The sequence below is a fragment of the Bradyrhizobium sp. Arg237L genome, from assembly GCF_029990105.1.
Classification (GTDB): domain Bacteria; phylum Pseudomonadota; class Alphaproteobacteria; order Rhizobiales; family Xanthobacteraceae; genus Bradyrhizobium.
Genome location: NZ_JAQMIL010000014.1, coordinates 56,544 through 145,575, shown reverse-complemented (window position 1 = coordinate 145,575; position 89,032 = coordinate 56,544). Strand labels below are relative to the sequence as shown.

At 62.5% G+C, this 89,032-nt stretch carries 68 protein-coding genes (1 of these 68 running past the window's edge); 34 read left to right on the top strand and 34 right to left on the bottom strand.

Annotation, left to right across the window (positions count from 1 at the left end; translation table 11 throughout):
• The first annotated feature begins 527 nt into the window (after positions 1–527).
• The 5 genes from OZ411_RS11460 (at position 528) to OZ411_RS11440 (ending at position 3,598) form a co-directional block, all read left to right on the top strand.
• A complete protein-coding gene (locus OZ411_RS11460; protein WP_282528013.1) occupies positions 528–1,226 on the top strand; it encodes a hypothetical protein in 699 nt (232 codons plus the stop codon).
• 130 nt (positions 1,227–1,356) lie between these two features.
• On the top strand, positions 1,357–1,938 hold the full coding sequence (locus OZ411_RS11455; RefSeq protein ID WP_282528012.1) for a hypothetical protein: 582 nt from the start codon (positions 1,357–1,359) through the stop codon (positions 1,936–1,938).
• A gap of 189 nt (positions 1,939–2,127) precedes the next feature.
• Positions 2,128–2,487, top strand: coding sequence for a hypothetical protein (locus tag OZ411_RS11450; protein WP_282528011.1), 360 nt, complete (start codon positions 2,128–2,130; stop codon positions 2,485–2,487).
• A complete protein-coding gene (locus tag OZ411_RS11445) occupies positions 2,484–2,855 on the top strand; it encodes a hypothetical protein (protein WP_282528010.1) in 372 nt (123 codons plus the stop codon). Before OZ411_RS11450 ends, OZ411_RS11445 begins: the two co-directional genes overlap by 4 nt.
• A 509-nt stretch (positions 2,856–3,364) precedes the next feature.
• Positions 3,365–3,598: a hypothetical protein gene (locus OZ411_RS11440; RefSeq protein WP_282528009.1), complete on the top strand. Its 234-nt coding sequence runs from the start codon at positions 3,365–3,367 to the stop codon at positions 3,596–3,598.
• A 108-nt stretch (positions 3,599–3,706) separates the two neighbouring features.
• On the opposite strand, the gene OZ411_RS11435 is transcribed toward OZ411_RS11440, so the two are convergent.
• A complete protein-coding gene (locus OZ411_RS11435) occupies positions 3,707–3,949 on the bottom strand; it encodes a hypothetical protein (RefSeq protein WP_282528008.1) in 243 nt (80 codons plus the stop codon).
• Between the two features lie 555 nt (positions 3,950–4,504).
• Entirely contained in the window at positions 4,505–5,365 is an 861-nt protein-coding gene (locus tag OZ411_RS11430; RefSeq protein WP_282528007.1) for a DUF2306 domain-containing protein, read from the bottom strand.
• Positions 5,366–5,533: 168 nt separating this feature from the next.
• Here OZ411_RS11430 and OZ411_RS11425 point away from each other — a divergent pair, with 168 nt between their 5' ends.
• The 3 genes from OZ411_RS11425 (at position 5,534) to OZ411_RS11415 (ending at position 7,753) form a co-directional block, all read left to right on the top strand.
• A complete protein-coding gene (locus tag OZ411_RS11425) occupies positions 5,534–5,740 on the top strand; it encodes a hypothetical protein (protein ID WP_282528006.1) in 207 nt (68 codons plus the stop codon).
• A gap of 176 nt (positions 5,741–5,916) precedes the next feature.
• A complete protein-coding gene (serA, locus tag OZ411_RS11420) occupies positions 5,917–7,173 on the top strand; it encodes a phosphoglycerate dehydrogenase (RefSeq protein WP_282528005.1) in 1,257 nt (418 codons plus the stop codon).
• 304 nt (positions 7,174–7,477) lie between these two features.
• Positions 7,478–7,753 (top strand): hypothetical protein, encoded by a 276-nt coding sequence (locus OZ411_RS11415; protein ID WP_282528004.1) that lies wholly within the window; start codon positions 7,478–7,480, stop codon positions 7,751–7,753.
• Between the two features lie 276 nt (positions 7,754–8,029).
• On the opposite strand, the gene OZ411_RS11410 is transcribed toward OZ411_RS11415, so the two are convergent.
• Entirely contained in the window at positions 8,030–8,260 is a 231-nt protein-coding gene (locus OZ411_RS11410; RefSeq protein WP_282528003.1) for a hypothetical protein, read from the bottom strand.
• A 261-nt stretch (positions 8,261–8,521) separates the two neighbouring features.
• Here OZ411_RS11410 and OZ411_RS11405 point away from each other — a divergent pair, with 261 nt between their 5' ends.
• The gene (locus OZ411_RS11405) at positions 8,522–8,791 is read left to right on the top strand and encodes a DUF2312 domain-containing protein (protein ID WP_130584065.1); all 270 of its coding nucleotides are present in this window, start codon (positions 8,522–8,524) and stop codon (positions 8,789–8,791) included.
• A 108-nt stretch (positions 8,792–8,899) separates the two neighbouring features.
• Here OZ411_RS11405 and OZ411_RS11400 read toward each other — a convergent pair whose 3' ends face one another.
• Both OZ411_RS11400 and OZ411_RS11395 read right to left on the bottom strand, forming a co-directional pair.
• The gene (locus OZ411_RS11400; protein WP_282528002.1) at positions 8,900–9,835 is read right to left on the bottom strand and encodes a hypothetical protein; all 936 of its coding nucleotides are present in this window, start codon (positions 9,833–9,835) and stop codon (positions 8,900–8,902) included.
• 143 nt (positions 9,836–9,978) lie between these two features.
• A complete protein-coding gene (locus OZ411_RS11395; protein WP_282528020.1) occupies positions 9,979–10,407 on the bottom strand; it encodes a hypothetical protein in 429 nt (142 codons plus the stop codon).
• 503 nt (positions 10,408–10,910) lie between these two features.
• Between OZ411_RS11395 and OZ411_RS11390 the strand changes: the two genes are divergently transcribed.
• Entirely contained in the window at positions 10,911–11,156 is a 246-nt protein-coding gene (locus OZ411_RS11390) for a DUF3551 domain-containing protein (RefSeq protein WP_282528001.1), read from the top strand.
• Between the two features lie 1,287 nt (positions 11,157–12,443).
• Complete coding sequence (locus tag OZ411_RS11385; protein ID WP_282528000.1) at positions 12,444–13,364, top strand: DMT family transporter; 921 nt, start codon at positions 12,444–12,446, stop codon at positions 13,362–13,364.
• Between the two features lie 558 nt (positions 13,365–13,922).
• Here the strand turns inward: OZ411_RS11385 and OZ411_RS11380 are convergent.
• A complete protein-coding gene (locus OZ411_RS11380; RefSeq protein WP_282527999.1) occupies positions 13,923–14,456 on the bottom strand; it encodes a hypothetical protein in 534 nt (177 codons plus the stop codon).
• 485 nt (positions 14,457–14,941) lie between these two features.
• Between OZ411_RS11380 and OZ411_RS11375 the strand changes: the two genes are divergently transcribed.
• Together OZ411_RS11375 and OZ411_RS11370 are read left to right on the top strand one after the other, a co-directional pair.
• Positions 14,942–16,024 carry a hypothetical protein gene (locus OZ411_RS11375; RefSeq protein ID WP_282527998.1) on the top strand — a complete coding sequence of 361 codons (1,083 nt, stop codon included), beginning with the start codon at positions 14,942–14,944 and terminating at the stop codon, positions 16,022–16,024.
• Complete coding sequence (locus tag OZ411_RS11370) at positions 15,978–16,697, top strand: class I SAM-dependent methyltransferase (protein WP_282527997.1); 720 nt, start codon at positions 15,978–15,980, stop codon at positions 16,695–16,697. Before OZ411_RS11375 ends, OZ411_RS11370 begins: the two co-directional genes overlap by 47 nt.
• A gap of 177 nt (positions 16,698–16,874) precedes the next feature.
• Here OZ411_RS11370 and OZ411_RS11365 read toward each other — a convergent pair whose 3' ends face one another.
• Positions 16,875–17,921: a DUF4062 domain-containing protein gene (locus OZ411_RS11365; protein WP_282527996.1), complete on the bottom strand. Its 1,047-nt coding sequence runs from the start codon at positions 17,919–17,921 to the stop codon at positions 16,875–16,877.
• An 89-nt stretch (positions 17,922–18,010) separates the two neighbouring features.
• Positions 18,011–21,775, bottom strand: coding sequence for a vitamin B12-dependent ribonucleotide reductase (locus OZ411_RS11360; protein WP_282527995.1), 3,765 nt, complete (start codon positions 21,773–21,775; stop codon positions 18,011–18,013).
• Between the two features lie 796 nt (positions 21,776–22,571).
• Between OZ411_RS11360 and OZ411_RS11355 the strand changes: the two genes are divergently transcribed.
• The gene (locus OZ411_RS11355) at positions 22,572–23,468 is read left to right on the top strand and encodes a DMT family transporter (RefSeq protein ID WP_282527994.1); all 897 of its coding nucleotides are present in this window, start codon (positions 22,572–22,574) and stop codon (positions 23,466–23,468) included.
• A gap of 122 nt (positions 23,469–23,590) precedes the next feature.
• Here the strand turns inward: OZ411_RS11355 and OZ411_RS11350 are convergent, their stop codons facing one another.
• Both OZ411_RS11350 and OZ411_RS11345 read right to left on the bottom strand, forming a co-directional pair.
• Positions 23,591–23,995 carry a response regulator gene (locus OZ411_RS11350; protein WP_282527993.1) on the bottom strand — a complete coding sequence of 135 codons (405 nt, stop codon included), beginning with the start codon at positions 23,993–23,995 and terminating at the stop codon, positions 23,591–23,593.
• 209 nt (positions 23,996–24,204) lie between these two features.
• Complete coding sequence (locus OZ411_RS11345; protein ID WP_349016997.1) at positions 24,205–24,888, bottom strand: BA14K family protein; 684 nt, start codon at positions 24,886–24,888, stop codon at positions 24,205–24,207.
• Positions 24,889–25,149: 261 nt separating this feature from the next.
• On the opposite strand from OZ411_RS11345, the gene OZ411_RS11340 reads away from it, so the two are divergent.
• On the top strand, positions 25,150–25,560 hold the full coding sequence (locus tag OZ411_RS11340; RefSeq protein ID WP_282527992.1) for an NADH:ubiquinone oxidoreductase subunit NDUFA12: 411 nt from the start codon (positions 25,150–25,152) through the stop codon (positions 25,558–25,560).
• Positions 25,561–25,896: 336 nt separating this feature from the next.
• On the opposite strand, the gene OZ411_RS11335 is transcribed toward OZ411_RS11340, so the two are convergent.
• On the bottom strand, positions 25,897–26,583 hold the full coding sequence (locus OZ411_RS11335; RefSeq protein WP_282527991.1) for a DJ-1/PfpI family protein: 687 nt from the start codon (positions 26,581–26,583) through the stop codon (positions 25,897–25,899).
• A 120-nt stretch (positions 26,584–26,703) separates the two neighbouring features.
• On the opposite strand from OZ411_RS11335, the gene OZ411_RS11330 reads away from it, so the two are divergent.
• Complete coding sequence (locus OZ411_RS11330; RefSeq protein ID WP_282527990.1) at positions 26,704–27,642, top strand: GlxA family transcriptional regulator; 939 nt, start codon at positions 26,704–26,706, stop codon at positions 27,640–27,642.
• Between the two features lie 53 nt (positions 27,643–27,695).
• Here the strand turns inward: OZ411_RS11330 and OZ411_RS11325 are convergent, their stop codons facing one another.
• On the bottom strand, positions 27,696–30,341 hold the full coding sequence (locus tag OZ411_RS11325; protein WP_282528018.1) for a putative Ig domain-containing protein: 2,646 nt from the start codon (positions 30,339–30,341) through the stop codon (positions 27,696–27,698).
• Between the two features lie 646 nt (positions 30,342–30,987).
• Entirely contained in the window at positions 30,988–32,820 is a 1,833-nt protein-coding gene (locus tag OZ411_RS11320; RefSeq protein ID WP_282527989.1) for a sensor histidine kinase, read from the bottom strand.
• 238 nt (positions 32,821–33,058) lie between these two features.
• Here OZ411_RS11320 and OZ411_RS11315 point away from each other — a divergent pair, with 238 nt between their 5' ends.
• A complete protein-coding gene (locus tag OZ411_RS11315; RefSeq protein ID WP_282527988.1) occupies positions 33,059–33,802 on the top strand; it encodes a response regulator transcription factor in 744 nt (247 codons plus the stop codon).
• Between the two features lie 56 nt (positions 33,803–33,858).
• Here OZ411_RS11315 and OZ411_RS11310 read toward each other — a convergent pair whose 3' ends face one another.
• Positions 33,859–34,809 (bottom strand): alpha/beta hydrolase, encoded by a 951-nt coding sequence (locus OZ411_RS11310; RefSeq protein WP_282527987.1) that lies wholly within the window; start codon positions 34,807–34,809, stop codon positions 33,859–33,861.
• Between the two features lie 239 nt (positions 34,810–35,048).
• On the opposite strand from OZ411_RS11310, the gene OZ411_RS11305 reads away from it, so the two are divergent.
• Positions 35,049–36,053 carry a DUF2155 domain-containing protein gene (locus OZ411_RS11305; protein ID WP_282527986.1) on the top strand — a complete coding sequence of 335 codons (1,005 nt, stop codon included), beginning with the start codon at positions 35,049–35,051 and terminating at the stop codon, positions 36,051–36,053.
• Positions 36,054–37,178: 1,125 nt separating this feature from the next.
• Here the strand turns inward: OZ411_RS11305 and aat are convergent.
• From aat to OZ411_RS11255, 10 genes are all read right to left on the bottom strand, one after another.
• A complete protein-coding gene (gene aat / locus OZ411_RS11300) occupies positions 37,179–37,859 on the bottom strand; it encodes a leucyl/phenylalanyl-tRNA--protein transferase (RefSeq protein WP_130582765.1) in 681 nt (226 codons plus the stop codon).
• 155 nt (positions 37,860–38,014) lie between these two features.
• Complete coding sequence (locus OZ411_RS11295; protein ID WP_282527985.1) at positions 38,015–39,106, bottom strand: response regulator; 1,092 nt, start codon at positions 39,104–39,106, stop codon at positions 38,015–38,017.
• Positions 39,103–39,543, bottom strand: coding sequence for a response regulator (locus OZ411_RS11290; protein WP_282527984.1), 441 nt, complete (start codon positions 39,541–39,543; stop codon positions 39,103–39,105). The genes OZ411_RS11295 and OZ411_RS11290 overlap by 4 nt, the downstream gene beginning before the upstream one ends.
• Positions 39,540–41,069 (bottom strand): CHASE3 domain-containing protein, encoded by a 1,530-nt coding sequence (locus OZ411_RS11285; RefSeq protein ID WP_282527983.1) that lies wholly within the window; start codon positions 41,067–41,069, stop codon positions 39,540–39,542. Before OZ411_RS11285 ends, OZ411_RS11290 begins: the two co-directional genes overlap by 4 nt.
• 137 nt (positions 41,070–41,206) lie before the next feature.
• A complete protein-coding gene (gene accC, locus OZ411_RS11280) occupies positions 41,207–42,559 on the bottom strand; it encodes an acetyl-CoA carboxylase biotin carboxylase subunit (RefSeq protein WP_130582760.1) in 1,353 nt (450 codons plus the stop codon).
• Between the two features lie 80 nt (positions 42,560–42,639).
• Positions 42,640–43,131, bottom strand: a complete 492-nt coding sequence (gene accB, locus OZ411_RS11275; protein ID WP_282527982.1) for an acetyl-CoA carboxylase biotin carboxyl carrier protein — start codon at positions 43,129–43,131, stop codon at positions 42,640–42,642.
• A gap of 41 nt (positions 43,132–43,172) precedes the next feature.
• The gene (gene aroQ, locus OZ411_RS11270) at positions 43,173–43,640 is read right to left on the bottom strand and encodes a type II 3-dehydroquinate dehydratase (protein WP_282527981.1); all 468 of its coding nucleotides are present in this window, start codon (positions 43,638–43,640) and stop codon (positions 43,173–43,175) included.
• A 316-nt stretch (positions 43,641–43,956) separates the two neighbouring features.
• Positions 43,957–44,775, bottom strand: coding sequence for a DUF1236 domain-containing protein (locus OZ411_RS11265; RefSeq protein ID WP_282527980.1), 819 nt, complete (start codon positions 44,773–44,775; stop codon positions 43,957–43,959).
• Between the two features lie 194 nt (positions 44,776–44,969).
• The gene (locus tag OZ411_RS11260) at positions 44,970–45,737 is read right to left on the bottom strand and encodes a DsbA family protein (protein ID WP_130582764.1); all 768 of its coding nucleotides are present in this window, start codon (positions 45,735–45,737) and stop codon (positions 44,970–44,972) included.
• Positions 45,738–45,789: 52 nt separating this feature from the next.
• On the bottom strand, positions 45,790–47,193 hold the full coding sequence (locus OZ411_RS11255) for a M48 family metalloprotease (protein WP_282527979.1): 1,404 nt from the start codon (positions 47,191–47,193) through the stop codon (positions 45,790–45,792).
• 135 nt (positions 47,194–47,328) lie between these two features.
• On the opposite strand from OZ411_RS11255, the gene OZ411_RS11250 reads away from it, so the two are divergent.
• The 7 genes from OZ411_RS11250 (at position 47,329) to OZ411_RS11220 (ending at position 55,405) form a co-directional block, all read left to right on the top strand.
• Entirely contained in the window at positions 47,329–48,516 is a 1,188-nt protein-coding gene (locus tag OZ411_RS11250; RefSeq protein WP_130583028.1) for an aminotransferase class I/II-fold pyridoxal phosphate-dependent enzyme, read from the top strand.
• An 89-nt stretch (positions 48,517–48,605) separates the two neighbouring features.
• On the top strand, positions 48,606–49,166 hold the full coding sequence (locus OZ411_RS11245) for a biotin transporter BioY (RefSeq protein WP_282528017.1): 561 nt from the start codon (positions 48,606–48,608) through the stop codon (positions 49,164–49,166).
• Between the two features lie 102 nt (positions 49,167–49,268).
• Positions 49,269–50,609 carry a dicarboxylate/amino acid:cation symporter gene (locus OZ411_RS11240; protein WP_130583029.1) on the top strand — a complete coding sequence of 447 codons (1,341 nt, stop codon included), beginning with the start codon at positions 49,269–49,271 and terminating at the stop codon, positions 50,607–50,609.
• 374 nt (positions 50,610–50,983) lie between these two features.
• Positions 50,984–52,021, top strand: coding sequence for a 2-keto-3-deoxygluconate permease (locus OZ411_RS11235; RefSeq protein WP_282527978.1), 1,038 nt, complete (start codon positions 50,984–50,986; stop codon positions 52,019–52,021).
• A 2-nt stretch (positions 52,022–52,023) separates the two neighbouring features.
• On the top strand, positions 52,024–53,331 hold the full coding sequence (locus OZ411_RS11230) for a four-carbon acid sugar kinase family protein (RefSeq protein ID WP_282527977.1): 1,308 nt from the start codon (positions 52,024–52,026) through the stop codon (positions 53,329–53,331).
• On the top strand, positions 53,328–54,326 hold the full coding sequence (pdxA, locus tag OZ411_RS11225) for a 4-hydroxythreonine-4-phosphate dehydrogenase PdxA (RefSeq protein WP_282527976.1): 999 nt from the start codon (positions 53,328–53,330) through the stop codon (positions 54,324–54,326). Before OZ411_RS11230 ends, pdxA begins: the two co-directional genes overlap by 4 nt.
• Positions 54,327–54,637: 311 nt before the next feature.
• Positions 54,638–55,405, top strand: coding sequence for a DeoR/GlpR family DNA-binding transcription regulator (locus OZ411_RS11220; RefSeq protein ID WP_282527975.1), 768 nt, complete (start codon positions 54,638–54,640; stop codon positions 55,403–55,405).
• Between the two features lie 192 nt (positions 55,406–55,597).
• Here the strand turns inward: OZ411_RS11220 and OZ411_RS11215 are convergent, their stop codons facing one another.
• Positions 55,598–58,765: a ribonuclease E/G gene (locus tag OZ411_RS11215; RefSeq protein WP_282527974.1), complete on the bottom strand. Its 3,168-nt coding sequence runs from the start codon at positions 58,763–58,765 to the stop codon at positions 55,598–55,600.
• A 752-nt stretch (positions 58,766–59,517) separates the two neighbouring features.
• Between OZ411_RS11215 and OZ411_RS11210 the strand changes: the two genes are divergently transcribed.
• The 3 genes from OZ411_RS11210 to prfB all read left to right on the top strand — a co-directional run bounded on the left by OZ411_RS11210 (position 59,518) and on the right by prfB (position 64,774).
• A complete protein-coding gene (locus OZ411_RS11210; protein ID WP_282527973.1) occupies positions 59,518–60,822 on the top strand; it encodes an N-acetylmuramoyl-L-alanine amidase in 1,305 nt (434 codons plus the stop codon).
• 225 nt (positions 60,823–61,047) lie between these two features.
• The gene (locus OZ411_RS11205) at positions 61,048–63,534 is read left to right on the top strand and encodes a penicillin-binding protein 1A (protein ID WP_282527972.1); all 2,487 of its coding nucleotides are present in this window, start codon (positions 61,048–61,050) and stop codon (positions 63,532–63,534) included.
• A gap of 108 nt (positions 63,535–63,642) precedes the next feature.
• A protein-coding gene (gene prfB / locus OZ411_RS11200) for a peptide chain release factor 2 (RefSeq protein WP_282527971.1) occupies positions 63,643–64,774 on the top strand; the annotation gives its coding sequence in 2 pieces (ribosomal slippage) (positions 63,643–63,711 and positions 63,713–64,774; 1,131 coding nt in all).
• A 27-nt stretch (positions 64,775–64,801) separates the two neighbouring features.
• Here the strand turns inward: prfB and OZ411_RS11195 are convergent.
• The 3 genes from OZ411_RS11195 to OZ411_RS11185 all read right to left on the bottom strand — a co-directional run bounded on the left by OZ411_RS11195 (position 64,802) and on the right by OZ411_RS11185 (position 69,931).
• The gene (locus OZ411_RS11195) at positions 64,802–66,958 is read right to left on the bottom strand and encodes a carbamoyltransferase C-terminal domain-containing protein (protein WP_282527970.1); all 2,157 of its coding nucleotides are present in this window, start codon (positions 66,956–66,958) and stop codon (positions 64,802–64,804) included.
• Positions 66,959–67,765: 807 nt separating this feature from the next.
• Positions 67,766–69,127 carry a peptidoglycan DD-metalloendopeptidase family protein gene (locus tag OZ411_RS11190; protein WP_282527969.1) on the bottom strand — a complete coding sequence of 454 codons (1,362 nt, stop codon included), beginning with the start codon at positions 69,125–69,127 and terminating at the stop codon, positions 67,766–67,768.
• Positions 69,128–69,226: 99 nt separating this feature from the next.
• The gene (locus OZ411_RS11185; protein ID WP_282527968.1) at positions 69,227–69,931 is read right to left on the bottom strand and encodes a peroxiredoxin; all 705 of its coding nucleotides are present in this window, start codon (positions 69,929–69,931) and stop codon (positions 69,227–69,229) included.
• A 239-nt stretch (positions 69,932–70,170) separates the two neighbouring features.
• On the opposite strand from OZ411_RS11185, the gene OZ411_RS11180 reads away from it, so the two are divergent.
• The 4 genes from OZ411_RS11180 to OZ411_RS11165 all read left to right on the top strand — a co-directional run bounded on the left by OZ411_RS11180 (position 70,171) and on the right by OZ411_RS11165 (position 79,825).
• Positions 70,171–73,908, top strand: coding sequence for a hypothetical protein (locus OZ411_RS11180; RefSeq protein WP_130578813.1), 3,738 nt, complete (start codon positions 70,171–70,173; stop codon positions 73,906–73,908).
• Positions 73,909–74,159: 251 nt separating this feature from the next.
• Complete coding sequence (locus tag OZ411_RS11175) at positions 74,160–76,589, top strand: phosphoketolase family protein (protein WP_282527967.1); 2,430 nt, start codon at positions 74,160–74,162, stop codon at positions 76,587–76,589.
• Between the two features lie 63 nt (positions 76,590–76,652).
• Positions 76,653–77,408: a beta-phosphoglucomutase family hydrolase gene (locus tag OZ411_RS11170; RefSeq protein ID WP_130578812.1), complete on the top strand. Its 756-nt coding sequence runs from the start codon at positions 76,653–76,655 to the stop codon at positions 77,406–77,408.
• Positions 77,409–77,443: 35 nt separating this feature from the next.
• The gene (locus tag OZ411_RS11165) at positions 77,444–79,825 is read left to right on the top strand and encodes a glycosyl hydrolase family 65 protein (protein WP_282527966.1); all 2,382 of its coding nucleotides are present in this window, start codon (positions 77,444–77,446) and stop codon (positions 79,823–79,825) included.
• A gap of 68 nt (positions 79,826–79,893) precedes the next feature.
• Here the strand turns inward: OZ411_RS11165 and OZ411_RS11160 are convergent, their stop codons facing one another.
• The gene (locus tag OZ411_RS11160; protein ID WP_282528016.1) at positions 79,894–81,666 is read right to left on the bottom strand and encodes a CYTH and CHAD domain-containing protein; all 1,773 of its coding nucleotides are present in this window, start codon (positions 81,664–81,666) and stop codon (positions 79,894–79,896) included.
• A gap of 418 nt (positions 81,667–82,084) precedes the next feature.
• Here OZ411_RS11160 and OZ411_RS11155 point away from each other — a divergent pair, with 418 nt between their 5' ends.
• Positions 82,085–82,222 carry a hypothetical protein gene (locus OZ411_RS11155; protein ID WP_282527965.1) on the top strand — a complete coding sequence of 46 codons (138 nt, stop codon included), beginning with the start codon at positions 82,085–82,087 and terminating at the stop codon, positions 82,220–82,222.
• A 237-nt stretch (positions 82,223–82,459) separates the two neighbouring features.
• Here the strand turns inward: OZ411_RS11155 and OZ411_RS11150 are convergent, their stop codons facing one another.
• On the bottom strand, positions 82,460–82,714 hold the full coding sequence (locus tag OZ411_RS11150; protein ID WP_282528021.1) for a hypothetical protein: 255 nt from the start codon (positions 82,712–82,714) through the stop codon (positions 82,460–82,462).
• Between OZ411_RS11150 and hflX the strand changes: the two genes are divergently transcribed.
• A complete protein-coding gene (gene hflX / locus OZ411_RS11145) occupies positions 82,619–84,001 on the top strand; it encodes a GTPase HflX (protein WP_282527964.1) in 1,383 nt (460 codons plus the stop codon). The genes OZ411_RS11150 and hflX overlap by 96 nt on opposite strands.
• A gap of 3 nt (positions 84,002–84,004) precedes the next feature.
• Here hflX and OZ411_RS11140 read toward each other — a convergent pair whose 3' ends face one another.
• The 4 genes from OZ411_RS11140 to OZ411_RS11125 form a co-directional block, all read right to left on the bottom strand.
• Positions 84,005–84,964 (bottom strand): class I SAM-dependent methyltransferase, encoded by a 960-nt coding sequence (locus tag OZ411_RS11140; protein WP_282527963.1) that lies wholly within the window; start codon positions 84,962–84,964, stop codon positions 84,005–84,007.
• 276 nt (positions 84,965–85,240) lie between these two features.
• A complete protein-coding gene (locus OZ411_RS11135) occupies positions 85,241–86,926 on the bottom strand; it encodes an NAD(P)/FAD-dependent oxidoreductase (RefSeq protein ID WP_282527962.1) in 1,686 nt (561 codons plus the stop codon).
• A 252-nt stretch (positions 86,927–87,178) separates the two neighbouring features.
• Positions 87,179–88,378 carry a serine hydrolase domain-containing protein gene (locus OZ411_RS11130; protein ID WP_130578807.1) on the bottom strand — a complete coding sequence of 400 codons (1,200 nt, stop codon included), beginning with the start codon at positions 88,376–88,378 and terminating at the stop codon, positions 87,179–87,181.
• A gap of 359 nt (positions 88,379–88,737) precedes the next feature.
• Positions 88,738–89,032 carry the 3' portion of a methyl-accepting chemotaxis protein gene (locus OZ411_RS11125; protein WP_282527961.1) on the bottom strand. Its footprint extends 1,403 nt past the window's final position, so only the last 295 of its 1,698 coding nucleotides appear in the window; the start codon falls outside the window, past its right edge; the stop codon is at positions 88,738–88,740.

Genomic DNA, 89,032 nt, shown 5'->3' with positions numbered 1-89,032 from the left:
AGGACCACAGGTTCAACCGAAGCATTCCGGCTTTCCCTGCGCAGTGGTTTACGGCTTACTTCGTGCTCTCCCCGGTGACCGGGCTTTCTTGCCACCGTCATTTCGCAAGAGAACATCCTGCAAAACTTAGCGCCAGCGTCGGGGCGCCAGGACCACACGACTTCGCCGTCCGTGAGTGCCGCGCTCGTCAGTCGCGACACTCCCGTCCACCGCATCTCACCGCAACGTTCGTGACGATCGCGAGCCGCCCCTCATCTCGGGTGAGACGCGCGGAGTTAAATCACTGATTTGCCCGACGGCGAAAGCGGAATGTTTTTCGCTGCAGGGGTAGACAGACTTTTGCCGATTTGCCCGTCGGGTTGTTTTGTCGCACCCATGCCTCCACATCGTCATTGCGAGCCACCGGGTCGGCACGTTCGCGCGCGCCCGGAAAAACGTATTATAGTAAAGGGGGGCAGCAGTCGAAGATGATCCTAGTCGTTCTCTTATTGGTATTTCTCTTCAACGTGTCGCCAGCGACGGCCGAGGTGCCGACCGCGCGCGATATTGTCGATCTCGGCAAATTCGGAACGAAGATATCGAGCATCAGTTGGTGCTCCGATGAAACCTTGACCTTCGTCGAGAAGCAGGCGCCTCAAGGGCCGGGTGCTGAGACGTTCTCAAGCGATATCGTGTACATGCTGTCTCTGGTCGGCGACGATCCTCATCCGCTGGTCGTCTATCCGGCCGCCTATGCGCGCGCGGATTGCGTTCGTGGGGGGCAGTTCGTGTATGTGTCGGGTGTGGCGCGTCTCGCCTACAGGCCCGGTGAAGTGTCGACAAGCGAAACGGTCATTCGACAGTCCTTCCATCATCTGGTTCGAGCCTTGCGCGACGAGAGCGGCAGAAGGTGGCCCTCGACAATCCATATTCGAAAGAGTGGCGGAGGTCCCGAAGGGCCCATGCAGACCGATGGCGCCGGCAACCTGTATAGCCGAAGCAACGGCGGCGCAGTCGAACTCAGGGACATCAATCCAGGCGGCCTGAAGCCGCGCCAGACCGAGCCGCTGAGTTATTCAATCGAGAAGGACGGCTTTGAGTTCATGGTGTTCGCCTCGGACCAAGATAGATACGGACCGCGTGATCCGAAGGATCGGCATCTACGGGGTGTCGACGCCGCAGATCGGCTCTCGGAGTCTCGGCAGCTACCAATGTCCGACCCGGGCTCCCAGGCCCGGCTGCGCTAAAGACAGCAAGTCGAAAAATGTCGTCTATTACACGCTTGCTGCACATGCCACTTCGCAGTTGCCGGGTCCTGACGGGGCTCTGCCCGGCTACCAGGCCCTCTATACGGTCGTACCCGGAAAACGTCCGCTCATGCAGTACTGGCAGATTGTTGGTGCCGGTCCGTTCAAGCTTCCATATGAACTTACGGTGGCCGATATTGCGCTCGATGGAGAGCGGTGTCTTGTCCTGCTGGAGCCCAGTCGGGGTGAGGCTTCAAGCCGCGTGGCCGGTCGGTTGCGTCAAGATCTCCTGATCGCGGATTGCGAACTGAAGAATGACAGGCTCGAATACTTCGAGCCCCATGGCATCGGGCAAAAACAAGGCTCGTTCATTTTTCCGAGGCTGAGTCTGTATGGAGAGACTGTCGTCGTGACGGATTTCTACGACAACAGTTCACAGGAAGAGGACCAACTCGAGCTGGAGCGGGTCGAAAGCGATCGAGCGAGAATCTGCGTACAGCTATTTCACGGCGTCAGTGCTGCATCGTTGCAGCGGACCAACTCCCTCTGCGCCTCGGCAGACCGAATTGGCGGAGGCTGGGACGTCGAGCACCTGATCGTAAGCCCCAATGCAAAGTTCATCGCATTCGCCGGCAGGGACGATGCGCTGATTGTTGGGCGCGACTATCGGAAGGACGGACGTGGGCCGGAGTGGCTCACCAACGGAGAGTGATCGGTGGCCGGCATCGTCCTCGCCCGCCGGGCAGATCTCTGACGGTCATTCCGGGCTCGCGACTTCATCGCAGCCCGGAATGACGGCGGAGAAACCGGGCGGAACTTCACGGCGCGTTGAATGAAAGGTCGGAACGGCGCCCGTGTTCCACAGTTGGGCCTCCGACGGGGCACCATTGGAGGAGGATCGATGAAGAAGCTCGCAGTATTGGGCGCCGCCGCGGTGTTGACGACGACGTTCGCCACCCCGCTGATGGCGCAGGGAGTCACGCAGGAACCCGGCTCGATCGGATTCAACTATCCTAATTCGCGCTACCTGACCGGCAGCTATGGGGTCGGCACGCCCTATAACACCGGCCGCTATCCCCGCATGGGTTACCATTATCGGCAGGTCTACTACGGACCGGTCTATCACCGACCCTATTACGGGCCCGGTCCCGGCGAAGTCGCAGCCGGCGTCGTCGGTGGCGCGATCGGTACCGCAGCCGCGATCGCCGCTGCGCCATTCGAGCCGTATGATTCCTACGCCTATTACTACGATCCTTATTGAGGAACGGAGTAGCGACAGGAGAGCGGCCCACGGGCCGCTTTTTTGTTGCCGCTTCCGCTGTGCGCCCGTCGCAACAGCAAAGCAGCGTCGGCGCCGTTCCACTAAATCGTCACGTTCCCGGCGAATTGCGGCCAAAGCCTGTTGGCTACTGGCGAAAACCGGGCAAGCACAAACATGGGAAAAAGAAATTGTCCTACAAAATGATCGCAGAACGCGACAACGAGAAGGTCAAGGTCGAACGCCAGAGCTCATTGATCATCGTTGCCAAGGCGCGCATCTTCGCCAGCGCCGGCTGGCAGGTCGTGATCACGGATAAAGAGGGGACGTCGTACGCTCCGGCGGAGTTTGATCGATTGTTAGCGGCGTGATCTTGTGGGTCAAAGCAGGGCGGATTGGCGCGAGCGTGATCCGCTACTCACCTCCCAACTGATCGGCTGATTATCGAATTCGCGCCATCTGCGCGGCTATGGGCGATCGAAGCGTGATCGCCCCAGCGGCTGCTCCAGCAACTCAGCAAAACGTGAACGACCAATCGCGGGTCGCGAGCAGCGATGCGCGGACGGCGCGGCGTACATCAGCGCTTGGTGCTTGGGAAGATCATTCCATTTCAGCGCTCGATTGAGAGCGTCCGTTTCGTCGGCTGGCCGCCGCGGCGAAGCTTCTTCCGAAGACGCATAAAGCAGGGATGCCCCCCGGCCCCTTCAAACGCACGCGTCCGCTGGGGCCGATCACGATGATGTTTTTTGGATGATGAATATCATTCTATTGAACGTGAACGTCTCATCGCTATCTGCAGCCGCGAACGCCACGATGACTTCGAGACGTTGGCGAGAGTTCAAACACGATTTGTTTGGTCAAGTCGAAAGGGGAATAGGCAATGACTAGGTTCAAGCTTTTCGGCGCGGTTGCATTGGTATCGGCGGTGATCGCAACTCCGGTGGCTGCGCAGCAGGCGGTCCAGGAGCCTGGAGCGCAGGCGTTCTATCAGAGCCTCGGCGTCGGCACCCATAATTATCCGCAGAATGCGCTGGCGTCGATCGGCCGTGTCGATCTGTCGGTCGCGCCTCCGGCTCGCCACGCGCGCGCGAGGCATCACGTTTCCAGGCAGTGACGTGGTCACAACGCCGGCCAGCATGATGTAAGCCGCCGGCTTCTTCAGACGAAGGCGGATCGCGTTCGCGCGCCGTCCGCCTTCAAGCGGTTTGAAGCGAGCCCTTGCTCAGTTCCGCCTTGCGGAGCGCCACGCCGGCACAGGATCGAGCGGCGTGCGATACAGCTCGATATTGTCGGCATCGGTGACGCGAACCGCGCAGCCTTTTGCTTTCAACTCGGGTTTGACTTGCGAGGGCTCGTTGGCGAGCTGGTCGGCTCTGTCGGAGGCGACGTGCAAGTCCTCGAGAATGATCGAGCCCTGATTCCTGAACTCTTCCCCAACGACGAGATCGAAGCTGTAGCAAGGCATCCGAACCACTCCTGTTTCGGTATGCACTGCATGGTAGCACTGAGTCGGTGGTTCCCTAAGACAAGCAACGCGCAATGGTTAAGCTCCGCGCACAAACAGTGCGCAGCGATGCGCGAATGCATCACGCGACTCGTCGTGCGATGCAAAGCTCCGTAGTTTTCCGGTGGTGAGTCGCGAGCGAACGCCGGTTGGCTGGCGCCGTTGCGCGTCAACTAAAGCGCGATGAGATGAGGATGAATCATCATCGCGCTTTAGGTTATTGTTTGAGCATGATCTTTTCGGAAAACCGCTTCACACTTTTCCGGATCATGCTCTAGCTGCCCGCAAAGTGTGATCCAGGCCACTTTTGCCTTGTTAAGATTTTATTAAACTTGCGGGTGTCCCCTAAGGGCACAGCAATTTGTGGCGGAACCGGACCCGGGAGCCGGCAGCTACAAGAGAAGGCCGGCGGCGTAATGCCCGCCGGTCTTTTCTCTGGACTGGGGCGAGGGAGCCGAGCTGCGAAGTAAGACAGCAGTCCTGCTGCTTCCGACGATGATCGGCCGCCGCCCACTATCACAAGGTCAAAAGCAGCCTCTGCACAATCCTCGGTCCCCAGTGCAAGGCGGTGAAATAATACGTGCTGACTGCGATGAACGCTGCGGCGACGCCCATGGAAATCGCCGCTCCGACCTTGACGTAAGCAGCAGAGCGCAGTTGGCGTGCGCGAATGAACGCCTCGGCAACAATCAGATTGGGAATGTAGAAAAAGAACGCCATCACGACGTCAAAACCCCCGTCGAACGTCGGCGTGTGACCCATGTTATGGCCGAGCAATGCCCAGAATCCGTAATCCATCCGGTAGAGCCATGACCCGATCACCAGCGCAAACAGCCGGATCGCCCAGGCACGATGCTGCTCGAAGCGTTTGCCTCGCGCATGCCAGAACGTTGCGACGGCGGCGATGGCCGTGAGCGCGCCATAGAGGCTGAAACCGATATTCATCGGTGTCCCGCCGATCGTGCCCTGCACGGCGATAAAAGCGAGCCCGCCCAAGCCGGCCATAAGTGCCGACAATGCATAGAGCCGGCCGACCCACCGGTGAAACGCCGGCGCTCTCGCCCGCACGGCGCTGATCAGTTGCAATGGACCGAGCAGAAGAAGCACCGTGCCGGCCGCGAAATGCAGCCCGATACCCATTGTTGCCATCAGCGAGTGCGCATCGTGAAGGCGCGGCAGATCCCGGTTCCACTGATCAAGATTTCCATCCACCAGCGCGCCGAGGTAGATCGCAACAATATACAAACCGAAGATCGCCGCGCTGATCCAGACGGCAGCCACAAGGGCGGTCATCGTCCATCGTAACGCGGCCGTGCCGACGGCACTTGTGCCGATCGAGCCGCTCTGCTGCCGATCAAGTTCGAATTGCAAGGACACCGCGATAGCTCAGCATAAGTTTGACGCGCGATGATCAGGATTTGGAGCTGATTGAGGCATTGGGATGACTGCAAGGCCCGGAGCCCAGTCGATGACGTTACCGATGTAATTCGAACGCATGTAATCGATCGAGCGCAACCTTCGTGGTCTCCAGCGCGTTATCGGAGCATGACAGCTCAGCAAAGCCTGCATCCCATGATGAACTTCGACCCGTCCGAGCCCGCGATCCTGCACGACCGCGCCACAGACGAGATTGTCACCTGGATCGGCGACGAAGCCGATGACTTCCGCCGCACCAGCAACGCGCGCGCCGACGGGGCGGTCGCGTGGCGGGAGTTCGTGTTCGACGGATGGGGGAATGTGCTGGGCGGGTGAGGGCCCGACGGAGCCGGTGGCGGGGCCGCAGCGCCGATCGGCGGTAGGCGGAACATGAGCGCCGGCCATTTGCGCCTCAGCGGTTGCCTCGGGCGGCAAGGGCGGATATCCGTCCGCTCCTCCGGGCCAGCCCAAATTCCGACGATCGGCCCGGCCAGACCACGATCGGACGACCGATGCCCCTGTCTCTGCCCAAGCAAAAGATCCGCGTCCTGCTGCTGGAGGGCGTGAACGATTCCGCCGTTCGCCTGTTCGACGCCAACGGTTACACCGAAGTCGAGCGTCTGCCGAAGGCGCTCGGCGCCAAGGAGCTTAAGCAGGCGCTGTCGGGCGTGCATATGCTGGGGATTCGTTCCAGGACCCAGCTCACCGCCGACGTGATTGAGGCCGCCGATCGGCTGATCGCGGTCGGATGTTTTTCCGTTGGCACCAACCAGGTCGATCTCGATGCGGCGCGGCGACTCGGCGTCCCCGTGTTCAATGCGCCTTATTCCAACACCCGCAGCGTGGCGGAACTCACCATCGCCGAGGTGGTGATGCTGCTCCGAAAGGTGTTCCCGCGCTCGGTCGCGGCGCATGCCGGCGGCTGGGACAAGTCCGCGGAGGGCAGCCGCGAGGTGCGCGGCAAGACGCTTGGCATCGTCGGCTATGGCAATATCGGCTCGCAATTGTCGAATCTGGCGGAAGCCATGGGCATGCGCGTGATCTTCTTCGACCAGACCGACAAGCTCCGCCACGGCAACACAGAGCCGGTCGAGACGCTGGACGAACTGCTCGCGGCAAGCGACGTCGTTTCCCTGCACGTGCCGGAGACGCCGGCCACCGCCAACATGATCGGCGAGCGTGAATTGCGGCAGATGAAGCAGGGCGCCTATCTCATCAACAACTCGCGCGGCACCGTCGTCGACCTCGATGCCCTGGCCCGCGTGCTCGGCGAGGGCTGGCTCGCCGGCGCGGCCGTCGACGTCTTCCCCGTGGAGCCGGCCTCCAATGCGGACCGCTTCGTCTCGCCGCTGCAGGGCCTCCCCAACGTGATCCTGACGCCGCATGTCGGCGGCTCCACCGAGGAGGCCCAGGACCGCATCGGCGGCGAAGTCGCGCGCAAGCTGATCGACTATTCGGATGTCGGCTCAACGCTCGGCGCCGTCAATTTCCCGCAGGTGCAATTGCCGGCGCGGCCGACCGGCACCCGCTTCATCCACGTGCACCGCAACGTCCCCGGCGTGTTGCGCCAGGTGAACGACGCCGTCTCCCGCCATGGCATCAATATCCTGGCGCAATACCTGCAAACCGATCCGGAGGTCGGCTACGTCGTGCTTGAGACCGACGTCGTCGGCGGCGAGGGCGAGGGATTGCTGGCGGACTTACGGGCTGTGAACGGCACCATCCGCGTCCGCGTGCTGTACGATCAGGACCGGCCGATGGCGCGGTGAGGGGCATGGCTATCGCGAGCTGACCGCGCGTCGAGATCGTCGTCCGCTATCTCAGAAAAATGTGATCGGCTGGTCGATCTCAATCGACGTGTCATTTGGATGACAGTCGGCTGGTAATCGGAAGATCATTCTGTTTCCCTTCGAATTTCAGCAACGCGATCCCTGTACCTGGCGCCCGTAGCGAAACAAATCGCTAGGCAAGCGACGGATCGCAATCCTGCATTGTTGCAATGCAACAAGGCGCATACCGCAACGCAGCAAAAGAGCTATCTTCTGGCTTACGAATCTATCCAGGAGAATTGCAGTGAAGAAGACTTCTTTAACCATCGCAGCCATGGTCGCGATCACGATCGCAGGCGGCACCACCAGCTTCGCTGCGGAATTGCCGACCTATGAAGTGAAGGGGCTGCCGATCTCGCCGGTGCAAGTCGGGCTGTTGGGAGCCGCGAATGTCCAGGAACAGACGCGGGTTGCCTCCTCGGCGGCTTCTCCGCATCAGCTCAGCGTCCTGACGCCGCGACCGAAGCTGAGGGCCGCAACGGTCGGTACGACCGGGACCGGAACCGGCGCTTCGCGCTAACCGACACGCGCTTTAAGGTGCGTAGCTAGCGAAAGGCCCGCGACATGTTCGCGGGCCTTTTGTGTTGATGGGGTCGTGCTCACGTCGCTCCGCTGATCCGCCCTAGGAGACTCGGTGCTTGGCATGCCACTTCGGGCCGGGCCCGCGCATGTAGTGAAGCTCGGGCCGATAGGGGTTGCGGACGGTTCCGATCAGCTTGTGGCAGCTTGCGACGATCGCGTGCAGGCGCCGGCGCAGCGGCCTCCAGGAGGCTTTGGCGAGCGGCATGGCGTCGCCTCAGTGCAACTTGCCGAGCACGGACGCGAACGGCACGACGAGGACTTCGTCGCCGAGCTCATCGGTGACGTGCAGGATCCAGCCGCGCCAATCTTCTTCGCTGGGCGTCATGATGAGCGCGCGCACCAGGCCTTCCGCATGCTCGCGTGCCTCGGCCAAGTCCATCGCGTGACCGCATTCATCGATCAAGACGTGTTGGGCGTCGGAGCAATGGAAATACAGTTCAGCCATGTTCCGCCTCCTGCGGCAAGCGACCTCGCAGCCTACCGATAGCAGCTCGGATGACGGCGGAGAATCCGGGTGATCCCCCATCGGGAAATTACGGGGAATGCTGAGGTTTCGACTCAAGTCGACTGGGATTGATTTGCTCGGCTGAGGCTCAAATCCGCCAAGCGGTTGGCCCGGCGGGGGCCGCTTCCGCGAGCCCCGAGGTTAACGCATTGTTTATTTCTTTAAGCCCATTTTCACGACCTCATTCAGCAAAGAGGCACCATGTCTGACATCACCATTCCCGGCGGGCGTATTCGTTCCTTCGTCGAGCGGATCGAGAACCTGGACACCGAATTGCAGGAGTTGAACGAGCAGAAGAAGGAGGTCTTCTCGGAAGCCAAGGGCGAAGGCTTCGACGTGAAGATCCTCAAGGAGATCATCAAGCTGCGGAAGGAAGATAAGGAAGAGCGCGACGAGCGCGAATCCCTGCTCGATCTCTATATGCGCGCGATGGAAACCTCACCGCCGGAAAAGACCGCCAAGGCGGCGTGACGCAAGCGACGTGAAGTGCGTAGGGCGGGTTGCCGCAGCGTAACCCGCCGACGCGCTGGAGTGAGCGGCGGATTACGCCTTCGGCCAACCCGCCCTACGGGCTGCGGCTCACCAATAGGGATCGTCATAGGGGTCGACCGTATACGGCGGGGGCATCCAAGGCGCTGGCGGCCGTCTGGGCCGCCGAGGTTCGATTGCGGCGGGCCCGTGCGGGCGCGCGGCCACATTGTTCTCTTTCTTCACGGTCGGCGCGGAGGGTTTCGCGGACAGGGTGGCGAGCTGCCCTTGCAGCGCCTGTATCTGCTCGGCGATGCGCGCGCTGTCTCGGGCATTCTGCTCCTGAGCCGTCTTGAGCTGTTGAATAGAGTCGGCATGCTCGCGAAGCGTTTGTTCGTGACTGCTCTTTAATTGCTCGAGCTTATTGTTAATGCTCACAAGGCCCTGCGCGATGGTCTTGAGCGATTGCGCCACATCGACGGATGCCGGGGCGGCGGATGTGGTGGCGCCGGCTGGCGGAGCGTCTTTCGTTTCCTTGGGGTTCGAAGGCGCCGGCGCTTCCTTGGGGGGTGCGGGCGCGGAAGGCTGTTCAGCCGCATCTGCTACCTGGACAACCAGCGATTTCGCCGGATCGCGACGCTCTGCCGCCTCTGGAGGCGGTGCCGAGACGTGCGGCGTCCATCGCGCCATGATCGCCTTGGTCTCGTTGCCATATCGCGCGGCGAGCGCCGCACCAGCGATGCCCAGCGCCAACAGAAGGCCGCCGAGGGCTCGCAGCAGGGGCCGGCTCCGTCTCGCGCCTGGCTGGCGAGCCTGGTTCTCCGGCGTTGGCGTCTCGTTCACGGTAGCGTCGCTCCGCTCCGTGCCGGCTTCTTCCTGCCGGGTCTTTGGGCTGTCGCCGCCGCGCTCCAATCCGGAGACCAATCGGTCGAGCCGCGTAAGGTCTTCGCCGGCACTCTTGATCCGTTCATAGGCCCGGGCCAGCTCGCCATCGGCGCGCGGCATGCCCTGCGGTTCGTCCGGCTTCGGGTCGTCCGTATCAGCCACCGATGCGCTCTCCATTCAGTCTTGCAGCAACGGAATGAGTGCGGCAGTCCGAGATTATCGGGAGGATAGTTCTCGCCGCCGTGTCGATCAAGACAAGGCGGGCATGAGGGAGAATTTAAGGCGACCTCGGCCGGCCGCTTCCGCTAGTTAAGTCGAGCGACAGTGATGTAAGGAATGCTGGCCACGACGACGACAAGCTGGATCGCATTGCTCAACATGCCGCCCCAGTGGAGCTGTCGCAGCCGGCGCACGGCGTCGGCATCGCCGGCGTTTCTGTCACTAATCCGGGCATCCATCTGCCGCAAGAACCAGCGGCGCGACGAGGCCGCGAAAGCCGCAATCAAGCCAATGCCAATGGCTAAAACCAGATGACCGGTCACGGCAACGGCTATCGCCCCGATGACACCGGCCCCGGCCAACGTCACGAAATAGCCATTGAACATGGCGCGCATCAGCCGGGCAACAGGCAGGATGTCCAGCCTCACCAGCAGAAAGGCGGGGGCCGCCAGCAGCAAATACAGCATCGGAAGCAGCAGGATGATACTCGCGAACACGACGGCGGTATCTGGCATCATCCGAATATCCTTTCTTCTTTCCCCTCCGGGGCAGGCTTTCCGGCGACAGCGATAGCAATATCCGTCTCGACCTAGCGCCGTTACAATTGGGCTTTGGTCGGATGCGATATTGAAACCAGAGGTCGTGGCGCTCGCCGGGGGCCATGACAGGAATGACGGCCATCAGCGCCGCGGTATAGGGATGCAGCGGTGCTTCGTAGAGCGTTTTTCCGGGTCCGCGCTTCGCGCAACTGACAGGCTCCGTGTAACCCGCCGATGAACTACGATCTGACGGCTTCGCAAGCGACCGTTGAGCTGCGCAGATGCCGAATCCGCATAGCGCGCCGTTCCCAGTGGGCCCATGCTGGCTGGGCGCCCTGACGGATCGCAACTGCTTTCTTCCCTGGTGCGCACCTTCGGGCCTGTGCTCGATTGGTTCGAAATCGATCGCGCCGCTTCTCGGCAATATCGCAAGAACGACTTCCTCCGTCGAACCAGGCACCAATCTCAGGAGGCATCTCATGCGACGTCTCATATTCGCCCTGTCCATTGCCGTTCCAGCAGCGGCGGGAGCAATCTCGCCAGCCGCCGCGCAGGACTATCCTTACTGCCTGCAGGGAAAGGACTGGGGCCTTCCGGGCCTTTGCCACTTCTGGACCTACGAACAATGCGCGGCGAGCGCGTCCGGCACGTTCTCGTATTGCGGGACCAACCCGCGCTTTGCCTTTTTCTACACGCAGCCAGGCCGCTGGCCGCCGCCGCACTGAGATCGTGTTGACATAAAGAAGCCCCGCGCGGCGGGCTCAACGCGAACGGCTTGTCGGACGAGATCCGGCTGTCCGACGTTGACGCTCGCTTCATCTGCACCGCGTCCGGCAAGCGGACCGGCCACGCAACGACCCGCGCGCCCCAAACGAGAGCTGAGCCATGAAATGCACCAAGCCGTCGTTTGCCGTCGTCTGCGCACTCCTGGCAGTGCCTCTGTCCTTGAGTATTGGCACACTCAATGCGCGCGAGTCCGATCTCGCCACTGCTACATTGGCCGCCGCTCGGACCGCCAAGCAGCAATGCGTGAATAGCTGTCGTGCGCGATATCGCGACTGCCGTCATCTGAAACAGCTACCATCGTTCGAGTGTCGGGGTGTCTACCAGGACTGCACCCGATTTACTTGTAGCGGTTCAGGACCGGGATGATCGACTTGCCTTTTGCGGCCGTCAGCGGCAACGTCGGCACAGGATATGCGCAACCCCAGGATCAGAGCGCTAATCCTGCCCTGCGGGCGACATGTTTCGATTCGATTGTCAAACAGCGCATGCGATACGAGTCCGCGTTCCCGCGGCACAAGATGCCCGAGGTCTGCGTTTTCGTTTACCCTCTTTCGATGTAGAGGGCGCAGGGAAAGCCGGGTGCCGGTTGCACCCGTGGGCCCCGTGCAACAAAAAGCACGGGGGTAGGACCACAGGTCAACCGAAGCAATCCCGGCTTTCCCTGCGCAGTGGTTTACGACTTACTTCGCGCTCTCCCCGGTGACCGGGCTTTCTTGCCACCGTCGCCCTCAGCGATGTTTCCATCCCGAAAGGACTTAGCGCCAGCGTCGGGGCGCCAGGACCACGCGACTTCATCGTCCGCGAACAACCGCGCTCGTCTTTCGCGAGCCGTCGCGTCCACCGCATCTCACCGCGCGTTCGTGACGTTGCGCAACGCCCCTCTCATCGGGTGAGACGCGCGGAGTTAAATCATTGATTTGCCCGACGACGGAAGCGGAATGTTTTTTGTGGCAGGGCTGGACAGACTTTTGGTGATTTGCCCGTCGGGTTGTTTTGCCGCAGTTGTTTGCGCCACATCGTCCTTGCGAGCCGCCGGATCGGCGCGTAGCGCCGCCCGATGACAGGCTCCGCGAAGCGACTGACAGCGGCGCAAGCGGAGGCATGGCTTCCCTGGTCGCTGCGCCCCTCGCAATGACGATGGCAGGGGGCGCCAATCGGCCCATGCGCCAGTCAGCCTTGCATGGCCGTGGGTTGATCCGCTGTGGCGGCTGACGTAAGCGTCGGCGATGACCAAGCCGACCATCGGCGACAATGCTCCAACCCAAAAATCGGATGCGAAACCGGCCTTGCTTGGGGTCGCCTGCGGCCTTGGCGCGGCGTTGTGCTGGGCGCTCGGCTTCGTCTCGACACGACACGGGCTGAAAGTCGGATTCACGCCCGCGGACCTGCTGATGCATCGCTACGTGTGGTCGGGCATCGCGTTCCTGCCGCCCGTGCTTCGCGCCGGAATAGGCAATCTCTGCGGCATCGGATGGGGCCGCGGATTGGTGCTGATGGTGCTCGGCGGACCCGTGATGTCGATCATCAGCTATACCGGCTTCCTGTTCGTGCCGCTGGGGCATGGCAGCGTCATCCAGCCTTCCTGCGCGACGCTCGGCGGCCTGTTTCTCGCCACCATTTTGCTGAAGGAGCGGATTTCGTTTTCGCGGGTGTTCGGGGCGGTCGTCATCGTCGGCGGCCTTGCCGTGATCGGGGCTGAATCGATCGGCCATATCGGGCCCCACGGCGTGCTGGGCGACCTGATCTTCGTCCTGACCGGATTGATGTTCGCGGCCTTCGCCACGCTGCTGCGCCATTGGCGCGTCTCCGCCTTCTCCGCGGCCACCGTCATCAGCGTGCTGTCGCTCTTGCTGCTGCCGGTCTATGCGGCATCCGGCGGGCTCGGCCGCGTGGTGGCGCTGGGTCTCGGCGAAAACGCGCTGCAGGCCCTGGGGCAGGGGATTTTGGCCGGCCCCGCGGCGCTGTATCTGTTCGCATTCTCGATCCAGCTTCTCGGCGTCGCCCGCGCCGCCGTCTTCCCGGCGATGGTGCCGGCGCTGACCCTGCTCGTCGGCTGGCTCCTGCTCGGCGAACCTCCAACCGCGCTGCAGGCGACGGGGCTGGTCCTGGTGCTGTCCGGATTCTATCTGGCACAACGCCAGCGGTAGAGCGCGCAGGCAGATTAGCTATCCGCCCTGCGCGCTAACCGTGACGTAGTTGCCACGCGCCACGGCGACAGGAAAATGATAATCTGCAACATCGCTCCGAAATTGATCGGTTTTCGACCCAGGTGGGAGCTGCGCCGTGAAATGCACCAAGCAGTCGTTTGCCGTCATCTGCGCGCTGCTGGCAGTGCCTCTGTCCTTGAGTATTGGAAGACTCAATGCGCGCGATTCCGATCTCGTCACTGATACATTGGCAGCCGCTCAGACCGCCAAGCAGCAATGCGTGAATAGCTGTCGTGCGCGGTATCGCGACTGCCGTCATCTGAAACAGTTGCCATCGTTCGAGTGTCGGGGTGTTTACCAGGACTGCACCCGATTTACTTGTAGTGGTTCAGGACCGGGGTGATCGACTTGCCTTTTGCGGCCGTCAGCGGCTATGCGAGCGTAAGGCGGGTTAGCGAAGCGTAACCTGCCGACCTACGAAGAGTGGGCGGCGGATTATGCCTTCGGCTAATCCACCCCTGCGGGCTGCTTACAGAAATCCGGTTTATGAGAACGCGCCTAGCATCCGCCGATGCCGCCGAAGAGATCGGCTGTGCCGGCGTTGCCGGCCGTTGACGGTATCGCGCCCAGACAGCGCGAGCTCGATGAGGCACCGCCGCCAGCGCCACCCGCGCCCGACGTGGCGTTGGGCGTGACGGTTTGCGTGTTGGCGCCAATGCCGCCCACTGGTCCCGTTATCGCCGCGGTAGCCCCTGCCTCCGCCGGAATCTGGTAGGTTGGGGCGCCGAGCGGATCGGACGCGCAGCCGAACGCCGTCAGATTGGCGCTCAGCGATACGCCGGCCGGACAAGGCACCGCCACGGGCGCACCGGTACTGAAGCTTCCTCCCGTTGCCCCGGTCACTCCCTGGCCGGACGGCACGATCGCGCCGGTCACCGTGCTCGCCGCGTTGGTCGGGGAGTTGACCTGCGCGCCGGTTTGAGCACTGACCTGAGGGGTCGGCTGCGTGCCCACCGACGAACTCACCTGCGCGTGAGCGGCGGCAGACACGCCAAGCCACAGAGGGACCGCAAGGATGAGCATTCGTTTCATCGCGCTCTCCTGTCTTGCCGAAGCGACGATGAGGTCGTGATACGGCTTCCGCGCGCCCGTCGCTTCAACGCCTCCGACGCAGAGGGGTTCCCTGGGACCGAGCCTCAGTGCGCAGGGCGGGTTAGCTAGCGAAGCGTAACCCGCCGAGATGCTGCGGGTGAGCGGCGGATTACGCTTCGCCAATCTGCCCTACGGTTCTGCGCCCGATACACTTCTACTGGTTCAGGACCGAGATGACCGACTTGCCTTTTGCGGCCGTCAACGGCAACGCCAGCACCCGACGCTCCATCCCTTCACGCTCTGCTGACCGCGTCGACTAGGCGTAAGCCGGCGACGTGCTGAGGGTGGGTGAGCGGCGACATGCAAGCAGGGGTTTGCAAAGCCCAACCCGACGATATGTCGGGTGAGCTACACGCTCGAGGCGAACTTGAGCCACTTGACCCGGTCTGCAGCACGGTCCAAATTCGCCCTTGGGGTGAGGGGCGATGTCTTCGTACGAATCAAATGAGCGCCAGGGCAAGGCGAGCGGCACGTCGTCGAGCTTTTGCACGGCTGGCCACTGTGCTCTTTGCGCAGCATTCTCGCTGCTGACAGCGATATTGCTTCTTTCCATCATTTTCGTTGCGCTAGAAGTTCCTCATGGATTTGAGAGCGTCTCATTGCGGGTCTTGATCAGGGACACCTTCTCTTGGACCGTTGTGCCGCTCATAGTGTTCGTAGGGGAAATTGTTAAGTCTCTCTTTCCTTGGCCGATCGTCATCGCGCTCGCTTTCGGCCTGATAGTGTGGGGACCGGATAGGGTACGAGAACTGCTTTCATCGCTGAAGCTTGAAGTGCCTGGCGTCATTAAGATCGATGGAACGGCGACCGACACCTTTAGGAAAGAGTTAAGCGATGCCCGAAAGACGGCGGGAAGGACCAATAAAGAAATCGAAGAGGCCTACGTTGCTGCAAAAGACTATGTCGTCCAAATAAGAAAACGACACAAAATCGATGCCCTAGTGGGAAATCTGTCTTCCGAGGTTGCGCGAATTGTTGGGGACACGTGTCCCGAGGATTTCAGACTAACCGTGCACATTCCGGATCTCGTGTTTGATGATCGATTGTACCAGCTTGTTGAGTACTATGACAAACGTGGCGAACAGGTAACGAAGGACAAATCCGGGCGTGCATTTTCCATCCGTTATGGCATCATCGGACGAGTATGGAGATCGGGCGTCGCAGAAATCGAAGGAGAGCTAATTTCTGCTGAAGACAGAGCTCTCATTAAAGATATTTCGGATGTTCGGGAGCTCGAGAAATTTATCGCAAGGCGGTGGGGGCTTACGCTAGATGAAGCCGCTCGAATACGACCTTATCAATCCTACGGAGCAATCCGTATCGAGCGAGGTGACAAGCCGCCAGGCTTGGTATTCTTTGATTCGAAGGTGAAGAATGCGTTCGACGGGGCGGCATCACGGAATGAAATAGGTCGAGCAGTTCAAGAATCGGACCTTGCTGTGAGCCTTCTGGAGATTAGTCGTGAAGTCAGTCAGTTCCCTCGGATACAAATCTTCAGAAGCCGCTGATCCGTTGACCTATGATCTTGTGGCCCGTGAATACTACGACGAGAGCCTTCATCCCACATGTGCCGACTTTCGGCTAGCCTCGTGCATCTACTTGAGTAGTCTCTTTGCAAAATTAAGCCCAAAGGGCCGCGTCGCCGATCTTGGTTGTGGAAGGTCGCTGATCGCGAATTTCCAGACCGACCATCTGGTGTTGATCGATGAATCGGTAGCAATGCTTGACCAGAACCCATCGACATTTGAGAGGCGGAAGCTCGACATCAATCGAGAGCCGTTTGGGAGCTCCGAGTTTGATTGGATTTTTGCTGTGTTGGGTGATCCCTATAATTCGCCCGCAGCTTGGCGCAATATAAGAGATGCGCTCAAATCCGAAGGACAATGTGTTTTTGTGGTGCCGTCTAGTGAGTGGGCTCGAAAGTTTCGCGCAGAGTCCGCAGATGAAAGGCCGGATTTGGCTCGTTTTGTTACTTCGAGAGGCGATGTTGTTTTCCTGCGGTCGTTGATATTTGAGCCGGAAGATCAGAGCAGAATGATTTCCAGCGTTGGCCTAACGCTTGCCTCTTTCGAGCAGGTCAAAGTTCGAGAATTGCCGTACGTGAGATCGCCGAAGATTTTTGACGTTTTGTCAGCAGATCAGAGCCTGCTGGATGTGTACCGGGTGATCAACTCGGGGTAGCCCTGATTTACTATCGGCCGGTTCGAAACGATTGAGCCAGTGCGATCCACTTGCCTATAGTAGATATCGTACAAGACGAGGTGTTATTAGCCAGTGTGGGGTGGGTTAGCGAAGCGTAACCCGCTGACGTACGGAGAGCGTGCGGCGGATTAGGCCTAATCCGCCCTACGGGCTGCGCTAATCTTTCTCTACAATGTCAGAGGCTGTGGCTCTCTTGGCTAACGCGTGTGACGAATACTTTCGACCTTTGTCGGTCATGGTCCAATAGATGCTGGTTGTGCCGCTACTAGAGGGGCGACCGATTGCCTCGATCAGACCAAGAGCCTCAAGCTGATATCGCATGCTGCGAACTATATTCTGATCGAACTCGTACACGATGTTCTTCTCGATCGTTATGCCGGACAGCTTTGCGACAGCATGGCCCGCATGTTCGCGCAAAGCCCATTCGCTTCGCTCCATTAGAATCGCCTCTGATAAAGAGATGAACACGTCGCGCAAAGTTGGTGTGACTTGAACGGTTTGCTCGTTCACTACTTTTCGTTGCCCAGCTCCTCCCGTTTCATATGTCTTCATAATAAGATCGCACACAAATAGTTCATCTGGGCCTGCGATATCCGATGGGAATGCAACGTCGGAGGCGGTCGCTCGGGCAAGTTTCTCTCGTAGTTCGGTCGTCTCAAGGCGTAGTCGCTCAAGTTCTTGTAATACCTTGGGGTCTACCGCCTGATCTCCTCGAATCCATCCAATGCCTGGAGACAGGTTAACGGATTGTGCTACGGCGACGACCACTTTTGTACACAGTTCGTGCGGTTCGCTCCAAAAATCAACAATGCGCCCTCGCGACACTCGATCCCGGAAAGCCGCGAGCTTCCTTGCTTGCTTTTCACTTCGGTCGGTCTTTCCGACTTCAATTTTTTCAGGATGTCGGTGCAGAAAAGCTAGAACCGGAATGCTCCTCTCGACTGCATATTCATACTCCTTTTCAGTGAAGCTGATGTTGTCGTCCGCCAGTGATCCGTATCGCCCACCGACGATCACGACATAGTAGTCGCAGCGATCGATAACCCGTTTGATGAACTCCAGTTGTTGTTGATCAGTAGCAGGAAACAACTCCATTCCTGCTGGGATGTAGCCGGCCTTTGCAAGTGTTTCGCTCACATGTCGACGCTCGTCTGCGAGATCCGCGTACGTCGAGCTTACGAATACTTGGTAGACTTTATCCATCGACCATCCTGATAAAGTTAGGGCGGCCCCTCGGCCGCCCTTCGTGGATGCCCGGGTCAAGCCCGGGCATGACGATCATCATTGCGTAATCACGAACACCCCGTCGTACTTCCACACGTATCGCACTTCATACAAGTCCCATTCCGCACCAGCGTGAAGTTGCCGCATTCCGAGCACATCTCGCCCTCGTAGCCCTTGGCCTTCGCTTCCGCGCGGCGTTCGGCCTTCGTCGGCGCTACCGCAACCGCGGTGCCGGCCTTGCTCCAGTGCACGGTGCCAACCTTCTCCGCCGGCGAGAGGTCGTGCTCGGTTTCCTGCTTCAGCGCGACCGCGCCTTCGAGGGTGTCGGAGACGCGGGACGCGCCTTGCGAGGAGAGGGCGGTGACGCGGGAGCCGCCGGCGGGGGCGTTGTCGGCGGTCTGGCTGACGGCGGTCGAGCCGCCGCGCATGACGACGAGGTTGTCGGTTCGCGAGCGGGTGAGGCCGCGTGAGAGGTACTTCGTCGCCTGGTGCTGCGGGCCCTCCGGGTCCTTGCCTTCCTCGACGCCCTTGCCGAGCGCGTCGAAGCCGCTCTCGTTGGGATCGACATGGGCGAGGTCGAAGCGGGCGAGATAGCTCACCGCGAGCTCGCGGAAGACATAGTCGAGGATCGAGGTCGCATACTTGATGGAGTCGTTGCCCTGCACCGGGCCCGCCGGCTCGAAGCGGGTGAAGGTGAACGCGTCGACATATTCATCGAGCGGCACGCCGTATTGCAGGCCGAGCGAGACCGCGATCGCGAAGTTGTTGATGAAGGAGCGGAGCGCGGCGCCTTCCTTGTGCATGTCGATGAAGATCTCGCCGAGGCGGCCGTCGTCATATTCGCCGGTACGGAGATAGACCTTGTGGCCGCCGACCACCGCCTTCTGGGTGTAGCCCTTGCGGCGGTCGGGCATCTTCTCGCGCTCGCGCATCACGACGATGCGCTCGACCAGCTTCTCGACGATCTTCTCGGACACCTGCGCGGCGCGCGCAGCCATCGGCTTCTCGTAGAGCGCCTCCACCGCATCGTCCTCGTCCTCATCATCAGAGATGAGCTGCGAGTTGAGCGGTTGCGACAGTTTCGAGCCGTCGCGGTAGAGCGCGTTGGCCTTCAGCGCCAGCTTCCAGGACAACAGGTAGGCGGACTTGCAGTCCTCGACCGTGGCGTCGTTCGGCATGTTGATGGTCTTGGAGATCGCGCCCGAGATGAACGGCTGCGCTGCCGCCATCATGCGGATGTGGCTCTCGACAGAGAGATAGCGCTTGCCGATCTTGCCGCAGGGGTTGGCACAGTCGAACACCGGATAGTGCTCGGCCTTTAGATGCGGGGCGCCTTCCACCGTCATCGCGCCGCAGATGTGGACGTTCGCCGCCTCGATCTCGCGCTTGGAGAAGCCGATCGCCGACAGCAGGTCGAAGCCGGGGGTGGCGATCGCCTCCGCGCCGATGCCGAGCGTCTCGCGGATGAAGTCCTCGCCAAAGGTCCACTTGTTGAAGGCGAACTTGATGTCGAAGGCAGTCGGCAGCGCCTTCTCGACCTTCGCAATCGCCTCGTCGGTGAAGCCCTTGGCTTTCAGCGTGGAGGCATTGATGCCCGGCGCGTTGGACAGCGAGCCGTGGCCGACGGCGTAAGCCTCGATCTCCGCGATCTCGCTCTCGCGATAGCCGAGCGCGCGCAGCGCGGCGGGCACCGCCTGGTTGATGATCTTGAAGTAGCCGCCGCCGGCGAGCTTCTTGAACTTCACCAGCGCGAAATCGGGCTCGATGCCGGTGGTGTCGCAATCCATGACGAGGCCGATCGTGCCGGTCGGCGCCACCACGGTGGTCTGGGCGTTGCGATAGCCGTTGGTCTCGCCGAGGGCGAGCGCATCGTCCCAGGCCCTGGTCGCATGCGTGACGATGTCGGCTTGCGGGCAGGAGGCGTGGTCGAGCGGCACCGGGTTGACCGCGAGCGCCTCATAGCCGGCCGCGTTGCCGTGGGCGGCGCGGCGGTGGTTGCGGATCACCCGCAGCATGTGGGCCGCGTTCTTCTTGTAGCCGGGGAAGGTGCCGAGCTCGGCCGCCATCTCGGCCGACGTCTTGTAGGCGATGCCGGTCATCACGGCGGTCAGCGCGCCGCAGAGCGCGCGGCCTTCCTTGGAGTCATAGGGCAGGCCCATGGTCATCAGGAGGCCGCCGATATTGGCGAAGCCGAGGCCCAGCGTGCGGAATTCGTAGGAGAGCTCGGCGATCGCCTTCGACGGGAATTGCGCCATCAGCACGGAAATCTCGAGCACGATGGTCCAGAGCCGGCACAGATGCTCGTAGGACTCGATGTCGAAGCGCTTGGTCGTGGTGCTGTAAAAGGTGAGCAGGTTCGCGGACGCCAGGTTGCAGGCGGTGTCGTCCAGGAACATGTATTCCGAGCACGGATTGGACGCGCGGATGTCGCCGGACGCCTTGCAGGTGTGCCAGTCGTTCATCGTGGTGTTGAAGTGCAGGCCCGGATCGGCGCTGGCCCAGGCGGCGTAGCCGATCTTCTCCCAGAGATCGCGCGCCTTCAGCGTCTTCGTCACCTTCCTGTTGGTACGAGCGATCAGGTTCCAGTCGCCGTCGGTCTCGACGGCGCGCAGGAAATCATCCTTCAGCGACACCGAGTTGTTGGAGTTCTGGCCGGAGACGGTGAGATAGGCCTCCGAATCCCAGTCGGTGTCGTAAACGTCGAACTGGATGTCCTTGTAGCCTTGCCTGGCGAACTGGATCACCCGCTTGATGTAGTTATCGGGCACCATGGCGCGGCGCGCGAGCTTGATCTCGCGGCGCAGGGCAGGGTTCTTTTCGGGATCGAAGCAGTCGTCGCCCGAACCTTCGCAGTTGACGCAGGCCTTCAGCACCGCCTTCAGGTGCTTCTGGTTGATCTTGGAGCCGGTGACGAGGGCGGCGACCTTCTGCTCCTCCTTCACCTTCCAATCGATATAGGTCTCGATGTCGGGGTGATCGATGTCGACCACGACCATCTTGGCGGCGCGGCGCGTGGTGCCGCCGGACTTGATCGCGCCGGCGGCGCGGTCGCCGATCTTGAGGAAGCTCATCAGGCCCGACGAGCGGCCGCCGCCGGACAGCCTCTCACCTTCGCCGCGCAGGCGCGAGAAGTTCGAGCCGGTACCGGAGCCGTATTTGAACAGGCGCGCCTCGCGCACCCAGAGGTCCATGATGCCGCCGTCGTTGACGAGGTCGTCCTCGATGCCCTGGATGAAGCAGGCGTGCGGCTGCGGATGCTCGTAAGCGGACTTGGACTTGGTCAGCTTGCCGGTCTTGTAGTCGACGTAATAGTGGCCCTGGCCGGGGCCATCGATGCCATAGGCCCAGTGCAGGCCGGTGTTGAACCATTGCGGCGAGTTCGGCGCCACCATCTGTTTTGCGAGCTGATAGCGGATCTCGTCGAAGAAGGCCTGCGCGTCCTCGTCGGAAGAGAAGTAGCCGCCCTTCCAGCCCCAATAGGTCCAGCAGCCGGCGAGGCGATCGAACACCTGCTTGGCCGAGGTCTCGCCGACATAGCGCTCGCTCTCAGGCAACAGCGCCAGCGCCTCGGTGTCGGGCACCGAGCGCCACAGGAAGGCAGGGACAGTCTCCTCCTCGACCTTCTTCAGGCGCGCAGCGACGCCGGCTTTACGGAAATATTTCTGGGCGAGCACGTCGGAGGCGACCTGCGACCAGAACTCGGGCACCTCGACATTCTCCGCACGGAACACGATGGAGCCATCGGGATTGCGGATCTCAGACGTGGTCAGCCTGAAATTGATCCCGGCGTAGGGAGATTGTCCGGCCGTGGTGTTGCGCCGTTCGATAAGCATGCGTCGTGCCCCGTCTTCTGCCCGGCCCCCATTGCCGCAGGGGTGATCCGGAAATGTTATTCCTAGAGCGAGCCTCTGGTCCCATCCTTCCGTCCAAAGGGTGGGGGGCCAGAGCCCCGCAAGCTCAGCCGGTGGACCGGCCTGTTTCTCTCGATCGCCGGTATCGGCTGGCACCGATCCGGCGACGGCATGTCCCTGACCGGCCCAGGCGGACCGTTCGGGTCATGCGTTCAACGCCTCAAAACTCGTAACGCGACAGGTCACCAATGGGCCTCTTCCGGCCCGTTATTAGCGTCCCAAAATGCCCGGGAAATTCCGGGAGGAATTTCCGAAATCGCGGGCAGCAAAGCCCTTCACCCGCAGCCTGTTCGGCTGACGGAGTGGTCGTTCTGGACCCTTCTGGGAGCGACCGGCGGGGACCCGAAACACACTCGCGCCGAACAAAAAGAAAGCTAGGCCAAGTCCGTGACGCCCGTCAAGGATTAGTACGAGTTCCTGAATCAAATACTAAATATGGTGGAAAAGGGAAGAAAACAGGGGACATGCCGCGCCTGTGATCCGGCCAAGTATCAGTGAGTCCTCAGGGATTCCCAAGAGAAAAAAATCTCATGGGTGCTGTAGAACAACGGCTTCGCCCGCTTTTCACAGGGCAGGTATTTTTGGCGCCTGATGGATTGAATTCCGAAGACTCACGTGAGCTTACGGAGAAACTACGGGCAGGCATGCTGGCGGGCCCGTGGTCCGCCGCCCAAATCGAAGGCATGGTCGCCGCCGATTCCATTCCCTGCCGGGCTCCATGACAGAATCAAAACCGACCGCGCGCGGCCGACTCGCGCCTGCGGGCTTCTTGTTCCTCGCCGTCACTTCGGTGGGCTGGGGCTTCAACTGGCCGGTGACGAAGTACCTGCTGAGCGAGCTGCCACCGCTGACGCTGCGCGGCGCGACCGGCGTGGTCGGGGCCGTGCTGCTGGCCCTGCTTGCGGTCGTTCGCGGGCAGAGCCTGTCGGTCGGGCGCGCGATGTGGCTGCGCTTGATGCTGGCGTCGCTACTGAACGTCACCGGCTGGATGGTGCTGATGGGGCTCGCGCTGCTCTGGCTGCCGGCCAGCGAAGCCGCGCTGATCGCCTACACCATGCCGGTCTGGGCCTCGTTGCTGGCCTGGCCGGTGCTTGGCGAACGGCCGACGCTGCTCCGCACGATCGCGCTGCTGATGGCGTTTGCCGGGCTCGCCGCCATCATGGGCAGCAACGGAATTGCTGCGAGCCGCGAAAAGCTGCCGGGTATCATCATGGCGATTATCGGCGCCTTCGGCTTTGCGCTCGGCGCGGTGCTCGCGAAGAAATTGCCGTTGAAGATGGAGCCGATCCCGGCGGCGGCCTGGCAGATTGGGCTCGGCTGCCTGCCGGTGGCCGTGGTCGGTCTTCTCATCGAGACCTCGCATCTTGATCGCGTGACGACACTCGGCTGGTGGCTGCTCGTCTATTCAATCCTGATCCAGTTCTGCATCGCCTATGTGAGCTGGTTCGCCGCGCTCAGGCGGTTGCCGGCCTCGATCGCGGCGATCGGCACCATGGCGGTCCCCGTGATTGGCGTGGTGGCGTCCGCAATCGCGCTGGGCGAGCCGCTCGGGCCGACGCAGGTCGCAGCGCTCATCTTCACGCTCGCCGCGGTCGTGCTGGCCACACGGTCCTAGAGCGTGATGATTTTTCTTCGAATCATCACCCCGCTCTATCTTTTTGCTTGAGCATGATCTTTTCGGAAAACCGGTGTCCACTTTTCCGGATCATGCTCTAGCTGCTCGACCGCCTTGTGTCGTTACTTCAAGAGGCGGGACGATGCCGCTGATTGAGCGAGGCATTCGTTGACGGTGGTGATCAGCGCCTCCGGTGTGAATGGCTTGCGCAGGCAGCGCGCGGCGCCGAGTTCGAGGGTCATGCGCAGGAAATCCGGCGCTCGCTCGGCGTTGGCGAAGGCGTAGCCGGACATCGCGATGATCGGGATGTCGGGCGCGCGCTCATGAAAGATCCGGATCGATTCGAAGCCGCTCATATGCGGCATGAAGACATCGATCAGCATCACATCGAAGCCTCGATCCTCGAGCGCGACCATCCCGGCCTCGCCGCCGTCGGCGACGGTGACATCAAAACCCTTGCGCTTCAGACAGACCTCGATGGCGGCGCACACCATGGGGTCATCATCGACCACGAGAACGCGCGGCACGACGGATCCTTTTGTTGAGATGATATCTGCAGATGCCGACCCGCACGGCCGACTCGTTGATTAAGGCGGAAGCGCGATAGCACGTCTGCAAGATGCCGTGCATATGAGATTCGCTTGCGAGCTAATTCACGTTCGCGAAACTGAAGGCGACCTCTCAACAAAAAAGGGCGGCTTTCGCCGCCCTTTTTCACGCAAGAGGTATCAGCCGGTCAGGGGCAGGGATGACGCTGACCGTCATAGCCAAGATAGGTGCCCGACGCCGGGTCGTAGGACTTGTAGCGCTGCTGGCAGTAGGCGACGTCACCGCCGCCAGGCGCGACCGCAACCGCAGCGCTGTCATCGTAGTAGCCGTCGTCGTAGCCCGCTCCGTATCCATAGCCGCCATAATAGTCGTCGTAATAGGCGCTCGACGCGAGCGCGCCGCCGATCACGGCGCCAGCAGCAACACCAGGCCAAACTCCGTAGCCGCGGTGACCATAGCCGCCGCGCCAGCCGGGCCGATACCCTCCGCTCCACCCGGGCCGGCCGCCGCTCCAACCAGGATTAGCAACCGCGCCGCCGCGGAAGGCGGGGGCGCCCGCGAACTTGGTGCCGAGGCCGGCTCCGCCGCCGGCAAAGGCGCCGCCTCGGTAGCCACCGCCACCGCCGGCATAGCTGCCGCCTCGGAAGCCACCGCCGCCGCCGGCAAAGCCGCCACCCCGGAAGCCGCCGCCTCCGCCGGCAAAGCCGCCTCCGCGGAATCCACCTCCACCGCCTCCAATGGCCGCTCCGCCGCCGCCGCCCCGCCCGGCCGAGAACTTGGTACCCTGCGCAAAACCTTCGCTCGGCACCACGAGCGGCAGCGCCAGCGCGAACGCCGCGGCGGTGCCTAAAATCTTGAGATTGATCATCATTGGGACTCCATCTGCGGGACATGACCCAACCCTTTCCAGGGGCCGGTGTTCCCGAGCCTCGCGCCACCTTGCTGCGCAGGGCCTCAACCTCTCAGATAGGAACTGTATGGCGAATGAACGGGTTAGACGAAATTCCGCGACAATTGGCCGCCAACACTACACCGTGTTGTTCCGCCCTGGGGCACAACACGTGCGGCAATCTGGACAATTCGATCCGCGGATGGCATCACAGCCCAACGATCCCGAACCGGCCGGCGCTTCATGAAACAATTCCTGCTCAAAATCTTCACGTGGTGGAACGGCCAGACCTTTGGCACGCAGCTCTGGACTTGGCGATTCGGCGAACTCGTCGGTACGGACGAGCAGGGCAATCGCTACTATCGCACCCGTGGCGGCAAGATCGATCCGGTCCTGCATTTCGAGCGCCGCTGGGTGATCTATAACGGCTACGCCGAAGCCTCGCGGGTGCCGCCGTCATGGCACGGCTGGTTGCATCACGTGGTCGACATGCCACCGACCGAAGAGAAGTACACGCCGCGGGAATGGGAAAAGCCGCATGTGCCGAACATGACGGGCACGCCGGCGGCGTATCGTCCGTCCGGCTCGACGCTGGCGAGCGGCCGCCGCCCAAAGGCGACCGGCGACTATCAGCCCTGGACACCCGCGAGCTGAATCAACCTCATTCGTACGTTGTGCGAGCGCGCAATTGCGCGTGCAGCGCACGCGCGCCTGTGAACAACGGTAACAACGGGGACGGGCAGTACGGCCTTCTTGCGCGTCACGCGCGATTGGAGCTCAATACGGTCATCTTACGGAGGTGGATGACCACCGCGTCGGATCGGGCTCCAGAATCGCGACTGCCCCGATGAGCAGCGGCCTCCGAGTGGGATGCGGCCGGGACATAGGCCCCCGGTGCAGACGTCCTGAAATCGCCCGTTAATGTGAGGCCACCGTAAGACAGGAAAGGCCGCCCGGGAAACCTGGCGGCCTTTTTCTTTGCGTTGAAATTTATGCGAGCCGTGCCGCGGCGCGGGCGATCATCTCGCCGCGGCGCGCCTGTGACGATGCCATCTTCTCTTTCATGAAGGCGAGGATTTCGGCCGGCGCAGTGTCCGGCGAGCCGGCGTTGAACGGCGGCTTCGGATTGTATTCGAGCCGAAGCTGGATGGCTTCCGCCGTCCTGCGGTCGACCAGCTCCGACACCAGTGTCAGCGCGAAATCGATGCCGGCGGTGACGCCGCCGCCGGTGATGCGGTTGCGGTCGATGCAGACCCGCGTTCGCGCCGGGATCGCGCCGAACGCGCCAAGGAAATCGATCGCCGACCAGTGCGTCGCGGCGCGATAACCTTTGAGCAGACCGGCGGCGCCGAGCACCAGCGAGCCCGTGCAGACCGAGGTGATGTACTTCGCGCCCTCCGCCTGCTTGCGCAGGAAGGCGAGCATCTCCTCGTCGTTGACCATGTCGTCGGCGCCCATGCCGCCGGGGACGCAGATCACGTCGAGTTGCGGGCAGTCGGCAAAGCTGACCGTCGGCATCAGCGCCAGCGCGGTATCGCTCGGCACCGGCTCGATCCGTTTCCACACCACATGCACTTTGGCCCCGGGCACGGAGGAGAACACCTGCAGCGGACCGGTAAGGTCGAGCTGCGTCACCTTTGGAAACACCAGAAGTCCGATCTGTAGCGGGGTGGACATGGGAGCGCCTCAATATCGGTTGACCGCGACACAATGGCATGGTGGCCTCATGTCCAAAATGGCATAATTCCCTCATTTCAGGACAATCCTCCGTTTTGGAGACCGATAGGAGAAGGTCTGATGATCGGCGTGCTCATCTTCCCTGAGTTTCAATTGCTGGATGCCGCCGGCCCGATCTCGGCCTTCGAGATCGCCGCGCGCTCTGCCGACAATCCGCCCGCGTTGAAGGTGATCGCGGTGACGCCGGGGCCCGTGCGTTCGTCCTCGGGCGCCGAGATGTTCGCGCGAGGGCTGCGACCGTCGGCGGCGATCACGACCCTGATCGTCGCGGGCGGCGAGGGGGTGCGTACGGCGGCGAGGTGCGCAAAGACGCTGGCGTTCGTGCGCATGCTGGCCAAGCGCGGTGTCCGCATCGCGAGCGTCTGCTCGGGCGCCTATATCCTCGCCGAAGCCGGCCTGCTCGACGGCCGCCGCGCCACCACGCATTGGCAGCGGACCAAGCATTTCGTTTCCGCCTATCCGAAAGTGAAGCTCGAGCCGGATCGCATCTTCACCCGCGACGACAACATCTGGACTTCGGCCGGGATCAGCGCCGGGATCGACCTGGCGCTGGCGATGATCACCGAGGACTATGGCGAGGAGATCGCGCAAAAGACCGCGCGGCATCTCGTGCTCTATCACCGCCGCAGCGGCGGCCAGTCGCAATTCTCCTCGCTATTGGAGTTGAAGGCTTCAAACGGCCGCTTCGGCCCGTTGCTCGCCTGGGCGCGCGAGCATCTCGATGCGCCGCTGACGGTCGAGGACTTGGCGGAGAAGGCCGGCATGAGCTCGCGCCACTTCACCCGCGCCTTCGTCGCGGAGACCGGCACGACGCCATCGAAAGCGGTGGAACGCCTGCGCATCGAGGTGGCGCGGCAGCGCGTGCAGTCCTCCGTCGAGGCCATCGAGCGCGTCGCAGAGGCGACCGGCTTTCGCGATCCCGAGCGGATGCGCCGCGCCTTCATCCGCGCCTTCGGCCAGCCGCCGCAATCGCTGCGGCGTGCGGCGAGGGCGGGTTAGTTAGAGCGTTTTCGAGCGAAGTGGGTACCGGGCCGCGTGATCCGGCAGCACGATCAGAACTTCGCCCCAAGCCCCAGCTTCCCACCGACGGATGACTGACCCCGCCCTTCGACATTGTAGAGAAGTCCCGCGTCGAGCGTCCATTGGTCTTGAGTCTTCAGGGAAACACCTGCGGTGAAAGTGCCGAACACACCAGAACCATCGAGGCCGGAATAGCCACCCGTCCCTCCAACCTTCGGCGTGAGGATCGAACCGTTGCCGAGCAAGTAGGATCGCGCGATTTCTGCGCCGACACTGACGCGGAGTTGGCGCGCGTCAAAGCCACTGATCGCTATTTGATCCCTCGCGCTGTTGCTCACCACATAGTCTTCGACTCTTTCCGAGAAGTAGACGGCTCGCAACCTCGGCGTCAGCACGGTCACCTTGTCGAGATTCCATTGCCCCTTGACCGAGGAGTCGATCATCCACCGCTTCGTGTCGAATGTTCCGTTCCAGAATCTCGTGTCGATATTGTTCGCGGAGCCGCCATAACGCAGGCTCGTGTCCCAGAACACGCCCTTGCCGAGTTCGAACGACGCGTATGGGCCTGCGAGCCAGCCATTGCCGGTGAGTTTGGTATCTTCCTTGCTCGGATCGATCATCCGGTCAAAGTGGAACGAAAATCCAACAAGAGCTTTTTCCGTCAACAGGTAATCCGCTCCGAGATTGACCATGGCGAAACTGCCCCACTTGCCGTCATTTTCAGTGCGATTGTGGGCCAGCATCGCGCCATTGATCCAGAGATTGAAAGGCAAGGATGCTGCCGCGGAAGCGCCAGACTTGGTGTCGCGAGCACCTTGCATCTGCGCGAGGCTGGTGGCGAAGTTGAGCGTCAATCCACTTTCCGACGGCAGTACGCGTGCCGTGACGGGATCCTTGTCTCGTCCCATCTGCTGGCGCTCCATCAAGCCCGGAACGCTGATCGTGGAAGAGATCATGTTCTGGCGGGTCTGTACGAAGCCGTGGACCAGGGCATCAATATCCCGGGCCACCTTCTGCGCATCGTGACTCAGCTTGTAGGTGACGGTTCCTGTGTTGGAGACTCCGAGCGCGCTCGTCAGACGAAATCCCACGCGCACTTGGCCAGAATAGGCAGGATCGGGTTTGAACCGGAGGTACCAGCCTGTTGGCGGCGCCGGGCCCGCTTGCGCCAGTTGACCGCGGGTAATCTTGGCGCTTCCAGCATTGGCGGGTTCAACGGAAACGATATCCGCTGACGTAAACGGCCCTCCGGTTGCGCCGCGATTGAGATTGACGTCCCCGGGCGTCGAACCGGCCGGCACATCGATCACCTGGTCGGTGACGGTGACTTTCTGTGCATTGACCTTCAGGCTGTATGCGGCCGTACCGATCGCACCATGGCCATCCTGAACTTGGAGTGTGAATGTGTAATTGGCCGGCCCGGCAGTGGGCGCAAGCGGCCCGGTAAGTTCACCGGTCGAGATGTTCAGGGTCATACCTTTTGGGAGAGCGCCTGAAGCGACGCTGTAGATGAACGGGGCGGCGCCACCCTTGGCGGATATTGGCTGCCTGTATTCCTCGCCCGCCATGGCTTCCGGCAGGCTGCCGGCAGGAGGCGTAAACGCGAACGACGCAGCCGACGCCGAAATGGCGATCGTATAACCTGCCGACCCGGTAATCCTGTTGGCATCCGTAGCTGTGACGGTGAAGCTGGAATTGCTTGTCGCCGTCGGAGTACCGCTGATTTTTCCGGTGGACGGATCGAGCGACAGGCCGCCCGGAAGCGAACCGGACGTGACGGCATAGCCATAGGGCGCTGTTCCGCCGGATGCGGTGACGGTCTGGCTGTAGGCAACGCCAATCGTACCGCCGGCCAGTGCTCCCGCCGAAGGCGAGAGCGAAACGGCGCCGGGCGCGGAGATCGTCAGCGTGTAGGCCGCCGAGCCGGTAGCTCTATTGGCGTCGGTCGCGGTGATGGTGAAGCCAGAACTGCCCACGGTCGTCGGGGTACCGCTGACCTTTCCGGTAGACGGATCGAGCAGCAAACCGCTTGGTAGCGAACCGGAGGTGACCGCATAGGTATAGGGCGCGGTCCCGCCCGAGGCTGTCACGGTCTGGCTATAGGCGATGCCGGTCGTGCCGCCTGTCAGCGCTCCCGCGGCAGGAGAGAGCGTCAGATTAGCAGGCGGGTTCACAACGAGCGTGTAGCGAACCCCACTCAAGAAAGTGAAAATGTAGGTCCCGGCCTGTTGTGGAGTGCCGCCCAGAACGACCCTCACCGCACTCTCTTGCGTTAGAGTCATCCCCGGAGGGATGCTCCCCGAGATCGGAGTGGGTTGTCCGTCAGTAGACATCCGCTGGGGCTCATAGGCCACGCCGACGGTCGCAGCCGGCAGCGTGATATCGGCACCGATCGAGATCTGATAGGTCGCAGATGCAGTACTAGCAGCGCTGTCGGTGACGGTTACCGTAAAAATCAGCCGGCTGATTGTGCGTGTCGGTGTCCCGGTGATGGCGCCGGAAGCTGCGTTGAGCGTCAAGCCATCCGGGAGTGATCCCGAGGTGACCGCGAAGGTGTACGAGCCGGTCCCACCCGAGGCACCAAGGGCTAGACTGTAAGCATCTCCCACAGTTCCCCCAGTTATTTGGCCGGCAGCAGGCGAGAGGGTGAGTGGCGCCGGAGCTGGGCCGCTGCACATGGCACGAACGTCAATTATAGCGGGCCCCACACTGACGCCCGTGTACAAATTGAACGTCTGACTCCCTGAGGAGTTGATAGCCAAACTTCCCGTAGTCGATGGCGTATTTATTGAATCGCTTGTCGTAAGGTTCGCTAGAATTGTGTTGGTGTAGAGAGTTGAGTTGTTGACAAACGATATTGTTTCTCCCGCTTCGAACGTAGCTGGGCCGTATGTAATGCTTTGACTGCTTCCGCTCAGCGCGCCGCCTGCAACAGCGCTACATCCCGCCGACAGTGCATGAGCCTGCCCGCACATGGCGAAAACCGTAAGAATAAGCGCGACGAATAATGCGCGCGCGCCAACCCCAGCGCGCCTTGCCCGCAACGCGTCATCGTCGCGCAATTCCGCCGGATACTTCGCGCCCACTCTTTGCCCCCAAGTCCTGCGCCTGAGCTGCCTCTCGCGCGCAATGCGCAAGCCCGAGCCGCATTGGGGGAAAATAGCGGAAGCCCCAGGAAAACCTTAGAAACCAATCGTAACGTTGGTAGCGAAACGAAACGGAACGCAACGAAAACCGTGGCGAATTCACAACACTCGCGACGGAGTAGATTCACACCGACGCAATGGTCAGGTGGCATCGGGCTCGAGATGCACTGAACTTCGCTCAGGCCCCGCGGGCGGGCAAAGTGATTCGTACGGTGGTGCCTTCGCATTCTCGGCTTTGTACGGTGGCCGAACCGCCATGCGCAGTTGCAATCTTGGCGACGAGGAAGAGGCCAAGCCCTGAACCGTCGGTCCCCTTCGCATTCGAGCCGCGCACGGAATTCTCGAACACATGGGGGAGATCACGCTCCGGAATACCTATGCCATGATCGGTTACGGTTATCGCGATGCCATCCGTCGTCTTATCGAGCGATAACGCGATCGGGGAGGCACCCTTCAGGGCGGCATATTTGACGGCATTCTCCAACACGTTGAGGATTGCGAGTTCGAGCATATCCGTATCAGCAGCGAGTTTGATATCGGCGGCATCGGGCGCAATATGAAGGTCGATCTCCGGACCTGTCAGCAGGTCGCGGCTGCGTTGATGTGCGGCGACGACAATGGACCTGGCAGTTGCCGGCGCGAGGCGAGCTCGAAAGGCAGGCCCCTGCAGGCGGCTGCGTGCGAGATTGGTCTCAAGAACTTCCACCAATTGCGCTACCGAGCGTCGTATGCGCATGATGCGGTCATGGTTCGCCTTATCACTCTTTGCCAGTGAAAGGCCGAGGCTGTCGACGCTGGAGCGGATCGCCGCGAGAGATGCGCGATACTGGTGTGATATGACTTCCAGAAAGCGGACCTGCCGGAATTGCGACTGCATTTCAGCTTGCAGGGCTTCCTCCGCGACGCGCCTCTCGGCCGCTTGCGCGAGTGAGAGGGCTTCGGCCTTTCGTAGCCACACCGCCAGCGAGCCAGTGAGCAGAATCGTCATAATCAGACCCGAAACGCCGTAGGCGTGATAACTCCATTCCGGCATCAGGTCGAAGCCCAATCGGTCTCGAAGGGTGATGAGAAGGCCTAGGGCGATGGCCGTGAATGCGGCAGCTCGAAGTCGACTGACCGCCCCGTCTTCGTTCAGGTACCACAAGCCTAAAAGGAAGTTGACGATTCCGGCCAGCATGCTCACCGACGAGCCGATAGGACCGAAGACGAGGTTGCGTCCCGCGAACGCGAATCCGATGCCCACTATCCCTATGGCGGCGTAGGCGAGGTAAAGCCCGTGAAGCCAGATCGATTTTCTTCGCAGATCAAGCAGGCTCGAACAGGCGAGAGCGCTAAATGCCAACCCCATCCAGGCGTTGAAGCCTAGAAAGAGATCGTTGGCCCACCCGGTGCCACGGAACAATAACACATGACTGAGCCCGAGATTGCCCGCGTAGACCAACATCACACCAAGTGTGCTGAGGGCCACGAGCAGATATTGCCTTTTGCGGTCGAAGCAAAAGAACACGAGGTGAATGACGAACAACACGCTCATGCCACCGAACCAGGCGCCATAGATTCCGCCGACGAGGGCGGCCGACCGCGTATGGCCCTGGACTGTTTCGAGTCTCAGATTCAGCTGGGTGGACGAGTTGGTATTCAGCAGGCGGATATAGACAATGGTCTTTTCGCCCGCGGCGAACTCGAGCCGTACCGCATTGTCCAGCCCGGAAAAGCTATCGTGCGGGAGTGGCCGATGATCGCCCGCCTCATGGAGGGTAAAGTCGTTCTTGGAGGATCCAGTACCTGGCTTGGCGACGTAGATGTCGATCGTGTCAATAAAGTTCGGTGTGAGGGATAGAATGCCTTCGGCATTGACCGGGGCGGGTAAGGTCAGTCGGAGCCATGCGGCATGACCGATGTAGCCAAAGTTGATGTTCTGGCCGGAAACGGGACGGAATTCCGTTTGGCGGGCCGGCGTCAGGACGTCCTGCAGCGTCAGAGTCGATGAAGGATCAGTCAGCACGGCCACGTTCCCCCCGATAGCTGGAAGGTGGGAAGCAGCTTCCGCGCTGACGGAGAGAATGCAAAATGTCAGCACTGACAGCCACAGCGAGAGGCAATGGCGCGTGCCACGCCGAACGGGAGCCGTCCACCGCTCTCGTGCAGCGTTCGTCAAAATTGTTATTGTTTTGGCTGGGGCAAATAGCAATAGCACTGCTGCTAACATCGTAGAATCTTCTTCACCACTCCTGGTCTAGTTCTTTATGATGACTGAGAATTCATTCATACGGGAATCCGAGAGGCCGATCGTCTCCCAGAACGTCAGCATCCTGCTTGTGGAAGACCACAGCGAGTTTCGCCAGAGTATCGCGGATTATCTGCGCCTTCGCGGTATGCGGGTGACCGAGGCGGCTTCCGGCATCGAATTTTACAGAGCGCTGCGTCAAGCGCGCTTTGACGTCGCCGTGCTTGACATCAACTTGCCGGACACAAGTGGATTTGATCTCGCGGCCGAACTTTCGGCGCGTGAGGACATGGGCATCATCATGCTGACCGCGCGCAAGGAACGAGAGGATCGCTTGCGCGGATATGGCGATGGCGCGCATCTCTACTTCACCAAGCCCGTCGATAGTGAGGAATTGGCGCTGGCCATCGAGAATCTCGCACGACGCGGCAGACAGCAGGTTAATCGTGCCGTTGGGAATTCCAGCAGCACGTTACGTCTCGATCGAGCCCGCCAGACGCTCCATGACCCAGCGGGACGATTTGTCAGGCTATCCGGCCGAGAGCTGGTGTTGCTTGACTACTTGGCAACCCGCCCGAATATCACGGTATCGCGCGAAGAGATCGCCGGACTCTTTGGAGATATTGAGCCAGACCCAGAAAGCCGTGCCCTGGACGCCGCTCTCACTCGCCTCCGCGCCAAGCTCAAGGCCAAGGATGTTGAGTTGCCATTGCGGGTCATTAAAGGTGTTGGCTTGCGCCTGATGGCGAACATTAAAGTCGAATGAACATCGACCGGTTTCCCCTGCGTGAACTTAGTTACCTTGAGCGGTCGCCCGTTCGGTTACGCGTTGAGCTGCCTCAGCCACGCGCCGATATCGGTCGCTGCAACATTGGCCTGGTTGAGCAATTTGCCCATGGTGAAGAAGCCATGGAACTGGCCGGGAAAGTGCTTGTAGGTCACGGGCACTCCGGCTGCCTTGAGGCGTTCGGCATATTCGTCGCCTTCATCGCGCAAGGGATCGGCGCCGGCGGTCAGCACATAGGCCGGCGGCAGGCCAATCAGGGTCGTCGCCCGAGCCGGCGAAGCGCGCCAATCATGCGCGTCGGCGGCGCCGCCAAGATAGTGATCGCGAAACCAGCGGATGACGGAGTGCGTGAGCAGGATGCTGGTTTCGGGCTCGCTGTGCGAGGGATGCGTCATCGCGAAATCGACCGCCGGATAGATCAGCACTTGTCCCGCGATCGCAGGAGCATTGCCGTCGCGCGCAGCGATCGACACGACCGCGGCGAGATTGCCGCCGGCGCTGTCACCGCCGACGCAAAGGCGCGCCGCGTCGATGCCGAGCTGCCTCGCGTTTGCCGCCACCCATTTCGTTGCGGCGATGGCATCGTCGACGGCCGCAGGGAATTTGTGCTCGGGCGCGAGACGATAGTCGACGGAGATCACGATCAGCTCGCCTTCATCGGCAAGCTTCCGGCAGACCACATCATGGGTGTCGAGATCGCCGATCACCCAGCCACCGCCGTGGAAGAACACCAGCGCCGGCGACAGCCCGTCCTTCTGGCGCAGCTTCTTGGGCCTGTAGACCCGCGCCGGGATCGTGCCGTGGGGCGCGGGGATCAACAGCGGTTCGACCTGTGCCAGCTCCGGCGGCTCGGGATTGCTGACAAAGCGGGCCTGCGAATAATACGCACGCGCTTCCGGGGCGGTCAGCGTTTCGTAAGCGGGCCGGCCGGCCTCCTGAAAGGCCTTGAAGACGGCGGCGGCATCGGGATCGAGAACGATAGGCATATTGGATGGGCTTCCTCTGGATCATCCGCTTTCCGGATTTTTTGCTGTTTTCCGCGTGGCGGTCCGCAGACCTCGGCGAGAGCCGGAACTATTTCATGGGGCAGGGAGCCTGACCAGTGGCGGAAGCCCGCCCTTTCCCCGCCGTATTCGGCGTGTTAACCGGTGATCCTGCGAGCGGCATGTAGCCAATAATTGATTAGTATGTTCAAAGCCCGATTCGTTCCTTGAAGCCGCGCGAGATGCTCCGAACCGTTGCCCTGACTGGCTTTGCGGCCCTGATCGCCGCCTCAACCCTCCCGCTTGCGCCGCCCGCGCGCGCGCAGATCGGTACTATTTTCTCCGATCCCGCCCCGCGCCCGCCGGGTGCGATTCCGCGTGGTGGCCAGCAGGCGGCTCCCGAGGACGAGGAGGAAGTGCCGGAATTGCCGCGCGGCCGATTGCTGCCGACGCCGAACCGGCCATTGCCGGGGCAGGGTGTGCCGCCACCGGGCAGCTTCCAGTCGCAGCCTCTGGCGCCACCGCCGGGCACCCAGGGACCGCCTCCGAATGCGCCGCCCGCGGTCGCCGTGCAGCCGCCGTCGCCCGGGGCTCCTCCCAATGTCGCCAACGCGCCGCCTGGTGCCAATCCGTTGCCGGGATTGCCGCCCGGGCAGCGCCAGCCCAAGAGCGTGCCGCAGACGCCGGCCACGCTCCAGCCCGGCGACGAGGTGGTGAGCGAGCCGCCGTCGACCAAGATCGCGAACAAGAAGGCGACCTTCTCCGGGCTCGACAAGATCACCGGGCGCATCATCAATTTCGAGGAGGATATCGGCGAGACCGTGCAGTTCGGTGCGCTGCGCGTGAAGACGGACGCCTGCTATACGCGGCCCTCGACGGAAGCCGCCAACACCGATGCCTTTGTCGAGGTCGACGAGATCACGCTACAGGGCGAGGTGAAGCGGATTTTTTCGGGCTGGATGTTTGCAGCGAGTCCGGGCCTGCACGGTGTCGAGCATCCGATCTATGACATCTGGCTGACCGACTGCAAAGGGCCGGAGCAGACCATCGTCAACGCGGCGCCCGATCTGCCGAAACAGCCGGCCCCACCGCCGGCACAGAAGAGGCCGCCGGCGCAGAAGCAGGCCGCCCCGCGTCCGCCGCCGCAGCAGCAGCCGCAATACCAGCAGCCGCCGGCGCAGCCCCAACCGCCGCCACCTCCACCGCAGCAGCGGCCCGGCGGGCTCTTCAGCATATTCGGGAACTGAGAACCTCAAACGTTGGTCAGGCGGCTGTCAGCGCTTGTTAGCGGGGAGGCCAGCTCCCCGCGCAACGCTGATCATAAGATCCACAATGCTGCCGAAAGGACTAAGTCCCGACCGACTTGGCAAGGTTCGTTTGGCAGGGTTTCGAATGGCGGCGCGAACCCTTGTCCCACGCAATCTTGGCTGCACCGTCTGGAGGCCTACTGCTGACGGCACACCTCAGCGGAGATTTGATCTCCGACCTTTATGAGGCCCTGCAGGACAGCTCCTGCTGTTGTGCCGAGTCCGGGAATAAATGCGACGATGCCCGCCACGAATCCCAGAACGGGCTTGGCTTGGGGCCAAATTGAACAAAAATCACCACCAACTGCCTCAGCCGTTGCGCCACCGGCTGCCTGGGCCGCTGGGCCACCGGCTGACTGGGCCGCGGCGGCGCGCACGTGCTCCGTAATTTCCTGCGCTAACTGCGTTGCGTCTAACGGCATCGTCCTCTCCTCCTTTGTTTTGAACATGTTGTCTTGAACGAATAGCTTCCCCTCACGATCCGCTGAGCGGTCGCGTGAAGTGTGAAGCAGTAAATTTCAGACGTGAGATCTTCCGCTCTTCGCGGCAGTTTGGTGCCGCCCGCTAGACAACAGCGGCTCTGAAGCCGCTCATCTATTCGAGCAACTGTGCGTCAACTCAGCTATTGGGTATCATTCCGAACTCAGATGTCGGGAGCACAACGATGTATGTGCTGTTGTCCAAATCCGAACACCTGACTTTACCTGTCGACTTGGCGTTCAGCCGCAATCACCTCTTTCGACGACTAATCGCTTCTGAAACTTCGTGAATCTGCAAAATGTGCTGTGCGAAATAATCAACGTAACGTTGTATTAAGCTACGCCGCAGGATCGATTGAGTCAATGAGATGGTCACTTGATGGGACACTAATTCTCTTGGTCAGCAATCATGGATCGCTGGTGCAAACGATCCCGCAAGCGCATACGAACGAGCGAACGCTGCCGACTTACATTGCTGCTTTGCTTTCAATCAGCCGCCGTTGAGACCAGGCATTGCGCGTCTGCGGAGGCTGCACTGGGTATGATCAGGCAGCCAGATGGAGCGCACGCCTTATCCGGGCTACGCTTACGCGCGCTCTGCGATGATCGCGAGCGCATCGGCGCCCTTGATCGGCTGATCGGTCGGCAACTTCAGGAAATCAGCGGGCGCACCTGAGATCGCCTGGTCGAGCAGCGCGCGATAGCGGCGGCGGGGGATTTCGAGCGCACCGAAACTGCGCAGGTGCTCAGTGACATATTGCGTGTCGAGCAACTCAAAGCCGCCGGCAATCAGCCGCGCCACCAGATGCACCAGGGCGACCTTCGAGGCGTCGCGCGCCGTGTGGAACATGCTCTCGCCGAAGAAGGCGCGCCCCAGGCTGACGCCGTAGAGACCGCCGACCAGTTCGCCGTCCTGCCAGGCCTCGACGCTGTGGCAGTGGCCGAGCCGATGCAGCCCGACATAGAGCTCGCGGATGCGCTTATTGATCCAGGTGTCCTCGCGTCCTTCCGCCGGAGCGGCGCAGCCGGCAATGACGGCCTTGAATGCGGTGTTGACCGTCACGGTGAACGCATCCGAACGCACCGTGCGCGCCAATCGCGAGGTGATGCGAAAGCCTTCGAGCGGGATCACGCCGCGCATTTCCGGCTCGACCCAGAACAGGGTGGGGTCGTCGGCGCTCTCGGCCATCGGAAAGATGCCGCAGGCATAGGCGCGCAGCAGCACGTCGGGTGTGATCTCGGATGCGGCGGAGTCGCGCGATGTCATGGTTGCAGGATAGCAGGCGAGCGCAGGCGGCGCGATAGGGGCTGATACGCCAGCATGATCCGGAAAGGTGGAAACCGGTTTTCCGAAAAGAGCATGCTCAAACAACGAGATGAGATCATGATCCGATTTCGTCCAATCGGATCATGATCTCAAGGCTAGCCCGCGGCGGCGCTGGCGGATTTCGCCGTTGCGGCGCTGGCACGGGGAAAGCGCACCAGGATGCGCGTGCCGCCATGGTCGGGATCGCGCTCGACGCTGGCCTCGAGCTTGGAGGCCATGGCGCTGACGATGCGCTGGCCCAGGCCCGTGGAGCGCGGATCGGCCTTGACGTTGAGGCCGACGCCGTCGTCGGAAATCGCCAGCAGCAGATCGTCGCCCTCGGCCTTGAGCTCGACATGGATCGGGCCGGCGCCTTCTGGATAGGCATATTTCACCGCATTCATCACCAGCTCGTTGACGATGATGCCGATCGCGACCGCGCGATCCGGATCGATCTCGATCGGTTCGGCCTTCAAGGTCAGCCGCGACATCCGGTTGCCTTCGGCCGAGCGGCGGAGATCTTCGAGCAGGGATTCCAGATACTGGTTCAGCAGCACGCTCTTCAGGTCGTGCGAGGTGTAGAGGCGGCGGTGGACCTGGGCGACGGCGGCGACGCGGCCCATTGCGTTGGTGAGCGCCGCCTTGACGTCGTCCTGTGTCGCCGAGCTCGCCTGCAGGTGCAGGAGCGAGGCGATGATCTGCAGCGAGTTGCCGACGCGGTGATTGACCTCGCGGAGCAGCACCTCGCGCTCGGCGGCGAGCGCGGCGAAGCGGTCGCGCGAGGCGTGGATCTCGGCTTCCGCCTCGTCGCGCGCCCGCTGCAATTCCGCCTGACGCAGCGCGCCGTTGACGGCAACCTGGAGCAGCGGAATGAATTCGCCGTGGATGTCCTTGACGAGATAGTCCGCCGCGCCGGCCTTCAGCGCGGTGACGGCGATCGCGGAATCCTGCGACGCCGTGACGAACACGACCGGTGGAGCGTCGGGAATTTTCAGGATCTGCTCGAGCGTCTCGAGCCCGTCGAGGCCGGGCATATACTGGTCGAGCGCGACCACGTCGATGCCGCCCTTCGCGATGCGATCCAGCCCCTCCTGGCCGCTCGCCGCATGCACCACCTTCAGCCCGAGCCGCGTCAGGCCGCGGTCGACGAGCCGCGCCAGCGCCTCATCGTCGTCGATATAGAGCAGGGTGGGGCTCGTGGTGCTCATGCTGCGGCTGGCGGAACCTGGATGACCGAGAAGAACAGTCCGAGCTGGCGGATCGCGTTGGCAAAGCTCTCGTAGTTCACCGGCTTCGTGATGTAGACGTTGCAGCCGAACTCGTAGCATCGCTTGATCTCCTGCGAATCGTCCGTGGTGGTCAGCACCACCACGGGGGTCGACTTCAGGTGCTTGTTCTCCTTGACCCGCTTCAGGATATCGATGCCGGTCATGTCGGGCAGGTTGAGATCAAGCAGGATGAGCAGCGCCTTGCCCTTTTGGTCTGTGCCGCTTCCATCCGGGCCGAAGAGATAGCCGACCGCGTCTGTACCGTTCCTGAACGGCAAGATCTTATTGTTGACACCGGATCGGCGAATATTCCGCTCAATCAGCCGCGCGTGGCCTTCATCGTCCTCGATCATGATGATGGTGACTGGATTGCTCATGCATCTGCCTTCCGTTTGGCGGCCCAGTTGACAGGAAGTGTTATCGTGAATGTGCTGCCCTTGTGAAGTTCTGAGGCGACCGACATGGTTCCCCCGAGACGCCGCACCAGCGTGCGCACATGCGCGAGCCCGATGCCTTGGCCGGGCTTGTCCTGGGTTCCCGCCCGGCGGAACAGCTCGAAAATGCGCTGGTGATCCTTGGGATCGATACCGCGGCCATTGTCGCTGATTTCGAAGATCGCGAAGCCGAGCTTGGTGCGCCCGCGGATCGCGATGTCGCCGGGAACAGCGTCCCTCAGATATTTGAGCGCATTGTCAATCAGATTGGAGAAGATCTGCTCCAGCGCAAGACGGTCGCTGGTGATCTCCGGCAATGGCTCGATGCGGATTTGCGCATTCGCCTCGGCGGCCTGATGCGCCACGGTGGCGGCGATGCCCTCGATCAGCTCGCGTGTGTTGATCCGTTCCGGACTGAATTCGCGCCGACCCTCGCGGGTGAGATTGAGGATCGCGGTGATCAGGCGGTCCATCTTGGCGATCGAGGATTTGATGAAGCCGAGCGCCTCGGAGAAATCGTCGGAGAGCTGCTTGTCGGCGCCCTCGAGCGCAGGCTCGGCGCTGTCGGTGGCGTTCTCCGGCAGCGCGGCAGCTTCCGAGGCGGTGTGGCTCAGGGCGGCGATCCGCTTGAAGATGTCGCCGCGCAGCTCCTCGAGCTCGCTGGTGAAGCCCATGATGTTGACGAGTGGCGAGCGCAGATCGTGACTGACGATATAGGCAAAGCGCTGGATCTCGTCATTGGCTTCGCGCAGATCGGCGGTGCGCTCCTGGACGCTGGTCTCCAGCGTGACGTTGAGGTCTCGCAGCTTGGTCGCGGCCTCATCGCGGACGCGCGTCGAGCGGCGCACCTGGAACGCCGCGATCGCGCCAAGCGCAATCACGATGCACGACCCGGCGATGGTGACGGAGGACGCCAGTATCTGCGAACGGTCGCCATTGGCCGTCCGCAGATCGAACAGCCGCTCTTCCTCGGCGTGCATCTTGTCCGTCACGTCGCGAATGATGGCATTGGTATTGCCGGCGGCCGCCTCGCGGACCAGCGCCGCGGCACTGGTCGGCTCGTCGCGCTTGATAAAATCCATTTCGCGCTTGAACTGATCGAGCCGGATGTCGATCGCCGCGCGCATCTTCTTCACGTTCTCGACCTGGAACGGATTATCGGCTGCGAGCTGCGCCAGCTTGTCCGTATAGGGGGTGACGTTGGCCACGGCCTGCTCATGATCGGTCAGGAATTCCGGCCATCGGGTCAGGAGATAGGCGCGGGCCGCACTTTCGGCGCGGCGGAGCTCGAGCAGAACCGCGTTGATCTGGTTTTCCACCTCGACGGTGTGGACCACCAAGGCGTTGTCCTGGCGCGCCTTGTTCACCAGCAGGACGGACGCGGCGCTGATCGCAACCAGCACCAGGAGACCCGCCGCGAGCAGCAGAATCTGGCCCAATGCGCGGCGGCGCTTGGCGTCAGACGTCACGGGGTGCCTCGTGTCATTAATACAGTGGAGTGCAAGCGATCCTTGGGAGTAGGAAATCCCCGTCGCTGCAAACGCACGGTTCCGTGCTTTGTTCCATGCGGAATGGAACTGGCTTGGGCCGCCTGACCTTGGGCCCGTCAGCCGATGGTCGGCTGCCCGGCGAGATACTGCTCCAGCCAGTGGATGTGATAGTCGCCATCGATGATGGAGGGCTCGCGCACCAGGGCGCGGAACAGCGGCAGCGTGGTCTCGATGCCGTCGACCACCATTTCGTCCAGCGCCCGGCGCAGCCGCATCAGGCATTCGCCACGGGTCTTGCCGTGCACGATCAGCTTGCCGACCAGCGAGTCGTAATAGGGCGGGATGACATAGCCCTGGTACACTGCGGAATCGATCCGCACGCCCAGGCCGCCGGGCGGGTGGTATTGCGAGATGCGTCCAGGTGAAGGGCGGAAGGTCTGCGGGTTCTCCGCATTGATGCGGCATTCGATGGCGTGGCCGATGATCGCGACCTCGTCCTGCTTCGCCGGCAGGTCGCCGCCGGCGGCAATCCGGATCTGCTCGAGCACGAGGTCGATATCGGTGATGCTTTCGGTGACGGGATGCTCGACCTGGATGCGGGTGTTCATCTCGATGAAATAGAACTCGCCGTCCTCGTAGAGGAATTCGATCGTGCCGGCGCCGAGATATTTCAAGTCCCGCATCGCCTTCGCGCAAGTTTCGCCGATCTTTGCGCGCTGGGCGGCCGAGAGGACCGGCGAGGGACCTTCTTCCCAGACCTTCTGGTGGCGCCGCTGCAGCGAACAGTCGCGCTCGCCGAGATGAATGGCGCCGCCGCGGCCGTCGCCGAGCACCTGGATCTCGATGTGGCGCGGCTTCTGCAGGTATTTCTCGAGATATACCGACGCGTCGCCGAACGCGGATCTTGCTTCGGTGGCGGCGGTGGAGAGCGCCAGCGCGAGATCGGCTTCGCTGTGCGCGACTTTCATGCCGCGCCCGCCGCCGCCGGCGGCGGCCTTCACCAGCACCGGGAAGCCGATCGACCTGGCGATTGCCATTGCATCGTCATCGGAGCTCACGGCGCCGTCGGAGCCGGGAACGACGGGAATGCCGAGTCGCTTCGCGGTCTTCTTGGCCTCGATCTTGTCGCCCATCAGGCGGATGTGCTCGGCCTTCGGTCCGATGAAATGCAGATTGTGCTCGGCCAGGATCTCGGCGAAGCGGGCATTTTCCGAGAGGAAGCCGTAGCCCGGATGCACCGCCTCGGCGCCCGTGATCTCGCAAGCCGCGAGCAGGGCGGGAATGTTGAGATAGGAGTCCTTCGACGGCGGCGGCCCGATGCAGACGCTCTCGTCCGCAAGCCGCACATGCATGGCATCCGCGTCCGCGGTCGAATGCACGGCCACCGTCGAAATGCCGAGCTCCTTGCAGGCGCGCAGCACGCGAAGCGCGATTTCACCGCGGTTGGCTATGAGGATCTTGTCGAACATGGCGCCTCAGGAGGGGAGTGGCGAATGGCGAATAGCGAATGGGAATTCTTCACCACTCGCTATTCGCCACTCACCATTCGCTATTCGATAATTACCAGCGGCTCGCCGAATTCGACCGGCTGGCCGTCCTCGACGAGGATCTGCGTCACGGTGCCCGCGCGCGGCGACGGAATCTGGTTCATCGTCTTCATCGCTTCGATGATCAGCAGCGTCTGTCCGGCTGACACCTTGGCGCCGACCTCGATGAAGGGTTTTGCGCCCGGCTCCGGCGCCCAATAGGCGGTGCCGACCATGGGCGAGGGCACTACGCCCGGATGTTTGGCGAGGTCGGTCGCCGCAGCGGCAGCCACGGGCGCAGCCACCGACAGGGCCGGTGCGACGGCCGCCGGCACGGCCGCGGCAATGCTGACGTTGCGCGCGACACGCAGCCGGACGCCCGCGCGCTCGATCTCGATCTCAGTCAGGTGGGTCTCGTCGAGCAGGAGCGCGAGTTCGCGGATGAGCGCGGCGTCATCCTTGTCGTTGTCTTTGCCGGGCTTTGCGGCGGATTTGTCGTCTGGCTGGCGCGCCATGATCTTGGTCCGAAACTCTCTGTCTGATGACGGGGAATGCGTCAGGCTGTCGCCTTGGCGCCGATCCTGGCGGCGAGGCCTGATATCGCGAGGCGATAGCCATCGATGCCGAAGCCGCAAAGCGACGCAAAGGCGGCTTTAGCAGTGAAGGAATGATGCCGGAAGCTCTCGCGGGCATAAATGTTGCTGATATGCACTTCGACGGTCGGAATTTTCACCCCGACCAGCGCGTCATGCAGCGCGATCGAGGTATGGGAATAGGCCCCCGCATTGATGATGATGCCGACCGCCTGCTTCGCCTGCGCCTCATGGATGAAGTCGATCAGCTCGCCCTCGCGATTAGACTGCCGGCAGTCCGCGGTGAGGCCAAACTGGGCCGCGGTATCCCTGCAGAGCTTCTCGACGTCGGCGAGCGTGGCATGGCCATAGGTCTCGGGCTCACGGGTCCCGAGCAGATTGAGGTTCGGGCCGTTGAGCACATAGATCGTCGCGGCAGGGGCCTGGGCCATCCGGAGTTCCAAGAAATAGCGCTAAAGCGTTTCGAGCAGGACCCTTTCGGAAACCGGGGTTCCGGATCCTGCTCCAGGTCGCGGGTTTATAGGTAACAACGGACCCGAGGGAAAGCTTTAGGTTTGTTGGAAACCGGTTCAAACGGCTCATTCGGGCTGTCAGATAACCCGGCTAACTCATGGAAAATGCTAATTAACCAACTTCTGTGGAAAAGCCTGCGGGTTTCGCCCGGCGGCCGGGCCATGGCCCTGCATGCGGCGGATAGGACAAGAAAAGCGAGGGCGGGTTGAACCCGCCCTCGCGTGGGAGCTCCCGTTAGCCCTCGATGATGTAGACGATCTCATGCGTCTCAGGACGCACGATCACGTAGCGGCCACCGACCAGGATGAACTGATAGCCGCGCCATTCCGGATAGATCTCGACGATCCGGGACGGGAGGGTATGGAAGTGCACGGTCGTAGGCACTGTGGCGCCGACCGAGACGTTGAAGTTCACGTTCTTGACCTCTTCGACCCGCTCCGACCTGATCGCGGAAACGATCTGGGTCCGTTTCTCCGCCGGAGGAGCCGCGGTTGCCGCGGTCGCGGCATTGCCGGTCGTGGTCTGCGAGCGGCTGGTGTCGGTCGCGCCCTTCTGCGGCTCCATGCCGCTCTTGTCGCGGCTTTCGGCAGCGGTGCCGCCGCTCTTGTCGCGAGTCTCTGCATTCATGCGATCGCGACCTTCGCGGCCTTCGGCCTTCATGTTGCTGCGGTCACGGCTGTCGCGACCTTCAGCCTTCATGTCCTTGTCGCCCTTGGTCCTCTCGTTGTCCGAGCTCATGCTCTTCGACTTCTGACCGGGCGTGGTGTCCTGCGCGTTCCTGTCGGCTGCGCCACCTCTGTCGGAATCCGACCTCATGCCAGAAGAGCTCGAGCCCTTGCCGGACTGCTCAGCGCCACTCGTACCGGTGGTGCCGCTATCACGGTTCATGGTGCCTGAAGACGCGCCGCCGCCGGATGGAGGGCTGTGCTGCGTCGTGGCGCCGCCACCGGACGACGGTGACTCGCGGCTCGTGCCGGTGCCCTGCGCGTTCGCAAAGCCGGTTCCCGCGATCAAGGCCGCTGTCGCGACCGAAATCAACAAGCGGTTAGTCATTTCGATTCCTCCTCAAGAAGTCCTGCATTGCCCACGCCGACAACGAAAGGAGGAGAGCGACGTTCCGAACCGATAGCGGTTCCACGTGGTTTGTTTTATGAATGCGCGATGAATGGAAGTGTGCAGAACCACACAAACAAAAAGGCCGGCTAACGAGCCGGCCTTTGCGCATCCAATATTGTTTCGTTGTTACGTCAGCACGTCGCCTTGCCGCAGCGGGCGATGCCGATCTTTTCCTTCAGATTCTCCAGCCCGACTGCGCCGATCACGACTTGCTTGCCGATCACGTAGCTCGGCGTGCCGTTCATGCCCATGGCTTCCGCGAGCTTGAAGTTCTCCTCGATGGTCGCCTTCGCTTCTGGGCCCGCCATGTCCTTCTCGAGCCTGGCCATGTCGAGGCCGACTTCCTTGGCGACCGCCATCGCGCGGGCCTTGTCGGCAGCGCCACGGCCGCCAAGCAGCTTCTGATGGAAGTCGAGATACTTCTTGCCCGTCGGATCCTGCATGCGCACGGCGACAGCAACCTGCGCGGCTTCCACCGAGCCCTGGCTCAGCACCGGAAATTCCTTCAGCACGACTTTCAGCTTGGGATCGGCCTTCATGAGGTCGATCATGTCGACCATCGCGCGTTTGCAGTAGCCGCAGTTGTAGTCGAAGAATTCCACGAAAGTGACGTCGCCGTCCTTGTTGCCGAGCGTCACGCCGCGTGGCGAGTTGAAGATCACATCCGCATTCTTCGCGATGCTCGCTTGATGCTTCTCGGCCTCGGCCGCGGCCTGGCGCTTGGTCAGCTCGGTCATCGCCTCCTCGAGCACCTCGGGATGCGTGATCAGGTAATTGCGCACGATGCTCTCGATGTCGCTGCGTTGCGTATCGGAGAAGCCCTGCGCGGATGCGGGCAGCGAAGCGCCTGCGAGCGCCGCGGCGAGCAGGGCGGGAGCGAGAAAACGGAGCGGGCGCATGGGCAAATCCTTGTGCGGTTTGGCAATCGTTGTAGACGATTTACGTTGATGGCTAGTTGTTTTTCTGACCCGGCATCGGCTTGGCGCTCACAATATCGTCAGCCTTGACCCAACCGGGGGTTCCGATGGCAAAGCGCGTCTTGGCACGCGAGGCCAGCTCGCGCGCGGTCTTGCTGTCGCCGCGCAGATAGGCGGCCTGGGCGGAGGCGAGGTCAGCTTGCGCGTAATCGCCCTTGCGGCCATAGGCCATGGCGAGCTGGGTATAGCCGATCGGCGCCTCGCTCTCGCGCGCCACGGCGGCGCGCAGGATGTTGATGGCTTCATCGGTGTAGGCGTTGTTGCTGGTCGCGACCAGCGCCTGGCCGAGCAGCATCTCGATCAGGGGCGCGTTGCCCGAGAGCTGCACCGCCCTGCGCAACGGCGCGATCGCCTCCGCCGGCCTGCCGCCCTCGAGCAGCGCCTGGCCGCGCAATTCATAGAAATAGGCGTTGTTGGGCTGCGCCTGGATCAGGCCGTCGATCTGGGCCAGCGCGCTGCGGAGATCGCCGTGCAGATAGGTCGAGATCGCCCGCGCGTAGCGGGCGGGCAGGCCGTTGTTGGACGAAGGATAGCGGCGATAGACGGTGTCCTGACGCTCCATGAAGGCGGAGATCTTGGCGCGCACCATGTCGTGGCGCATTTGCAGCGCCGCATCGTCCTTCTTGTCCCAATAGGGGCTGGAGCGCGCGATCTCCGCCAGCGCCGCCACGCGATCAGCGGGCATTGGATGCGACATCAGATACGGATCGGCGCCGCGTGCCGCGAACAGGCTTTCGTCGGTGAAGCGCTTGAACGTTTCGTACATGCCCTTGGCGGACTGGCCGGTCGCGTTCAGGAATTTCACGCCGGCGCGGTCGGCGTTCTCTTCCTGCTGGCGCTGGTAGGAGAGCAGCGTTCGGCGGATCACTTCCTGCGGCGCGGCGACCGCCGCGGCGCCGGCATTGGCGAGGCCGCTGTTGGCGCCGCCGCGTGCGCCTGCGACCATTGCGCCGGCGCCGAGCAGCATGGCGATGATCATCTGGGTCTGCGCCTGCGCCAGTTGCTCGCGGAGCTTTGCGAGATGGCCGCCGGCGAGATGCCCTGTCTCGTGCGCGAGCACGCCGATGATCTGGTTCGGCGTCTCCGACTGCATGAGCGCGCCGTAATTGACGAAGATGCGGCGGCCGTCGGCAACGAAAGCGTTGAACGTGCCATCGTTGATGATGACCATCTGGATGTTCTGCTTCTCCAGTCCCGCAGCGCGCAGGATCGGCCTCGTATAGTCACGCAGCAATTGCTCGGCCTCGGTGTCGCGCAGGATCGGCGGACCCTTGTTCTCCTGCGCCAGCGCCATCGTCGGCGCGGCCGCCAGCGCGATCGCGGTGGCAAGCGCAGTCAATTTCAGGGTCTTCTTGCGAAGCGCGAAACGGAGCAGCATGGAGCGGTCTTAGCGATTGGCGGCGGGCCACGGACAATATATGCCCTAACAAACCGCCGAATGCGGCCAGTCTGGGGCGCAACCGGTCGTTACGGAACCCGAAACCGGCGACGCCGGCCCAAATAGCAGATATCCATGCCCGAAGCGACATTTAGAGACCGCGTGAATCACCTTTTGACCGCTTCGGGAAGGAGCGAGGTTCCGCCCTTCATGGTCATGGACGTGATGGCGGCGGCGGCGCGAATCGAGGCGGCCGGCGGGCATGTGATCCACATGGAGGTCGGCCAACCGGCGGCGCCGGCACCGACGGCGGCGATTGCAGCCGCCCACGCGGCGCTCGACGATGGACGCATCGACTATACCTCCGCGCTCGGCATTCCCTCGCTGCGCGCGCGCATCGCGCGGCATTATCTCGAGACGTATGGATGCGAGGTCGATGCCGAGCGCATCGTGATCACGACGGGCTCGTCGGGCGGCTTCATCCTCACGTTTCTCGCGATGTTCGAGCCGGGCGATCGCGTAGCGGTCACCGTGCCCGGCTATCCGCCATACCGCCATATCCTGAGCGCGCTCGGCTGCGAGCCGGTGCTGATCGAGACGACGAACGAAACGCGGCATGCGCTGACCGGCGAAGCGTTGCTGGACGCGCATCGCAAGGCGCCGCTCAAAGGCGTTCTGGTGGGCAGCCCCGCCAATCCGACCGGCACGATGATGTCGCGCGAAGCTCTTGCAAGCCTGATGGCGGCGGCCGAGAGCGCCGGCATCCGCTTCATCTCGGACGAGATCTATCATGGGCTCGACTACGCCTTCCCGGCGGTGACTGCAGCCGAATTGTCCCCACACGCCCTCGTGATCAATTCGTTCTCGAAATATTTCTGCATGACCGGTTGGCGGGTTGGCTGGATGGTCGTGCCCGAGCCGCTGGTGCGCCCGATCGAGCGGCTGCAGCAGAACCTCTCGATTTCGGTGCCGACGCTATCGCAGATCGCAGCCGAAGCCGCCTTCGATGGCCGCGAGGAGATGGAAGCGATCAAGCGCGGCTATCAGGAGAACCGGCGCATTCTGATCGAGGGGCTGCCGAAAGCGGGGCTGACCAAGTTCCTGCCCGCGGATGGCGCATTCTACCTTTATGCCGATGTGTCGGACTTTACGTCCGACAGCTTCGAATTTGCCCGCCAGATGCTGGAAAAGGCCCATGTCGCGGCGACGCCGGGCGTCGATTTCGATCCGATTCACGGCCGCGCCTTCATCCGTTTTTCCTATGCGCGGTCCGCAGAGGAGATGCAGGAAGCGGTTGCGCGGATTGCTGGTTGGCTTAAATAGCGCGCCAGTTTGTCACACCCCCGGAGTTGGCCTTGTCCGTCAGATCGGTATCTGTGTCCGCCGCCGCCAGGCATTTTCCTCTTGCTTCGGTGCTGTGGCCGAACCGGTCGGGTGAATTCTCCTCGCTATGGCGCGGGACCATCCTGGTGTTCCTGGGCACGGCGCTGCTGACGCTGTCGGCCAAGGTCAATCTGCCGTTGCCCTATGTGCCAATGACGCTGCAGACGCTGGTGGTGCTGATGATCGGCGCCGCCTACGGCTCGTGGCTCGGAACTGCAACCGTGATCGCCTATCTGGCGGAAGGCGCGTTGGGCTTTCCGGTGTTTGCCGGACCGGTCGGCGGCCTCGCGCCGCTGATGGGGCCGACGGCCGGCTATCTGTTCGGCTTCGTGGCGGCGGCGTTCGTCACCGGCGGGCTCGCCGAGCGCGGCTGGGACCGAAACGTCGTCCGGCTGTTTGCTGCGATGGCGCTCGGCCACATCATCATCCTCGCGGCCGGTTTTGCCTGGCTCGCCTTTGGCGTCGGCTTGGGCGCCGAGAAGGCGTGGCTGGTCGGGATCGTGCCGTTCATCGCGGGCACGCTCGTCAAGACCGCGCTCGGGGCCGCGCTGCTGCCGGCCGCACGGCGGCTCGCCGATCGCCGCCCGTAAGCGGGCCTCGCGCGAGGCGCTGCCAATCTGAATTTTCGAGATGGTCGTCCCCGCATAGCTCGGGGGATCGGCCTTGCGCATCTTCGAGTAGGAGTGAGAGTCATGGCAACGATTGCGACGAGCGGGCCTGCTGAGGCCAGCACAGCAAAAAAACCGTGGTACCGAATCCTCTATGTCCAGGTGCTGATCGCGATCGTGCTCGGCGTCGTGGTCGGCTGGTTGTGGCCGAACGTTGCGACCAACGACTGGATCAAGGCGCTCGGCGACGGCTTCATCAAGCTGATCAAGATGGTGATCGCTCCGATCATCTTCTGCACGGTGGTCTCGGGCATCTCGCATATCCAGGACGCCAGCAAGGTCGGGCGCGTCGGCATCAAGGCGCTGCTCTATTTCGAGATCGTCTCCACCTTCGCGCTGATCCTCGGCCTGATCATGGGCAATCTGTTTCAGATCGGCCATGGGCTGGCAGCGAGGCCCGGGGCCGCGGACGTCGCGAGCGCCACCAAATACGCGGATCAAGCGCACGCCCAGAAGTCGGTCGATTTCGTTCTCAACATCATCCCCGACAGCGTGTTCGGCGCGTTCGCGCGCGGTGACATCCTGCAGGTGCTGCTGTTCGCGATCCTGTTCGGCTTCGCGCTGATGGCGATGGGCAAGCGCGGCGAGCGGCTGCGCGACATCATCGACGATGGCGCACATGCGGTGTTCGGCGTGATCAGCATAGTCATGAAAGCGGCGCCCGTCGGTGCGTTCGGCGCGATGGCCTTTACCATCGGCAAGTTCGGTCCCGCAGCGCTCGGTAATCTGATCGGCTTGATCGGGCTGTTCTACGGCACCGCCGCGCTGTTCGTGGTGCTTGTGCTCGGCCTGATCGCGCGGGTGATGGGCTTCAGCATCTTCAAGTTCATCGCCTACATCAAGGACGAGCTGTTGATCGTGCTTGGCACCAGCTCGTCCGAGAGCGCGCTGCCGCAATTGATGGAAAAGCTGGAGCGGCTCGGGTGCTCCAAGCCGGTGGTCGGGCTCGTAGTGCCGACTGGCTATTCCTTCAACCTCGACGGCACCAACATCTACATGACGCTGGCGACGCTGTTCATCGCGCAGGCGCTTGGCGTCGATCTCACCTTCGGCCAGCAATTGACCATCCTGATCGTGGCGATGCTGACCTCAAAAGGGGCGAGCGGCGTCACCGGCGCGGGCTTCATCACGCTTGCGGCGACGCTGACCGTGGTCAATCCGGCGCTGGTGCCGGGCATGGCCATCGTGTTCTCGATCGACAAGTTCATGAGCGAGGTGCGTGCGCTGACCAACATCACCGGCAACGGCATCGCCGCGGTGTTCGTGTCTTGGTGGGAGGGCGAGCTCGACCACAAGAAGCTGCACGCCAACCTGAACAAGCAGATCGATCCGTCCGACGTCGAGACGGCGATCACCACGGGGTGATCTGCCAGCGAGCTTTTCGCCGCGGCAAAAGAAACGCTAACGGGGCGCACCATTTTCATGGTGCGCCCCGTTCCGTATGGAGCAAATCGTTCTGAAGGAAGCTAGCTAGGGCTGGCGGTAGACAGCCGCCCGAAGATTAGGCCGCCGTCCGTCCAAGATCACAACGGGCGGCGTGATTTTCGGATTTCTGGGGCGAACCGGACCGGGCTTGTGCGGGCGTTCGACCGTCGCCCGCGTAGCCGTATTGCGCGAAGCGCGCAATAAAATCTTGAATGTTGCGTAATGTGAGCATATACGGGCAGCCGTTTGCTCGTTTCTCTGGCGGAAATGCGCAGAATGATCGGATGGGCGCCTTGCGCGGGAGGAAAACAGAAATGCGGGTTCCAATTAAGCGGGCGATCGAGAAGGTGCCTGGCGGGATGATGGTGGTCCCGCTGTTGGTGGGGGCGCTTATTGCGACCTTCTTTCCCGATACTCCGAAGTTCTTTGGCTCCTTCACCGGCGCACTGTTCTCCGGCGCACTGACGATTCTCGCCGTGTTTTACGTTTGCATGGGCGCGAGCATCGACTTCCGCGCGACCCCCTACATTGTGAAGAAGGGCGGCACCCTGCTGATCGTGAAGGTCGGCGTTGCCGTTGCCCTCGGCCTGATCTTCGGCCGCATTTTGGGAGAAGCGCCGGTCGCAGCCGGCATGTTCGCGGGCGTATCGACTCTCGCGATCGTCGCCGCCATGAACGACACCAATGGCGGTCTCTATATGGCGTTGATGGGCCAATATGGACGCCCGCGTGACGTCGGCGCCTATACCATCATGTCGCTGGAGAGCGGTCCTTTCCTCACCATGATCACCTTGGGCGTGGCCGGCCTCTCGGCATTTCCATTCCAGACCCTGGTGGGCGCTATCCTGCCTCTGGTGGTGGGCATGATCATCGGCAATCTCGATCGCGAGATGCGCGACTTCCTGAGCCGCGCGGTGCCTGTGATGATCCCGTTCTTCGCCTTCGCGCTCGGCGCCGGCCTCGATCTGTCGAAGGTCTGGCAGGCCGGTCTACTCGGCCTCGGCATGGGAGTGGCCGTGGTGGTTGTGACCGGCATCCCGCTGTTCTTCGCCGATCGCATCACTGGCGGGAATGGTGTCGCGGGTGTTGCGGCGGCCTCGACGGCTGGTAATGCGGCGGCCGTCCCGGCGATTGTCGCCGCGGCCAATCCGGCCTATGCGGACGCGGCGCGGCCTGCGACAATCCTCGTCGCGGCATGCGTCGTGGTTACCGCAATCCTGGTGCCGATCGTCACCGCCTGGACGGCCCGCGTTGTTGGTCGCGATGTCGAGGAGCCTGCAGAAGAGAACGTGGCTTCTGCCGGCAAGATGATCCCCGCGGCGCGCTCGGCTGTCACTGAGGCAGGTCACTGAAGATGGCCCCTAAAGCGTTTTCGAGCGACGTGGATACCGGTTCGCGTCAAGAAAATGCGTCAAGCCAAAGCTGGCTGATCGTCGCTGACGATCTCACCGGTGCCGCGGATTGTGCGATCGCCTTCGGCAGAAGGGGGCGTGCGGCTGCGGTGACGTGGGGTGAGGTGACCGACGCGTCGGGTTACCAGCTGCCCGTCCTGGCCTACGATGCAGCGAGTCGAGGCCTTTCGGCCGGGGCCGCTGCAGCCCGCCATGCCGATGTGCTGGCGCGCCTGTGCGAACCCGGGCGTATTCTTTTCAAAAAAATTGACTCGACGCTGCGGGGGCAACCTGCGGCGGAGACTGCCGCCGCGCTTGCGCATCTCAAGTCGCGGTCGGGGCCGGCCCTCGGCGTGTTCGCGCCGGCCTTTCCGGCCACCGGCCGCACCACCATCGACGGGCGCATCCTGGTCAAAGGCCGCCCCCTCGAGGAAGCCGAGGTCTGGCGGCGCGACCACACCTATCCGAATGCCGATCTTGCCGACGTTCTCGCGACCGCGGGCATTCGCGGTGAGAAGGTCAAGCTCGCTACTGTGCGCGGTGGCGATCTCAAAGCCACGTTCGCGAGGCTCGCCGGGGAGGGCGATGTGGTCGCGGCCTGCGACGCCGCGACTGAACACGATCTGCATTTGATCGCGGAGGCGAGCCTGCATGCATCGCCCGCAACCTTCTTCATCGGCAGCGCCGGCCTCGCGCACGCACTGGCCGGTCTCGAAGTCAGCCATGCCGTCGAGGCGCTGCGCATTCCGACGAGCGAATCCGGCACCCTGATCGTGGTGGGCTCGCTCGCCGGCGCGTCTCGCGGCGCCGCGCGCGAGCTGGAGGCGACCGGCACCGTGGCGCATTTCCCGGTCGCGCCGGAGACGCTGCTCAAGGATGGTGCCGGCCGGGCGGCACTCGCCGCGGACGTGATGAAACGACTTGCCGGCGGCGGCGATGCACTGGTTGAGATCATGATGGATGATCAACCCGACATGTCGCTCGGCCCGCAGCTCGCCAAGGGCCTCGCCGACGCTCTGGGGGCCGTCGCACCCGCGATCGGCGCCTTCGCTGCGACCGGCGGCGAAACCGCCGCGGCGATGCTGTCGCGCTTCGGCGTCAACGGCATCCGTCTTGCCGACGAAATCGAGCCGGGCGTGTCGCTCGGCCTCACTCTTGGCCGATTGTCCGTTCCGATCGCCACCAAAGCAGGCGCGTTCGGTGACGAGCAAAGCCTCATCCGCATCAGCGAGCGCCTTCGCGCCGTCCGAACCAAAGGAAGTTTCATATGACTCGTCCGACCATTGCGATCACCATGGGAGATCCGGCCGGTATCGGGCCCGAGGTGATCATGAAGGCGCTCGTGCAACCGGAGGTGCGGGCGATCTGCAATGCGCTGGTGATCGGCGACGCCAACCGTCTGCGCAAGGCCGGTCAGATCGTCCGCGAGTCGCTTAAGGTCGATGCGTTGAGCGACGCGAAGGAGGCGAATTTTGCGTCGGAGGCGGTGCAGTGTATTGACCTGAAGCTGGTGCCGGATGATCTGCCGTTCGGCAAGGTTTCGGCGACGGCAGGTGAGGCGGCCTATCGCTATATCGAGAAAGCCGTGCAGGTGGTGCAGGCAGGGCTCGCTCAGGGCATCTGCACCGCGCCGCTCTCCAAGGAAGCGCTGCATGCGGCCGGCCACAAATATCCCGGCCATACCGAGCTCTTGGCGCATCTGACCGGCACGCCGGAAGTGTCGATGATGCTGGTGTCGCCGAAACTTCGCGTCATTCACGTGACCACGCATATCGGCCTGCTCGATGCGATCGAGAAGATCGAGCCCGGCCTCGTCGAACGTGTCATCGCACGCGGACATGACGTGCTGGTGCGCGCCGGCATCGCCAATCCGAAGATCGGCGTCTGCGCCATCAATCCGCATGCCGGCGAGAACGGGTTGTTCGGCCGCGGCGAAGAAGCCGCGAAGATCACGCCGGCAGTGGAAGCCTGTCAGCGCAAGGGCTGGGACGTGCGCGGCCCCCTGCCTGCCGACACGCTGTTCTTCCTGGCCGGCCGCGGCGACTACGACATGGTGGTCGCGATGTATCACGATCAGGGCCATGGACCCATCAAGGTGCTGGGGCTGGAAGCCGGTGTGAACATCACTGTTGGCCTGCCGGTGATCCGCACCTCGGTCGATCACGGGACCGCCTTCGACATCGCGGGTAAGGGCGTCGCCGACGAACGCAGCCTGATCGAGGCGCTGCGGCAGGCGGTCGATCTCGCGCCGAAGAAGGCGGCTTGAGGGGGCTGCCTGAGAAAGGGGACAGGAGCGGTTTCGAGCGAAGCGTGCCCTCCGCCTGTCCCTACTGGATTCGCATCTCTCCTCATGGTGAGGAGGCGCGAAGAGTCGTCTCCGGACGATGCTTCGCACCGCTTTGAGAACCATGAGGCTTCATCCTTCGAGACGTCCGCTACGCGGGCTCCTCAGGATGAGAAGCGGGATGTTAAGCGCTTATATTGCGCGGCCGACGCATCGTGGTATCCATCGGCCGTGCCGCGAAGCCGATACGGTCGAGCTCGGCTGACGGCAATGAATCTATGGGCTGAGGTTCGATGTCGATGCGCAGCAAGGAGCGTCACGCTCGTCTGTTGGAAGCACTGAACGCGGGAGAGATCGATATCGAAGATCTCGCGCGCCGCTTCGACGTCTCCGCCTCCACCGTGCGGCGCGACCTGCAGCATCTCTCCAAGAACAATGCCGTGCGCCGCACTTATGGCGGCGCCATTCTCACCGCGCACGCAACCGAGACGACGCTCGAGCAGCGCCTTGCGGTCCAGGGCAAACAGAAGCAGGCGATCGCGCGCGCGGCGATCGATCTGATCGAGGACGGCGACACGCTGATTCTCGATGCCGGCTCGACGGTCGCAGCCTTCGGCCGACTGCTGCAGCAGCGGCGGCTGCGCATCATCACCAACAACCTTGCGCTGCTGCCCTTCCTCGCCAAGGCTCCGACCATAGAGCTTGTGGTGCTGGGCGGCGCGCTGCGCACCACCAGCATGAGCACCATGGGGCCGCTCGCTAATGACGCGCTGCGGCGCATGACCGCGGACCGCGCCGTCATGAGCGCCGACGGCGTGGTGAATGGCCGTGGCCTGTGCGAAGCGGATCTCGAGCAGGTCGCACTGAAGTCGCTGATGATGCAGCAGTCGAAAGAAGTCATCGTTCTCGCCGACGCCAGCAAGCTCGGCCGCGCCGAACAAATGGCCTGGGCGCCGCTGCCGCCGCGCTGGACTCTGGTGACTGATGTCGGCGCATCCGAGGAGCAGTGCAAGCGTCTCGCCGATGCGGGAGCGCGCTTGATCGTTGCTGGCGTTCGCTGAGCCGGCACCGCAATTTTCCGCATGATCGAAGAAAAATATCGACCGAGGCGGGGTTACGGAAACCGGCTTCCACTTTTCCGGATCATGCTCCAGAGCATTTTCGGTTCTGATTGAATCAGAACCGAAGCTCTAGATTCTTGTTTTGACGCGTTTTCTTCACGCGAACCGGTGTCCACTTCGCTCGAAAACGCTCTAGCCGCCGCCACCAAAGCGGCGCGACCACCAGCCGGCCTTGCGCGGCGAGGCTTCGGTCGTTGCTGCAGGGGCGGGCTCTGCGACCGCCGCGCGAGCGGGCTCTGCCGGCGGTATCGGCTCGGAATCGCTTTGCACGACGACGGGAGCGGGCTCGGGCTGCGAAGCGAAGCTCACTTTCTCGCGCACGGTTGAGCGGCGACGCATCGCGCGATCGTTCTCCTGCGCAGGCTCCTCGGCCTCGGGCGCGGGCGCAGCGACGCTCACCGGCTCCGGCTCCGGCTGAGGGGGCGGGCTCTCGGCCGGCTGCAGCTCGAGTTCGAACTCGGGCTCGGCGACCGGTTCGGGCTGAACCAATGTCTGTGCAGGCTCCGGCGAACCGCCGTCGAAATCGGCGACAGCGTCCGCTGCTTCCGGCTCCGCGCGCGGGCCGAGCTCGTCGGCAATCGAGGCGGCAAGACCCTCATCCGCACCATGGCCGCTACGGCGGCGGCGTCCGCCGCGACGTCCACGCCGGCGCGGACGGCGTTCGCCGTTCTGGCCTTCACCACGAGCGAAAGCCGACTGATCTTCGCTCTCGTCCTCGTCGGTCTCGACTTCCTCGGCGGCAATGCCGTCGTCGGTCTCGGGCGCAAGCGGCAACGCCTCGCCATCCTCGCGCGGCACACCGCCCTCGCGGTCGCGGGCTTCGCCACCGCGGCCGCGACGCCGCCGGCGCCGCTTTCGGCGCGGACCCTCGGCCTCTTCGCCGGCGCCCGTTTCGTCGCTCAGTCCTTCCGTCTCCTCGGTCTCGATCTCCGCCTCGATGTCGAACGGTTCCTCGTCGTCATAGGCCTCTTCGAGCTGAGGCGGCGCGGACGCGGCCTGCGCCGCGAGCAGCGCCTTGGCGGCTTCCAGCGTGTGCACCTGCTCGCCGCGGTCGATGACGTAGGACTGCTGGCCGCTCACGGTCGCATCCGCCGCCACCGAGATCTGGACCTTGAAGGCGGTCTCGAGGTCGCGCAGATGGCCGCGCTTGTGGTTGAGGACGTAGAGCGCGACGTCGGTGCGGGTGCGCACCACGAGATTGTGGGTCGCGCCCTTCATCAGGATCTCCTCGATGCCGCGCAGGAGCTGCAGCGCCACCGACGAGACCGAGCGGACATGACCAGAGCCGCCGCAATGCGGGCAGGGCTCGGTCGAGCTCTCAAGCACGCTGGCGCGGATGCGCTGGCGCGACATCTCGAGCAGACCGAAATGCGAGATGCGTCCGACCTGGATACGCGCGCGGTCCTGCCGCAAACAGTCGGAGAGCTTGCGCTCGACCGCGCGGTTGTTGCGCTTCTCGTCCATGTCGATGAAGTCGATGACGATCAGGCCCGCGAGGTCGCGCAGGCGGAGCTGTCGCGCGACTTCCTCCGCCGCCTCGAGATTGGTCTTGAGCGCGGTATCCTCGATGTGATGCTCGCGCGTGGCGCGGCCGGAGTTGACGTCGATCGAGACCAGCGCCTCGGTCTGGTTGATGACGATGTAGCCGCCGGAGCGTAGCTGTACGGTCGGGGAGAACATCGCGTCGAGCTGGCTCTCGACACCCATCCGAGAGAACAGAGGCTGGCCGTCGCGGTACTGCTTCACCACGCGGACGTTCTCCGGCATCAGCATCTTCATGAAGTCGCGCGCTTCGCGGTAGCCGGGTTCGCCGGCCACCATGATCTCGTCGATCTCCTTGTTGTAGAGGTCGCGCAGCGAGCGCTTGATCAGCGAGCCTTCCTCGTAGACGAGGGTAGGGGCCTGCGACTTCAGGGTCAGGTCGCGCACGGTTTCCCACATGCGGATCAGATATTCGAAGTCGCGCTTGATCTCCTGCTTCGAACGCGAGGCCCCGGCGGTGCGCAGGATGATGCCCATACCCTCGGGCACGTCGAGATCCTGCACCACTTCCTTGAGCCGCGAGCGGTCCTGGGCCGAGGTGATCTTGCGGCTGATGCCGCCGCCGCGCGCGGTGTTGGGCATCAGCACCGCGTAGCGGCCGGCGAGCGAGAGATACGTCGTCAGCGCCGCGCCCTTGTTGCCGCGCTCTTCCTTGACGACCTGCACCAGCATCACCTGCCGGCGCTTGATGACTTCCTGGATCTTGTACTGGCGTCGCGGACGGAAGGTGCGCTCCGGCACCTCCTCGAGCACGTCGTCGCCGCCAACGGATTCGACGACTTCCTCTTCTTCTTCGCCGTCCTCGTCGTCCTCATCGTCATGCGCCTCGTCGCCGAGCGGCTCGGCGCCATGCTCGTCGTGCGGCGCAGCCTCCGCGACGAGTTCCGCGGGGGCATGCTCATCGGACGCCGGATGCTCCTCGCTGGGCTGCGCGGTCTGTTGCGCATCCTCGGCGTGGGCGGCGTTTTCCTCGACCTGCTCCTCTCGGGCGCGCTCGGGCTCGTGGTTAACCTCGATCTCGGCCCCGACATCCGGAGTGGCCGCGGCGGCCGATGCCTCGATCGCGGCGACGACCGGGTCGGGTTGCGCTTCCGTTGCAGCGGCCTCGCTCAGAGCCGGCGCATGATCATGGTCGTCATGAGCATGACGGTCGTCGTGAGCACGCTCGTGTTCGTGTTCGCCGTGCTCGTGCCCATCACGATCGTGCTCGTCATGACGGTCGTGCTCGTCGGCATGCTCGCGATGGTCAGGATAATCGTAGGCTTCGTGCTCATGGTGTTCATGCGCATCGGCGCCGAGGTCGTGCTGCTCGGCCTCCGCATGAAGCGCGTGATCCTCATCGGCCTGCGGCTCGGCCCCCTCGACGACCTCGCTCTGCACGCGCTCGCCATGGCCGCGGCGGCGGGCATTGCGGTGCCGGGAGCGGCGGCGGTGAGGCCGGCTTTCGCTTTCCTCCTCGGCCTCGCGATGGGCGCGCTCTTCGGCCTCGATCAGCGCCTGACGGTCGGCGACCGGGATCTGGTAATAGTCTGGATGGATTTCGCTGAAGGCGAGGAAGCCATGGCGGTTGCCGCCATACTCGATGAACGCCGCCTGCAGCGACGGCTCTACGCGCGTCACTTTGGCGAGGTAAATATTGCCGCGCAGTTGCTTGCGTTGGGCAGTCTCGAAATCAAATTCTTCGACGCGATTGCCGCGGACCACGACGACCCGGGTCTCTTCCGGGTGGGTGGCATCGATCAACATCTTGTTGGGCATTCTGGAGCTCTTGAAGGCGGCGGGCGCGTAGCATGGCGCGCGCAAATTGCGCCGCCCGGTGACGCGACGGTCCACCTGATTCGGGGGTGAGGGGAAGGCCAAAACGCAAATCGCGGCGCCGTGCCGAACCCGCTCCCACCGGAACGACGCGGCGTGCGGAGTTTTCGCCTCGCGTGGTCGCGATCGTCTGGGGGGTGTTGGTCGGCAACACAGTCTGGCGCATTAAGCGGTTGGCCCGTCTGAACATATTTTGGCGGCAAACAATACCGCCGCATCCTTCGCTGAAGGCCCGGCGCGGCGCGGAAGCGCTCGCCGGCCAATCACATATCGGCCCCTTTTTGACCATGATCGTTTCGAAAAACTGGTACCCAGTTCTCCGGATCATGCTTTTGGGGCCGAACAATCAGTTCTGCCGTGTCTCGCCCCTTGCCACACAGAATGTGTCTGGGGCCGGACGCCGCTCGGGCTCAAACCGCCACTCCATGTCAGCCGCGCGCGGCGCTGGCTGGGGAGGGACCGGGAAAAACGCTGGTTCCTTCGGCTTGAAGGTTCCACCGCTGCACCGGGAGGCTGAACGCGACACAACCGGGAGTATTAGCCATCAGCACCACGTACATACGTGGATTGATCGTCACGCGCAAGGGAGCGTCGCGGCGGGGCAACAGTCGAACCATTTCGCCCGTGCGGTATTAGGGTCTCGTTAACCCTGTGGTTCTAATGCGGTATGACGACGGCTCGGAGGGCGCCGAATCGTGGCGGACCGCGTAAATCGATGGACTTCGCTGGGGTGCAGACTGTTGTGCGCCGCAGCATTGTCGTGCGGCCCGTTTGTTGGTCCCGGCGTAGCTGAAGGAACGCCGCCAAGCCCTTCTGCAAACACTGATTTTCCTATCGTTTCCGAAGCCCGGTTGGCCGGCGACGCCAAACAGACCCGGTTCATCGTCGATCTCGACAAGAAGATTCAGTTCCGCGCCTTCACGCTGGCCGACCCCTACCGGGTGGTGGTGGATATTCCCCAGGTGACGTTCCAGCTTCCTTCCGGGACCGGCAATGCCGGGCGCGGGCTGGTGAAGGCCTTCCGCTACGGGCTGGTGATGCCGGGCGGTTCGCGAATCGTCTTCGACCTGACGGGGCCGGCGAAGATCGCCAATTCCTACGTGCTGGACGCGGCCAACGGCCAGCCGCCGCGCCTGGTCCTGGAACTGGAGCAGGTTGACCGCAACGCGTTCACCCAGCAGCTTGCGCCGGACGACCGGCCGGAGCTGAAGCCGACCATTGCGGACGCCAAGGCGGCGATGCCGGCCGAGGGAACACCCAACGCAAAACCGGGCGAGCCGGCGGATTCGCGGCCTTTGATCGTGATCGATCCCGGCCATGGCGGCATCGACAACGGCACCCAGTCGAACGGCGAGTTGGAAAAGACCCTCGTGCTCGGCTTCGGGCTCGCCTTGCGTGATCGGATCGAGAAGTCGGGCAAATACCGGGTCGTCATGACCCGCACCGATGACACGTTTATCCCACTGAACGACCGGGTCAAAATCGCCCGCAGCCAGTCGGCGGCGCTGTTCGTCTCGATCCATGCCGACGCGCTGCCGCGCCGGGAAGGCGACGCCCAGGGCGCCACCATCTATACGCTGTCGGACAAGGCCTCCGACGCCGAAGCGGAGCGGCTGGCGGAAGCCGAGAACAAGGCGGACGCCATCGCCGGCGTGAACCTGTCCGATGAGCCGACCGAGGTCGCCGATATCCTGATCGATCTCGCCCGCCGCGAGACCAAGACATTCTCCAACCGCTTCGCGCGGCTGTTGGTATCCGAGATGAAGACGACGGCGCGGATGCACAAGCACCCGCTGAAATCGGCGGGCTTTCGGGTCCTGAAGGCGCCCGACGTGCCCTCGGTTCTGGTCGAACTTGGCTATGTCTCCAACAAGGGCGACCTCGAACACCTGGTATCGGAGAACTGGCGCAACAAGGCGGTGGGATCGATGCTGCAGGCCATTGACGCCTTTTTTGCCAAGCGACTCGCGACGGCCACGCCGGATACCCCGGATAAGTGACAGTGCCGAGAAAAGGCGCCGCTCGGAACCAGGAAGCCCTAGTTTGGCCACAGCGGCAACGGTATACGACATCGTCTGGGGGCCTCGCGGAATCAGCCGATTTTGTCCGCGAAGCGCTGTATTGTTCGCCTCAAGCACCCGCAGGCTGTTAGGGCCAGGGGCATTCGCAACGAGGAACTGTCGCCGGCTGGTCTGGCGCAACAGGGTTGAAACGGAACTTCGATAATGCGCTTGCTGGTGCGGTTCATGGGTTTCTTGTTCGCCGCGGGGACCGTCGTGTTCCTGGTCGGCGTGGCCGGCGTCGCGGGCGCGATCTGGCATTTCTCCAAGGACCTGCCGGACTATTCTCAGCTTCAGGACTATGAGCCGCCGGTGATGACGCGCGTGCACGCGTCCGACGGCTCGCTGCTCGGCGAATATTCGAAGGAGCGGCGGCTCTATCTGCCGATCCAGGCGGTGCCCAAGCTGGTCATCAACGCGTTCCTCGCGGCCGAGGACAAGAATTTCTACGAGCACGGCGGCATCGACTTCTCCGGCATGGCACGCGCTGCGATGCTGTACGCGCAGAACTATGGCTCGGGCCGCCGGCCGCAGGGTGCGTCGACCATCACCCAGCAGGTCGCCAAGAACTTCCTGCTCACCAACGAAGTCTCGTTCGCGCGCAAGATCAAGGAAGCGCTGCTGGCGATGCGCATCGAGCGCGCCTATTCCAAGGACCGTATCCTCGAACTCTATTTGAACGAGATCTATCTCGGCCTTGGCGCCTACGGGGTCGCCGCCGCTTCGCTGGTTTATTTCGACAAGTCGGTGAATGAACTGACCGTCGCCGAAGCTGCTTATCTCGCAGCGCTGCCGAAGGCGCCGGCGGCGCTGCATCCGGTGCGTAACCGCGACCGCGCGATCGAGCGCCGCAACTACGTGATCGACCGCCTGCTCGAGAATGGCTGGATCAAGCAGGCCGACGCCGACAAGGCGCGCAAGGAGCAGCTGGTCGTCACCAATCGCAGCAACGGCTCGCACACCTTTGCCGGCGAATATTTTGCCGAGGAAGTCCGCCGCGACATCTTCGAGCGATACGGCGAGAAGAAGCTTTACGAGGGCGGCTTGTCGGTGCGCACCACGCTCGATCCGAAGATCCAAGTGATGGCGCGCAAGACCATGGCCGCCGGCCTCGTCAACTACGACGAAGGGCAGGGCTGGCGCGGCCCGATCACCAAGCTCGATGTTTCCGGCGATTGGGGCGTGAAGCTCGCCGACGTCAAATCGCTCTCCGACATCTCGCCGTGGCGAATTGCGGTGGTGCTCGAAACCAGCGACCAGTCGGCGCGAATCGGATTCCAACCCGGCCGCGAGCTCGGCGGCGCCGTCAGCAAGCAGCGGCAGACCGGCATCATCACGCTCGATGGCGTGCGCTGGGCAAGGCCCACTTCCGGCGCGGCGCGCGGGCGGACGCCAACGGCGGTGTCGCAGGTGCTTGCGCCCGGTGATGTAATCTATGCCGACCCTCTGGTGACCAAGGAGGGCACGGCGGTCGAAGGCCAGTACCGGCTGCGGCAATTGCCGGAAATCTCCGGTGCCATGGTCGCGATGGATCCATGGACTGGCCGCGTGCTGGCCATGGTCGGCGGCTTCTCGTTCGACCAGAGCCAGTTCAACCGCGCCACCCAAGCCTATCGGCAGCCGGGCTCGTCGTTCAAGCCGATCGTGTATTCGACCGCGCTCGATAACGGCTACACGCCATCCACCGTGGTGGTCGATGCGCCCATCGAAATCGACCAGGGGCAGGGCGCCGGCGTCTGGCGCCCGGAGAACTATTCGACTGGCAAGTATTACGGTCCGACCACGCTGCGCAACGCGCTGGCGCGCTCGCTGAACACCGTCACGGTGCGGCTGGCGCAGGACATCGGCATGCCCCTGATCGGCGAATACGCCAAGCGCTTCGGCGTCTATGACGAACTGCCGAACTATCTCTCGTACGCGCTCGGCGCCGGCGAGACCACGGTGATGCGGATGGTCACGGCCTATTCGATGTTCGCCAATGGCGGCCGCCGCGTGAAGCCGACGCTGATCGACCGCATCCAGGACCGTTACGGTCACACCATCTACAGGCATGACCAGCGCGAATGCCGCGGCTGTGACGCGCCCGGCGGCTGGAAGAACCAGCCCGAGCCGCAGCTCGTCGATCGCCGCGAGCAGGTGCTCGATCCGATGACGGCCTACCAGATCACCTCGATGATGGAAGGCGTGGTCCAGTACGGAACCGCCACGGCGGTGAAGGAAGTCGGCAAGCCGATCGCCGGCAAGACCGGCACCACCAACGACGAGAAGGACGTCTGGTTCATCGGCTTCTCGCCGGATCTCGTAGTCGGTGTCTACCTGGGTTACGACAAGCCGCGCAATCTCGGTCGCAAGGCCACTGGCGGCGCATTGGCCGCGCCGGTCGCGCGCGATTTCCTCAAACTTGCACTGGCGGAAAAGCCGGCAACGCCGTTCAAGATTCCGGCCGGCATCAAGCTCGTCCGCGTCGATTCCAAGAGCGGCATGCGCGCTGGCCCGGGCGAGGGTGGACGCACCATCCTGGAGGCATTCAAGCCGGGCACGGCGCCGCCGGATAGCTACTCCGCTATCGGCGTGGCCGACGCCGAGGGCCGGTTGCCGCCGGCCGTCGCGCCCGACGCAGGTGCGATCATGCGTCCCGGCGGATTGTATTAGCGCCCTGAAGCTCCAAATCATCGGGAAATAGGCTCGCGGCCGATTGCGCTTCAGCGCTTCGGCCGCTACATCCCTCACAAGACATTCATAATTCAGACCAGAAAGACCATGCGCGCGGAAGTGGAACGCCTTGTTGAAGAGATCAAGCAGTCGGTCGGGCTGCTGAGGAGGCATCTTTGACGTCGAGAAATCGACGGCACGGCTGGCCGAGCTGAACAAGCTCGCCGAAGATCCCGATCTCTGGAACGATCCCCAGAAAGCCCAGAAACTGATGCAGGAGCGCACCTCGCTGGAGGATGCGCTGTCCGGCATCAGCAAGGTCGAGCGCGAGCTCGAGGACAATGTCGGCATGATCGAGCTCGGCGAGGCCGAGAACGATGAGGGCGTCGTCGCGGAAGCCGAGAAGGCGCTCAAGGACCTCAAAAAGGAAGTCGCCCGGCGCGAGCTGGAGGCGCTGTTGTCAGGCGAGGCCGACAAGTTCGACTCCTATCTGGAAGTCCATGCCGGCGCAGGCGGCACCGAGAGCCAGGATTGGGCGCAGATGCTGCTCCGCATGTACACGCGCTGGGCGGAGAATCATGGCTTCAAGGTCGAGTTTCTCGAGGAATCCCAGGGCGAAGAAGCGGGCATCAAGTCCGCCACCATCCAGATCAGCGGCCACAACGCCTATGGCTGGCTGAAGACGGAGGCCGGAGTGCATCGTCTGGTCCGGATTTCGCCGTTCGATTCCAATGCGCGCCGCCACACCTCGTTCTCGAGCGTGACGATCTTTCCGGTGGTCGACGACAGCATCAAGATCGACATCAAGGAGTCGGATGTGCGCACGGACACCATGCGCTCAGGCGGCGCCGGCGGCCAGCACGTCAACAAGACCGAGTCCGCGGTGCGCCTGACCCATATCCCGACCGGCATCGCCGTGGTCTGCCAGGCCGGCCGCTCCCAGCACAAGAACCGCGCGCAGGCGTGGGACATGCTGCGCGCCCGACTCTACGAGATCGAATTGAAGAAGCGCGAGGAGCAGGCGGCCGCCGATCAGGCCGCCAAGACCGATATCGGCTGGGGCCACCAGATCCGCTCCTACGTGCTGCAGCCCTACCAGATGGTGAAGGACCTGCGCACGGGCGTGCAGACCTCCGATACCGCAGGCGTGCTCGACGGCGACCTTGATGAGTTCATGGCGGCCACGCTGGCGCAAAAGGCTTTCGGCACGACGGCTGGCGCGATTGAGGATGTCGATTAATAAAGGAAGCGCGCCGTTTCGGCTTGCTCATGCAACCGGCTGCACGCTTTTCCACTCCGACAGCCATTGCGTGAAGCGGCCGCTGTCGCGCCCGCCACCATGCCACGCGGCGTACACGGTGCCATCGCTTGCGACCATGATGACCGCGTCGAGCCCCTTGGAGCGGCGCAGTGTGTCGATGGCCTGGCTTGGCGTCTGCGCGATCGGGCCTGCGACATTGAACGACGTGTTAACCGACACTTCGACGCCGATGCGGCGGCCGAGCGCCTTGAGATAGGCGTAGGTGAGGGGATCGTCCTGCTCGCGCACGATCTGGATGCGGCCGGTGCCGTCGGCGTGGACGACGGCCGGGATCTTGTCGCGCGCGTGCGGTTTTGAGCGTGCGGTCAGCACCATGTAGTTATAGGCGTTGTAGTCGTCGTCGGAGGCGCCGGGCAGCACTTCGAAATAATACTGCGCCGCCTCCAGCGTCGCCATCGGCGCCAGGGGCCGGATCGCCTCGCGATATTTCACGCGTTCGTTCAGGCGCTCGCGCGTGGCGGGATCGCAGGGGTTGGCGAGGATCGAACGATGGCCGAGCGCGCGTGGCCCGGTCTCGGCCGGGCCCTGATAGATCGCGATCACGCCGTTCTGTGCCACCATGAACGCCATCAGGTCGGCGATGGCGTCGCGTCCCTCAGGCGTCGAGATGTCGCCGATCCGCTCTGAGGCAATGTCGTCCGCCTTCAGCGCGATCGCGATGTCGTCAGATGTCGGCGGCATGCCGCAGTAGAACGCATGCGTCATCGGCCCGCCGCGCGGAGCACCGGCGAGATGCGCGAACAGCCAGGCGGCGCCGATGGTGACGCCGGGATCGCCGGGCACCGGCGGCACCCACAGATGCAATTGCGCGCGCCGGCCCTGCGCATTGGCAAACCAGCTCTCATCGAAATGCTCGATCAGGCGCATGTTGCCGACGGCGTTGAGCGCGACGCCGCCGGTCAGCACCAACCGGCGGGCGCCGGTTGTGCGCAACAGATGATCCACGACATGGATCATTGCGTCCTCGAACACGAGCTGCGTCGCGGCGGCCTTGTCGAGGCGATCCTGCGTGTCGGGACGGTGTTTGATATCCTCGACGCGCAGCATCGCGTCGGGATTCCAGAGTTGATCCGGCTTGAGCGGTTCGCCGAGAATATCGGTCAACGCGGCCTTGTAGGGATTGTCGAACGGGTCGCAGTACCAGTTCGCCATCGCGCGGTTGAGCCAGACTTCGCCGTCGGCGCCGAGATGCAGCACCTTGCGGAGTCTCCGATAATAGGGATTGCTCGATCGGCTCATATCGCCCCAGGCGGCTGCGCCCATGTAGCGTCCCTCGCTGGACAGCCAGGTCCAGCCGCCCTGGGTCGAGGAGATCACGCTGTAGAACGCGCCGAGTGAATCGAACATGCTCTCGTTGCAGTAGAGCCGGCGCATCGCGCCTTTCTCGACGACGTAAAGCGAGAGCGAGCCGAGATCGCCGATGCCGTCGAGCACGGCGATGGCGACCGGCTCGCCGTCATCCTTGAAAGGAGATGCCGCGAACGAGAACCAGGCATGATTGTCGTGGTGCGGCAGGCAGATCAGGGGCACGCGCTCGGAAAGCTTGAGCTGGCGGGCGAGGATCTTTGGTGTCCGCGTCATCTGGTCGAGGCGGCGGCCATTGAAGGCGGACGCTTCCGTCGTGCGCAACAATTTCAGGCTTTGCGGCAATTCCTCCAGCACCGAGCGCGCCAGCGTGCCGGCAAGCGTCGGATAGTCCCAGCTTGTCAGCCAGGCGTCGATCGCGCCGACATCGCGTCCCATCCCGCGCAATGTTGCGACAACGGCGTCGATCGATTTTTCAGGGTATTCCGTCGTGTGCTTGTTGCCGGAAAAGCGTTCTTCCTCGTTGTTGACGATCAGGCGCGGGCCGTCTCGTTGTGTCACCTCGACCAGTGCGATGCCCGAATTGTGCGTGCCGGGAAGGCCGAGGCCCGCGAGATAGATGGTCTCGCCGCGGGCGAGCTTGTCGCGGACAGAGGCAATCCGGGCGTCGGCGAACTCGGAGCCGAGCTGATGGAAGCTTGCCGCTCCCATCGTCTTCGCCGCCAGCCATCGCGCGGTGCGAAAGCCTGCGGCGCCCAGCCTGCGATGTCGCGGACCAATTCGCGTGTTCGGTTCCAAGTTCTGAGTTCCTGTCGGTGCGATCTCGAATGCATCAATCACACTTGCTGCCAAGCAACAATGCCGTTTCGTTTGCGCACCGATTCTGTAGGGTGGGTATAGCGAAGCGAAACCCATCACTCGCGCAGCTTGCTATCGAAGCTGATGGGTTTCGCTTCACTCTACCCATCCTACGTCCGATTCAACGGATATGAGTTCGCATTCTCGCGGCGCTTTGCGTCCGAGTTTTGCTTCACTTTCCACCCTCTCGAAATCAGAGGGCGCAGGGAAAGCCGGGTGCTGGTTGCACCCGTGGGTCCCGTGCAACAAAAAGCACGGGGGTAGGACCACAGGTTCAACCGAATACACTCCGGCTTTCCCTGCGCGATGGTGTTACGGCTTACTTCGTGCTCTCCCCGGTGACCGGGCTTTCTTGCCACCGTCACCCGCGGCAGCTCTTGCTGCTCGCGAGCTTAGCGCCAGCGTCGGGGCGCCAGGACCACACGACTTCGCCGTCCGCTGATGTTGCGTTCGTCTGTCGCAACACCTGCGTCCACCGCATCTCACCGCAACGTTCGTGACGATCGCGAGCCGCCCCTCATTCGCGTGAGACGCGCGGAGTTAAATCACTGATTTGCCCGACGACGGAAGCGGAATGTTTTTTGTGTGAGGGCTGGACGAGGCAAATCACGTTGGAGTCGCTGGCGAATTGTTCTCCGTCATTCCGGGGCGTCCGAAGGACGAACCCGGAATCCATTTCTCCGCCTGCGCCTGTAGCCTGATGGATTCCGGGCTCGCGCCCCGCGCGCCCCGGAATGACGACGGAGATCAGCCCGCGCTGAGGCGCACGCCGGCGCGCAGGAATTTTTGCGGGTCGACTGCGTCGCCGTCGATGCGTGTCTCGTAGTGGAGATGCGGGCCGGTCGAACGGCCGGTCGAGCCGACGGCACCGATCACCTGGCCGATCTTGACGGTTTCGCCGACCTTGACGTTGATCTCGGACAGGTGGCCGTAGCGGGTGGAAAGACCATTGCCGTGATCGACCTCGACCATGCGGCCGTAACCGCCGGCCCAGCCCGATGACACCACCTTGCCATTGGCGGTGGCGCGGACGGGATCGCCCATCGCGGCGCGGAAATCGAGGCCGGTATGCATCGCGGGACGGCCGAGGAACGGATCGGTGCGGACGCCGAAGCCCGAGGTGAACTCGACTTCACCGATCACGGGCTTGCGGTAGGGCACCAGCGTCAGCGTGGCGTTCAAGCGCTGCATCTGCGCGCGGGTGATGTTGATGCGGTTGAGTTGCCGCTCGAACGGACCGGCGTCGCCGGGCAGCTTGACGGGCACGAAGGGGCCGCCGATCGCCGAGCGTGGGGTCGCGGCTTCGAGCTGCGACATGTTGAGACCGAGATCCGTGATCACACCGCGCATCCGGCGGACCCGCGATTCCATGGTCTCCTCGGCTGAGCTCAGCGCTGCCATCTGGCGTCGCTCGACCTGGTCGAGCGAGGTCTGGAGACGGACCAGGACATTGTCGAAGCCCTGCAGCTTGGCGAACTGGTTCACCGGTGCCGCTGCCTTGATCGGGGCGCGCGATTCCAGCCGCGCCTCGCGATCCGGCGGCGCCGCGAAGATCACGGTGTCGCTGATCGGCGAGGGCTTTGGCGTCGCCGTCGATTCCGGCGCGGCATTGCGCGCGGGCGGGCGGATCGAGCCGGTTGTTGCGAGATCCGGCATCGAGCCCAGCGCAGTGGCGCGGGCTTCGAGCGCGGTCTGCCGGCGCATGATCTGCTCGAGCTTCTGGTCGAACTGTTCCTGGTCCAGGAGCTGCCGGCTGGTGGTGCTGTCGACCTTGGCGCGCAATTCCGCGATCCGGTCCTCATAGGAGAATTGCATTTCGGCCTGGCGGGCCAGCAGCCGGGTCAGGACGTCGTCGCGAAACGCAAAATAGGTCGCGGTTGCGGCCGACCATATGCCGAGCAGGACCACCGAGCCGACCGCAGCCCAGAACAGGACCGGGCCAATGCGAACCTGCTTGCCGGCATGGACGAGGGTGTAGTCGTTCGCCGGCTGCGCGGCTGCCGACGCCGCGGCATGGGCCGCAGGGCGGCGAGGGGACGTCCGCCCGTGCTCTCGTGGATGATGGTGCTGCTGGTGATGGTCGAAATGGTGACCGGAACGATAGGACATCGGCACTCCCGCGCCGGTCGGATCAAGTTCCGTACGGCCTCAGTTCGGGAGCGATTTGAGCCGGTCATGGTTAATTTTCCGGAAACGGGGCCCGGTGGATCAGAGCGATTGGGCGGCGGCCAGGACCTCGTCGGCATGGCCGTCGACCCGGACATTGCGCCAGATCCTGGCGATCCGGCCATTGGCGTCGACCAGAACCGTGGTGCGAAGAATCCCAAGGAAAGTCCTGCCATACATGGATTTCTCGCCCCAGGCCCCATAGGCCTCCAGCATCTCGTGCTGGTCATCCGAGCCCAGGGGAATGGCGAGCTGATGCTTGTTCCTGAACGATTCCTGCGCCTTCACGGTGTCGCCAGAAACGCCGAGGATCTCGGTGCCGCTCTCGGCAAACGCATCCTTCAGCCGGGTGAAATCGATCGCCTCCTTGGTGCAGCCCGGCGTGTCCGCGCGCGGGTAGAAGAACAGCACCAGCTTCTTGCCGGCGAAGTCGGTGAGTGAGACCTCACTTCCTCCGTCGCGGGGCAGGTGGAAGTCAGGCGCCTTGGCACCCTCGAGCAGGGTGGTCGATTTGGTCGCAGCCGATGCAGCGGATTTTAACGATTTCGATGCGGCCTTGTGGGACGGTTTGGTGGATGCGGCTTTGGCCGCCTTGCTGGATTTCTTTGCGACCGCCTTGCGAGCCTTTGCCGCGGGCGGCTTGACCGATGCGACGGCCTTACTGCGGACCGCCGTGGCCCGAGACGATTTGGTCGGAGACGATTTGGCTGTGGTCTTGGAGGATTTCTTGCGCGTTTTCTTGGACATACGCCTTCCTTTCGTCGCTTTCCGGGGCTCAACCATTGTATCAGTGCGGCGCTTGTCGCCGGCGATCGGATTCGTGCCGACTGTCGGGCAAGTGTGATGGCGCGGGAGTATGGTCACAAGGATTTCGACGCGTCATCCGCCCGCTCGCCTAACCTGCTTTGAAAGTTTGCTCGAATGTTCGCTCAAATGTTCACTTGGGGCTGAGGGCGACTAACAGTATTAAGCGAGGATTGGCAGCGATGCCGGCACAGGAGCGCTCGATACAGATCGATGGGCGTGCCTTGGGCGGCGATCAACCTCAGCGCCTGCACCGAGAGGCAATGGCAAAGAATACGTCGTCCCAAGGATCGAGCTCCCAAGGATCGCTCCAAGGTCACAGCCCGAATCCGCGTGCCGACGCCCAGTATTGCGGCTGGGGCGACGAGGTCGGCTGGGAGGAGCATGACGAGGCTGCCGGCCATCGCGCGCGGCGGCTGTTGTCGCGCTCAGATTCCGGCCTGCACCGGATCGGTGACTTCTTCGGCCCCAGGCGGCGATCGACTCATGGCGGGCGCTGGGTCAAGCGCATCGCCCTGGTGCTGGGCGTGCTGGCGGCGATCTTCATGAGCTGCTTCGGCGCGCTGTGGTGGCGGCTGGGGGCAGGCCCGATCAATCTCGATATGGCGACGCCATGGCTCGCGACCGCGATCGAGGACAATATCGGCCACGGCAACACGGTCGAGGTCGGCGGCACCCAGATCGAGCGCGCCGGCCGGATTGGAATCGCCGTGCGCATCCGCGACATCATCGTGCGCGACCGCGACCGTGCGATCGTCGCGAGCGCGCCGAAAGCCGAGGTCAAACTGTCCGGCACCGCGCTGCTGATGGGCCAGCTCCGCGCCGAAAGCCTTAACCTCGTTGATGCCGAACTCGCGATCCGGATCACGCCGGACGGCTATGTGACCGTTTCCGCCGGCGATACCGCCAAGCCGCTCGCGACCGGTGTCGCTTCCAAGCATGAGGCGGGCCTGCCGCCGACATTCCCGCGGCCGGTGCCCCCGCCGCCGCCGTTATCGCCACCTTCGTCGCCGTCCGTCAGCGTCCCGGCGCCGCCGTCTGAGAGCGCGCAGAGCGGATTGCTTGCCGGCCTCGACTGGCTCGACAGCCTCAGCATGACCGGTCTCGACGGCCAGAACCTCAACGAGATCGGTCTGAAGAACGGCAACCTCGTCGTCGACGATCAGCAGCGCGGCGGCAAATGGACCTTCGAGAATATCAGCCTGAGCCTGCGGCGGCCGAGCGGCGGCGGCGTGGCGCTGAGCGTCGGTGAAGAGGGCGCCCATCCGTGGTCGCTGCGCGTCGCGGTTGGCCCGCTCAGGGATGGCGTGCGCGCGGTCGACCTGCGCGCCGACAAGCTGTCATCCGCCAATATCCTGCTCGCGCTCAGGGTGAAGGATCTCACTTACAATGCCGAGCTGCCGCTATCCGGTGAACTGAAGGGTGAAATCGGCCGCGACGGGCTGCCGACCTATTTCCGCGGCAAGATCACCGCCGGTCCCGGCAACCTGATCGACACCGATACGCCCGACTATCCGATGGCGATCGATTCGGCCGAAGTGAATGTTGAATGGGACGCTGGACGCCGTGTGCTGCTGGCGCCGTTCAAGGTCGTCTCCGGCGCCAATCGGGTCACGCTGCTCGCTCATCTCGAACCGCCGAATGACGATATCAACGACTGGCAGCTCGGCCTGAGCGGCGGCACCATCCTGCTCGCGGGCATCGACAACGAGCCGCCGCTGATCTTCAATCGCATCGCGGTTGGCTTGCGTTTCGACACCGACAAGAAGCGCGTGCTGCTGACGCAGGCCGATATCAGCAATGGCGAGATCGGCATCGCCGGCACCGGCAGCATCGACTATTCGGGCGAGCCGCGGCTGCAGCTCGGGTTCGCGGGCACGCCAATGTCGGCCTCGGCGCTGAAGCGAGTTTGGCCTGCGCTGGTCGTGCCGGAATTGCGCGAATGGGTGATCGAGCGGATCGAGCGCGGCACGCTCCAGCGCATCGAGATCGGCGTCAACTCGCCGGTGCGCAACCTGTCCCGCAAGGGGCCTCCGATCCCGGATGACGGGCTTGCCGTCAACATCGTAGCGAGCGGCGTGACGGTGCGTCCGGTGGACGAGATGCCCGTGGTTCATGACGCGGATTTGCGGGCGCGGGTGACCGGCCGCACCGCGACCGTCAACATCGCCCAGGGCATCGCCGACACGCCGGGCGGGCGCAAGATCACGCTGTCGGACTTCTCCTTCGAAGTCCCGGACCTGGTGCCAAAACCCTCGCCGGCCAAGATCAAATTCCGCGTCGATTGTCCGGTGCCGGCCTGCGCCGAAATCCTTGCTTCCGACCGCCTCAGCGATGTGTCGGGGACGACATTCGTCGATCCCAATGCGAGCAAGGGGACGGTCTCGGCCACGATCAATCTCGGCCTGCCGGTCAAGGGCGTGCTGACCAAGGAGGATACGACTTACGCCGTCACCGCCGATCTCGGCAGCGTCGCGATCGACAAATTGGTGATGAACCAGAAGCTCGAGGCCAACGCGCTGAAGGTCGTCGCCAACAATGCGGGCTATCAGGTCAAGGGTGACGTCAAGATCGGCGGGCAGCCGGCTTCGCTGGATTACCGCAAGCCGAGCGAGGGCGACGCCGACATCAAGCTGCAGTCAACGCTCGACGATGCCGGCCGCCAGCGGCTCGGGCTCGACCTCGGATCCGCGGTGAGCGGCGCGATCCCGGTCAAGGTCGTGGGCAAGATCGCGAGCAGCAGCGATCACGACAGCAAGCTCGGCGTCGAGGCTGATCTCACCCAGGTCAGGCTCGACAATATCCTGCCCGGTTGGGTCAAGACGCCCGGCAAGTCTGGCAAGGCCACCTTCAACGTGGTGCAGAAGCCGCAATCGACGCGCTTTGAGGACATCGTGGTCGAAGGCGCCGGCACGTCGATCAAGGGATCGGTGGAAGTTGACCAGAATGGCGATCTCATGAACGCCAACTTCCCGACCTATTCGCCGTCGGAAGGCGACAAGACCACGCTGCGCGCCGACCGCGGGCCCGACGGCGTCTTGAAGGTCTCCATGCGCGGCGACGTGTTCGATGGCCGCGGCTTCCTGCGCACGGCGATTTCGGGCCGCGACGACCCCAAGAACAAGACCAAGAACATCGATTACGACATCGACCTCAAGCTCGGGGCGGTTGCCGGCTTCAATGGCGAAGCGTTGCGCAGCGTCGATGCGAAGGCCTCCAAGCGCAACGGCGCCATCAAGAGTTTTGCACTGAACGGCAAGATCGGGCGCGATACGCCCGTGACCGCCGATCTGCGCGGTCGCCAGCAGGGGCGCGAGGTGGTCTACCTGCAGACCAACGACGCCGGCGCATTCTTCCGCTTCACCGATTTCTATTCCAAGATCGTGGGCGGTCAGCTCACGCTCGCGATGGAGCCGCCGGCGGCGGAGCCGAGCCCCAAGGAAGGGCTGATCAACATCCGCGACTTCTCCGTCAAAGGTCAACCCGAGCTCGACCGGATCGCAGCCGGCGGTTCGCCTGGCACGACGAGCGGCGTCGCGTTCAGCGCCTTGCGCGCCGAGTTCACGCGCCAGAGCGGACTGCTCACGATCCGCGACGGCGTCGTGAAGGGGCCGGCGATCGGCGCGACCATCGAAGGAAGCATCGACAACATCGGCAACCAGGTGCGCATGAGCGGCACCTTCGTGCCGATGTACGGCCTGAACAACATGTTCGGCCAGTTGCCGGTGATCGGCCTAGTGCTCGGCGGCGGAAGTAATGAGGGCCTGATCGGCGTGACCTACGAGGTTGTGGGCACACCGGCGCAGCCGGTGCTGCGCGTCAATCCGATCTCGGCGATCTTTCCCGGCGTGACGCGGAAGATCATGGAATTCAACACCGGCAAGCAGAACAACCAGGTGGAATTCCCGCCGAACAATTGAGCGATCTATGGCGTGCCGTTCTTGGCCGCCGATCCCAAGCCGCACGTGTCGTCGCTTGAACCAAAGTGTCCGGTCACCTCCGGGCCGACAGGCGGCGGCCAGGATTGGCCAGAGTGACCCTCAGCGGGACTTGCGTTGATCTGGATCAATGAAGACCGTGCCGCGCGGTTTTCCCTGTAGCTGCCGTCTCTGCTGTGATGCAGGCGATTAACGGCGCTCGGTTTCCGCCGAGCCCTGCAACGGCGCGCTCGATGAGACGGAGTGAGGAGGAAACAATGGCAAACGCGTTGTCTGATCAAGAGCGGGCAATGATGGATGCGTATTGGCGGGCGTCCAACTACCTCTCGGTGGGCCAGATCTATCTCTACGACAACCCGCTGCTTAAGCAGCCGCTCACGAAGGAGCACATCAAGCCGCGGCTCCTCGGTCACTGGGGGACTTCACCCGGTTTGAACTTCATCTACGTTCACTTGAACCGGATCATTAAGAAGCACGACCTCGATATGATCTATATCACGGGCCCTGGTCATGGCGGCCCGAGCCTGGTCGCGCATGCCTATCTCGAGGGAACCTACAGCGAGGTTTACCCGAACATCTCGCCCGATGAAGAGGGCATGAAACGGCTGTTCACCCAATTCTCGTTCCCTGGCGGTATTCCCAGTCACGTAGCGCCGGAGACTCCGGGTTCAATTCACGAGGGGGGCGAACTTGGGTACTCTCTGTCGCATGCTTATGGGGCAGCCTTCGACAATCCAGATCTGATCGTTGCCTGCGTCGTCGGCGACGGTGAAGCGGAGACGGGACCGCTGGCAACGAGCTGGCATTCCAACAAGTTCTTGAATCCCGCGACTGACGGGGTGGTTTTGCCGATCCTCCATTTGAACGGCTACAAGATTGCCAATCCCTGCATTCTCGCCCGCATCAGCCATGAAGAGCTGGATCAGTTGTTTCGCGGCTACGGCTATACGCCTCACTTTGTTGAGGGGGATGAGCCGGAAAAAATGCACGAACTTATGGCCGCTACGCTGGATAAGATTATCGGCGAAATTCAGCGGATAAAGGTGGATTCACGACGCAACGGCTTTAACGAACGGCCACGCTGGCCGATGATTGTCCTACGAACCCCCAAGGGCTGGACTTGTCCGAAGGAAATCGATGGCAAGCGGACCGAGGATTACTGGCGCTCTCATCAAGTGCCCATGGGCGAGATGCACGAAAACAACGCCCATGTCCGCATTCTGGAAGAATGGATGAAAAGCTACCGACCTGCCGAACTTTTCGACGACAGCGGCCGGCTTCGTCCTGAGTTGGCCGACCTCGCTCCTCGAGGAACCCGCCGTATGAGCGCCAACCCGCACACCAATGGCGGGTTACTTCTGCGCGAACTGCGAATGCCGAATTTCCGCGACTACGCAGTCGAAATGAGCGAGCCCGGCGCCGTTATGGCGGAGTCGACGCGGATCATGGGGCGGTTTCTACGTGACGTGATGAAGCTCAACATGGACCAACGGAACTTCCGACTCTTCAGTCCGGACGAGAACAACTCCAACCGTTGGCAGGACGTGCTGGAGGTAACCAATCGCGCCTGGGTAGCGGAAACTTATCCGTGGGACGATCATCTCGCGCCCGACGGGCGAGTAATGGAGATGCTCAGCGAGCACCAGTGCCAGGGCTGGCTTGAGGGCTATCTCCTGACGGGCCGGCACGGTTTCTTCTCTTGCTATGAGGCTTTCATCCACATCATCGATTCCATGTTCAACCAGCACGCCAAGTGGTTGAAGATATGCAATCACATTCCCTGGCGACGACCTATCGGCTCGCTGAATTATCTTTTGTCCAGCCATGTCTGGCGTCAGGACCACAACGGCTTCAGCCATCAAGACCCTGGGTTCATCGATCATGTCGTGAACAAGAAAGCTGAGGTCATCCGGGTCTATCTGCCGCCCGACGCGAACTGCCTACTCTCGGTCACCAACCATTGCCTGCGCAGCCGGAACTACGTCAATGTCGTCGTCGCGGGCAAGCAGCCTGCTCCTCAGTGGCTGACAATGAACGAGGCGATCAAGCACTGCGAGGCCGGACTGGGCATCTGGCAGTGGGCCAGCAACGACCGGGGTGGCGAGCCAGATGTTGTGATGGCCTGTTGTGGAGACGTACCGACACTGGAGACTCTTGCGGCGGTCGACCTGCTTAGACGACATGCGCCCGATCTCAAAGTGCGCGTCATCAACGTTGTCAATCTGATGAAGCTGCAGCCACCGAGCGAACACCCGCACGGCCTCTCGGATCAGGATTTTGATGCGTTGTTCACCACCGACAAGCCGATCATCTTTGCCTTCCATGGTTATCCGTGGCTGATCCACCGATTGACCTACCGGCGCACCGGCCACGACAACCTGCATGTCCGGGGTTACAGGGAGGAAGGTACCACCACAACCCCGTTTGATATGTGCGTACTGAACGATATGGATCGCTTCCATCTCGTATCCGACGTGATTGATCGCGTGCCGAAGCTCGGGTCACGGGCTGCTTATGCCAAGCAGGCGATTCGGGACAAGCTCATCGATCACAAGACACACATTGCTCGGTATGGGGACGATATGCCCGAGATCACAGGCTGGAGATGGGGGAAAGAGGCCGCCTCCGTCGCGGTTCGCTCCACAGAGGCAGATAACGTCTAACCCGGTCGGCGGGACGCCAACGTTCCGGCGGTTAGGGTCCTTGGGGCAAGAGGAGAGTGATCCATGCCGCAACCCAAGAGCAAGCGCATCAGCCGCGATCAGTACGACGCCGTCCTTTTTGACTTGGATGGTGTATTGACGGATACAGCCAAACTCCACGCGACGTGTTGGAAACAGATGTTCGATGAGTATCTGCTGGAGCGTGCGAGGCAGACGGGGGCAGCATTTCGTCCCTTCGATATCGACACCGATTACCGGCTCCATGTGGATGGCAAACCCCGTTTCGACGGCGTGCGTGATTTCTTGAGATCGCGCGGCATCGAACTTCCAGAAGGAGATCCAGAGGACTCTGCAAAAGTCGAAACAGTGTGCGGGCTCGGAAACCGCAAGGACGACCTAGTCGATCGTGCGATCGTGGAGGATGGCGTAGAGTCTTATGACGGGAGTGTGCAATTCATCCATCAGCTCCGCCACGATGGATTCAAAATTGCCGTAGTCACCTCGAGTCAGAACTGTGCGTCCGTCCTGCGGGTGGCGGGGCTGGACGAGTTTTTTGAGGTGCGGGTCGATGGCAACGTGATCCAGGCGCAACGTCTTTCCGGCAAGCCGGCCCCGGACACGTTCCTGCTGGCGGCACGGCTCCTTGGGGTTCTGCCGATAAGGACAATTGTGATCGAGGATGCCATTTCCGGAGTCCAAGCGGGATCTAACGGAAACTTTGGGCTGGTGATCGGCGTCGCTCGCAAGGGAAATGCGGATGAGCTGAAGCACCATGGGGCTCATCTGGTAGTCCACGATTTGGCCGAACTAACTGACTGATTAACGCCAAGTGCTGCCTTGGGAGAAACAGCCCGATGCTACACCATGAACGGCTCCGCCCGCCATCTCGCGATTATCCGGCCGATGAGTGGAATGTTATCGAAAGGTCGTTTCGACCCGATTTTCTGGCCCAGGTCGAAACGATGCTGGCACTCGGCAATGGATATATCGGCATGCGCGGCTGCCCGGAGGAGGGCGGTCCCAACGTCGAGAACGGCACATTCATCAACGGGTTTTATGAAACCTGGCCTATCGTCTACGGAGAAGAAGCTTTTGGTTTCGCCAAGACCGGCCAGACGATCTGCAACGTGACGGACAGCAAGATCATCAAGCTCTTCGTGGACGACGAACCGTTCTGGTTGCCCAATGCGCACCTCCTAGCGTACGACCGGCGGCTCAACATGAGGGCCGGCACACTCGATCGGACCGTGACTTGGGAGACCCCGTCCGGCAAGCAGGTATCGATCACGTCCCGGCGTCTGGTCTCCTTCGTGAACAGGCACGTGGTCGCTATCTCATACTGTGTGACACTCGTAGATGCTCAGGCATTTGTCGTAATCTCTTCGGAGACGACCACCCGTAAACCAAGCGGCCGCGGCGATCGCGATGATCCGCGCCTGGCAAGAGCGTTCTCCGGCCAGGTACTTCATCCGCAAACCAACTACGCCAAAGACCAGCGCATCGTGCTGTGCCATACGACGGAAAGGAGCCGCTATATGTTGGCATGCGCGACGGACCACTCGCTGGAGAGTTCTTGCTCACACTCGCACAAGGTCGCCTGCACCCCTGACTTCGGCCAGGTTGCCTACGCTGTCGATGCCAAGCCCGGCTGTCCGATCCAGCTCACCAAATACATGGTTTATCACACCTCCCACACGGCATCCGCAGAAGAACTCTGCGGCCGCGCTGAATGGACAATGGATCGCGTCGTGACTCAGGGTTTCCAGCGGCTGCTCGCCTCTCAAGAGCAGTACATGGACGATTTTTGGCGCCGGAGCGATGTTCGCATCAAAGATATTAGTGAGCAGCGAGTACAGCGGAGCACCGTAGAAATCCAGCAAGCGATCCGCTTCAACCTTTTTCATATCCTTCAAGCCTCTGCGCGCGCGGAGGGAGCAGGCGTGCCCGCGAAAGGACTCACAGGACAGGCTTATGAAGGACACTACTTTTGGGATACGGAAATCTACGTGTTGCCGTTTCTGATCTATACGTCCCCGTGGATCGCAAGGAACCTTCTGGCCTTTCGTTACAAGATGCTTCCTCAGGCACGGGCTCGCGCGAGAGAACTGGGCCATCGAGGAGCGATGTATCCTTGGCGCACAATCAGCGGAGAGGAGGCATCCGCATACTACGCGGCGGGCACCGCGCAGTATCATATCAACGCTGACATTATGTACGCACTGCGCAAGTACGTGCAGGCGACGGGTGACGAAGAGTTCTTGCGAAAGTACGGAGCCGAAATGCTCGTTGAAACAGCCCGAATGTGGCTGGACCTTGGCTTCTATTCGGACGCAAAGGGGGGAAGGTTTTGCATAAACGGTGTTACTGGGCCCGATGAATACAACGCCGTCGTGAACAACAACGCTTATACGAACTTGATGGCCCGCGAAAACCTTCGCTACGCTGCTGAGGTTGTCGAGTCTTTACGGACAGCAGAAGCGGGGATGTACGACGCACTTGCGCAAAAAACGGGGCTCGATCCCTCCGAGGTCAATGCATGGATTCAAGCCGCGGGAAGCATGTATGTGCCGAGTGATGAAACGCTGAATGTTATCCTTCAGGATGACAACTTTCTGGACAGAGAGCCATGGGATTTCCGAAATACGCCACGTGACCGCTATCCGCTGCTGCTGTTCTATCATCCGCTGAACATCTACCGAACGCAAGTGATCAAGCAGGCGGACGTGATCTTGGCGATGTTCTTGTTGGGCGACACTTTCTCGTCAGAAGTGAAGAAGCGCAACTTCGATTTCTACGACCCACTGACAACAGGCGACTCATCACTATCCTCCTGCGTCGAGGCGATCATCGCCGCACAAGTCGGCGACATGGATAAAGCATTTCGTTACGGCATGGCGGCCCTGCTGATGGACTTGGCCGATGTGGGAGGTAACGTGAAGGACGGTTGCCATATCGCCTCTATGGGTGGCACCTGGATGATGCTGACCTATGGTTTTGGTGGGATGCGGGACGATGACGGAACATTGTCGTTCTGGCCACGTCGTGCACCCGAGGAAAACGCCATCCTTCGATTTCCCATAACCTACCGCGGCCGGTTGTTGTGTGTCGAAATTGGCCTGGACAAGGTGGAGTACACGTTGCGGGAAGGTGAGCGCCTCGTGATCCGCCACGAAAAGCAGGAAGTGGAACTGACACGGGAGCATCCAGTGGCCGTTCGGCCGGTTTCGAGAAGGTGAGCGAGCCTGGATGACGGAGACAGTCGATCAGTTGTATGGCCTGCGTCCTTCCGAGCGCGAGAACCAAATCACGCCTCTGCTGCCCTCGACCACGGTGCTTTTGTTTTCCTGAAATCCAGCCACGTGTTTCGCAGGCGCGCCTCAACGCCGATCGATGCGTGTGCCTGCCAGCCGGTGATGGCGGCTGCAGCCGTGCCGCTCTGCGAGAACTCGTCACCGAGTTCTGCGAAAAGCGCGTTTGTGATCGCCATGTCGTTAAAGGAACCAAGTTCCTCCTGCAGGTCGGCCAGCCCGCGAGAGAATCGCCTGACGGACTTTCGGTCTCCGTACAGCGGCAACAGGAAGTCGGCGACGTAGCGCAGTCTCTTCGCGGCGAGCCTCAACCGGTGCAGCTTTTCCGCCGGAAGCGACTTGAAGCGGCGGCCGCGCTTGAGCACTCTCGCATGCTGTTCCGACAGGATGCGTCCGGCGAAGTTAACGGCGGGCTCGGTCAGTCGTCCGAGATCTTCGGGAGCGACGTCGCTCCGCCATCCCCGGGCCTCAATCCAGCCGCCGAGGCCGATCAGGAAACATGAGCATCGGCGGTCAGCCAACGCGAGACGTACCTTCTGGTAGGCGGCTGACCGGCGTTCCTCTGCGGCCTGCTCCAGGGCATCAAAGCCCGCGACCGAGGGACAGGCCTGCGCGATGGTCGGCAGCGTCCCCCGTTGAAACATGTCCCAATCGCGTGCGGCAGAAAGGTTTCGTGCCAGCCATCTTGCTTCCGACCGGAATGAGTCGAGATTGCCCAATGGCCCAACGGATCGCATCAAATCCAGGGCCGCGCGAAGGCGGCGCAGCGACACGCGAAGCTGATGGACTCCCTCAGGATCACGGCCGTCCTCGGCCGCTGCCAGAGACCCAAGAAGATGGTGAAGACAGGAGCGCAGGATCTTTGCGAAGGCCTCATCGAGGGATATTGTCGGGTCGAGGCGAAGCTTTCGCGGCTTCCGCAGGGCTGGCGACGCCTCGGCCGCAAGGTCAAAGCCGCGCGCCGACTTGCTGCGGATTGACGGTCGCACTGACCCATGGTCCGCGAGCCGAAGCGCGAGGTCGTAGATTGCGCTGGCGCTTCCACCCTTGAGCTCCAACTCGATCTCGCTCACGGGCATCGATTGATCGCCTGACTTCAGCACTCCCTGGTCGAAAGCGACCTCGATCGTTCCGGATGGCAGCTCGACGATGCGCGCGTGCCGGTGGATATCGGCGGTGAAGACCGCCTCAAGCTGATGACGTCGAAGATCCGAGCGCAGTTTGGCCGGGACGAAAGGCATCGCCAGTTCGACATCGGGAGCAATCGATGGGACGTTCGCCTCCCACTCGCCACGCCGGAGCGGATCGTCTCCGAATTCGGCTTTCACGGTCTGCACGAATCGTGCGCCGTTCTGGCGAACCCGCAGGCTTAATCCGTTTCGTCTCAGCGTCCGCTCGGGCGTATCGTAGTAGACGGACTTGAGGTGCTTTCGTGTGCCCTTGTTGCGCGCATTCGTCGCGATGATTGGAGCGGCGTTGAAATCCGCCATGCGATCAGCATCGACAAGGAGCTTGAGTTCGATCTCACTGCCGGCAGGCGTCGCACCGTTTTGCACAGGGATTTCTGGCGTGACCTCATCACCTTGATGCTGCGCCTCATGAAGGAGGGTCTTCGGCGGTTCCTGCGAATGAGGCTCCGCGACGCCGTGTTGCCTGGAGGCAACAGAGTCGTCCGGTCTTTTGTTGTCCTGTGCGGCAATGGCGCTATTGATCCCGTGCGCGGCGCGTGCACTTTCCCGGGCGGGCTCAGGCGTATCGTCTTCTGACATGTGCGATTGTGTGACAGTTGGATGACGATTCGATAACACAACGCAGCGCGATCCAAAAGGAAGAACGACATTAATCAATCTCTCCGGAGAGCTCATCCGTTTGGGTGAGCCAGATCAAGCCGGTTTCTCAGTTCCCGAAGCTTTCAGTCTGGTCCTCTCGATGGAACCGACGCATCATCGCGGCATCGCGGCCCAAGAAGGCGATGTTACGGGTCGGGACTGCACAACTCCCGATACTGCCGGACCCGAGCGTTCATCGCTCGGCGGAACGCAGCCTGGACTGCAAAACGAGGAAAACCGCCAATAGCCGAATTCTGCCGCGCGAATCCATTTGCCGCCATCCGATGCGAGTGGTTGAATCGGTTGCAATTCGACTCGTTGAAATCCGGAAAATGCAAAGGTCAGCGAGGTTTACGCTATGCTTGCCGAAAAGTTCTTTCTGGTATTGGAGACGCTAAGAAGCCACGCATCCGATGGTGAACCCCAGATCGTGATCAGCACCACGCCGCATGTTCCAATCATTGTGCTGCGCAGGAAGCCCGCCAAGGCTGAGTGACATCGCTATCTGGAGAGTCGAGGCGAGAACGAGACCTGCCACCCCGCAGCGGCTCATTGATGCGGCCATTATATTGAAGCCCGTTGGTCCGTCTCGTTTGTTTATGCCGCTTCACCTATGTTGAGGACGCTGCGTCCACGTCTGTTTCCCGAGTGAGATAGCGTCACGTCATCCCGTTCCAATGCGATGGCTGTTCGACCGCATGGAGCGCTGGTTCGGCGTGCGAAGATCGTCACATCAGACATTGATCCATAGCTCCCGGGATTGTCTTGAACCCAGCACCAGCAGACAGGATTCGCGATAGCGACCCGTCCGCGTGCAACGCACAGGCGCGACTTCCGCGAGATGCCAGGCGATCGGTCGTCTGCTGAGCGCCTCACGCACAGGATAAAGCCAATGGCAAAGACTGGAGAAAGCCGCGTGGCAGAGGAACGCATCCCGAGCGCGATCCTGGTCGGCATCCAGCTCCCGGGCATCGACGACCACGCGCATGCCGCGAGCCTTGCGGAGTTGGGCCGTCTGGTGAAGACGCTCGGTTACGAAGTTGTCGGCACGCTATCGCAGAAGCGCGACGAGCTCGACGGCGCGACGGTGCTCGGCAAGGGGAAACTTGAGGAGCTCGCAGCGATGACTGGCGGGACAGGCGTTGTCGGATCGATGGCACACGTCCGGAAGCCAAGGGCCCGCGAGCGCTTTGAAGACGCCGACGGGAAGGAGTCGGCCGCCGGGCCGACTGAGCCTGATTTGGCGGCGCCATTGATGCCGGAATACGTGATCGTCGATCATGACATCTCGCCGAACCAGGCGCGCAATATTGAACAAGCAACCGGCGCGGAGGTACTGGATCGGACCGGGGTGATTGTGGAGATTTTCCATCGTCATGCACATAGCCGGGAGGCGAAGTTGCAGGTCGAGATGGCGCGCTTGAAGTATATCGCGCCACGCCTGCGGGAATCGGCGGCCGGTGGCGAGCGGCGGCAGGGCTACGGTGCGGGCGAATCCGATCTCGAGGTCGAACGACGTAAGATCCGCGACCGTCTCGCCGAGCTGAAGGAGCAACTGTCGGCTATTCAGCGGGATAGCGACCAGCGTCGCGCCGCACGTCGCGATCAGCTTCGGGTCGCGCTGGTCGGATATACGAACGCAGGGAAGTCGTCGCTCATGCAAGCCCTCACGGGTAGCGAGGTCCTGATCGCGGACAAGCTGTTCGCGACGCTTGATACGACGGTGCGCGCTCTGCGGCCGGAAACGACGCCGCGTATACTCGTCTCGGATACTGTGGGCTTCATCAAGAAGTTGCCGCATGACCTCGTGGCGTCGTTCCGATCCACGTTTGCCGAAGCGCTGGAAGCATCGCTATTGCTGTTCGTCCTTGATGCGTCCGATCCGACCTACGAGTCGCAACTCGATGTGAGCCGCAACGTGCTGCGCGAGATCGGCGCGGAGGTCGTTCCGTCGCGCCTGCTCCTCAACAAGATCGATCGCGTGAACGAGGCGGATCGCGCCGCGCTCCGCACGAAGCACCCGGACGCGATTTTCCTCTCTGCAAGGTCGCCGGCAGACGTGGCGGCACTGCGCGAGACGATCATCGCTTTCTTCGAGGCTGCGATGGTGGAAGAAGAATTCGTGGTGCCGTATGCGAAACAGCGGCTGCTCAGCGACGTGTATGGGCACGTGCACGTGCTGTCGGAGAACTACGACGCCATGGGCCGGATCATTAAGGTGCGTGGTGTCCCCGGTGCAATCGCGCGCCTGCGAAGAACCCTTGCCGCGTCCTGAGGCTTACTTGAGACGTGTAACGGTGCGGCGGCCGCGCGCCACCAGCAGGAGATGGGTGGCGCGATCCATGAACTCCGCACTCGCGGCATACGCCGTCTCAAGCCGCTTGAGTTCGTCGGCGAGATGACTGTCGTCCGCCTGCAAGACCGGATTCCACCGGCTATCCGGCGTGAACCGGCTGTGGAACAGGTCGAGACCTCGCAGATCTTCAATCTCGAAATTCCCCGCGAAATGGCTTCGCAATTCGACCGCGGTAAACAGGTGAAAGCCGAATGCCATATGCCGGCCGTCGCAGAGGTCGATTTCACACCGGTCCTTGATGTGATCATGTTTCAAGCTGCGGACGTTCTCCACCGAGTCCACGAAGGCCGTTGGCGTGCTGCCAATCGGGCGCACGGTCGTTATGAAATGTCCTGACGTCACACGCGCGATCTCAGTCGCGATATCCGTCAGCCTTTCAGTGGGCAGATGACTGAGTGCGCTGTACAGGCACAGCGTGATATCGACCGAGCAATCGGGTTCCGGCAACCGGTCCGAAAGGTCTGCGACGTCGAATGTGAGACTTACCCCGGGGAGGCCGGAAAGATTTCGAGCCGCCAAGCGGGCCCGCTGGATCTGTGCCTGCGCAATGTCAAATCCGCGCGCGGTGATGCTGCTGAACCCGAGCGCCTGTGCGCGCATGACCAGTCGTCGCAGCCATGTGCCGGGCCCGCAACCCGCATCGAGAAACCTGACCGATCTTGCCCCGGAAGCCCGCAGGTCAGCCAGTCTTGTTTCCAATACGTCCCAGACGCACCGATCCGCATAGGCATGCATCCCGTCAAAGGCAAATGGTTGCGAAGGATCGCCATCGGCATAGGCGCCGTAATCGTCGCCAGCCTGATTGTAGATGTCGGCAACGTCATCCGCCGCATCATTATCGATGGCCAGGGCGGAACGCCCGGATCGGGGCGAACCGGTCATAGCCGATAGCCATTTCCGTGAAAGGATCGAATCCTGATCAACCATATGAAGTGGCCTTTTCGGTCACACGCCCTTGCCCGCGTCATGGCGATGCGGTGGCCGCCGGGCGCTGAGTAGCAGCCGATGCCTGGATCATGTGCCCGGGTTGATAGGAAATCGAGACGAATTGCCGTCGCGCTTCATAAGCGCGACATAGGTGGACGATCGCACTTCAAGGTCTTCGACGGGCCGGGAGTGGCGACACCGAACGCCGCTCCCGGTCAATGATTGTCAGGTTCATTCGGCCGCAATTGGGTGCACCGTTCCACCCTGGCCTTCGCTCGTGAACATGAAGCCCTCGTAGCCTTTCTCGGCGATCTCGGCGCACTTCCTGCGGTAGCCGCCGACGCCTTCTGGGCCGAGATAGGGCAGGAAGCGATGAGCCTTGCCGGCGATGTTGGCTCCCATGTACCACGAATTGGCCGTGGTCATCAGCGTCGAGTTGACCACCTCCGCGACGTGAGTGCCCCACGCTTCCTGCGCCTGCGGGCTAGCCTCGATGGTCGCAAGCTTGCTTCGTCGCATGTGGGCGATGCATTCGGTGATCCACTCGACATGCTGTTCGATCGACACCGGCATGTTCGAAAGCACCGAGGGGCTCTGGGGGCCGGTGATCATGAACAGGTTCGGGTAGCCGGCGATCGCGACGCCAAGGTAGGTCACCGGGCCGTCCTCCCATTCCTGCGCCAGCGCCCTGCCGCCACGCCCCTTGATGCCGAGGCATTTCAGCGGGCCGGTCAGGGCATCGAAACCAGTGGCGACGACGATGATGTCGAGCGGGTATTCTTTGCCGCCGGCGCGAATCCCATTCGGCGTGATCTCCTCGATCGAGCCGTCGGTGCTCGCATCCACCAAAGTTACGTTCTTCTTGTTGAAAGTCTCGAAGTAGTTGGTGTCGAGCGGCTGCCGCTTGGTGCCGTAAGGATAGGTCTTGGGTGTCAGTTTCTCGGCCGTGACCGGATCGTTGACGGTGGAGCGGATCTTGCTCTTGAGGTAGTCGGCAATGATATTGTTCGCCTCCTTGGAGAAGAACATGTCCTGATAGTTGGCCAGCCAGAAGGCAAAGCCTCCTGCATCCCACATCCTGTCGAATTCTCGCTCGCGCTCCTCAGGCGTCGCTTCGAGCACCGACCTCGGGATGAAATCCAACTCGAAGCCGAAGAACGAGTCCTTGATGCGCCGGCGGATCCCGTCGTAATCGGCCTTGCGGGCCCTGGTGACCTCGGGATCGACACTGCCGTTGCGCGCCGGCACGCAGAAGGCCGGTGTACGCTGGAACACCGTCAGGTGCTTGGCCTGCTGCGCGATCTCCGGGACCGCCTGCACTGCGGTGGCGCCGGTGCCGATGACCCCGACACGCTTTGCGGTAAAGTCGACGCCGTCGTGTGGCCACTGGCTGGTGTGGTAGCACTTGCCCTGGAAGGAGCCGAGCCCTTTGAACGGCGGCATGTTGGCTGCCGACAGGGCGCCGACCGCGGTGATAACGAAACGCGCTTTGGCGACGTCGCCGTTGTCGGTGCGCACCGTCCAGAGCCCGGTGTCCTCATCGAGGACGACCTCGGTGACGCGCTTGCCGAACTGGATGTCGGGCTTGAGGTCGAAGCGCTCCGCGCAGTGCTCGAGGTAGCGCAGGATCTCGTCCTGCTCCGGATAGCGCTCGGACCAGTTCCATTCCTGCAGCAGGTTCTTGTCGAACGTGTAGCAGTAAATGTAGCTGTCCGAGTCACAGCGTGCGCCTGGATAGCGATTCCAGTACCAGGTGCCGCCGACGCCGTCGCCGGCCTCAAACACGGTGACATTCATGTCGAGCTTGTCGCGCAACGAATGCAACATGTACATGCCGGAGAACCCGGCGCCGATGATGATCGCATCGTAGTCTGCTTTGGCGCCTGCGCTGCGCGAGTCACCTTGCACGTTCGTCATAACACTTCTCCTCCTGTGAGCAATGCCCCTGAAGTTCGGACCAGTTTTCTTGTCGTTATCGCAATACCCTCTCGATGCCGCTCGGCCGATGGATCGCGCGCACCATTTCGAATTCGGGGATGACAGAGGCCAGCCTGCCGAAGGACAGACTGGCCGACTGCATGCGGTTCCGGCCACGAATGCCGCAAACCACGCAGATTCAAGAGCCGCGAAGCGTGGCGGCGCGAGGTAGGCCGCTTCGCTTCATCGGCACTATGCCGCTGCGCGCACCTCTCCACTTGCATAGGCGGCTGTCTCGAAATCGAGGTAGCCGCCGAACGATGTCGGATCTCCGAACGGCAGGATCTGCGTCGCCCAATATCCTCCGAACCCGTTCTTTCGATCGATCCAATAGAACAGGTTGGCGAGCCCGGCCCAGCCGATCGAACCTGCCGGGCGGCCGGTCGGAGCGTCCTCGTCGTTGACCATGAAGGTGTAGGACCAGGACTTCTTCAGTCCGGGGAAGAACTCCGCATCGTTCGACAGGGTCGGAATCACGCCGGGCAGCATTACCACGGTCTGGTGCGCCTCAAGGCCATTACGTACGGCGGCCTCGACCGTCTCTTGCTTCAGCACGCGGCCCTGTGGCCCCGCTCCATCGTTCAGCCACATGCGGATGAATTTCATGTATTCGCCGATCGAGGCGTAAAGTCCGTGGCCGCCCATGTCGACCTCCGGCTCGGGTGGCAATTGCAGATCGGGAAGGGGGGTCAGCGCGCCATCGGCTTCGCGCTGGTGGATGACGGCAAGGCGCTCACGCATCGAAGGCGTCAGCGAAAAGGCGATATCATCCATGCCGAGCGGCGCAAAAACCCGGTCCTTCAACACCTCTCCGAGGCGCTTGCCGCGAATGCGCTCGACGACCTGGCCGCACCAGTCGAGGTTGCTGCCATATTCCCACTTGTCGCCGGGATCGAACAGGAGCGGCGTCATCAGTGATGCCCTTGAGCAGGTGATCACGCTCGGCTGGCCGTGTTCTTGCGCGAGGCGAAAGTAATTGGCGTTGAAGAAGTCGTAGCCGAAGCCGGCCGTGTGCAGCATCAGCATGCGGGTGGTGATGTCGCGTTTCGGCGCCCGCAGCGTTGGCCTGCCCTGCGCGTCAAAGCCTTCGAGCACCTCGACCTTGCCGATCTCGGGAACGTAGGTCTTGGCCGGGGCGTCCAGGTCGAGCTTGCCTTCCTCGACACATTGCAGGACCGCCGTCCCGGTGATTGCTTTTGTGGTCGAAAAGATTGCGAAGACCGTGTCGGTCGTCATTGCCTGACTGCCGCCAATGCTACGCTCACCGGCTGCGCCTTCGTAGGTGTTGGCCGAGCGGTCGGTGATCATCGCCACCACGCCCGGAACGCGGTCTTTGCCGGTCACTACTTTCTGCAGAACGCCGTCACACGCGGTTCTCAAGTCGTTACCCATTGCCGTTCCTCCCGTTTGGAATTGACCAAGCTCGATCCTGTCTCTTCTCGACAGGCCGCCGTCAGTCTCCGCGGAACGATGTCAACCGTTGTAACGTATCAAGATCGGGCTGCAGTCCGATTGCCCCAGCGCCGGTTGCGCGAACGAAGTCCGACGGTGGCCGTGGCAGCAATAGCGATTGGCGTCTATTCTTGCGCCGGGTTTCCACCCACGCGTCAGGAAGACTAGACCGGTTTCTTTTTGTCGGCCACGCATTTCACCTGGCATCTCAAGGCGCCAAGAATTTTTTCGCTGAGACATGTCAGCGAAGCTGACACGTGCGACTTTCTTTGGGCTGCATCAGACGGCAAGGCGCCGGCTCACGCGGCGCGGACGCCGGCGAGGAAGGTCGAGACTTCGCCGGAGAGCTGCTCGGCCTGCTTGGACAGGTTGCTCGCTGCGGTCAGAACGAGGCCGGCGGCGTTGCCGGTCTCGTTGGCCGCGGCGCTCACTCCGCCGATATTGGTCGTGACTTCCTTGGTCGCTTCCGCCGTCTGCGACACGCTGCGTGCGATTTCGGCCGTTGCTGCGCCCTGCTGCTCGATTGCGGAGCCGATCGAGGTGGCGATGGTGCTGACTTCCTCGATCGTGGCGGTGATGCCGTCGATCGCCTCG

Bases quoted from the DNA above. Each gene is read 5' to 3' on its own strand.
- OZ411_RS11255 (WP_282527979.1), bottom strand. From the start codon at position 47,193: ATGCTGCTCCGTTTCGCGCTTCGCAAGAAGACCCTGAAATTGACTGCG.
- aroQ (WP_282527981.1), bottom strand. From the start codon at position 43,640: ATGGCCCAGGCCCCTGCCGCGACGATCTATGTGCTCAACGGCCCGAAC.
- OZ411_RS11405 (WP_130584065.1), top strand. From the start codon at position 8,522: ATGTCTGACATCACCATTCCCGGCGGGCGTATTCGTTCCTTCGTCGAG.
- OZ411_RS11375 (WP_282527998.1), top strand. From the start codon at position 14,942: ATGTCTTCGTACGAATCAAATGAGCGCCAGGGCAAGGCGAGCGGCACG.
- OZ411_RS11315 (WP_282527988.1), top strand. From the start codon at position 33,059: ATGACTGAGAATTCATTCATACGGGAATCCGAGAGGCCGATCGTCTCC.
- OZ411_RS11365 (WP_282527996.1), bottom strand. From the start codon at position 17,921: ATGGATAAAGTCTACCAAGTATTCGTAAGCTCGACGTACGCGGATCTC.
- OZ411_RS11220 (WP_282527975.1), top strand. From the start codon at position 54,638: ATGTCGATGCGCAGCAAGGAGCGTCACGCTCGTCTGTTGGAAGCACTG.
- OZ411_RS11140 (WP_282527963.1), bottom strand. From the start codon at position 84,964: ATGACCGGTTCGCCCCGATCCGGGCGTTCCGCCCTGGCCATCGATAAT.
- OZ411_RS11215 (WP_282527974.1), bottom strand. From the start codon at position 58,765: ATGCCCAACAAGATGTTGATCGATGCCACCCACCCGGAAGAGACCCGG.
- OZ411_RS11380 (WP_282527999.1), bottom strand. From the start codon at position 14,456: ATGAAACGAATGCTCATCCTTGCGGTCCCTCTGTGGCTTGGCGTGTCT.
- OZ411_RS11345 (WP_349016997.1), bottom strand. From the start codon at position 24,888: ATGATGATCAATCTCAAGATTTTAGGCACCGCCGCGGCGTTCGCGCTG.
- OZ411_RS11310 (WP_282527987.1), bottom strand. From the start codon at position 34,809: ATGCCTATCGTTCTCGATCCCGATGCCGCCGCCGTCTTCAAGGCCTTT.
- OZ411_RS11265 (WP_282527980.1), bottom strand. From the start codon at position 44,775: ATGACTAACCGCTTGTTGATTTCGGTCGCGACAGCGGCCTTGATCGCG.
- OZ411_RS11385 (WP_282528000.1), top strand. From the start codon at position 12,444: ATGACCAAGCCGACCATCGGCGACAATGCTCCAACCCAAAAATCGGAT.
- OZ411_RS11180 (WP_130578813.1), top strand. From the start codon at position 70,171: ATGCCGGCACAGGAGCGCTCGATACAGATCGATGGGCGTGCCTTGGGC.
- OZ411_RS11130 (WP_130578807.1), bottom strand. From the start codon at position 88,378: ATGGGTAACGACTTGAGAACCGCGTGTGACGGCGTTCTGCAGAAAGTA.
- hflX (WP_282527964.1), top strand. From the start codon at position 82,619: ATGGCAAAGACTGGAGAAAGCCGCGTGGCAGAGGAACGCATCCCGAGC.
- OZ411_RS11150 (WP_282528021.1), bottom strand. From the start codon at position 82,714: ATGCGCGTGGTCGTCGATGCCCGGGAGCTGGATGCCGACCAGGATCGC.
- OZ411_RS11450 (WP_282528011.1), top strand. From the start codon at position 2,128: ATGAAGAAGCTCGCAGTATTGGGCGCCGCCGCGGTGTTGACGACGACG.
- accC (WP_130582760.1), bottom strand. From the start codon at position 42,559: ATGTTCGACAAGATCCTCATAGCCAACCGCGGTGAAATCGCGCTTCGC.
- OZ411_RS11340 (WP_282527992.1), top strand. From the start codon at position 25,150: ATGAAACAATTCCTGCTCAAAATCTTCACGTGGTGGAACGGCCAGACC.
- OZ411_RS11205 (WP_282527972.1), top strand. From the start codon at position 61,048: ATGCGCTTGCTGGTGCGGTTCATGGGTTTCTTGTTCGCCGCGGGGACC.
- OZ411_RS11240 (WP_130583029.1), top strand. From the start codon at position 49,269: ATGGCAACGATTGCGACGAGCGGGCCTGCTGAGGCCAGCACAGCAAAA.
- OZ411_RS11250 (WP_130583028.1), top strand. From the start codon at position 47,329: ATGCCCGAAGCGACATTTAGAGACCGCGTGAATCACCTTTTGACCGCT.
- OZ411_RS11425 (WP_282528006.1), top strand. From the start codon at position 5,534: ATGACAGCTCAGCAAAGCCTGCATCCCATGATGAACTTCGACCCGTCC.
- accB (WP_282527982.1), bottom strand. From the start codon at position 43,131: ATGGCGCGCCAGCCAGACGACAAATCCGCCGCAAAGCCCGGCAAAGAC.
- OZ411_RS11360 (WP_282527995.1), bottom strand. From the start codon at position 21,775: ATGCTTATCGAACGGCGCAACACCACGGCCGGACAATCTCCCTACGCC.
- aat (WP_130582765.1), bottom strand. From the start codon at position 37,859: ATGACATCGCGCGACTCCGCCGCATCCGAGATCACACCCGACGTGCTG.
- OZ411_RS11435 (WP_282528008.1), bottom strand. From the start codon at position 3,949: ATGCCTTGCTACAGCTTCGATCTCGTCGTTGGGGAAGAGTTCAGGAAT.
- OZ411_RS11390 (WP_282528001.1), top strand. From the start codon at position 10,911: ATGCGACGTCTCATATTCGCCCTGTCCATTGCCGTTCCAGCAGCGGCG.
- OZ411_RS11335 (WP_282527991.1), bottom strand. From the start codon at position 26,583: ATGTCCACCCCGCTACAGATCGGACTTCTGGTGTTTCCAAAGGTGACG.
- OZ411_RS11190 (WP_282527969.1), bottom strand. From the start codon at position 69,127: ATGTCCTATCGTTCCGGTCACCATTTCGACCATCACCAGCAGCACCAT.
- serA (WP_282528005.1), top strand. From the start codon at position 5,917: ATGCCCCTGTCTCTGCCCAAGCAAAAGATCCGCGTCCTGCTGCTGGAG.
- OZ411_RS11325 (WP_282528018.1), bottom strand. From the start codon at position 30,341: ATGTGCAGCGGCCCAGCTCCGGCGCCACTCACCCTCTCGCCTGCTGCC.
- OZ411_RS11155 (WP_282527965.1), top strand. From the start codon at position 82,085: ATGCTTGCCGAAAAGTTCTTTCTGGTATTGGAGACGCTAAGAAGCCAC.
- OZ411_RS11165 (WP_282527966.1), top strand. From the start codon at position 77,444: ATGCTACACCATGAACGGCTCCGCCCGCCATCTCGCGATTATCCGGCC.
- OZ411_RS11305 (WP_282527986.1), top strand. From the start codon at position 35,049: ATGCTCCGAACCGTTGCCCTGACTGGCTTTGCGGCCCTGATCGCCGCC.
- OZ411_RS11235 (WP_282527978.1), top strand. From the start codon at position 50,984: ATGCGGGTTCCAATTAAGCGGGCGATCGAGAAGGTGCCTGGCGGGATG.
- OZ411_RS11330 (WP_282527990.1), top strand. From the start codon at position 26,704: ATGATCGGCGTGCTCATCTTCCCTGAGTTTCAATTGCTGGATGCCGCC.
- OZ411_RS11170 (WP_130578812.1), top strand. From the start codon at position 76,653: ATGCCGCAACCCAAGAGCAAGCGCATCAGCCGCGATCAGTACGACGCC.
- OZ411_RS11395 (WP_282528020.1), bottom strand. From the start codon at position 10,407: ATGCCAGATACCGCCGTCGTGTTCGCGAGTATCATCCTGCTGCTTCCG.
- OZ411_RS11295 (WP_282527985.1), bottom strand. From the start codon at position 39,106: ATGAGCACCACGAGCCCCACCCTGCTCTATATCGACGACGATGAGGCG.
- OZ411_RS11290 (WP_282527984.1), bottom strand. From the start codon at position 39,543: ATGAGCAATCCAGTCACCATCATCATGATCGAGGACGATGAAGGCCAC.
- OZ411_RS11175 (WP_282527967.1), top strand. From the start codon at position 74,160: ATGAGACGGAGTGAGGAGGAAACAATGGCAAACGCGTTGTCTGATCAA.
- OZ411_RS11135 (WP_282527962.1), bottom strand. From the start codon at position 86,926: ATGACGAACGTGCAAGGTGACTCGCGCAGCGCAGGCGCCAAAGCAGAC.
- OZ411_RS11355 (WP_282527994.1), top strand. From the start codon at position 22,572: ATGACAGAATCAAAACCGACCGCGCGCGGCCGACTCGCGCCTGCGGGC.
- OZ411_RS11455 (WP_282528012.1), top strand. From the start codon at position 1,357: ATGCAGTACTGGCAGATTGTTGGTGCCGGTCCGTTCAAGCTTCCATAT.
- OZ411_RS11410 (WP_282528003.1), bottom strand. From the start codon at position 8,260: ATGGCTGAACTGTATTTCCATTGCTCCGACGCCCAACACGTCTTGATC.
- OZ411_RS11440 (WP_282528009.1), top strand. From the start codon at position 3,365: ATGACTAGGTTCAAGCTTTTCGGCGCGGTTGCATTGGTATCGGCGGTG.
- pdxA (WP_282527976.1), top strand. From the start codon at position 53,328: ATGACTCGTCCGACCATTGCGATCACCATGGGAGATCCGGCCGGTATC.
- OZ411_RS11230 (WP_282527977.1), top strand. From the start codon at position 52,024: ATGGCCCCTAAAGCGTTTTCGAGCGACGTGGATACCGGTTCGCGTCAA.
- OZ411_RS11260 (WP_130582764.1), bottom strand. From the start codon at position 45,737: ATGCGCCCGCTCCGTTTTCTCGCTCCCGCCCTGCTCGCCGCGGCGCTC.
- OZ411_RS11185 (WP_282527968.1), bottom strand. From the start codon at position 69,931: ATGTCCAAGAAAACGCGCAAGAAATCCTCCAAGACCACAGCCAAATCG.
- OZ411_RS11160 (WP_282528016.1), bottom strand. From the start codon at position 81,666: ATGTCAGAAGACGATACGCCTGAGCCCGCCCGGGAAAGTGCACGCGCC.